Below are 112,233 nucleotides of genomic sequence, written 5' to 3'. Positions count from 1 at the left end.
TAAAACCCAGCTCAGCAACTTCAAAAACCTCGATCCTAACCTGCTCAACAAGCCGTTTGATCCTAACAATGATTACTCGATCCCCTATATCTGGGGCGCGACCGCCATTGGCATCAACACCGACGAAGTGGATGCCAAAAGCATTACCCGCTGGGCCGATTTGTGGAAGCCTGAGTATAAGCAAAGCCTGCTGCTGACCGACGATGCGCGTGAAGTGTTCCAGATGGCGCTGCGTAAGCTGGGCTATTCGGGCAACACCCGCGATCCCAAGCAGATCGAAGCCGCTTATGAAGAGTTAAAAAAGCTGATGCCGAACGTGCTGGCGTTTAACTCCGATAATCCAGGAAATCCGTTTATGGAAGGCGAAGTGAACGTTGGGATGATCTGGAACGGTTCCGCCTACGTGGCGCGCCAGGCAGGCACGCCGCTGCAGATTATCTGGCCGCGGGAAGGCGGGATTTTCTGGATGGATAACCTGGCGATTCCGGCCAATGCGAAAAACCGTGAAGGCGCGCTGAAGCTGATTAACTTCCTGCTGCGTCCGGATGTGGCGGCACAGGTGGCGGAAACCATCGGCTATCCCACGCCAAACCTGGCAGCGAAGAAGTTACTGCCACAGGAAGTGGCCAGCGATCCTTCGCTTTATCCTGCTGAGGATGTGATCAAAAACGGCGAGTGGCAAAACGATGTCGGTGACGCCAGCGTGCAGTATGAGACGTTGTTCCAGAAGCTCAAGGCGGGACGTTAACTCTCTGCGGCTTCCCCTCACCCTGCCCTCTCTCGCAAGCGGGAGAGGGTTCCGTCTAGCCCCTTCTCCCTCGGGGAGAAGGTTGGGATGAGGTAAAGCGCGCACAAATCTACTTATACAACCCACGCAAAAACGTATGCACAAACTCCGGCACCACTTCGCTTGCTAAGCCGTAATGACGCTCGGCAAACTCATTGCCGACCTGGCTCGGTTCCAGATTCAGCTCCACAGTATGCGCGCCCTGCAGTTTCGCTTCGTGGACAAAACCGGCGGCGGGATAGACATGGCCCGACGTGCCAATGGCGATAAACAGATTCGCCTGTTCAATCGCCTGATAAATCTCTTCCATCCCCAGCGGCATTTCGCCGAACCACACGATGTGCGGGCGCAGCATGGCCGGGAACTGGCAGCAGGTGCAGCGATCGTCCGCGGTTAAATCTTCGGTCCAGTCCAACACTTGTCCACTGCTGACGCAGCGCACTTTCAACAGTTCACCGTGCATATGCAGCACGCGCTGGCTGCCGGCGCGTTCGTGCAGGTTATCGATATTCTGCGTCACCAGCAGGAAGTTATCGCCCAGCACCTGCTCCAGTTCCGCCAGCGCTTTGTGCGCGGCGTTGGGCTGAATTTCTGGCTGCTGCAGCTGTTGACGCCGCGCGTTGTAAAACGCCTGCACCAGCGCCGGATTGCGTTGAAAACCTTCCGGCGTGGCGACATCTTCAACGCGATGCTCTTCCCACAAGCCATCGGCGGCGCGGAAAGTGCGAATACCGGATTCGGCGGAGATCCCCGCGCCAGTCAGCACCACCACGCGCGGTTGCGGATGCGCGGCCAGTTCAGCTTTGCGATCGCGCTCGAAGATGCGCTGCCGAAAGCGCTGATGCACCTTGCGGCGGTTTTTTTTGTCGCGGGCGAGTCGTAGGCGGCGGCGCGGTATGCGCATAAAAGCTCCTTATCTGCGGCGTTTATTGCCGCGCATCGGGGATTTTTCGGGCTACTCTGCCCGATAATAGCAGCCGCACAGCGGCTGCGTTTTATCTTTACTGACCGCTGAGTACGCGGGCCGGATCGATACGGCTGGCGCGTCGTGCCGGATACCAGCTGGCAATCAGGCTCAGGACAATCGCGGTGGCCAGCACCGAAATCACATCAATCCAGTGCAGTTCGGACGGCAGGAAATCGATAAAGTAGATATCGCCCGCCAGCAGCTGATGCCCGGTCAGGAGCTCAAACACGCGCATCACCGGCGTGAGATTGAGCGCTACCAGCACGCCGACCACCACGCCGCTGACGCTGCCGAGCAGGCCCGCCAGCAAGCCGTACCAGATAAAGATGGCGCGGATCAAACCATCTTTGGCCCCCAGCGTGCGCAGTACCGCGATGTCGCTGCTCTTATCTTTCACCGCCATCACCAGCGTCGAGACGATGTTAAAGCAGGCCACGCCAATCACCAGCACCATGGCTAAATACATAATGGCGCGAATCATCTGGATGTCACGGTACATGTAGCCGTAAGTGCCAATCCAGCTCTTGATGTAGACGTAAGAGTGCGTCACTTTACCGGCGTCATGTATCAACTTCTGCGCCTGGAACGGGTCATTCATCTTCAGCGCAATACCGCTGACGCTGTCGCCCATATCCAGATATTTCTGCGCATCGGCCAGCGGCACCAGCGCCAGGCTGTGATCGAGCATGCCGCTCAGTTGCAGCACGCCGCTGACCTGCAGACGAATACGTTTTGGCTGCAGCAGCTTATTCTCGCCATCATTATTGGGGATCATGATGGTGATCCAGTCGCCCTGTTTCACATTGAGCGATTTAGCGATGCCGCCACCCAGAATGATTTGCTGTTTACCAGCCGCGAACTGCGACCATGCATCTCCGGCCACAAAGCTCGGCAAGGCGCTAAGACGCGCTTCCTGCTGCGGATCGACGCCTTTCACCTGCAGCGCCTGCAGCTTTGCGCCGCTCTCAATCAGCCCGGTGAAGTTGATATAGGGCGCTGCGGCGGCAATGCCGGCCACCTGCTCAATCGGCGCGATCATCGGTTGCCAGTTACGGAACGGCTGATTCACCGGCTCGATTTCACCGTGCGGCACTACCGCCAGAATGCGGTTATTCAGCTCACGCTCAAAGCCGTTCATGGCGCTCAGACCGATGATCAGCACCGCCACGCCCAGCGCAATGCCGATGGTGGAGATGATGGAGATCAGCGAGACCATGCCACCACGCCGCCGACCGCGGCTAAAACGCAGCCCGAGCAGCAGGGATAATGACGAAGCCATCAGATCACTCCCAGCGTCAGTTGGTCGCTCAGCTCACCGTCGCGCATCTCCATCTGGCGGCTCAGGCGTTTCGCCAGCTGCAGATCGTGCGTCACTACCAGAAAAGCGGTGCCCTGTTTAACGTTCAGCTCGCCGAGCAGTTCAAAAATCGCGTCGGCGTTGCGCGCATCGAGGTTACCGGTAGGTTCATCGGCCATCACCAGCCGCGGACGATTCACCAGCGCGCGGGCAATCGCCACACGCTGACGTTCACCGCCCGACAGTTCAGAAGGCCGATGCGCAGCACGTTTTTCCAGCCCGACCGCCGCCAGCATTTCACGCGCGCGTGATTCCGCTTCCGCTTTGCCAATTTTGCCAATCAGCAGCGGCATCGCCACGTTCTCCAGCGCGCTAAAATCCGGCAGCAGATGGTGGAACTGATAGATAAAGCCCAGCTCACGGTTGCGCAGCTCGGCTTTCGCGGCCGACGACATCGCATTCAGCGATTTACCATCAAAAATCACATCGCCTGACGTCGGCGCATCCAGGCCGCCGAGCAGATGCAGTAAGGTACTTTTACCCGAACCGGAGCTGCCGACAATCGCCGTCAGTTCACCCGGCTGCAGGCTGAAAGCCACATTGCGCAGCACATCGGTCTGCACGCTGCCTTCCTGATAGCGTTTGCACAGGTCACGACACTGCAACAAAGGAGTATTACTCATAACGTAAAGCCTCAGCGGGTTGGACGGCGGCAGCGCGCCACGACGGATAAAGGGTAGAAAGCAGCGCGACGGCCATTGAGACCAGCGCAATGGTGATCACCTGCAACACGTTGATGTCGACCGGCAGCGCCGCGCCATCAAGGAACAGACCAATCACCGGCATCAAATTATTCAGCTGGCTGGCAAGCAGCACGCCAAGCACGGTGCCCAGCAGCGCGCCAATAATGCCCGCGCTGGCGCCCTGCACCATAAACACCGCGACAATCTGGCGGCGGGTTAAACCCAGCGTTTGCAAAATGGCCACTTCGCCCTGCTTCTCCATGATCAGCAGGCCCAGCGAGGTAATGATATTAAAAGCCGCCACCGCGATGATCAGGCTCAGCAGCAGCCCCATCATGTTTTTTTCCATGCGTACCGCCTGGAACAGATCGCCTTTGCGTTCGCGCCAGTCTTTCCACGTCAGGCCCTCCGGCAGTTTCTGCTGGCTGAGCGCATCAACGCTTAACGGCTTATCCAGCCACAAACGCCAGCCGGTGATGTTGCCGAGCGGATAGCGCATCACGCGTGACGCATCCTGCTGATTGACCAGAATTTGATAGCCATCCACTTCGCTGTTGGCGGCATAGGTGCCAGCCACAGTGAAAATACGCTGGCTCGGCAAACGTCCTACCGGCGTGAACTGGCTGACCGATGGCACCATCAGACGCAGCTGATCGCCGCGCTTCACGCCCAGCTGTGCAGCCAGCTGTTCACCGAGGATGACGTTGTACTGGCCCGACTGCAGCACGCTTTGTTGGGTGTTGACGAGGAATGGCGTCAGCGGATCCTGTTCGTCGGGATTGATGCCGAGCATCACGCCGACCGAGACGTTACGCGCGCTTTGTAGCACCACATCAGCGGTGGTCAGCGGTGCGATGCGCTTAACCCCTTGCAGTTGGAGATTATCGGCGGGCAACGCCTTGGGACTTATGCTGCCTTTTTCGCTGGTGATCAGCGCCTGCGGCATCAGGCCGAGGATATTGCCTTCCAGCTCGCGCTCAAAGCCGTTCATCACCGACAACACGGTGACCAGCGCCAGCACGCCGAGCGTAATGCCGATAGTTGAGAGCCAGGAGACGAAGCGACCAAAGCGGTCTGAGGCACGTCCACGCATGTAGCGTAAACCGATGAATAACGCGACTGGTTGATACATGAGATCCGTCTTGGCAGTTGCCTGAAAATAAGTAGTGGGATGATAAAGGAGGCGTCCTCTTTATGAAACCTCTAACCCTCTGAGTCTGCGGCAAAGTTGTGTCAAAAACCGTCCCAGCCAACGCTTATGCATAAAATTGCGACAAATTAATGATGTTATTTGTACGTTTATTCGTCATCGGCTGGCGTAGACTTAAAGGTGAATTACCGTAGGCGACGAGGAGTACACCATGTTCAAGTTCCCCAAAAGCAGCATTGTTAAGCATAAATCGGGTGAAATTAAAGGCGAGATCGTCAACGTTTTTGAACAGGGAGATGCGCCAACCGGCTATTACGTGAAGTGGGACGACGGCAACCACAGCTACCATCTGGAGAAAGAGTTGTCCTGGGCCAATGTTGATCGTCCACGTATGCACTACACACAGCAATCGAGTAAGTAGCTCAACCGGCAAAAGTTTGAGAAATCGCACTACGACAGATGATCCTCAGGGCGGATTATGGAATGATGACGCCCTGTAATCCAAGGAGAGAATGTCGAGATCCCATGTCGGAACAGAGTCGTTATACCCTGCCAGTCAAAGCCGGCGACCATCGCCAGCTCGGTAAGCTCGTCGGCGCCGCACAAGCGCTTGAGTGCGCCAGCATCACCGAACGCCACAGCGGTCCGGTGTTGATGATTACCCCGGATATGCAATCTGCCCTGCGTCTGCAGGAGGAGATTCGCCAGTTCACCGATCTGCCGGTCACCCATCTCGCTGACTGGGAAACGCTGCCCTACGACAGCTTCTCGCCGCATCAGGACATCATCTCAGCTCGCCTCTCCACGCTGTATCAACTGCCCAACTTAACGCGCGGTATGCTGATTATGCCGGTCAACACGCTGATGCAGCGCGTATGTCCGCACAGCTTCCTGCACGGCCATGCGCTGGTGATGCAGCAAGGGCAAAAGCTGTCGCGCGATGCGCTGCGCGATCAGCTGGAGCAGGCCGGTTATCGCCACGTCGATCAGGTGATGGAGCACGGTGAATACGCCACGCGCGGTGCGCTGCTCGATCTGTTCCCGATGGGCAGCGACCAACCTTATCGCATCGACTTCTTTGACGATGAGATCGACAGCCTGCGCCTGTTTGATGTCGATACGCAGCGCACGCTGGAGGCGGTCAACGCCATCAACCTGTTGCCGGCGCATGAATTCCCCACGGATAAAGCCGCCATCGAGCTGTTCCGCAGCCGCTGGCGCGAAACCTTTGACGTACGGCGCGAGCCGGAGCATGTCTATCAGCAGGTGAGCAAAGGCACGCTGCCCGCCGGTATCGAATACTGGCAGCCGCTGTTCTTTGAGCAGGCGTTGCCGACGCTGTTCAGCTATCTGCCCGCCAATACGCTGCTGCTCAACAGCGGCGATTTGCTGGCCAGCGCCGAGCGCTTCTGGCTTGACGCCAACGCGCGCTTTGAGAATCGCCGTATCGATCCGATGCGCCCGCTGCTGGAGCCGGTCACGCTGTGGCTGCGTCCCGACACGCTGATGAGCGAACTGAAAGCCTGGCCGCGCATGCAGTTAAGCAGCGAGACGCTGCCGGAAAAAGCAGCGAATACCAATCTCGGTTATCAGCCGCTGCCGGAATTGACGGTGCAGGCGCAGGCCAAAGCGCCACTCGATCTGCTGCGTCAGTTCCTTGAACAATTCAGCGGTCAGGTGATTTTCTCGGTTGAGAGTGAAGGCCGGCGTGAAAGCCTGCAAGAGCTGTTGGCGCGCATTAAACTGCGTCCACAGGCTATCGATCACTTTGATCAGGCCGCCAATCAGCCGCTTAGCCTGATGATTGGCGCCAGCGAGCGCGGCTTTATCGATACGCAACGCCAGCTGGCGTTGATTTGCGAAAGCGATCTGCTTGGCGAGCGCGTCAGTCGTCGTCGCCAGGATAATCGCCGCACCATCAATCCTGATGTGCTGATCCGCAACCTCGCCGAGCTGCATCCCGGCCAGCCGGTGGTGCATCTGGAGCACGGCGTGGGGCGTTATATCGGCCTGACCACGCTGGAAGCCGGCGGCATCGTCGCTGAATATCTGATGCTCTCCTATGCGGGCGACGCCAAGCTGTACGTGCCGGTTTCATCACTGCATCTGATTAGCCGCTATGCCGGTGGCGCGGATGAAAACGCGCCGCTGCATAAACTTGGCAGCGATGCCTGGTCACGCGCGCGGCAGAAAGCCGCTGAGAAAGTGCGCGACGTGGCGGCGGAGCTGCTGGATATTTATGCTCAGCGCGCAGCCAAAACCGGCTTTGCCTTTAAGCACGACCGCGATCAGTATCAGCTGTTCTGCGAAGGCTTCCCGTTTGAAACCACGCCGGATCAAGGCCAGGCGATCAACGCGGTGCTGAGCGACATGTGTCAGCCGCTGGCGATGGATCGTCTGGTGTGCGGCGACGTCGGCTTTGGTAAAACCGAAGTGGCGATGCGCGCTGCGTTTCTGGCGGTTGAGAACGCCAAACAGGTCGCGGTGCTGGTGCCCACCACGCTGCTGGCGCAACAGCATTACGACAACTTCCGCGATCGTTTCGCTAACTGGCCGGTGCGCATTGAGATGCTGTCGCGCTTCCGCACCGCCAAAGAGCAGAGTCAGGTGCTGGAACAGGCGCGCGAGGGCAAAGTCGATATTCTGATTGGCACCCATAAGCTGCTGTCGAACGACCTGAAGTGGCACGATCTCGGCCTGCTGATTGTCGATGAAGAGCACCGCTTTGGCGTGCGTCATAAAGAGCGGATCAAGGCGATGCGCGCCGATGTCGATATCCTGACGCTCACCGCCACGCCGATTCCGCGCACCCTGAATATGGCGATGAGCGGCATGCGCGATCTGTCGATTATTGCCACGCCACCGGCACGACGTATGGCGGTGAAAACCTTTGTGCGTGAGTACGACAGCCTGGTGGTGCGCGAGGCAATCCTGCGTGAAGTGCTGCGCGGCGGCCAGGTTTACTATCTCTACAATGACGTAGAGAACATCGAGAAAGCGGCGCAGCGATTGGCCGATCTGGTGCCGGAAGCGCGCATTGCCATTGGTCACGGTCAGATGCGCGAACGCGATCTCGAGCGGGTGATGAATGATTTCCACCATCAGCGCTTTAACGTGCTGGTGTGTACCACCATCATCGAAACCGGTATCGACGTACCCAGCGCCAACACCATTATCATCGAACGCGCCGATCACTTTGGTCTGGCGCAGCTGCATCAGCTGCGTGGCCGCGTGGGACGTTCGCACCATCAGGCCTATGCGTGGCTGCTGACGCCGCATCCAAAAGCGATGACCACTGATGCGCAAAAACGTCTGGAAGCTATCGCGTCGTTGGAAGATCTTGGCGCCGGTTTTGCGCTGGCAACCCACGATCTGGAGATTCGCGGCGCGGGTGAGCTGCTCGGCGAAGATCAGAGCGGCCAGATGGAAACCATCGGCTTCACGCTGTATATGGAACTGCTGGAGAACGCGGTCGATGCGCTGAAGGCGGGCCGCGAGCCGTCGCTGGAAGATCTCACCAGCAATCAAACCGAAATTGAACTGCGTATGCCTGCCCTGCTGCCAGATGATTTTATCCCGGATGTGAATACTCGCTTGTCGCTCTACAAGCGCGTGGCCAGCGCCGCCGATGAGCAGGATCTGGCGGAACTGAAGGTTGAGATGATTGACCGCTTCGGCAAGCTGCCGGATGCAGCGCGTAATCTGCTGGATGTTGCCGGGCTGCGTTTAGTGGCGCGCGAGTTGGGGATTCGTAAGATTGAAGCCAGCGACAAAGGCGGATTTTTCGAGTTTGCGCCGCAGAATCAGGTTGATCCGGGCTGGCTGATTGGCCTGCTGCAGAAAGATCCTCAGCAATGGAAGCTGGATGGCCCAACGCGATTGAAGTTCACCCGCGATATGGCGGACCGGAAAATCCGTATGGAGTGGGTGCAGGGATTTGTCAGCGAGCTGGCGAAAAACCGGGTTTAGTGGATATCCGCATGGAATCGTAGCGGCGCGATTCATCGCGCGCCTTTGACTCCGTGCGCCATTGATGATGCGCAACAAATTGCGCCGCCACGAATCCGTGCGCGTTGAGGATCTCACACATAAAAAAAGCGCCTTGCGGCGCTTTTTTCGTTACTGCTGCTGTGATGCATCTTTGCCCAATTAGGCCTGATTTGAATTCAGGATCAGCTGACCATTACGGTCGAGCGGAATGCGGGTACCAGGGTCGTTTTCCATGCGGATTTTGCCCTGCTGGTCGCCTATTTTATAGGTCACGTCATAACCCAGCATTTTTTCCTGTTTGTCATATACCGTTTTGCAACGCTGCTCGTTGGTGGTGTACGTGTCGCGATCCTGCAGCGCACCCTGCACCTGATTACCACCGTAACCGCCAGCTAACGCGCCCGCTACCGTAGCCACATCGCGTCCGCGTCCACCACCAAACTGATGGCCCAACACGCCGCCGGCTACCGCGCCCAGCACCGAACCGGCAATGCGATTCTCATCCTGGACCGCACGACGATGGGTCAGCGTCACATTGCGACACTCCTGTCGCGGCTGCTTGATGCTCTCTTTAATCGGCGTCGCCGACAGAACTTGTGCAAACTGCGGGCCGCGATCGAAAACATCCATGCTGGCGACTGCGGCAACACCTAACGCTGCTGCCACGCCGATACCGATACCCGCTAACATTGATTTATTCACAGGAATATCCTCCTGAAGGTTGTTACCGCGCATTCCTGCCGCTACCCAATCCTGGGTAACCGAGGCATAACCGGCGTGCGCGCCGCGCCGTGTTTGTTGGTGATAAGTTTTACAGATGGACCGTAATTGCAACATCAGATTAATGGAGGAAACGCAGCGGAAACCCATCAGGGCCAGCTTTTAGGAGAGTTCCGAGATCGGGTGAAATAGTGCCGTAACCTTAAGCTGAACGTGCAGTTTTCAGCGGGTTACGGCAGCTGGTGTGGCGTAGGGCGGCATTCACCGCCCGAAAATCATCAGTGCAGCTTGAGACGCGGACGCAGGACGCGGTTAAGACTGCCGACCAGCATCATAAGACCGGTCTTGAAGTATCCGTGGAGCGCAATCTGGTGCATACGATATAGAGAGATGTAGACAAAACGCGCAATGCGCCCTTCCACCATCATCGATCCGCGCATCAGGTTACCCATCAAACTGCCGACGGTGCTGAAGCGCGACAGCGACACCAGCGAACCGTGATCTTTATAAACATAGGCTTTCAACGGTTTGTCTTTACGCTGTGCAAGGATGTTCTCCAGCGCGCGCGACGCCATTTGATGCGCTGACTGCGCGCGCGGCGGAACAAATCCGCCACCCGGCAGCGCGCAGGAGGCGCAATCGCCAATCGCGTAGATGTCGTCATCCAGCGTGGTTTGCAGCGTCTCTTTCACCACCAGCTGATTGATGCGGTTGGTTTCCAATCCGCCAATCTCTTTCAGGAAGTCTGGCGCTTTGATACCCGCCGCCCACACCATCAGATCGGCGTCGATGAATTCGCCGCCTTTGGTATTCAAGCCGTTTTCGGTGGCGCTGGTGACCATGGTTTGCGTCAACACGCGCACGCCAAGTTTGGTCAGTTCCTGATGCGCCGCCGCCGAGATGCGCGGTGGCAGCGCAGGCAGAATGCGTTCACCGGCTTCCACCAGCGTAACGTTCAGCGAGCTGCTATCCAGGCCTTTATAGCCGTAGCTGTGCAGCTGTTTCACCGCGTTATACAGCTCCGCGGAGAGTTCCACGCCGGTGGCGCCGCCGCCGACAATGGCGATGTTGACTTTTTCCAGGCTGCCTTCGCTGGCCGAGAAACGCAGGAACAGGTTGAGCATTTCGTTATGGAAACGACGCGCCTGATGCGGGTTGTCGAGGAAGATGCAGTGATCTTTTACGCCCGGCGTGCCGAAGTCATTTGAGGTGCTGCCAAGCGCGATGACCAGGCGATCGTAGGCCAGCTCACGCTGCGGCACTAACAGTGCGCCTTCCGCATCGCGGATTTCGGCCAGCTCAAGGGTTTTGTTTTCACGATTGATTTGCGTCAGCGATCCCAGCTGGAACTGGAAACCGTGATTACGCGCGTGCGCCAGATAGCTCAGCGCATCAATCCCTTCGTCCATCGAACCGGTTGCCACTTCATGCAGCAGCGGTTTCCATAGATGACTGTGGTTACGATCGACCAGGATGATCTCGGCTTTCTTCTTGCGTCCCAGCTTGTGACCGAGCTGCGTTGCCAGCTCTAAGCCGCCAGCACCACCGCCGATGATAACGATTTTTTCCATAGATGTAGTCAACAAAGACCCCCTCAAAGTTGTAAACCAATAGTTAATTAATGGTTAATAAAAACCTTAATAAACATAGGGTTGGCGACATTAAATCGCGAGCTGAGGGCAGAATATCACGGCGTCAGAGACATCACATAAGAAAATTGATGTACATCAATCTTTCAGCTGCATTATCAGAATGTTACACATTTTATGCGCCGCATCACACGGCGCGCGGACGATCAGGCGAGGAGTTTGAAGGTTTTGATGCGCTGCAAATGCGGCGCGATGTTCTTGAATTTGTGGCTGGCTGCGTCATCCCAGATGATTTCATAGAACGGCTGCAGGTACGTCGCGCTGCGCTGGTTATCCAGCGCTTCGTCCTGACGAGAGAGAATCGCCAGACACTTTTCGCGGTTCTTTTCGCGGAAATCGTTGACGCACTTGGTGGCAATATCAAGATACTCTTCCGGGCGATCGATTTTGCCTTCCATGTTCTCAAACGGGAACAGATTTGGATTGAAGATCACCTGACGCATGCCGCACAGGAAGCCAATGCGTTCGGCCCAATAACCGCCCAGCCCAACCCCGCAAATCAGCGGATGCGCATCGTCGCCCTGTTGCAGCAGCTTGTCGCACTCTTTCAGCAGAAACTGCATGTCGTGTTTGGGATGGCGGGTGCTGTAGCTGACTAATCTGACGTCCGGGTCAATAAACTGCAGCTGCAGCACCTTTTCATGGTTGCCCGGACTGTTGGAATCAAAACCGTGCAAATAGATGATCATGATTTTCCTCAGCGTGGAATGAAATCCGGGCAGTGACGCTTATCTGCCCGAGGCTTTGTGCGCCAGCCAGCGCTCTTGCAACGCGCTTAACTGACGCTGATTTTGCCGCCAGCGCTCGCTTGCCAGCAGGCTTTGACGGGTAAAACGCCCTTGATGGTATAACTGCGTTACGCGCTCTGCCCCGATCGGCGTCAAGTTATCCAGCACGCTCACCGCGCCCGCGCGCTGATTGCACACCAGGATCATATCGCAACCGGCATTCAGCGACTGCTGTGCGCGTTCGGCGTAGCTGCCCATCACGGCGGCACCTTCCATCGACAGATCGTCGGAGAAAATTACGCCGTTGAAGCTGAGCTCCTGGCGTAAAACGGTTTGCAGCCAGTACGGCGAACCGCTGGCGGGCAACGGATCCACCTCAGTATAGATAACGTGCGCCGGCATCACCGCATCGAGAAGCTGCTCGTCAATCAACTGCTTAAAGATCGCCATGTCATGCTGACGCAGCGTGGCGGCATCGCGGTTGTCGCGCGGCGTCTCTTTGTGCGAATCGGCACTGACCGCACCGTGACCGGGGAAGTGTTTGCCGGTGGTTTTCATGCCAGCTTCATGCATGCCGTTGATAAAACGTCGCGCGACCTGCAGGGCGATGGCCGGATCTTCATGGAATGAACGATCGCCGATCGCCGCGCTGATGTGGCCAATATCGAGCACCGGCGCGAAACTGATGTCGATGTCCATGGCGATCATTTCCGACGCCATCTGCCAGCCCGCCTGCTGCGCCAGTTCACCCGCGCTATTGAGATCGTGCAGCGCGGCGAAGGATTGCATCGCCGGCAGCTGCGTGAAGCCGTCGCGGAAACGCTGCACGCGACCGCCTTCCTGATCCACCGCCACCACCAGACGATGACGCGATGCCGCGCGAATCTGGCGCACCAGCTCTGCCAACTGCTCGACATCGTGGAAGTTGCGGGCAAACAGAATCAGTCCGCCCACCAGCGGATGCTGCAGAATTTCGCGTTCTTCGGCGTCCAGCTCATAGCTTTCGACGTCGAGCATCAGCGGTCCGGGTGTGTTCATGGTCATGATTAAAATCCTGAGTTAAAGGTCGTGCCAGCTAGCCTGCGCCAGCTGCAGTAAGGTGTCATCCTGGCTCTGCTCGGCACGCAGCTGATACCAGCTGGCCATCAACAGCTGCAGCCACGGTTGCCAGCGCTGCATCTGGCACGCCAGTGCTGGCTTATCCAGTTGCGCGCGCGCGGCGTAATCGGCAATCCACGCAGAACGCGTATCGCCATCAACCGCACACACCGCCGCCAGCTCCAGCGCCACATCGCCGTCGGCGGCATATTCCCAGTCGATCAGGCGTAACCCTTCCGGCGTGGCAATCAGGTTGCCGGCGTGGACATCCATATGCAGCGGCGCCAGGCGCAGCGGCTGCGGTTCGCCCTGCTGTAATAAGCGTTGCAGACGACGCTGCCAGCGCCAGTGACGCTGCCGGCAAAGCTGCCAATAGCGCTGTAGCAGCGGCGCTAATCGTAAACGGTAGCCGGTGAGCGGCTGTTGATGCAGACGCTGCAGCAGCGCCACAATCGCCTGCCGCTGCGCGTTAAACTGCGCGGAGGTGAGCACCTCGCCCGGCATCCAGCTTTGCAGCAGCCAGGGATGGCGCCACGCCAGCGGCCGCGGCCCCAGCTGTGCATGCCGCAGCTGCTGCAGAATGCGGTATTCGCGCTGGCGATCAACAAATGGGATCGGCTGCGGTGGCGCACGTCGCGCCAGCAATTCGCCCTGCGGCATCTGCACACGCACGCTTTGCCCGCTCAGTCCCGGCAGCGCGAAAAAATGACCGGCAGCTTGCGCCGTCGGCCATTGTTGCTGAAGCAGGTTTTGCAGCTGTGGATCAGGGTTGAGCAATACCGTTTCCTGACCAGATGATTTCACCGGTTTGTACCAGCATCAGCTGCATTTGCAGCGTCGGTGATTTCACATCGCCCTGCGCATTGCTGTAGAGCACATACTGCGCGTTAACGTTGCGCGCCAGGCCAATCGCTTTACTGCGCGAGTTGAGGCTGTCATCCGGCGACAAGCCCAGCGTTTGCTTGGCCTGCGCCAGCTGTTCTGGGGTGATCAGCGTGAACTTCCCGTTGTTGGCCAGCGCATTCTGAATCGCGTCGGTGGCTTTGTCGGTTTGCAGCGCGCCATTAGTACTGTTCTTGATGCGATCCACCAGCAGCACGCTGCCCGGATTCACGCCTGAAGATTGCACCATCTTGCCGACCAACGGCTGGACGCTGGCATCCCAGTTAATGGTTTTCAGCTTTGGTGGCTGCGGCACGGTTTGCGGCGGCGGCACTGGCTGCGGCGTAGGTTCAACCGGCTGAGTGGGCGTGGTCGGCTGCGTGGGTTCTACCGGTGCCGGCGTCTGTTGTTGCACCACACAACCGGTGAGCATTAGCGCAAATAACAACGCGCCCGAACGTTTTACACTGCGAATCACAGCTTACTCCTCAAAGATAAAGATAGAGACGCACCTTACTGGCGGTCGGATTGCCCATTTGTGAGGCCACTTCTACGCTGCCGTGCGCCGGAACGATTTGGCTTTGCGCCGGCTCTTCCGGCGTGATTTCCAATCCTTTGTCGTCGTACCAATAGAAACGATAGTGCACTTTCACCGGCGTTTCACGCTGGTTGTACAACATGCTCATGGCACGCTGCTGACCATCTTGTTCGGTCAACTTCGGATCATCGGTAATAATGCCCGCGGATAACACCGCCGATTCCATCACCAGCGACTGCGAGGTATTAATCATCGGCTTATCGCTGCTGCAACCTGCAAGGGTCAGCAACAGCAAGCCACTCAGCCATTGACGCATCACGTTGTCCGCCTGAGTTAGCTGGCCAGCATCGGGCCCAGCGGCTGACCGCCAACCAAATGCATATGGATGTGATAAACCTCCTGACCGCCATGGCTGTTGCAGTTGATGATCAGACGATAGCCATCTTCGGCAATGCCTTCATCACGGGCAATTTTGGCGGCTACGGTGATCATCCGGCCCAGCGCCTGCTCGTGTGCGGGCTGCGCATCGTTGGCGGTGGGAATCAATACATTGGGGATGATCAAGATATGGGTAGGCGCTTTGGGCGCGATATCACGGAAGGCGGTGACCAGTTCGTCCTGATAAACCACGTCGGCGGGGATCTCGCGACGGATGATTTTACTGAAAATGGTTTCTTCAGCCATGGTGCATTTCCTTAAGCCTGAGTTCAGTCAGGCAGTATGCGTGAGGAATTCCATTTCTTTCAACCTCAGGACCACAATTCCTGCATTAAATGGCTGCCTTTAAGCCGATTTAACCCTTCGCCACGCATGTGCTGCAGCTCGCATTCCTGACATCTCCTTAACCAAAAAAATGAAACGCTGTTTTATAAATTAGAGATATCACGCCTTTTTCTTTGTTATTTTGCCACTCACCTGCAGGTCATTGCGAAATCACGAAGGTTTGCCGGCTTAAGCCGCTCTACTTTCAATCCAATCCGCGCAAGTTGTACGGAGTGATGAGGGATGTGTTTACCGACTAATTCAAGGAGAACCTGCCATGCGCTCTCGTAAGATTGGCCTGGGCCATTATCTGGCCTATGGGTCCGGGGATTTCCTCGGTGCAGGCACCACGGCGCTAACCGCCGCCTGGCTGCTCTACTTTTACACCACCTTTTGTGGGCTCTCGCCGATTCAGGCGACCTTCATTTTCGCCGCCGCCCGCGTACTGGATGCGGTGGTGAGCCCGCTGATGGGTTTCCTGACCGATAACTTCGGTTCGACCTGGCTCGGCAAGCGCTTTGGCCGCCGCAAATTTTTTATCCTGCTCGGCATTCCGTGCGTGTTCAGCTACAGCCTGATGTGGGTTGGCGACATGAGTTTTTGGTGGTATCTGCTGACTTATCTGCTGTTCGATATGGTCTACACCATGATTCTGGTGCCTTACGAAACGCTGGTACCGGAAATGACCGATGATTTCAAACAGAAAACCCGCTTCTCTGGCGCGCGTATTGGTCTGGCGCAGCTTTCGGCCATTCTGGCAGCGTTCCTGCCGGGCATACTGATTGGCTGGTTTGGCAAAGAGAATCCGATCTCCTTCTTCTACGCCAGCCTGGTGTTCTCGGTGATTTGTGCGCTGGTGTTAACGTTGGTGTGGCTGTTTACCTGGGAACGCGATCCCGACGATTTCTCTGCCGAATCGCGCCGCGCCGAGCAGGAAAAATCACAGCTGACCTTGCTACAAAGCCTGAAGCGCCTCTACACCGAGCTGGCCTCAACGCTGCGCATTCGTATTTTCCGTCAGCATCTGGGCATGTATCTCGGCGGCTATATCGCGCAGGACGTGTTTAACGCGGTGTTCACCTGGTATGTGGTGTTTGTGCTGATGCAAAGCGCGCAGATCGCCTCCAACCTGATGGGCACCATGGCGGTGATGCAGTTTATTGCGGTGATGGCGATGATTCCGCTGTGTATCCGCCTTGGGCCTGCGCCCGCATACCGTATGGTGGTGGTGCTGTTTGGGCTTAGCGCCCTCTCCTACGCCGGATTGTGGTACACCGGCATGAACGACAACTTCGCTCTGCTGGTACTGATTTCCGGTCTTGCCGGTCTTGGTCGCGGCGGCATCAACTATGTGCCGTGGAATACTTACACCTATATCGCTGACGTCGATGAAGTGATTACCGGCCAACGTCGCGAAGGCATTTTTGCCGGCATCATGACGCTGACGCGCAAAGCCTCGCAAGCAGGTGCGGTGATGTTCGTCGGTATCGTGTTGCAGCTGGCGGGCTTCTCTTCCGGCCAGGCCACGCAGGTGCCGGCTGTCGGCCATACCATTCTGGCGATCCTCAGCGTGGGCACGCTCTGTGTGCTGGCCTGCGGCTTCATTATTTCACTGCGCTTTAAACTCAATCTGCAAACCCACACCGTGCTGCGCGAAGAGACGTTGAAAATGCGCGAAGCCGGACGCGTGGTGCCAGAGCGTATTTCGCCACAGGCGCGTGAAGTGGTCGAAATGCTGGCGGGCATGCCGTATGAAAATCTGTGGGGCAATAACAACGTCGGGTATCTCAACCGTCATAAGCCTGCCGCACCGCCGCTGCCGACGCAGCCACGATCTTTACCTTCTCTCTCTACCCTGATTAACGATAGGAATGAACCATGACTGTATTTCCTGTAAAGCACAGCGCGTTACTGCGCCAGCCTGAATATCTATTGCCACGTACTGAGCTGGTGCAGTTGATTCAGCGGCTAACCCATAATCTGGTGAATATTACCGATCACAGCGGCGAGTTTTTGCTGCGCCTCGATGATGGCCGCGTGATCGATACCAAAGGCTGGGCCGGTTGGGAGTGGACGCACGGCATCGGCCTGTACGGCATGCTGCACTATTATCAGCAAACCGGCGATCAAGCGACGCTGAAGATTATCGATGACTGGTTCAGCACGCGTCTGGCGGAAGGTACGCCAACCAAGAACGTGAATACCGTCTGCCCGTTCCTGACGCTGGCGTATCGCTATGAAGAGACGCGAAATGCTGCGTGGCGGCCGGTACTGGAGCGTTGGGCTGAATGGGTGATGTATGAGATGCCGCGCACCGAGCAAGGCGGCTTGCAGCACATCGTCTACAACAATGAAAACACCCAGCAGCTGTGGGATGACACCTTGATGATGAGCGTGATGGCGCTGGCGAAGATTGGCCAGCTGCTGGATCGTCCTGAGTTTGTCGAAGAAGCCAGTTATCAGTTCCTGATTCATACCCAATACTTAATGGATCGCCAAACCGGTTTGTGGTTCCACGGCTGGACGTTTGAGGGACGGCACAATTTTGCCAATGCACGTTGGGCGCGCGGCAACAGCTGGCTGACTATCGTTATTCCTGATTTCCTCGAGATGATGAACTGGCCGGAACAGCACGCCACGCGGCGTTTCCTGCAGCAGGTGCTGGAGAGTCAGGTGAAGGCGCTGAGCGCCTGTCAGCACAGCAGCGGTTTGTGGCACACCTTGCTCGACGATCCCAACAGTTATCCGGAAGCCTCCGCCACCGCCGGTTTCGCCTATGGCATTCTTAAAGCGGTGCGCAAACATTATCTTTCGCCCGAGTATTTGCCGCTGGCGGAGAAAGCGTTGCGCGGCGTGATCGGCAATATCGATGAGGATGGGGAATTGAAGCAGGTGTCGTTCGGAACAGCGATGGGCAGCGATCTGGAGTATTACCGCCAAATCCCGCTCACCTCGATGCCGTATGGTCAGGCGATGGCGCTGCTGTGTTTGACGGAGTATTTGCGGGTTTATTTATAAATAAAAAATGCCCTCATTTGAGGGCATTTTTACGCACCGAACATGAAGTGCGTTGAAGCGGCGGCAGAGGAGTAAAGCGTCCCAAGCCATGGATGGCTTGGGCCGAGCCCCAGGGATGGTTTATGGCGTCTTTACGATCTGACGCCGCTTCATCGCACCGGCTCTGCCCGCCTTTTTCCGTTACATGCTGCGGATATAATCATCCATTTCGGTTTTCAGGTTATCGGACTTGGTGCCGAAAATCGCCTGAACGCCTGAACCTGCTACCACCACACCACGTGCGCCGAGGCTTTTCAGTTCAGCCTGATCAACCTTGCCGACATCCGCCACGCTGACACGCAGACGCGTGATACAGGCATCAAGGTTAGTGATGTTCTCTTTACCACCAAACGCGGTAACCAGTTTACCCGCCATTTCGCTGCCGGTTGCGCTGCTCTGCTCCATCGCGGTCTCCTCACGGCCAGGGGTTTTCAGATTCAGTTTCACAATCAGGAAACGGAATACGGTGTAGTAAATCAGGCCGTAGATGATACCCACAATCGGGAACAACCAGATTTTGCTGCTGTTACCGCTCAACACGATAAAGTCGATCAAACCGTGTGAGAAGCTGGTGCCATCACGCATCCCCAGCAGAATACAGATTGGGAAGGCCAGACCTGCCAGAATCGCGTGGATCACATACAGAATCGGCGCCACGAACATGAAGGCAAACTCGATTGGCTCGGTGATACCGGTCAGGAACGAGGTCAATGCGGCGGAGATCATAATACCGCCCACTTTGGCGCGGTTTTCTGGTTTAGCCGTATGCCAAATCGCAATCGCTGCCGCTGGCAAACCGTACATTTTGAACAGGAAGCCGCCAGACAATTTACCTGCGGTTGGGTCGCCCGCCATGTAACGTGGGATATCACCGTGGAATACCTGACCTGCGGCATTGGTGAACTCACCAATTTGCATCTGGAAAGGGACGTTCCAGATATGGTGCAGACCAAACGGCACCAGCGAACGCTCAATCAGACCGTACAGTCCAAAGGCGACGACTGGGTTTTGATAGGCTGCCCACTGTGAGAATTCCTGAATCGCCGTACCGATTGGCGGCCAAATGAATGACAGCACCACACCGGTGAAAATCGCCGCCAGACCGGAGATGATCGGCACAAAGCGCTTGCCGGCAAAAAAGCCGAGATACTCAGGCAGTTTGATGCGATAGAAGCGGTTAAACATATACGCCGCGATGGAACCGGCGATGATTCCGCCGAGCACACCGGTATCTGCAAGATGCTTAGCCTCAATTTCTCCGGCAGGCATATGCAGCACCAGCGGTGCAACCACCGCCATGGTTTTCACCATGATGCCGTAGGCAACCACGGCCGCCAGCGCGGAAACGCCGTCGTTATTGGTAAAGCCAAGCGCCACACCGATCGCAAAGATCAGCGGCATATTGGCAAATACCGAACCACCCGCTTCGGCCATGACGTGGGAAACCACTTCCGGCAGCCAGCTGAAGTTTGCAGAACCAACACCTAACAAAATACCGGCAATCGGCAGAACCGATACCGGCAACATCAGCGATTTACCTACTTTCTGCAGGTTCGCAAATGCGTTCTTGAACATAGAAACTCCTGAGTATGAGTGCAATTTTTTGCGCAGTGCGCATGGCTTAGGGGGAGGATCCTTCGCCGGGGTGACGCTGAGCGTCTTTTGATTTATTACGAAGAGTAAAATAAATCGCTAATTGTTAAATTGACGGCCATCACATTTCGCTAAGGACGCCCCTTTCCTTTCAGTCATTTCTTACTGACTTGCGCTATTAAACAGCAATAAAACACTGCCTGCGTCCCGTAAGACGCAGTGCAGGAGAGTGATTGGTGATTAATTACAGCGTTTGAAATAAAGCGTTTAGCCGCCGAGGCGACTCATCGGGATGTGGAACAGGCGGGAGAAATTTTCGGTGGTAGCAGCGGCCAGCGTTTCGATATCAACGCCTTTTAACACCGCCATGTAATCCGCCACATCACGCGTAAACGCTGGCTGATTCTCTTTACCACGGTGCGGTACCGGCGCCAGATACGGCGAATCGGTTTCCACCAGCATACGATCAAGCGGCACGTAGCGCGCCGCATCGCGGATCTGTTCGGCGTTGCGGAAAGTCAGAATGCCGGAGAAAGAGATATAAAAACCGAGATCGAGCAATTTGGCGGCGGTCTCTTTATCTTCGGTAAAACAGTGCAGCACGCCGCCGCACTTCTCTACCTGCTCTTCGCGCAGAATCGCCAGCGTGTCTTCACGCGCATCACGCGTGTGCACGATGATCGGTTTATTTAACGCAATGCCGGTACGAATGTGCTCACGAAACGAAGCTTGTTGCTGCGCTTTGGTTTCCTGCTGATAGAAATAGTCCAGCCCGGTTTCACCCAGCGCGACCACGCGATCCTCTGCGGCCAGACGGCGGAACTCTTCGACGTCGTACGGCGCTTCCTGATTAAGCGGATGGACGCCACAAGCCAGCGCGACGTTTTCACGATCGCCTACCAGCTGTTTGATTTTGTAGTAATCCGGCAAGGTGGTGGCAATCGCCAGCATAAACTTCACATCGCGCGCCGCCGCTTTGGCGATGACATCATCCAGATCGCTATGGTGCTTTTCATAATCGAGGCCATCCAGATGGCAGTGGGAATCGACAATAAACATAGAGCTCTCTTTTTGCTTAGCCGACCGTTGCCGGAGTCAGTGAACGTCCCCAGGCGAGTAAACGATCGGTCAACATTAATTCACGGTTGAGTGCGGCGACATGCAACAGCTGTTCGCGACACTGCATCCATTGCTGCGCGCTGCTGTTAAGCGCACTGCTGTTCATTCTTTGCGCCAACTGTGTGACCACATCCGGATGATCACCGTTGCTCAGCCACTGACTTGCGCCCTGCTGCACTTTCATCGCATCCACCAGCAGTGAAATCAGCCAGCTGAGACGTACGGCCACATCTTCACTGTTTAGCGCGGGTAACAGCTGCAGCACATCGCCGTTGAGCGCCTTAATCAGCGTTTCACACAACGTTTCACGCGCCTGCCAGCGCTCGGGCTGCAACAGCGTCAAGGCGGCGGCAGGTGCGCCATTACTCAAACGCAAGGCAGCGCGCAGCTTCTCTTCCGGCTGCGGTTGCTGTTTCTGCAGCCATTGCAGGCTATGCGCCTCTTCCGGCGGCGACAGATGCCACGTCATGCAGCGACTGCGCAACGTAGGCAGCAGGCGTGAAGGTTCGCGCACGCTGAGGAAAAACCAGCAATTGGCCGGTGGTTCTTCCAGCGTTTTCAATAATGCGTTGGCGGCGGCTTCCGTCAGCTGCGCAGCATCGGGCAACCAAACGATTTTTGCGCCGCCCTGCTGAGCAAAGTGATACAGCTTTTCAGTGACGTCGCGCACCGCATCAATACCGAGCGAAGATTTCCCCTTTTCGGCTTCCAGGCGATACCAATCGGGATGCGTGTGCGCCTGCATTAACTGGCAGCCGTGGCAATGGCCGCAACTTTTCAATCCTTCCGGCTGTAAACACATCAACCAACGGCTCACGCCCCAGATCAGCGCATCGTCACCCATGCCTGCAATGGCTTGTACCAACAGCGCGTGATGCGCCTGGCCGCTTTGATGGCGGGCGATGATTTGTCGATAAGGCTGATTCAACCACGGATACCAATTCATGCGGATTGGCCTGCCAGCCAGCTACGCAAGGTGCGTTGAAGTGACGATGTCACGTTTGCAATGTTTTGCCCCGCATCAATGGTGAGTATCGATGGATCCTGAGCAGCTAAGGCCAGATAGCGTTCACGCGTGCGCTCGAAGAAGCGCAATGATTCCTGCTCAATGCGATCCAGCTCACCGCGTGCGCGGGCGCGCTGCAATCCAATTTCTGGCGTGACGTCGAGATAGAGTGTGAGATCGGGACGGAAATCGCCCAGCACCGCATCACGCAGCGTGGTCATCAGTTGCGCATCCAGTCCGCGTCCGCCGCCCTGATAGGCTTGGGAAGAGAGATCGTGGCGATCGCCCACCACCCAGGCACCGCGTGCCAGCGCCGGTTTGATGACGTTCTCTACCAGCTGCACGCGTGCCGCGTACAGCATCAGCAGCTCGGCTTTATCGGTCACCTGCTCGCCATCTATGCCCTGCTTGACCAATATACGCAATTGTTCCGCCAGCGGCGTACCGCCGGGCTCGCGCGTGAAGACGACATCATTAATGCCGTGCTCATGCAGCACGGCAACCAGCGCATCGCGTGCGGTGGTTTTGCCTGCACCTTCCAGGCCTTCAATGACGATAAACTTACTTTTCATTTTTTTCCTTCATTGCCAGCCGGTAAACCTGCACCGCTTTGTTGTGGCTGGCCAGATTGGTGGTAAAGGTGTGTCCACCTTTGCCATCCGCGACAAAATAGAGGTAATTGGTTTTTTCCGGATGCGCAGCCGCTTCCAGTGAAGCACGGCCCGGCATCGCGATCGGTCCCGGCGGCATACCGCTAATGGTGTAAGTGTTGTAGTCGGTCGGCGTTTCCAGATTTTTACGCGTTAGCGTGCCGGTGTAGCTGTCGCCCATGCCGTAAATCACCGTGGGATCGGTTTGCAGTTTCATTCCGGTCCGCAGGCGGTTGATAAACACCGACGCCACACGCGCGCGCTCTTCGCTCACGCCGGTCTCTTTCTCAATGATCGATGCCATGGTGACCATGTCCTGCTCTTTCTTGTAAGGCAGATTCTCCATGCGTCCCTGCCAAATCTCATCGACCAGCTTGTTCATGCGCGCATGGGCACGCTCCAGCAGCGCCACATCGCTGGTATTGGCGGTGTAGAGATAGGTATCCGGATAGAAACTGCCTTCCAGCTGGCTGACGTCAAGTTTGAGCGCGGCGGCAACGGTGGCAAATTGATCGTCACTCAGCGTGTGTTTCAGGTATGGCGCTTTGCGCAGCTCGGCTAACCACTCGGTAAGACGCGAACCTTCAATAAAACGCACCGGGAATTGCGCTTCTTTACCGCTGGCTAACAGTTGCAGTAGCTGGCGCACCGTCATGCCGGTTTCCAGGCGATAGGTACCGGCTTTAAAACGTGCCAGTTCCGGTTCCAGTTTCAGCAGCGGCCCAAACCAGATACTTTGCGGAATGATCTTCTGACTTTCCAGTTGCGCTTCCAGTACCACGCGACCGCTGCCAGCGGGCAAGGTGTAAATGGTTTCCTGCTGCAGTGTCAAGGGCGTATCGGCTAAACGTGCAATCTGCCAATAGCTAAAGGCGGCGGCGAGTCCTGCGACAACCACAACGCCTGCGAGAATTTTTTTCATTCGAGTCATGATGCTTCCATCGTCGGGCAACTGGCGCGCAGTTGCTGATACAGCGAGCGTGCGGTAAACGAAACGTCGTCAATTTGCCGCACGGGTAAAACGGGCATCAGGGCGTTACATATCACCACTTCATCGGCGTTCAATACGTCGTCCCTGCTGCCATCAATCAGCTGACAAGTCTGGCCATTCGCGGCCATCTGCGCCATCAGATAACGACGCATAATGCCATCCACGCCAGCCTGCTCAAGCTGCGGCGTAAAGACGTTGTTGCCTTTGCGCCAGAATAAATTGGCCGCACAGCATTCCACCACCGTCCCGCCAGTGTCAAGCACCAGCGCCTCGTCACCGCCCGTCTGGTCAAGATGCTGGCGAATCAGCACTTGCTCAAGGCGATTCAGGTGTTTTACGCCGGCCAGCAACGGATTGCGCGCCAGACGTATTGGGCTGGTGTGGAGCACAGCGCCCTGCTGTTGCAACGTGGCGTAATGCTGCGGCCACGGCGAGAGCGAAAGAATGCGCGTAGGTGAGTGGCAGCCTGCGCGGCTGTAACCGCGTCCGCCTTCGCCCGGCGTCACGATCACCTTCAGCACCGCCTGTGTGTGTCCCGCAGCGGCATTATGCATTTCTGTAGCGAGCTGAACTAAATCCGGCGCATCCATCATTAGCCTTGCACAGCCCTCTTTGAGCCGCTGCAGATGCGCATCCAGCATCACAACATGGCCGTTAATCACCGCGGCGGTGGTAAAGCAGCCATCACCAAATTGCACTGCGCGATCGCGTGCTGAAAGCTCGGTTTGCGGTATGCCGTTTATCCACATGCTGGCCGCCTTGATTAGCCCGGTAGAAAATATAAAAAAGGCCCGCATTGCGGGCCTCTGTATGGCTGAGGAGCGATTAAACCTTGCGGAAGATCAGCGAGCCGTTAGTGCCGCCAAATCCAAAGGAGTTACACAAGGTGTACTCCAGTCCGCTGACCTGGCGCGCCGTATGCGGCACGAAGTCCAGATCGCAACCTTCGTCAGGATTGTCGAGGTTGATGGTCGGTGGAATCGCCTGGTCGCGCAGCGCCAGAATCGAATAAATCGCTTCTACTGCACCCGCCGCACCCAACAGGTGGCCAGTCATCGACTTGGTAGAGCTGACCATCACACTGTGAGCTGCCGCACCAAACACCGATTTCACCGCCTGCGCTTCCGCTTTGTCACCGGCTGGCGTCGAGGTGCCATGCGCGTTGACATAACCGATCTGCTCAGCGTTCAGCTGCGCGTCACGTAGCGCGTTAACCATCGCCGCGGCTGCACCTGAACCGTCTTCCGGAGGTGACGTCATGTGGTAAGCATCGCTGCTCATGCCGAAACCAATGATCTCAGCATAAATCTTCGCACCACGTTTCTTAGCGTGTTCGTACTCTTCCAGTACGACAATGCCAGCACCGTCACCCAACACGAAACCGTCACGATCTTTATCCCACGGACGGCTTGCCGCCTGAGGATTGTCATTACGCGTGGAGAGCGCACGAGCAGCACCAAAACCACCGACACCAAGTGGCGTACTGGCTTTCTCCGCACCACCGGCCAACATCACATCAGCATCGTTATACGCAATGATACGCGCTGCATGACCAATGTTGTGCACACCAGACGTACAGGCAGTTGCGATAGAGATGCTTGGACCTTTCAGGCCGTACATGATGGTGAGATGACCAGCAACCATGTTGACGATGGTTGAAGGCACGAAGAATGGGCTGATTTTGCGCGGTCCACCGTTGACCAGCGAGCTGTGGTTATCTTCGATTAAACCCAGTCCGCCAATACCAGAACCGATTGCCGCACCAATGCGACCAGCATTCTCATCGGTTACGACCAGACCGGAGTCTGCCATAGCCTGAATACCAGCAACGATGCCGTATTGGATGAAGTCATCCATCTTGCGCTGATCTTTGCGCGAGATGAAATCATCGCAATTAAAATCTCTTACTAAGCCCGCAAAACGCGTTGCGTAGGCACTAGTATCAAAATGGTCGATCAGGCTAATGCCGCTCTGACCGGCAAGGAGAGCACTCCAGGTAGACTCTACGGTATTGCCGACAGGAGACAACATGCCAAGACCAGTCACAACTACACGACGCTTAGACACGCACGTCCTCCAGGGAGGGAAAAATAACGCTATGTGGGGCAAACATAAAACTCAGGCGGTCGAGGTGACCGCCTGAAGATATTCATTAACCTTGATGGCTAGTGATGTAGTCGATCGCTGCCTGAACGGTAGTGATTTTCTCAGCTTCTTCGTCTGGAATTTCAGTATCAAACTCTTCTTCCAGAGCCATTACCAGCTCAACGGTGTCAAGAGAATCTGCACCAAGGTCTTCAACGAAAGAAGCAGTGTTAATCACTTCGTCTTCTTTAACACCCAGCTGCTCAGCTACGATTTTCTTAACGCGTTGTTCGATATCGCTCATACTATTTAATTTCCTATCAAAACTCGCTTTCGCGATGGTTTTCGTAGTGTATAAAATGTTGAAAAAGATGCAACAAAATCCCGGCTGGTCGAACCACGATTTTGCGTTATTCTGCGGTGTTTACCGTAGATAAAGCAAATGTTTTCGTGATTATCAGACCATGTACATGCCGCCATTGACATGAAGCGTTTCACCCGTGATATAGGCTGCTTCGTCAGAGGCTAAGAATGCAACAGCATTGGCAATCTCCTGCGGGTCACCTAAACGACCTGCGGGAACTTCTGCCAAAATACCCGAACGTTGATCTTCGTTCAGTGCACGCGTCATGTCCGTCTCGATAAAGCCCGGAGCCACGACGTTTACAGTAATGCCACGTGACGCAATTTCTCGCGCCAGTGATTTGCTAAAGCCAATCAAACCTGCTTTTGCAGCCGCATAGTTTGCCTGACCCGCGTTACCCATGGTCCCAACTACAGAACCGATGGTAATGATACGGCCCACGCGTTTTTTCATCATGGCACGCATAACCGCCTTAGAAAGACGGAAGACAGATGTCAGGTTGGTATCAAGGATATCCGCCCACTCATCGTCTTTCATGCGCATCAACAGATTGTCACGCGTAATGCCTGCATTATTGACTAAAATGTCCACTTCGCCAAATTCGGCGCGAACTTGTTCGAGGACGCTCTCAATTGAGGCGGCATCAGTAACGTTCAGCAGCAGGCCTTTGCCCTTGTCGCCGAGGTAAGCACTGATTGCTTCCGCACCGCTTGCACTGGTGGCGGTTCCCACCACTTTGGCACCGCGCGCAGCCAGCGTTTCCGCAATGGCGCGACCAATTCCACGGCTTGCACCGGTAACCAGCGCTACTTTACCTTCAAAGCTCATGTTTTTCCTCTTATTCCTGGGTAAGTGCAGCGCTCAGTGAAGCAGAATCGTTCACCGCAGCGGCACTCAGGCTATCCACAATACGTTTGGTCAGACCGGTCAGAACTTTACCTGGACCGACTTCCAGCAGCTGCTCAACGCCCTGCGCAGCAATAAATTCGACCGATTCGGTCCAGCGCACGGGGCTATACAGCTGACGGACCAGCGCACTTCGAATCGCAGCACCTTCAGTTTCACACTTCACGTCGACGTTATTCACCACCGGCACCGAAGGCGCACTAAAGATGATCGCTTCGAGCGCTACTGCCAGCTTATCGGCAGCAGGTTTCATCAACGCACAGTGCGATGGCACGCTGACTGGCAGCGGCAATGCACGTTTGGCACCGGCAGCTTTACAGGCTGCACCCGCACGTTCAACCGCTTCTTTGTTGCCCGCGATAACCACCTGGCCCGGCGAGTTGAAGTTAACCGGTGAAACCACCTGGCCTTGAGCGCTCTCTTCACAGGCTTTACGGATGGATGCATCATCCAGGCCGATAATCGCCTGCATAGCGCCAGTACCTTCCGGTACCGCTTTCTGCATCAGTTTGCCGCGCAGCTCAACCAATTTAATGGCGTCAGCGAAATTCAGCACACCGGCACAAACCAGCGCCGAGTATTCACCAAGGCTGTGACCGGCCATCATGCTTGGCTGCACCGCATTTTTGCTCTGCAATACGCGATAGATGGCAACAGAAGCCGCCAGCAGCGCAGGCTGTGTCTGCCAGGTTTTATTCAATTCTTCAGCTGGTCCCTGCTGGACCAGCTGCCATAAGTCATAACCCAGTGCGTCAGAAGCTTCACGGAAAGTGGCTTCAACCTGCGGGTTTTCAGCGGCCAGCTCGGCTAACATGCCGACGGTCTGCGATCCCTGTCCTGGGAAAACATAAGCAAATTGCGTCATCTTTCGTTCCTGTCAATCAAAAGCGAACCAGCGCAGAACCCCAGGTGAAACCGCCACCAAAGGCTTCCAGCAGAATCAGTTGTCCCGGCTTGATACGGCCATCGCGCACCGCTTCGTCAAGTGCACTTGGCACTGACGCGGCCGAGGTATTACCGTGACGATCCAGCGTGACCACAACTTTCTCCATGCCCATACCGAGCTTTTTGGCGGTTGCGCTAATAATGCGCAGATTCGCCTGATGCGGCACCAGCCAGTCGAGCATTTCACGATCAAGATTGTTGGCTTGCAGAGTTTCATCCACAATGTGCGCCAGTTCAGTCACGGCCACTTTGAAGACTTCATTCCCCGCCATCGTCAGATAAGCAGGCTCATCCTGATGGGCACGATCCTGATGCGGCAGCGTCAGCAGTTTGCTGTAACGGCCGTCGGCGTGCAGATGGGTAGAAAGGATGCCTGGCTCTTCGCTTTGACTCAGCACCACCGCGCCCGCGCCATCACCAAACAGAATGATGGTGCCGCGATCGTTAGGATCGAGCGTACGTGCCAGCACGTCTGCACCGATCACCAGCGCATGTTTTACCGCACCATTTTTAATGTATTGATCGGCAACGCTCAGTGCATAGGTGAAGCCCGCACAAGCAGCGGCCAAATCGAAGGCAGCGCAATCGTTAATCTCCAGCATTTGCTGGATCATGCATGCTGAACTTGGGAAGGCATGGCTGGAAGAGGTGGTCGCCACAATGATCAGGCCAATTTCGCTCGCATTCACACCCGCCATTTCCAACGCGCGCTGTGCTGCGGTGAAGCCCATAGTAGCAACGGTTTCTTCCGGAGCGGCAATACGACGCTCACGGATGCCGGTACGGGTGACAATCCACTCGTCCGTCGTCTCGACCATTTTTTCCAGATCCGCATTGGAGCGAATCTGCTCAGGCAAATAGCTGCCCGTACCGATAATTTTGGTAAACATCTACGCTTTGTCACTCCTGGCTAATACAGTGTCAAGGCGCGCCGCAATCCTTTCAGGGACTTGCTTTCGCACCGTCTGCCCTGCCTGCTCTATCGCCACGGCAAATGCACGTTGATTCGCCGCACCGTGGCTTTTGATCACTGTCCCGCGCAATCCTAACAGACAAGCGCCATTGTACTGGTCGGGGTTGAGATGGCCGAAACGCTTCGCCAGACGCTTTTGAATCCAGCGTCCCAGCAATGTTAGCCACCAGGCCCGTTTTTTTCCTTCCTCTGACGATTTAATCAGAGAGAGGAACATTCTTACCACGCCTTCCATGGTCTTCAACGTGACGTTACCAACGAAGCCATCACAAACCAGCACATCCGTCTTGCCGGTGAGGAGATCGTTCCCCTCAAGATATCCAATATAGTTGATTTGCGGTGACGCTCGCAGCACCGCAGATGCGGCGCGGATTGTTTCCAATCCTTTGGTCTCTTCCTGACCAATATTCAGCAGCGCAACACGCGGCTGGGCGATCTCCAATACTTCTTCGGCCATCACTGCGCCCATGATCGCAAACTGCACCAGCATGGCGCTGTCGGATTCAACGTTAGCGCCGAGATCCAGCACCACCGTTTTGCCATGCTGCTGATGCGGCAACACCGTCATCAACGCCGGACGCTCAATGCCATCCAGCGGTTTTAATAGCATTTTCGCCAGGCCCATCAGTGCGCCGGTATTTCCCGCACTGACACAGGCTTGTGCTTTCCCCTCTTTGACCAACTCTAACGCCACACGCATGGAACTGCCGCGGCTGTTACGAATCGCCTGAGAAGGTTTGGCATCACTTGCAATAACCGATTCGGCAGGAATAACCTGCACACGCCTCTGTAACGAGGAATCCGCTTTGGCAAGAAATGACGAGATGATGTCGGGATCGCCGACCAGAAGAAGAACCAGCTCCGAATGAGAGGCCAGTGCCTGCAAGGCTGCAGGCACTGTCACGCAAGGACCGAAGTCCCCGCCCATGGCATCAACTGCCAGGGTCAAACGTGTCAAGGTATCGCCTTGTGTAATCGCGAGGATTACTTGGTGATAACCTTGCGACCGCGGTAGTAACCATCCGCAGTGATATGGTGACGCAGATGAGTTTCGCCAGAAACTTTATCTACTGACAGAGCAGCAGTGGTCAGCGCATCGTGTGAACGACGCATACCACGCTTAGAACGGGTTGGTTTATTCTGTTGTACGGCCATGGACCTTACTCCTATTACTTACGCTTTAAACTGGCTAATACGGCAAAGGGATTTGGTTTTTCTGCCTCTGGAGGCAATTGACCAAATACCATGTCCGCGTCGGACACTTCACAGTGTTCAGAATCATGCACCGGAACCACGGGCAGCGCGAGGATGAGCTCATCTTCGATCACTGCCAGCAAGTCGATCTCACCAAAATCATTGACATCAACTGGCTCGTAGGCTTCCGGTAGTGCCTCGGCCTGTTCATCAGAAGAGACAGGACTGAAGCAATAGCTTACGTGAACATGACGTGGAAACGACTGGTTGCAGCGTTGACATGACAGAGTCACCTGCACTTCGGCTGTTCCTTGCAGAACTGCGAGGCGCTGGTTATCAACCGCAAACGACATATCGCATTCAACTTCACTGTCCACACTCACGACCGTTTCGGCCAAGCGCGCCACCAATTCAGGTGCATAAACACCATGATAATCAAGGCGTTTTTGCGCGGCGCGGACCGGATCGAGCGTCAGGGGTAATTTTACCTTTTGCATAGGGCGCGCATATTAACTTTGTAACGTCATAGAGTCAAAGAAAAAGGCCGGTTTACGGCATCTTTCACCCGTTAGTCGCATCCAGTGCGGCGCATAGTTTAAAATGACTGTCATCTTTACGCTATCTATTCTGAAAAAAAATGACGACACCTTTAGTTTTAGCTTCTACCTCCCCTTTTCGTCAGGCGCTGCTAAGCAAACTGGGCCTGCCTTTTATTACCGCCGCTCCCGATTGCGACGAATCCCCGCTGCCGCATGAATCAGCCTCCGAGCTGGTGCAGCGGCTGGCATTAGCCAAAGCGCAGGCGCTGGCCGCACGTTACCCGGACCGCTGGATTATCGGTTCCGATCAGGTTTGTGTATTGAATGGCGAGATAACCGGTAAACCGCATACCGTGGAGAAGGCCTGCCAGCAACTTGCGGCCGCCAGCGGTAACGCCATCACCTTTTATACCGGCCTGGCGCTTCTGCAACCGCAGAGCGGCACCCAATCGGTTATTTGCGAACCCTTTACCGTGCATTTCCGCGAGTTGAGTGCCGAAGAGATTCGCGGCTACGTCGAAAAGGAACAACCGCTACAATGCGCCGGCAGCTTCAAAAGCGAAGGATTGGGGATTTGTTTATTTGACAAGCTAGAGGGTCGCGATCCTAATACCTTGATTGGCTTACCGCTGATCGCGCTAAATGAGATGTTAAGAGCGGTGGGCATCAACGCATTGTGTTGATGCCCCTTCAATCAGTCTTTCTTCTGACGCAGCTGTGCAAGACAGTGTTTCAGTGCGCCATCCAGTGGCGCTTCCATGCGCAGCACTTCTCCGGTGTTGGGATGGGTAAAGGTCAACGCAGTCGCATGCAGGAACAGACGCGACAAGCCCGTCGAACCCAGCTGTGCATCAAAGTCGCGGTCGCCGTAACGATCGTCAAAAGCGATCGGATGGCCACCGTGCAGCGTATGCACACGAATCTGATGGGTACGGCCCGTTACCGGGCTGGCTTTCACCAAAGTCGCGAAACCAAAACGCTCTTCTACTTTAAAGCGCGTCTCGGAAGGTTTGCCCTCCGCACTCACGCGCACCACGCGTTCGCCGCTCTGCAAAATGTTCTTTAGCAGCGGAGCCTGCACCACTTTCAGATGCGACGGCCAGTCACCGCGCACTAGCGCCAGGTAATCCTTCTGCATGCCCTTTTCGCGCAGTTGCTCATGCAGCGAGCGCAAAGCAGAACGCTTCTTCGCCACCAGCAGAATGCCAGAAGTATCACGATCCAGACGATGGACTAACTCAAGGAAACGCGCTTCCGGACGCAGCGCACGCAGCCCTTCAATCACGCCAAAACTTAATCCGCTGCCACCGTGCACCGCAGTGCCCGACGGTTTATTCAGCACCATCAGGTAATCATCTTCATACAGAATGGCATTGGTGAGCGCCGCAACTTTATCCAGTTTCGGTGAAACCGTATTCTCTTCGCGTTCGGCAACCCGCACCGGCGGAATACGCAGCTCGTCGCCATCCTCCAGCTTATATTCCGGTTTCACGCGCTTTTTATTTACCCGTACTTCGCCTTTACGCAAAATGCGATAAATCATGCTTTTCGGCACGCCCTTGAGCTGGGTGCGCAAAAAGTTATCAATTCGTTGTCCGGCATTTTCAGCCGTGATGGCGACATACTGTACGCCGGGATTCTCTGTTTTCATGGCGGCGATTCTAATTAGTGTACCTGTATAGCGCCACCCCTTTTTCTGTGCTTAACTCTCTCTTTGTCGCGTATTGAAACGGTGAAAATGGCGACATTTTCAGCGATGCGATGATTAGCCCTGCAAATGAACAGGTTATGGATGAATAAACTTCTCAGCTTGGCAAAAGTCGCCTTGCTTAATGTGAGTTAGCAATGGAATAATGCAGGGGTTTCTGCCCTGGAAAGATTCAGGCAGGAAAAAGAGCGAAATAAGTCATTTTGCCGGATTTAACGGACACGCAGCAATGGCGTAAGACGTAATGTTAAATCAGGCACTTAGCGGGCTGCGGGTTGCGGCCTGGACGACAGACCAGGATGTGTGGATTTTTGAATACTCTGTAACATTTCCACCTTCAGGCGCTGGATTTCCTTATGAAAAACAGGCCACCGACAAGATTTGCGCCCCTTTAGCCGCCGACAACCGTGAGGTTGACGTCAGTGCATTAAGACACGGGGCCATCGGTTGATTCTCGTCCAGGGTAACGATGCCCGCAGCTAGATCACTCATGTGAGAATAACGAGTAAGTCACGATGAAAAGAATGTTAATTAACGCAACTCAGCAGGAGGAGTTGCGCGTTGCCCTGGTTGATGGACAACGTCTGTACGATCTGGATATTGAAAGTCCTGGACACGAACAGAAAAAAGCCAACATATACAAAGGTAAAATCACTCGCGTTGAACCCAGCCTTGAAGCTGCATTTGTCGATTATGGTGCAGAACGTCACGGTTTCCTCCCTCTGAAAGAAATTTCCCGCGAATACTTCCCCGCCAATTACAACGCACATGGTCGTCCGAATATCAAAGATGTGCTGCGTGAAGGTCAGGAAGTTATCGTTCAAATTGATAAAGAGGAACGCGGTAATAAAGGTGCAGCACTCACCACCTTTATTTCCCTGGCCGGTAGCTATCTGGTATTGATGCCGAACAACCCACGTGCCGGTGGTATTTCACGCCGCATTGAGGGCGACGACCGTACCGAATTAAAAGAAGCACTTTCCGCACTGGAACTTCCAGACGGCATGGGATTAATCGTCCGCACTGCGGGCGTGGGTAAATCTGCCGAATCACTGCAGTGGGATCTCAGCTTCCGTATGAAGCACTGGGAAGCCATTAAGAAAGCCGCAGACAGCCGCCCAGCGCCTTTCCTGATCCATCAGGAAAGCAACGTTATCGTGCGCGCCTTCCGCGACTATCTGCGTCAGGATATCGGTGAAATCCTTATCGATAATCCAAAAGTACTGGAACTGGCCCGTCAGCACATTGCTGCACTGGGTCGTCCGGACTTCAGCAGCAAAATCAAACTCTACACCGGTGAAATCCCGCTGTTCAGCCACTACCAAATCGAATCGCAGATTGAATCCGCCTTCCAGCGTGAAGTGCGTCTGCCATCAGGCGGATCGATTGTTATCGATAGCACCGAAGCCCTGACAGCGATTGATATCAACTCCGCACGCGCTACCCGCGGCGGTGATATCGAAGAAACCGCGTACAACACCAACCTGGAAGCGGCGGATGAGATTGCTCGCCAATTGCGTCTGCGCGATCTCGGCGGCCTGATTGTTATCGACTTCATCGACATGACGCCAGTGCGCCACCAGCGCGCGGTGGAAAATCGTCTGCGTGAAGCGGTACGCCAAGATCGTGCGCGTATTCAGATCAGCCACATTTCACGCTTCGGCTTGCTGGAGATGTCGCGTCAGCGTCTGAGCCCGTCACTGGGTGAATCCAGCCATCACGTCTGCCCACGCTGCAGCGGAACCGGCACCATCCGTGATAACGAATCGCTGTCGCTGTCTATTCTGCGTCTGATTGAAGAAGAAGCGCTGAAAGACAACACTAAAGAAGTGCATGCCATTGTTCCGGTTCAGGTCGCCTCTTACCTGCTGAACGAAAAGCGTGATGCCGTTAGCGCCATCGAAAAACGCCAGGGCGGTGTGCGTGCCATCATCGTGCCAAACGATCAGATGGAAACGCCACACTACTCGGTACTGCGTGTTCGTACTGGCGAAGAGACGCAAACGCTGAGCTATCACTTACCGAAACTGCACGAAGCGGAAATGGCGCTGCCTTCTGAAGAAGAGCACGCTGAGCGTCGTCGTCCGGAGCAGCCAGCACTGGCCGCCTTCGCGATGCCTGATGCGCCGCCTGCGCCGGTTGAAGTGGTGAAAGAGTCTCAGCCAGCAGCAGAAGTGAAAACCAAACCAGCAGTTGCTGCGCCTGCAGTAACCAACACTGGTTTCGTGGCTCGCCTGCTGAGTGGCTTGAAGAAACTGTTTGCCGGTGATGCGCCTGCTGCGGCGCCTGCTGAAACTAAGCAGGAAACCCCAGCCGTTGTTGCCGCTGAATCTGAAAACACCCAGCAGCGTGGCGAACGTCGTAACAATAACAACCGTCGCAACAATCGTCGTGAACGTACGCCGCGTAATGGCGAGAACGGTCAGGTGCGCGAAGGTCGTGAACCGCGCGAGCCGCGTGAAGCACGTGAGCCACGTGAAGCCCGCGAACCGCGTGATAATCAGGACAACCGTCGTAACAAGCGCCAGAACGAGCCGCGTGAAGCGCGTCCAGTGCTGAGCGATGAAGCGCTTGAGCAACGTGATGAGCAGCAGCAACAGCGCCGCGAACAGCGTGCCGATCGCCAGCGTCGTCGTCAGGAAGAAAAACGTGCTCAGCAGCAGGATCAGAAAGCCGCTGAACCGGTTGTTCAGGCGCCTGCGGTTGACGAAAACGTTGAGCACGAAGAAGAACGCGTTCAGGTCATGCCGCGTCGTAAGCAGCGTCAGCTGTCACAGCGCGTGCGTGTTGGCGAAACGCCTGACATCACTGTCGAAGCGCCGGTGGTTCATGATGCTGCCGTTGAAACTGCGCCGCGTGCTCAGTACAAAGAGCATCCTGAAGCCAGCAATGACGAGCAAGATGATAGCGATAACCGTGATAGCGCCAACATGCCGCGCCGTTCACGTCGTTCACCGCGTCATCTGCGCGTAAGCGGTCAGCGTCGTCGTCGCTATCGTGACGAGCGTTACCCAACGCAGTCTGCAATGCCGCTGGAATCTGCTGCTGCTTCACCAGAAATGGCGTCAGGCAAAGTGTGGATCTCTTACCCGGTTGCGCAAGCGCAGGAAGAGTACAGCACGCAAGATGCGATGCATGAAGTGTCGGATTACGGTTATCAGCAAACACCGGATGCCGAGACTCAACCCGCTGCCGCTGTTGAACCGGCCGTTGAGCAGGTTGCCGCTGAAGAAGCCGTACATCAGGTTGAACCGCAGGCGCACACCGATGTGCCCGTGGTGAATACGGATGACGTCACGCCGATTGCCGCGCCCGTTAACGAAGAGCCATCAGTGATCTCTGCTGCTGACGAACAGGTTGCTCAGGAAACCGCGGCTGAAGCGGAACCGGCTGCCGTGGCTGAAGAAGCGAAGCCTGAAGTAAGCGAAGTGGCTGCAGTTGTTGAACAGGCGCCGATCGATGTATCGCCAGCCGTTGAAGCTCAGGTTGAAGACGTGCTGGCTGCGCCAGTCGCCGCTGAAGCCGAAGTCACGCCAGTCACTGAACCTCATGCGCCGGTTGCGGCACGTGATACCGCAGTAACCACGGTTGAGACGCGCTTCAAGCATCACGCTACCGCACCGATGACCAAAGCACCGGCACCGGCGTGGGAACCTGAACCGGTTCGCAACAGCGACTGGGTCCGTCCAGCCTTTGGCTTCGAGGGCCGCGGCTCAGCCGGTGGTCACAGCGCGACGCATCAGGCAACCGCACCGGCAACCCGTCCGGAAAGCGCGTAACCTCTAGCAAGTCAGTCAACATCAAACCCCGGCCAGTCCGGGGTTTTTTATTGCCTGCAGGCGGCATTTATGGCGACCTGAATAACAGGCAAAAAAAATCCCACAGCCCCGAAAGGCGGTGGGAGAAACTAAGCGCACCCGGTTAAAGTACGCTCAAAGGTTCAGGTCAATTACGAATTAAGCTGGAACAGTGACAGCTTCGACATATCGGTGAAGGTCTTATACGAAGCTTGCAAGGCGGTTTGTTGCATGGTGTAGCTTGAAATGGCTTGGGTGTAATCAACCTGCACCAGATCCGTCATTTGCGATGCCATAATGGTGTCACGGTCATCACCCTGCGCGTCCAGCGTATCGAGTTCAGCCAGCTGTGAGCCCACGGCTGAACGCACTGCCAGCACGTTGTTCAAGGAGTTGCTCAAGCCACGGTTGGTTTTATCCATGGCATCCTGGAAAACCTGCTTGGTTGCATCATCAGCATCATCCTGCGGCGTTTTTAACGCTGCAATTGCACTATCGAGCATGTTAAACAGATTGGTCTCGCTGGGACTGCCGTCCGGCTCGGCTTTCGCGTTGCTGGTTATCGACATAAATACTGACGATCCTGTGCTACTCACCGCCATCGTGCGACCATCATCGACTTTCTGCGTAATGGCATCCGCGCCACCCACATAAGTGACACCGGCCGGCGCACCGGCATCGCTGAAAGGTGCGACATCAGTCTGATAGCCCGCAAAAATGTATCGTCCATTACCATCACGGCTATTGGCCTGGTTAAGTAATTGTGAGCGAATGCCTTCTAATTTGGTGGCAATAGAAGCACGGTCATCGTCGCTCAGCGTACCGGTAGAACCATACACAATCATGGTTTGCGCATCCTGGATGCTGCTGGTCACGCTGGAGAGTGCGTTCTCTTCCATCGACAAGCTCTGATCGGCAAAGCTGCGTGCCGTGGCATATTGGGTACTTTTCGCCTGCGATTGCGAAAGCACGACGGCACGTGAGGCGGCGATAGGATCATCTGAAGGATTGCTGACGCGCAGTCCGCTAGAGAGTTGCTCACCTACTTTTAACCAGGAAGCTTGCGAATCGGTGATCCCTCGCACCTGCTGGTTGAAAATCATATTGGTACTAAGACGCATGGTTTTTATCCTCTATGCTTAGCCGCGGATGCCCATCAGCGCATTGAAAATGGTACTCGCTGTTTGCAGCACTTGCGCGTTCGCCATATAGAACTGCTGATACTTAGTCAGATTCGAATACTCTTCATCAAGGTTGACCCCCGATACTGACTGCTGGCGATCGCTGAGCTGTGTCACCACGTTCTCCTGGGTGGTGCTCGCGGTTTTTAATGTACTGGTTTTATTACCGACGGTGCTGACAATGCTGGCGTAAGCCTGGGCGATGGTCGCATTACCATTCACCAGCTTGCTATCCTGCAGATCCAACAATTTCTGCGCGTTACGGTTATCGCTTTCACCGCTGGTTGCGCTGGATGCCGCAGCAATTTGCGACTCATCGGTGATCGCGACCGACATGCCCGCAATGACGTTCTGGACCGGTTTGACCAGGAAACTGTCTTTCGCGTTAGGCGCGGGTGAGGTGCTCACCGTCAGTTTCAGGCCATCAAAGTTGAGGGTGCCGTCGGTCGCGTCTGGCGTAACGCTAAACTTCACGTTGTCAGACATGCGGGTCACCGACCAGTTGCTGCCATCATAACTTACGGTGTAGTTAGAGGCTTTCATCGCGCTGGTGTCTGACCATGCCGCCGTAACGGTAGCCGCTGAGGTATTTTTGCTGTTACCCACCACGGTTGGCGAACCGATATTAAAGAAGTTGCCCCCCTGGTCGCCGTTGCTGTCATAACCTTCGCTGTGCACGGTATTGAAGCTGGTGGTGAACGCTGCCGCTAACTGGCCGAGCTGATTTTGCGCGGTATCCAGATCCTGGGTGCGGAACGCCAGCAAACCGCCGAGTGAACCGGTGGTTAGCGTCTTCTCAGGGATCTCAACGTTACCTGCCTGCTTATCGACATAACCGACAGTGGTACGTGTTGAATCGCTGCTGGACGGCATCGCCACTAAGCTGGTGGAGTTTTTACCATTCACCAACGTCACACTGCCCATCGAGACAATATAGCTGCCGTCCTGCTGGGATACGTTCACGCCCACCACATTGTTCAGGCTATTCACCAACTGATCGCGCTGATCCAGCAAATTGTTCGGCGCCGCGCCACCGCCGGTGGTCAGCTTGGCGATCTGGCTGTTCAGGTCGGCAATCTGGCTGGTGAAGGTGTTGATCTGATCGACGTTCGAGGCAATATCCGTGTTAACGCTATTTTGCATATTGTTGAGATATTGCGCGGTGGTCTGGAATTGGTTCACCAGGCCTTGGGCGTAGCTCAGCATTGACTGACGCGCCGACGGATCGTTGGCGTTACTCACCACGTTCTGCACGTTGGTGAAGAAGCTTTGGATTGAGGTCGACAAGCTGGTGGTCGACGTCGACAGCAGATCGTCAATGTTGGAAATTTGGTTGTATTGCGTGTTCACCGCGCTGTAGTTGGCGCTGGAGCCACGCAATTGCGCAGTAATGAACTCATCGTATTCACGCTGTACGCCGGAGAGCGTGACACCGTTGCCGTAATAGCTGTTGCCCTGCAAGGTGCTGTTCGACTGCGACAAAATCGCCGTCTGACGCGAATAGCCCGCTACCGTGTAATTACTGATGTTGTTACTGGTGGTGCTTAATGCAGCCTGTGCGGCGCTCAGCCCACTCATCGCTGAGTTAATTATGCTGGACATCTCGGTTCCTTAATTTCCCGTTAACCGGGCTGGCAGTCATCAGTGCGATTGCGCGGACGAGGACGCCCGCGGCATGTGATTGTTATCGGCGTGCTTAAGTGAAACTTGAGAGCAAAAATCAGAACAAATCGGTGATGTCGTTGCTGTACGCCTTCACCACTTTTTCGCCCATGTTTTTGAATTGCTGGATCATTCCCACCAGTTTCTGCGCATACTTTGGATCGGTGGCGTAACCGGCGGCCTGCAAGGCACGCGCGCCCTGCTCGGCACTCGGTGCGTTGGCAACGGCGGCATAACGAGGATTATTGGACAGCAGTTTGACGTAATCGCTGAGCGCTTCCATATAGGAACCATACACACGGAAACTGGCGCGCACTTTCTTCGCTGCCCCGCCTTCATATTCGGTGGTCATGATATCGGTGGTTTCGCCCTTCCAGTCGCCGCTCGCCTTGATGCCAAACACGTTGTAACTCGGCTTGCCGTCGCGCGTCAGAATCTGTCGCTGGCCCCAGCCGGATTCCAGTGCGGCCTGCGCCAGAATCAGGTGATGCGGAATACCGCTCTGCTGGCTGGCGACCTGCGCCGGCTGCGCCAGCTGCGCGATAAAGTCGTTGCTGTCGCTCGGCAAACTGCTGGGCGAGACCGGCAAACGCGGCACCGCTTTACGCACCATCTGCTCCAGCTGATTCGACGGCAGGTTGCTATAGATGAAGCTGTTATCCAGCTTCATCGGCACCGTACCGGCGGTTTCGTCCGGCTCCTGAGCGGGCTGCATCTGCTTAACGATGATATCGGCCATGCCGAGACCACGTTTGCCGATGTCCTGCGCAATCTGCTGATCGTACATCGAGGTGAAAAGCCGCGTCTGATCGTTGCTCAGCAGGCCATCCTGCGGCAGCGCTGCACGCATGCTTTTCATCATCATCTGCACGAACATCCCTTCCACCTGTTTGGCCACCTGCATCGCCTTCCCTTTCGGGTCGGCGGCGGCTTCGCGTTTCAGGTCGTTCAGCGAGCGGCTGTCGTACGCCGCATTCACCAGCGATTGCGTATCGTTCATCAGATAATTTCCAGTTTGGCGCGCAAGCAGCCTGCGCTTTCCATCGATTGCAAAATCGACATCAGCTCAATCGGTGACGCACCCAGCGCATTCAGCGCACGCACCACGTTATTGAGGTTGGCGCTGGCGTTAACCCGTTGCAGCGCGCCGCCACTCTGACGCAGATCGATCTGGGTATTGTTGGTGGTCACAGTCTGCCCACCCGCCAACGGCGTATCCGGCTGACTGACGTTCTGCTGCTGATTGACGGTAACCGACAGATTGCCCTGCGCCACCGCACAGGTGTTCAGCGTCACTTCGCGGTTCATCACCACCGAACCGGTACGTGAGTTGATAATCACCTTGGCATCTTCGAGCGGCACCGCAACATCAAGGTTCTGAATTTCGGCCAGCAGACGCACCTGAGAACTGTTATTCGGCGAGACGCGAATCTGCACAGTACGGGCATCCAGCGGCTGCGCCGAACCAATCCCACGGCTGTTGATGGCGTCGGCAATGCGCTGTGCCATGCTGAAGTCTTCATTATTTAGCTGCAGGTTAATGGTGTTCTGGCTACCAAAGTTGCTCTGCAGTTCACGCTCTACCGTGGCGCCGCCGGTAATGCGGCCACCGTTCAGCTGGTTAACCTGCACGCTGCTGCCACCGGCTGAAGCGCCGGCACCGCCGACCAGAATGTTACCCTGCGCCAGCGCATAAACCTGGTTATCGACGCCTTTCATCGGCGTCATCAGCAGCGTACCGCCGCGCAAACTCTTGGCGTTACCCAGCGAAGAAACCACCACATCAACGGTTTGCCCCTGACGCGCAAAGGTTGGCAGCTTAGCGGTCACCATCACGGCCGCCACGTTTTTCAGCTGCATATTGGTGCCAGCCGGCACAGTAATGCCGAGCTGGGAGAGCATATTGCTCACGGTTTGGGTGGTGAACGGCGTTTGCGTGGTCTGGTCACCGGTACCATCAAGGCCCACCACCAAACCGTAACCGATCAGCTGGTTGTCGCGCACGCCCTGCACGGAGGTCAGATCGCGGATGCGGTCAGCATGCGCCAGTAAGCTGAAACCGAGCAGCATGCCAAGGCTCAGGCGGAGCAGAGTCGTCATATTCATTGTTACTACCTCTTACATCGGCGAGACGTTCAGGAAGAAACGCTGGAACCAGCCCATCGTCTGCGCTTCATTGATATAACCATTTCCGACGTACTCAATACGTGCATCGGCCACCTGCGTTGACAGCACCGCGTTGCTGGCGCTGATGGTGCGTGGGTTAACCACGCCCGAGAACCGGATAAATTCGGTGCCCTGGTTAATTTCGATCTGTTTCTCACCCACCACGCGCAGGTTGCCGTTCGACAACACCTGATTGACGGTGACGGTGATGGTGCCCGTAAAGGTGTTGTTGGCTGTCGCGCCACCTTTACCAGCGAAGTCATTTTTGCCATTGGCATCCAGCGTGGCTTTTTCGCCACCGGCACCCACCAGACCGCTCAGGCCGGTTGGTACACCCGTCACACCAAAACTGTTGCTGCCATCGCGGCTGGCATTGGCCGAAGAACTTTTGCTGGCGCTGACGTTTTCCTGCAAGGTGATCGTCAATGTATCGCCAATGTTGCGTGGACGACGATCCTCAAACAGCGGCTGATAGCCGTAGTTCAGCGGTGCGACGCCCTGAAAAATGGAACCGTTCACCACCGGCGGTGCGGATGGCGTCGGCTCTGCCGTAGTCGATCCCTGCACCAGTGGTGTGCGCGGAACCAGCGCACAACCGTTAAGCGTGAGTAGCAGCGTGGCTACCAACCAATGACCAGGCTTGAGAATCACTTGCTTCGCCACTTTTTGACCTTCTTCATGTTGCTTAATCAGGCCAGCAGAGCTGGCCCAACGACACCAGCATTACAGCTGGGTTAACTTCGCCAGCATCTGATCGGAGGTGCTGATCGCTTTACTGTTGATCTCGTAGGCACGCTGCGTCTGAATCATGGTGACCAGCTCTTCCGCCACGTTGACGTTCGAGGTTTCGACATAACCCTGATACAGCAGACCCGCGCCGTTCTGGCCTGGCGTACTCTGCGTCGCCGCACCGGATGCCTGCGTCTCCTGATAGAGGTTTTCACCCTGGCTGTTCAGACCCGCATCGTTCATAAAGGTGCTCAGCGTCAGCTGACCGACCTGCGCCGGATTGGTCTGGCCCTGCTGCGTCACGCTCACCACGCCATCGCGCGAGATCGTGATGCTGGTGGCGTTGGCCGGAATAGTGATGCCTGGCTGTACCGGATAACCGGCGTTAGTCACCAGCTGACCGTTCTGGTCAACCTGGAATGAACCATCACGGGTATACGCCGAGGTGCCGTCCGGCATCTGCACTTCGAAATAACCCTGGCCGTTGATCGCCACGTCTTTTGAGTTGCTGGTCTGCGACAGGTTACCCTGCTGATGCAGACGTTCAGTGGTGACAGGACGCACACCGGTACCGATCTGCAAACCAGACGGCAGCGTGGTTTGCTCTGACGACTGCGTGCCCGGCTGACGCAGGGTTTGGTACATCAAATCTTCGAATACCGCGCGCGAACGTTTAAAGCCGTTGGTGCTTACGTTCGCGAGGTTGTTGGAGATGACGTCCATGTTGGTTTGCTGAGCGTCAAGACCGGTTTTGGCGATCCATAAAGAACGAATCATGGTGTTTTCCTTACGCCTTAGCTGCTCATGTTGAGCAAGCTGTTAGCTTTTTGTTCGTTTTCATCGACGTTGGAGATCACTTTCATCTGCATCTCAAAACGTCGGGCGTTGGCGATCATATCGACCATGGTTTCCACCGGCTTGACGTTACTGCCTTCCAGCACGCCGGGCATCACCGTCATGGTGGCATCATTTGCCAGCGCAGCGCCGCGCGTCGCCTGGGTTTGCTGATTAGGACGGAACATGCCGTCATCACCGCGCTGCATCTCTTTACCGGTGGCGCGCACCAGCTTCAGGCGACCAATCTGCACCGTGGCATTGGGTGCATCACCGGCGTTACGCGAGGTGATGGTCCCGTCTGCCGCGATGGTCAATTCAGCGCCTTGCGGGATGGCGATCGGACCCCCATCGCCCATTACGGGATTGCCCTGAATAGTCAAAATACCGGTCGCGCTGATCTGCATATTGCCGTTGCGGGTATAAGCTTCGGTACCGTCAGCGGCACGCACTGCCAACCAGCCGTCCTGCGCAACGCCCACATCCAGCGTGCGGCCGGTGTTGTCCATCGAGCCCGGTGACATATCGGCGCCCGGCGTGGAAGCGGCAACCAGCGTACGCGTCGGCAGCGACCAGCCGCTGACCGGCACCGCGCGCAACGCGTTGAGCTGAGCACGAAAGCCCGGCGTTGAGGCGTTGGCGAGGTTGCTGGCCGTTACCGACTGCTGATCCAACGTCTGACTGGCCGCGCCCATGGCGGTATATATTGCGTGATCCATAAAGCAATCCCGTTAGCGAATTAACGTAAGTTAACCAGGGTGTTAAGAATCTGGTCCTGAGTTTTGATGGTCTGGCTGTTGGCCTGATAGTTACGCTGCGCAACGATCATGTTCACCAGCTCTTTGCTCATATCGACGTTGGACGCTTCCAGCGCACCTGAAGTCAGGTTGCCGTAAGTACCGGTGCCTGCCAGACCAGTGGCGGCCTGACCTGATGAGCTGGTGGCAGACCAGACGTTGTCACCTTCAGACTTCAGACCTTCCGGGTTAGAGAAACTCGACAAGACAATTTGTCCCAGAAGTTGGGTTTTCTGGTTGGAGTAGGTGCCAGTAATGGTGCCGTCATCATTGATGGTGTAGCTGGTGAGATCGCCAGGCTGATAACCGTCTTGCGTTGGGTTACCAAAAGTGGTCGCACCGGTGTTTTGCTGCAGGCTACCCAACATGCTCAGGCTGATGTTCATGCCATTCGCCCCGTTGGTGCCGTCCACAACCAGGTTTGCCAGGGAAGCGCTGGTGTCAGCAACACCCGTTGCAGTGATTTTCCCCACCTGCGTCAGCTTACCGTTAGCATCAAATTGCATCTGATAACCCAGGTTGTCACCGCCCGCAGTATTACCAACTTCATTACCGGTGGTGGAGTCAACCATATGCACGGTCCAGGTGTTATCCGCCGTTTTGATGTAGTACATGTCTAACTGGTGATCGTTACCCTGCGTGTCGTACACCGTCATGGTGGTTTTCGCGTTGTAGCTATCAACGTTGGACTTATCAAACGGAGTGACCGTCGGGGTGGTGCTGGTGGAGTTCAGGTTGGCAACCTGGGTAGCTGTTGTTGTTGCACGTGCCCCCATCTGCGTGGTTGGAATACTCAGCGCCACTGGGTTGGCACCGGTCTGAATGGTTGGCGGTGTGCCGCTGGCCGGATAGCCGGTGACGTTCAGACCCTGGGTGTTCACCAGGTTACGGTTGGCATCCAGCGTGAACTGGCCGTTACGGGAATAGAACACGCCGCCGCTGGCGTCGGTCATGCGGAAGAAACCGTTGCCGCTCAGTGCCACATCCAGTCCACGACTGGTTGACGTTGTACTTCCATCACCAAAGTCCTGAATGACGGCGGCAACTTTGGTACCCAAACCCACGTTAGAGCCGGCAAACATATCGGCAAAAGCAATGGTGCTGGATTTAAAACCGGCTGTGGCGGAGTTGGCGATGTTGTTACCAATCACATCCAGATTGCTGGAGGCAGCATTGAGGCCGCTCACCGCTTGTGAAAAAGACATGTAATCTCTCCTGCTAAAAGGTTAATCAGAGAATCTGACGAATTTCATCGAGGGTTGCGGAGCCCATGGTGCCGAGATCCAGTTTTGTGGTGCCATCAGTGGTGCTGACGCCATTGACGTAGGCATAGTTCAGCGGCTGCGCCACCAGTTGCGTGCTGCCATTGCTGGCGGCCAGCGAAACAGAATATTTGCCATCCGCGGCGGTAGAACCGTCATCCAGCTTGCCGTCCCACGAGAAGGTGTGGACGCCAGAGCTCAGTTTGCCGAGGTCAATGGTGCGGACCGTGGCGCCGTTACTGTCTTTAATCGTGACACTGGTGGCCGTGGACGCTGTCGCCAGCTCAATGCCAAACGGCGTAGTCGTACCGCTGCCCACCAATACCTGCGAACCATTGACCATCACACCGTGACCAATCAGTGTTGAACTCTGCAGCGACTGGCTGGTAGTGATCTGGCCGGAGATGGATCCCAGCGTGGTATTCAGCTTTTCAATACCGCTCAGGGTGTTGATCTGTGCCAACTGCGTGGTGAGCTGGCTGTTATCCATAGGATTAGTGGGATCCTGGTTTTTCAGCTGCGCCACCAGCATGTTCAGGAACTGATTCTGCAGGTCGGCGGAAGAGTTACCGCTCGAAGCGCTACTGGAGGTCAGTACCGTTGGGTCCAGACTGTCTTTAATTCCTACTGCTACGCTCATATTCGTTCTCCGTTACTGACCGATAGTGAGAGTTTTCATCATCATTGACTTCACCGTGTTCAGCACTTCAACGTTGGCCTGGTAGCTGCGCGACGCGGACATGGTGTTAACGGTTTCGGACACCACATCAACGTTTGGCATCTTGACGTAGCCCTTCTGATCCGCCAGCGGATTGCCCGGGTCGTACACCAGTTTTGCCGGGGTAGGATCGTTCACCACGCCAGCGACCTTCACGCCGCCGGTGGCAGCACCTTGTGCGGCGTCGGTCTGGAAAATCACCTGCTTCGCCACGTAAGGCTGGCCATCTGGGCCGGTCACGCTGTCGGCGTTGGCCAGGTTACTGGCGCTGACGTTGAGGCGCTGTGATTGCGCTGTCATCGCAGAACCGGCGATATCAAAGATATTCAGCAATGCCATGCTTATTGCCCCTGCAGAACGCTCATCATGCCTTTGATCTGGCTACTGATGAGGGTGAGATCGGTTTGGTATTTCAGGCTGTTATCAGCAAACTGCGTACGTTCGCGATCCATATCCACGGTGTTGCCATCCGCGGCGGGTTGATCGGGAATGCGGTACAGCAGATCCAGTGACGGCTGAGAGTTGGTTTGCGCTTCAATGTGGCGTGAGGACGTCACATTCAGCGCCAGACTGCTGCCTTCGGCGCGACCGTTTTGCATCACCTTGCTCAGCTGGCTGGCAAAGTCGATATCCCGCGCCTGGTAGCCCGGGGTATCGGCGTTGGCAATGTTTGACGCCAGGATTTCCTGACGCTGAGCACGTAGGTTTAACGCTTCAGTACCAAATCGCAGCGCGGCATCGAGTTTGTCGAGCATGCTTCCTCCGCGAATGAGAATTTCGAGCTGACAGTTTAAGTGGACAAATGCAAGGGTGATCGTCTGAATAGCAGCAAAAATGACGGCTATTTTTGACATTGATTTTTTTGCGCGAGGCGTAGACTCAGTGCCATCTTCTCGTCAGGAGGCGTTATGCGCAGATATTCCACCTTGCTAGCCACACTTTTGCTGGCACTGGCGCTACCCAGCTCTGCTGCGGACCTTACCGCGCAGTTGACCCAATTTTTTAAAGCGCGCGACCCACAACATGCCGCGGGCATGACGGTGGTGGTGCGTACGCCACAGGCGCAGTGGCCAAACTGCGAAACCCCTGAACTGCAGCTACCGGGCAATAGCCGTCAGTGGGGCAACATCAGCATCGCCGCCAACTGCGACCAAAATCGTCGTTTCCTGCAGGTTCAGGTGCAGGTCACCGGGCAATATCTGGTGGCGAGCCGTCAGGTGGCGCGCGGCAGCAATCTCAGCCCGACGGACGTGCGTCTGGCAACCGGACGTCTCGATGAACTGCCAGCACGCGCATTGATGGACAGCAGCGGCGTCATCGATGCGATCGCACTACGCGATATCCCGCCAGGACAGCCGGTCACCGCCACCATGGTACGTCAGCCGTGGCGCGTGAAAGCCGGTCAAAATGTGATGGTAGTCGCCAGTGGAAACGGGTTTAATGCCAGCAGCGAAGGACGTGCGCTGAACAACGCCAGCGCGGCACAAATGGTGCGCGTGAGGATGGGAAATGGTCAGGTTGTCAGTGGTCGCGTCGACGCGGATGGGAATATTCTGATATCGCTATAAAGCGTTAAAGAACCCTGTTGTTCTGCCGATAGAGATATCAACAAAGACATTACCCTATGCTGACTCAGTTGGCTGACCCCCAACTGACCTTACAGGAGCCTTACCATGAGCATCGACAGAACGCAGCCTACGAATCCGGTTAGCACTGTTCAAACACGCGACAATAACGATAACAGCAGCAAAGTGCGTCAGAGCGCGACGCCCGCAGCCAGCACCACCAGCGAAAGCGGTGCGGAAGTGAAGTTGAGTACCGCGCAGGCGCAACTGATGCAGCCTGGCAGCAAAGATATTAATACAGCGCGCGTTGAGCAGCTGAAGACGGCCATTCGTAATGGCGAATTGAAAATGGATACCGGTAAGATCGCCGACGCGCTGATCGCCGATACCAAGGCGTATTTAGAGGGTAACTAATCCCAATGGACCATCTGCTGATCACCTTAGACAAAATGCAGGACGTGCTGACATCCCTTGCGGTGGTAATGGATGAGGAACAACAGCAACTTTCTGCCGGCCAGATCAATGGCAACCTGCTGCAGCGTATTTCTGAAGATAAAAGCGCGCTGCTGACGACGTTGAATTATCTGGACGAGATGCGCCGCACCACCGAGAAAACGCTCGGCACGCAGGCGCCCTATGGTGATCACAGCGATCGCGAAAGCCGCTGGATGCGTATTCAGCAGCACACGCGCCGCTTGCGCGATGCCAATACGCATAACGGGATTTTGTTGCAGCATCAAATCGGCTACACCAATGAAGCATTGGCGGTGTTGCGACCCCACCAAACCCAGGCGTTTTACGGCCCGGATGGTTTGGGTAAAGGTCAGGCGACGCTGAGTCGTAAAGGGTAGAAAAAAGTGGGTTTGAAGAGGCTGCTATCTTTTGGGATGGCGGCCTTTTTGTTGTGTGCGGGACCTACAGCATCTGCCGCTGCCGGGCGGTCCTCGCGCCGCTTACGCGGTACCTTCAGCTTCAACGTTGTGCCGACGGACCGTTCGGGATCGGGCTTCCTGCCCGGCCCGAACTGAGCCCCGCATCCATGCGGGTCTCTCCTGGCCCACCGTTTACGCTTCAGCGCTGCGGATTGCCCTTACGCAGCGGCAGACGCTGCATGTCCATTAAGAGAGTGCGGCCTTTAAACCAGCGTGCGGCGCGCGAAGTCGCGCGGGCGGAAGCCGAGCAGACCAAGCATCACAAAGTATGCGCCGCCGCCAATGGCGCAGACCGCCGCCAGACGAATCAGGCGCCACCACATCTGCCCCTCTTCCCATGCCGGCATCACCTGCAGAATGCCAAACAGCGCTGCGGCCATTACCACTACGGCAATCAGCAAACGGGTCAGGAAACTGAACCAGCCAGGCTGCGGCTGGAAGATATCCTGCTTACGCAGTTGCCAGTACAGCAGCGCCGCATTCAGGCAAGCGGCCAGACCGATCGACAGCGACAAACCGGCATGTTTGAGCGGGCCGATAAACGCCAGGTTCATCAGCTGCGTCACAATCAGTGTCACGATGGCAATTTTCACCGGAGTTTTAATGTCCTGACGAGAATAGAAGCCGGGTGCCAGCACTTTCACCACGATCAGCCCCATCAAACCCACTGAATAGGCAATCAGCGCGCGCTGCGTCATCAGGGCATCAAACGCGGTGAACTTGCCGTACTGGAACAGCGCGACCGTCAGCGGCCCGGACAAAATGCCCAACGCCACCGCGCTCGGCAGCGCCAGCAGGAAGCAGAGGCGCAGGCCCCAATCCATCAACCGTGAATACTCTTCCTGATTACCGCTGGCAAAACTCTTCGCCAGCGAGGGCAGCAAAATGGTGCCCAGCGCCACGCCCAGCACGCCGGAAGGAAACTCCATCAGGCGATCGGCGTAATACATCCACGAAACCGAACCGGAAACCAAAAAGGAGGCGAAAATGGTGTTGATGATCAGTGAAATCTGGCTCACCGACACGCCGAGGATCGCCGGCCCCATTTGACGCATTACGCGCCATACGCCCGCATCGCGCAGATTCAGACGTGGCAAAACCAGCATGCCAATCTTCTTCAGATGCGGCAACTGATAGAACAGCTGCAATACGCCGCCGACCACCACGGCCCACGCCAGCGCCATCACCGGCGGATTAAAATGCGGCGCAGCGAATACAGCAAAACCAATCATGCTGATGTTCAGCAGCGTCGGCGCAAACGCCGGCACGGAAAACCGGTTCCAGGTATTGAGGATCGCGCCCGCCAGCGAGGCCAGCGAGATCAGCAGAATATAGGGAAAGGTGACGCGCAGCAGCGCGCTGGTTAAGGCAAATTTATCGGCGGTATCGGCAAAGCCTGGCGCCGTCACCACAATCACCCAAGGCGCAGCGATCATCCCTAACACGGTCACCACCGCCAGCACCAGCGTCAGTAATCCGGAGACGTAAGCGACAAACACGCGCGTGGCATCTTCGCCCTGCTTGCTTTTATATTCCGCCAGAATCGGCACGAACGCCTGAGAAAACGCGCCTTCAGCGAAGATACGGCGCAGCAGGTTCGGCAGTTTGAAGGCAACAAAGAAGGCATCGGTTGCCATTCCTGCGCCGAAAACGCGCGCCACAATGGCATCGCGGGCAAAGCCCAGTACGCGGGAAAACAAGGTCATCGAACTGACCGCAGCCAGCGATTTCAACAAATTCATATTGAGTGGCGCATCCTGAAAAGTGTCGGAGAAATGAGCGACTTAGCGCGGACATCCCGTGATGTCCGGCGATAGTCTACTGCCACGGCGGGAAATGACCAGCATTGAGTGTTACAAGGAATTATTCACGTTCGGCATCGCGCCACAATTTTTCCACCAGACGCTGCGCCGCCAGCGCCTGTTCGCCACTGGTTTCAGGCATCGTCTGATTTTCAACACACTGGATGAAATGGTGCGCTGCGCCGCTGAAACCGCGCTGAGTAAGGTGGCTTTGCCACGCGGGCGGCACATCACGCACCATGCCGCCGCGGTTTTCCTGCTGCCAGTCGCGCATCTCGTTAATTTCGATGTAATCACCGTCGCAGATGGCGCTGACGACTTCGCGTTGGGTCCCGGCGCGACGATGCATGCTGGTGGTGATTTGCAGCGATCCGGCGGAGAAATGGTGTTCGGCGTACAGCATCGCGCCATCGTCATTGGTCTCGATATGCCCTAACTCGCGCGTCAGGCTGCCGCCCGCCAGCCACAGCGCGGTGTCCACCACGTGCAGATAATCGTCCAGCAGGGTAAAACGCAAATCCTGTGGACCCACGCTATCCGCGCGGTGCTTCTCAATACGCAGCGAGGCGGCGCGTGGCATGTCACTTTTCAGCTGCTGATAACGCGGCGCAAAGCGGCGGTTAAATGCCACCATCAGCTTGCGCTTCTGCTTGTCCGCCAGCGCCACCAGCGCTTCGGCCTGTTGCAGCGTTTCGGCTAACGGTTTATCGACGCACACATCTTTGCCCGCCAGCAGCAGCGCTTTAACCACTTCGTAATGGCTGGCGGTGCTGCTGTGAACAAACACCGCATCACTGGCGGCGGCCAGCGCATCCAGTTGACTAAAATAAGGTATGCGATAGCTATCGCAGATCGGTTGCGCCTTTGCCTGATTGGGCGAAAACGCACCCGCTAATTGCCAGCCGCTGGCTTGCGATAACACCGGCAGCCACGCTTTCTGCGCGATACCGCCCAATCCTACAATGCCAATACGCAGCGTCATATTAGTGCTCCTTTTGCAGCAGCAGTTGCAGTTGCGACTGCAACTCAGCAACCGTTTCTTCAAGTTGCGCGACACGCGCGGTTAAATCGCCGTTGTCATTGACGGTTTCTGCGCTGGCCGCGTCTTCCACTACTTCGCCACCGAAAAGATGCATATAGCGGCTTTCACGTTTGCCCGGTTCGCGCGCCAGTCGCACCACCATTGGGCCATCCTCGCGCGTGCTTAAACTATTAAGCGTCTGCTCGACTTCATTCATATCGCTGAATTCATGCAGACGACCGCTGCGGGTGCGCAATTCGCCCGGCGTCTGAGCGCCGCGCAGGAACAGCAGCGTCAGCACGGCGACTTCAGCGCTATTCAACTGCAGATTGCCGAAAGCGGAATTGCAGAAGCGCTGTTCATACTTGCTGACGCGTTGACCGGAGCCGTTATTGGCGGTCACCAGATGCTTTTTCACCAGCTCATCAAGCTGCGCTTGCACCTCCATCTCGCTGAGATTGAGCACCGGTTCGCGGTTGGATTTCTGATTACAGGCGGTGACAACGCCATTAAGTGAGAGCGGATATTGATCCGGCGTGGTGACCTGCTTCTCCAGCAGGCATCCAATCACGCGCAATGCCTGCGCGGATAAGGCCATTTTCATTGAGGTGATCCTTTATTATTGTCCACGACGATCCGGGGTCCACTCCCGGCAGGTCAACGCGGTGAGTACATGATCCTGCCAGCGCCCATCGATCAACAAGTAATCTTTGGCGTAACCCTCTTTTTCAAATCCGAGGCGCGCCAGCAGATCGCCACTGCGCTGATTGTGCGGCATATAATTAGCCATAATGCGGTGAATACGTTGCTGGCGTTGCATATAGCGAAGGGTGGTAGTGAGCGCTTCAAACATCAGTCCCTGACCTTGCCACTTCTCGCCCAGTGAATAGCCGAGATAGCAGGCGTGAAAGGAGCCGCGCAGCACGTTGCTGTAATTCGCCACACCACGCACTTCGGTCTCTTCCGGGTCCATCAGCACAAAATAGTAGGCTGAGCCCTGTTTATGCATGTCGGCGATCAGTCCGAGGCGCGCTTGCCAGCCCGAAGGATAACAATGGCTCTCGTCGCGCACCGGTTCCCACGGCTTGAGAAACGCACGATTTTCAGCGTAATAATCCGCTAATCGCCAGGCATCGCGTTCGTGTACTAAACGCACCAATAAGCGATCGGTAGTGAGGCGCACGCGTGGGCCAGCAGAACGATAGCCAAACATCATGACTCCTGAAATCCATAACTTAAGAAAGATGTACGCCAGCGGCGATACTCCTCACTATAACCGTCACCCCGCTTGCGGTAAAACCCTTGAACGCGTTCCTCAGGATTCATCCTGATTTAGGATTAATATTTCTGCGGATTCGATGAAAAAATATCATCCTGAGAAAGCTGTTTTTCGCCGCTGAGCAGGCGGAAAATAGACCAATTGGTCTCTTATCTCCTCTCATTTGCTCAGGAATTAGCATGTCTCGGGTTGCGCGGGCACGACGCCTCGGTAAAACATTTCTTTTAGTGGATAACATGCTGGTTGTGATGGGCTTTTTCGTGGTGTTTCCCCTCATTTCCATCCATTTTGTCGAACAGCTGGGCTGGGCCGCGTTGATGGTCGGTATTGCGCTTGGCTTGCGCCAGTTCGTCCAGCAGGGATTCGGCATCTTCGGCGGTGCGATTGCCGACCGTTTTGGTGCGCGTCCGCTGATCGTCACTGGTATGCTGATGCGCGCGGCGGGTTTTGCCTGCATGGCGCTGGCGCATGAACCCTGGCTGCTGTGGTTTGCCTGTTTGCTTTCCGGCCTTGGCGGCACGCTGTTTGATCCGCCACGCAGCGCGCTGGTGATGAAGCTGGTACGCGCACGCGATCGCGGCCGCTTCTTCTCCCTGCTGATGATGCAAGACAGCGCCGGTGCCGTGCTGGGCGCGCTGATTGGTAGCTGGCTGCTGGCGTGGGATTTCCGTCTGGTGTGCTGGGTTGGCGCGGCGGTGTTTGTCACTGCTGCGCTGTTTAACGCCGTTTGGTTACCGGCGTGGCGCATCTCAACCGAACGCATTGCGATGCGTGAAGGGATGCAACGCGTCTGGCAGGACAAGCGTTTTCGCCTGTACGTGCTGACTTTGACCGGCTACTACATTCTCGCCGTGCAGGTGATGTTGATGTTGCCGGTGATGGTGAATCAGGTAGCCGGGGCGCCTGCTGCGGTGAAGTGGATGTACGCGATTGAAGCGCTGCTGTCATTAAGCCTGCTCTATCCTCTGGCGCGCTGGAGCGAAAAACGCTTCCGCCTCGAAACGCGTTTGATGGCCGGCTTGTTCCTGATGACGTTCAGCCTGCTGCCGGTTGGCATGACCGATTCGCTGCCGTCGCTATTTATGCTGATCGCCCTCTTTTATCTGGGCTCAATCATCGCGGAACCGGCGCGAGAAACGCTCAGCGCTTCGCTGGCCAGTTCGCGTGCGCGCGGCAGCTATATGGGCTTCAGCCGACTCGGCCTCGCGATTGGCGGTTTGATCGGCTACTCCGGCGGCGGCTGGATGTTCGATATGGGCCAGCAATGGGCGCTGCCGGAACTGCCGTGGATGCTGCTGAGCAGCGTTGGCATGATCACCCTTTTGGCGCTTTGGTGGCAGTTCCAGCCGCGTTCGGTGGCACCAGCGATTTTCAGCAGCTAGTTTGCCCCTGCCACAGATCTCTTCCATACTTCCCGCACGTCCGGAAAAAAGGGTGGCTTCCGTCACCCTTAGAACCACAGGAGAAACGGGATGAAACTCTACATCTACGATCACTGCCCTTTCTGCGTCAAAGCACGCATGATTTTCGGCTTAAAAAATCTGCCGTTAGAACTCATCGTTATGCTAAATGACGACGAGCAAACGCCGAAAAAATTGATCGGCCAGAAAATGGCGCCGATTCTGCAACAGGCCGACGGCAGCGCTGTACCGGAAAGTATGGATATTGTGCGCTTGGTAGATAAATACGATCACCAACCGCTGCTCAATGGCAAAAGCAATCCTGCGATCAGCGACTGGCTGCGCCACGTGAATGGCTACGTCAATAAGCTGCTGCTGCCGCGCATCGCCGATGCCTCCTTCGCCGAATTCGCTACGCCGGAAGCGCGTAGCTACTTCAGCGAGAAGAAGCAGGCCAGCGTGGGCGATTTCAGCGAGTTGCGTAAACACGCGCCGGGCTTAATCAAAAACATCAGCGACGATCTGCGTCAGCTCGACAAGCTGATCGTCAAACCCAATGCGGTAAATGGCGAACTGTCGGAAGATGATATTCATCTTTTCCCGCTGCTGCGCTCCTTAACGCTGGTCAACGGCATTGAATGGCCAAGCCGCGTTGCCGATTATCGCGACAACATGGCGAAACAAACCCAGGTTAATCTGCTCTCCTCCATCGCCGCATAATCTTCATCCCTGAGAGGCGCTGCGGCGCTTCTCATCTCTCTCCTGGTGACACATGCCGCTGATTCAGGCAGGCTATCGCTGTTTTGCCGTTTCGATCAGGATGAGGACAATATGAAAAAGGCGTTTACCGGGCTTTTCGCCCTGCTTTTTGCCGTGCTACTCAGCAGCTGTAACCAATTGACGCAGTACACCATCAGCGAACAGGAAGTGAATCAGGCGCTGCAAAAGCGCAATAACTTCGAAAAAGATATCGGCGTTTCCGGGCTGGTGAATGCGCACATTGTGCTGAGCGATCTCAACAGCCAGATTGGCCGTGAAGAACCCGGCAAAATAACGCTCTCGGGTAAAGCCAATATCAATGTCAGCTCGCTGTTTGGTCCGCAGCAGGCCGAAATGCTGCTGAAGATGAAGGCGCAGCCGGTTTACAACGCACAGGAAGGCGCGATTTATCTGCATGACATGGAGATTGTCGATGCGCAGGTGCAGCCGGAGAAAATGGCATCGATCATGAAAACTCTCACGCCATATCTCAATGAGTCGCTGAAGCGCTACTTTAATGAGAGACCTGCTTATGTGCTGAGTGCAGACCGCAGCAAAGGCGAAGCGCTGGCGAAGAAACTTGCTAAAGGAATTGAAGTGAAACCGGGCCAATTGGTGATTCCGTTTACAGATTAATCCGCGCAACCGCACCTTCCGGTGCGGTTTTTGTTTGTCACAATAAAATCCCGTGCAAACGGTTGCCCACATCCTTATGATTACTCCCCGGCCTAAACGTGCCCCTCGTTTTCTTCTCAGCCGGAGTCTTTTTGAATGACAGCCCAACCTCAGCACATTACCATCCGCCGCCCTGACGACTGGCACATCCATCTGCGCGATGGCGCGATGCTCAACGCCGTACTGCCTTATACCAGCGCAGTAAATGGTCGTGCGATTGTCATGCCAAACCTGGTTCCACCGGTTATCAGCGTGGCCGCTGCCGTGGCGTATCGCGAGCGCATCATGGCTGCGTTACCTGCTGAGCACGCTTTTACTCCGCTGATGACCTGCTATCTCACCGATTCACTTGATCCCGATGAGATCGAGCGCGGCTTCCGTGACGGCACTTTTACCGCCGCCAAACTCTATCCTGCGCACGCCACCACCAACTCCAGCCACGGCGTGACCAACATCGCCGCCATCGCTAAGGTGCTGGATCGCATGCAGCAGTTCGGCATGCCAATGCTGGTGCACGGCGAAGTGACCGATTCTCACATCGATATTTTTGATCGCGAAGCGCGCTTTATTGAAACCGTGTTGGAACCGCTGCGTAAACAGTTCCCGGCGCTGAAAGTGGTGATGGAGCACATCACCACGAAAGAAGCGGCGGAGTATCTGGCAGCCGGTAATGATCTGCTGGGCGCCACCATTACGCCACAGCACCTGATGTTCAACCGTAACCACATGCTGGTGGGCGGCGTGCGTCCGCATCTTTACTGCCTGCCGATTCTGAAGCGCAATATCCATCAGGAAGCGCTGCGTAAGCTGGTTGCCAGCGGGAATCGTCGCGTATTCCTCGGTACCGATACCGCGCCACATCTGCGTCACCTCAAGGAAGCCAGCTGTGGCTGCGCCGGCGTGTTTAATGCGCCGACCTCATTGCCGGCGTACGCCACCGTGTTTGAGGAGCTGAATGCGCTGGAACATTTCGAAGCCTTCTGCTCGGAGAACGGCGCGAACTTCTACGGTCTGCCGCTGAATGAAGGCACGCTGACGCTGGTGCGAGAATCCTGGCAGGTTGAAGAGAGCATTGCGCTGGCGGATGACACGCTGGTGCCTTTCCTTGCCGGTGAAACGCTGAACTGGCGCATCAAAGAATAATTATCTGCTGCTTGCCTTCGGGAAATTTATACTGTACAAATAAACAGTATATTATCCCGGAGGCTTCTATGCGTGTTGAAATTACCGTAGCAAAAACTTCGCCCCTTCCTGCGGGTGCGCTGGATGCACTCAGCGTCGAACTGGTTCGTCGCATTACGCAGGATTTCCCCGACGACGATCATCACGTCAAAGTGCGTTATGCCGGCGGCAACCAACTCAGCGTGTTTGGTGGCTGTAAAGAGTCACGCGAACGCATCAGCGAACTGTTACAAGAAACCTGGGAAAGCGCTGACGACTGGTTCAATAACGATTAACTGCCACTGTGCCGTTTTTGCCGGGTATCGCTATCCGGCTTTTTTGTTTTTATTTCCCTCTCGCCAGAAAAACTTCCTGCATCTAGACTCATGTTAAACGATCCCCTATTCTTGCCTCGTCATGCTTACAGGAGGTGTTTTACATGACTACTGAAAAACCAGAAGAGGCGATGACCTTCGGAGAATTGCTGGCATTTATTGCTGAGCAACAGCGCCGCTTAACCGTATTAGAAAATGCGTTTGCCACCTTGACCTTCTGTCTCGACGATCGCGCCAATCAGTTGCTGGTCCACAACCTGACGCTGGAAGCGCAAAACCAGAACCATGACGAGCAGTTACAGCAGCATTTTACCCGGCTGGCGGAAGAGATTCAGAAACGTCACGGCCTGCTGCCGGTCGAGCCACACTCATAAAAGTGCCCCCTTTTTCGGCCTAAAGTTTTCCCTTATAAAAGCCGATAACTTCGTCAGTGTTGCCAGTAATAATTCCAATAAAATGCCTGATGCTGTGGGCATTTTATTATTCGATTAAACGTCAATGTTAACCGCGTTTATTTTTACTCTGTTTAGGTTCGTCATACCTTTTAACTATTGTACCCGCTATTTCATGTTATAATTGTTTCGCTAGTGCACGATACAGCCGCATTGAACCTCAAGAAGCACTTCGTTTAACGAGTAATACGGAGGTTATAATGGACAGAAATAAAGACGTCATCCAGACTCATCCGTTGGTAGGATGGGACATCAGCACCGTAGACAGTTATGACGCCATGATGATTCGCCTGCACTCGCTCTCCTCGCAGGGGCAGAAAGAAGAAGAAGCTGACGTGGGTCCGACCTACTGGCTGACTACCGACGTAGCCAGACAGTTCATCTCTCTACTCGAAGCTGGCATTGCAAAAATAGAGTCTACCGAGCAGTACCTACGCGACAATCAAAAGCATTAATTTCTACTATCGCGTGAAAGGGCACCCAACAGGGTGCCTTTTTCATGGGCGCTCTCTTTTGATATGCTGTTGAAAAATTTCGCTGTTTTGCTGGAGTGATGTCGTTATGGTTTATGATCTGATTGTGGTGGGAAGCGGTTCGGTCGGCGCAGCAGCCGGGTTTTACGCCACGCAGGCTGGCTTATCGGTGCTGATGATTGATAGCGCCCATCCGCCGCACAGCCAGGGCACACATCATGGGGAAACTCGCCTGATTCGCCATGCGTATGGTGAAGGTGAACGCTACGTGCCGCTGGTGCTACGCGCACAGACACTCTGGGATGAGCTGGAACGCCAGAGCGGCGAGCGCATCATGCATCGCAGCGGCATCCTCAACTTAGCGCCCATCACCTCCTCCTTTATTCAAAATGTTATCGATAGCGCGAAAGCGTGGCAGCTGGATGTGAAAATCCTGCAAGCCGATGAAGTGCGCGCGCGCTGGCCGCAGTTCACAGTGCCGGATGGCTACATCGGCGTGTACGAACCCAACTCCGGCTTCCTCAAATGTGAGCAAGCGGTGCGCAGCTGGGTGCAGCTGGCGGAACAGGCCGGTTGCGCGCAGCTGTTTAACTGTCCGGTGACAGAGATAGGTCGTGACGGCGATCTGCAGCAAGTCACCACCAGCGATGGCATTTTCCGCGCGCGTAAACTGTTGGTCAGCGCCGGTACCTGGGTGAGCCAGTTGGTCGCCCATCTGCCGGTTGCGCCCGTGCGCAAAGTTTTCGCCTGGTATCAGGCAGATGGTCGCTACAGCGAGAACAATAAATTCCCCGGCTTTACCGTGGAGATGAGCGATGGCAGCCACTTTTACGGCTTCCCGGCGGATAACAACGCGCTGAAAGTGGGACGTCACGATGGCGGACAGCTGATGCAAACGCCGGCCGATCGCAAACCTTTTGGCAGCATCGCGGTAGACGGCAACGAATCTTTTAACTTCCTGCGTAAATTCCTGCCGGGCGTGGGCGTCTGTTTGCATGGTGAAGCCTGCAGCTACGACAATACGCCGGACGAAGATTTCATTATCGATACGCTACCGGGCGAACCTAATCGTCTGATCATCACCGGCTTAAGCGGACACGGTTTCAAATTCGCCAGCGTGCTGGGTGAACTTGCCAGTGAATTTGCGCAGAACAAACCGTTCTCTTTCGATATTGCGCCTTTCTCGCTCGCGCGATTTAACTAAACCATACTTGCCGGTACTAATCCTGTGCCGGCGAAATTGACACAAACTGACAGTTAATTACCTATATCAACATTCAGCGCCGCGCTATGCCGCATTTGGTGTAGTGAATATGCAATACTTCGCAATAAGCCCCGCCTTTTAAGCTATCCCTTCAATTATTCTGACTGAGTTTTAATTAAATCCTCATTTATTCCGAAGATGATTTTCAACTTTATAGAAAAGTAAGCTTAATTGATCTTTCATTGCAAAATGTAGATGCTCATTACCACTTATTTCATTCCAGGTGATTTTAATGTGGCGTAATTCCACACAGCATTTCGGCGCTGTCTCGATTTTATTGCATTGGCTTATGGCGCTGGTTATTTACGGCATGTTCGCGCTGGGTTTGTGGATGGTCGGATTGGGCTATTACGATGGCTGGTATCACGATGCGCCCGAAATTCATAAAGGCATCGGCATTCTGCTGTTCGCTGCGCTGCTGCTGCGCCTCGGCTGGCGTTTTATTTCACCGCCGCCCAAACCGTTGGCGAGTTATTCGCCCGCCGTACGACGCAGCGCTACCGCCGCGCACTGGCTGTTATACGGCTTACTGTTGGTGCTGCTGTTCACCGGTTATCTCATCTCCACCGCCGATGGCAAACCGATCTCCGTATTTGGCTGGTTCGCGGTTCCCGCCCTGTTCAGCGGTGCCGCGCAACAAGCGGATCTGGCGGGTGACATTCATCTTTGGCTGGCGTGGGGTTTGGTGCTGATCTCTGCACTGCACGCGCTGGCAGCCCTGAAGCACCATTTTATTGACCGTGATGTGACACTGAAAAGGATGTTGGGTTACCGCATCCCGTTAACCTCTGAAAAGGAAAAGTAACATGCTAAAGAAGACATTATTGGCAGTAGCAGCGGCCGGATTATTGAGCGCCAGCCTGACGGCCAGCGCGGCTGATTATAAATTTGATAAGGAAGGCCAGCACGCGTTTGTGCAGTTTCGCATTCAGCATCTGGGCTACAGCTGGTTGTACGGCACCTTTAAAGACTTTGATGGCAGCTTCACGTTTGATGAAGCCAATCCTGCGGCAGATAAAGTCAACGTGACCATCAACACCAACAGCCTCGATACCAACCATGCTGAGCGTGATAAACACCTGCGCAGCGCGGATTTCCTCAACACCGGTAAGTTCCCGCAGGCAACCTTTGCTTCTACCGCCGTGAAGAAAGAGGGTAAAGATTACAAGATCACCGGTGACCTGACGCTGAATGGCGTGACCAAGCCCGTCACGCTGGATGCTAAATTGATCGGTGAAGGCAAAGATCCATGGGGCGGCTACCGTGCAGGATTTGAAGCCAGCGGTGAGATCGTGCTCAAAGAGTTCAACATCAGCAAAGATCTTGGCCCGGCATCGCAGAAAGCTGAACTGATTATTTCAGTGGAAGGCGTGCGTAAGTAAACGAAATACAGCCTGAAGTCCGCTGACCTCAGGCTGTTTGACGCTTATTTTTTATCTGGCGCCGGAATCGCCATCGTCATGTTCAGCAAACCACGTGATTTGTTGAACACTTTGTTGCCATTTTCACGGCCCGCACGGCGTGCGCGCTGCTCCTCTGGCGACAACGTTGACTCTTCCATGCAGATTGGGCTGCAGCAGTTGTTGTACTTTTCAGCGCAGCTTGGGCACTGAATAAACAGCAAATGACAGCCATCATTGATGCAGTTGGTGTGGCTATCGCAAGGCGTGCCGCACTGATGACAGCTGGAAAGAATATCGTCGGAAATACGCTCGCCCATGCGCTCGTCAAAGACAAAGTTTTTGCCCTTGAAACGCACCGGTAAGCCCTGTTCACGCGCCCGACGGGTGTATTCAATAATCCCGCCTTCGATGTGATAAACATCTTTGAAGCCGTTGTGTTTCATCCAGGCGCTGGCCTTTTCACAACGAATGCCACCGGTACAGTACATAACAATCTTTTTGTCTTTCTGATCCTGCAGCATATCAACGGCCATCGGCAGTTGATCGCGGAAGGTATCGGCCGGCACTTCCATGGCGTTATCGAAGCGCCCCACTTCATATTCGTAGTGGTTACGCATATCCACAAACAGCGCATCCGGATCGTCGAGCATTGCATTAACGTCCGCGGCTTTCAGGTAAGCACCCACATCGCTGGCATCAAAGCTATTGTCTTCAATCCCATCCGCTACAATGCGTTCACGCACTTTCAGGCGCAGCACCCAAAAAGATTTACCGTCATCATCCAGCGCAATGTTCATGCGCAAGTTATTTAGCGCCGCATCAAAGGCATACAAAGCGGCCTTCATCTTTTCGTAGCGGCTGGCGGGCACACTGATTTGTGCGTTGATGCCTTCGTGCGCAACATAGACGCGACCAAACACCTTGAGTTTGGTTAACTCAACGTAGAGGGCATCACGGAAGGCTTTAGGATCGGCAATCTGGAAGTATTTATAAAAAGAGACTGTGGTACGTGGTTCGGTTTCCGCCAACATACGTTCCTTCAGCTCTTTATTGGAAACAAGGTTATGTAACACTGGCATGGTGTTCGTCCTGTTAGCAATCAGAGAAATTTAGCGCGCGTATGATACCCGAATTCTGCCTGATACAAAAATGTTGGTTTGATAAGCCTGCCGGCTGAAATTACACACGCATTTGTGCGCCACAATTGCGTTTTCGTGCGCATACCTGCTGTCGGAAAGCCGTCCTCGGTCTATGCTTGATTTCAGCCAGAATGAAAAAATGGCATAATGACAAAAAATTACAGAAACCGGACTCTCTGGCATAAGACGCAGGATACTGACATTTCCATGACTCAACTTCCCCAACTCACCCGTGAACTCTTCTATCCACGCTATTGGCTGACCTGGCTCGGCATTGGCTTTCTTTATCTGCTGGTGCTGTTGCCCTATCCGGTACTGCATGCAATTGGCTGCGGATTGGGTCGCGTTGCCATGCGCTTTATGAAGCGGCGCGTTGAAGTGGCGCAGCGTAATCTTGAAGTGTGCTTCCCCACTATGCCGACCAATGAACGTGACGCGATGGTAAAGCACAACTTCGAATCGGTAGGCATGGGGCTGATTGAAACCGGGATGGCGTGGTTCTGGCCGGACTGGCGTATTCGTAAATGGGTCACCACCAGCGGGCTGGAGCACGTGACTAACGCGCTGGCAGAGAAGCGCGGCATATTATTAATTGGTATGCACTTTCTGACTCTGGAGTTGGGAGCGCGGGTATTTGGTATGCACAACCCAGGCATTGGCGTGTATCGTCCCAACGACAACAAGTTGATCGACTGGCTGCAAACCTGGGGCCGGATGCGCTCCAATAAAAGCATGCTGGACCGCAAAGATCTGAAAGGCATGATTCGCGCCATGAAGAACAACGACATTATCTGGTATGCACCGGATCATGATTATGGCCCGCGCAGCAGCGTGTTTGCGCCATTCTTCGCGGTTCAGGACGCGGCGACCACCACCGGCACCCATATGCTGATTCGTCTGGCAAACCCAAGCGTGGTGCCGTTCCTGGCGCGACGTCTGCCGAACGCGCGCGGCTATGAGCTGAAAATGATGCCAGATATCCGCGACAAATTTACGCTGGAATCTGAACTTGATACCGCTGTGGTGATGAATAAAGTGGTGGAAGAGACGGTGCTGCTGGCTCCAGAGCAATACATGTGGCTGCATCGCCGCTTTAAAACGCGTCCGCAAGGCGAACCATCAGTTTATTAATATTGGTCGGGGCACTCTGTGTGCTCCACTGTTTATATGCACTAATTTGCCTTTTGGCGCGATTACATGCGGTAATTTATTAGTCAGCCGTGCCAGCCTGAACTTAGGCTGATAGTTGGCTTAGCGCCGCATTTAATCAGACATCACTTTTCTTCAGCACGCAATGTTGACGTAAAATTAACCTTTCCTTGCGCCGCAGCAGCCAAATTCTGCGTTGATGCAGGATTCGCGGAATTGTCACCCATTAATATTTATTCACCAAAGTTTAGCGTTTCGGACCTGATTTCTACGACTTCCAGGGCTATTCCTATTTAATATTGCTAAATCCTTCGGCATCACTTATCAATGAAGTAAAATTAACTTACTAAACAAGGTATTGTCTGAATAAAAAACCCTATATTCTTTTTTATTAAAATAATCGCTTCGCTTATAACTTTATGGAATTGGTTCGTAAAATCGAATCCAGTTAATTTCGATTACAGCACTTAGCTTCACCCGTTCACTTTTAAAAAATATAAAAAGATTACACACAGCAAATATATCTCAGGACAATATAATATGAATAAAGGCATCTACTACTACGTGACGATCAGTACCGATCAGGAAGGTTATCATCTTCTGCATCGGAAAGAGTGCAAACGCTTACCCGTAAAGGAGGACATGGTATTTATTGGCACTCTATATAATTTAAATCAGGCATTATCAACCGCGCGTATTAATTTTAAAAAGGTTAAGCCCTGTATTAAATGTTGTATTCGTTACTCTGCTCCAATTATTCACGAATCAGTACGCCCGGTATTGCATTTCCCGCAGAAAATAGCCTGACCGGTTGGGCGGTTGAATTTCACGCAACCGCCCAACTGATATTTCCTCTCCGCCCTGCACTTCACGATTTTTCGTCTATCCTTCTGTGAAATCCCTTTTTTACAGACATGGAGTTGATGATGAGCCTGTTTACCACCCTTGAAGAAGCCATTGAAGCCGCTCGTGAAGAGTTCCTCGCCAGCCAACCAGAGATCGCTGAAGAAGATGCCAGTGTAAGCCAGTTCGCCCTGCAGAAGTACGTGATGCAAGATGGCGACATTATGTGGCAGGCCGAATTTTTCGCTGAAGAGGATGGTCAGGGTGAATGCCTGCCAATCTCAAGCGGAGACGCCGCACAAGCCATCTTTGATGGCGATTTTGATGAAGTCGAACTGCGTCAGGAGTGGCAGGCGGAAAATACGCTGCACGAATGGGACGACGGCGAGTTCCAGCTGGAACCACCGCGTGACCTTGAAGAGGGCGAAGCGGCGGCACAAGAGTGGGAAGACGACAACAGCCCTTCTGACAACCTGTAATAACGTTTATTCGTACGGACCGTGACTGGCATCGACGGGCAGTAACAGCGTGTCCATCACCAGCGACAGCGGCAAATCGATAATGGTTAGCACGCGCCACGGTCCGTCACGAACGTCCCACTGCACGCCGGGATAATATTGGTTGCCGTGACCTTGTCCGGGAAAGGTGCGGCTGATGATACTGCCACAACCGGTGAGCAGAAGAATGGCGGCGCTGAGCGCGGTTATTTTCAGGAAATAATTCACAACATTTACTCACAATGAACTGGCATTAGTTTAACCATCTCGCAGGGACGATGACCACTCCTTAACACGTAAAGATTGCGTCATATTTCTGGCGAAAAAAAAGCGGCATTTCTGCCGCTTTCTACTTTCTCATCCTCAGCGCTGTGGCAGCGCCTCTGGATTGAGCTTCAGCTTCTGATAGCTTTCCACCCACTGATGATATTTGTCCGCGCTTTCCCACAGGCGTGAGTGCACACGAGCCAGCACCACCGGATCGCTAATCAGCTGCAAACGCTGCTCGCGATTCAGTTTCTCTGGCGCATCGCTCAGTGCCTGATCGACACGACGGTCACGCGCATGATCCAGTAAATCGCTCTGCTTATGACGCGATGTTGCCATCGCTGTCGCCAGCGCGTTAAACGCCGGGTTAAACAGTGCATGCATAAAGCCATTTTTCAGCGCGCGTTGACGATTGATCTGCAGATAGTGATCGGTATCAACCAGCTCTTTAGGTGGCTCATACTCTTCCGGGATCAGGAACAGTTTGGCGTTCTTACTCTTCTGCCCTACCGTTGCACGGCTCGACATCACCGATACAAACGGCGACAGGATCAGCGAGACGACGATCGGCGACAGCCACCACAGGAAGTTCAGATCGAGGAAGCCCATACCGCCCGCCCACACCAGACCCAACAGCATCTGTGAACCATGACGACGGAAAGCTTCGCTCCACGGCGTCGCATCATCATCACGCTGCGGCGAGTTCCACACCACTTCCCAGCCAAGGAACGCGCTGACCACAAACACGGTGTGGAACAGCATGCGCACCGGCGCCAGCAGCACTGAGAACAGCATCTCCAGAATCAGCGAGAAGAACAAGCGGATGGCGCCACCATAAGGTTTAGCTCCCTTGAACCAAATCAGCACCACGCTCAACAGTTTCGGCAGGAACAGCAGCACCAGCGTAGTTGAGAACAAGGCTATCGCCAGATCGGGACGCCACTGCGGCCACACCGGGAACAGCTGGCGTGGTTGCAGGAAGTAGGTCGGTTCCATCAGCGTGTGCACCACCTGCAAGGCAGTAGAAAGCGCGAGGAACATGAACCACAACGGCGCAGAGAGATAGGACATTACGCCCGTCAGGAACACCGCACGGTGAACCGGATGCATCCCTTTTACCAGGAACAAACGGAAGTTCATCAGGTTACCGTGGCACCAGCGACGGTCACGCTTCAGCTCATCCAGCAGGTTCGGCGGCAGTTCTTCATAGGAGCCTGGCAGATCGTAGGCGATCCACACACCCCAACCGGCACGACGCATCAGCGCGGCTTCAACGAAGTCATGCGACAGGATCGAACCCGCGAAGGAACCTTCACCCGGCAGCGGTGCCAGCGCACAGTGCTCGATAAACGGTTGCACACGAATGATGGCGTTATGGCCCCAATAGTGTGATTCACCCAACTGCCAGAAGTGCAAACCAGCGGTGAACAGCGGACCGTACACACGGGTAGCAAACTGCTGGCAACGCGCATACAGCGTATCCATGCCTGACGCTTTCGGCGAAGACTGGATAATACCGGCGTTCGGGTTAGCATCCATCATGCGCACTAAACCGGTAAGACACTCACCGCTCATTACGCTGTCGGCGTCCAGCACCACCATGTAGCTGTAGTTGCTGCCCCAGCGACGGCAGAAGTCATCGATGTTGCCGCTTTTACGCTTCACACGACGACGACGACGACGATAGAAAATCTTGCCGGCGCCACCGACATCACGCACCAGCTCCATCCAGGCTTTTTGCTCGGCGATGGCGATATCGGCATCGTAGCTGTCGCTCAGAATGTAGACGTCAAAGTGTTCAGCATTGCCAGTACGTTTGACCGATTCCCAGGTCGCACGCAGGCCAGCAAACACCCGTTCTACATCTTCATTACAGATCGGCATGATCAGCGCAGTACGGTGTTCCGGATTCAGTGGCTCATCGCCGGTAGTCGAATACGAAATACTGTATTTATCGCGACCGATCAGCAGCTGCAGGAAGCCCATCAGCGCGGTCCAGAAACCAGCAGAAACCCAGCAGAACAAGATGGCAAACAGGAACAGAATCCCGGTCTGCAGGATGTACGGCAGTATCAGCTCAACCGACTGCAGCCAGTTCTGGTTGAACATCTCGATAGGATCGATCAGCGTCCAGCCTTGATACGGCAGAATGGTTTTCATGTACCAGGTTGCCACCACGGTCTGCAGAATCGTCAGAATCAGCAGTACGTAACGACGCATGGAGCCAACGTGGCGCCACTTGTCCTCGTTTTTCTGCTCTTCAACGGTGGCATAGCGTGGGGTGGATTTCTGGCCGCGCAGGGAATCCCAGGCACGCGCAATCGGGTTGGTGCGCCAGATCTCCGGGAACATCAGCGAACGCTTCACTTTCGGCATCGCCTTCAGTGTGGTGCGATCAAGATAATCCTTGCTGAGCTGCTGACCATCCGCCAGTGAGTCCGGCCAGGCCATTTGCACACGGGATGACACCGATTTCAGCGGCGCATCATCCGGGCGCTCGCTGGCGGCGTTGTCTTGCCCCAGCGACGTATGAATAGCGTGGAACGCCTGCGCATTCTGCAGCGAATCGCTGAGACGGGCGCGCCCTGCCGCATCAAGCGGCAGAGCCTCCACGTAAGATTGAGGTAGAAATATCGATTTATTCATTGGCAGGTAGCTGATAGCTCCAGGTTTCCGTCAATGTCTTGTCGCCGCTCACCAGCGCCGCACGCATCTCAGTCGGCTGCTTGTTATCTTTCACTCGCAGACGCAACACCAGACGCCAGCCTTTGGTCACCGGGTTGTAGCGCACACTCTGCTCAACCACGTCAGCGTTGTTACCCACGCTCACCTGCGGCGCCACTTGCGTATTTTCCGGCAGCTTGCTCATCGCTTTGCCAACGAAATCCACGGTGAAGGCGATAGAACCATCCGGCTGACGCACCAGATTCGACTGCTTCACATCACCGGCAGAGCGCAGCGTGTCTTTTACCCAGGCAATGTCGTCTGAGTGCAGCTGATTCTCGTCACGGGTGAAGTGCAGACGATACTGGAAGTTCATCTCTTTGCCCGGCTCTGGCAGTTTTTCCGGCGTCCAGAACGCAACGATGTTGTCGTTGGTTTCATCGGCAGTTGGAATCTCTACCAGTTCAACACGGCCTTTACCCCAATCACCCTGCGGCTCAACCCAGCCACTAGGGCGCAGGTCGTAGCGATCGTCGAGATCCTGAAAACGGCTGAAATCACGCGTGCGCTGCAGCAGACCAAAACCTTTCGGGTTCTCAACGGTAAAAGTGCTAACCGCCAGATGTTTCGGGTTATTTAGCGGACGCCAAATCCACTCACCGTTACCGGCATGAATCGAAAGACCATTCGAATCGTGCAGCTCTGAACGGAAGTTGGTCACCGGTGAAGGCTGGTTTGCACCAAACAGGAACATACTGGTCAGTGGCGCAACGCCCAGTTTGCCGACGTTATCACGCAGATAAACTTTGGATTGCACATCAACCGTCGATTCTTTGCCCGGTTTGATGATGAAACGATAGGCACCGGACGCGCGTGGCGAATCCAGCAGCGCATAGATCACCAGCTGTTTGTCCTGCGGTTTTGGACGCTCAATCCAGAACTCTTTAAAGCGCGGGAACTCTTCGCCCGACGGCAAGGCGGTATCAATCGCCAGTCCACGTGCCGAAAGACCGTACACCTGGCCCTCGCCAATCACACGGAAATAGCTGGCGCCGAGGAAGCTGGTGATCTCGTCGTCTTTGCCTTTTTTATTTAGAGGATACAACACCTTAAACCCAGCAAAGCCGAGGTTTTTGACTGCATCAGCATCGTGTTTTACGTTGCCGAAATTGAAGTAGTCAGGGTTATATTTAATTTCACGTACTGAAGACGCCGTCACTTCATTGATTTTCACCGGCGTATCGAAATACATGCCCTGATGATAGAACTCAAGCTTAAACGGCGTGCGCAGTTTGCCCCAATAAGCTTTGTCGTGGTTAAACTGGATCTGCTGATAGTCAGCAAACTTCATTTCACGAAACTGAGAGGGTAAATTGCTTTTTGGCGCTTCGAAACTTTTCCCTGCCAACGCCTTGGCTTGTTTTGCAACATCATCAATGTTAAACGCCCAACTATTGTTGGCATACATAGCCAGCAGAACTGCCGCGCCTACCCAGCGCATCTTTACCAGTCCCACTTTATTATTCACATTATTCAGCACATCCCCCCCTTTCGTGTGCTTAGATCAAACCCGATTATCTTAAAGGATTATTCGGTTTTCCGACAGCGTATGTAATAGATTGTTCCGCTGATTTGTAAGCTGAAAATGTGCTTTTAGGATAATTAAACCCCGCAAAATCACATACAGATTCACCTGATAGTATACCCTGTTTACAGCCGGTAGAATTTTCCTTCGGCATAATCCGGTTTCAGGGCGAAACCGGCAAGTAAACTGACTATTGGAAGATTATGAGTTCAGCTAAACCCGAACGTGAATATTTCCTCGATTCGATTCGCGCGTATTTAATGTTATTGGGCGTGCCTTTTCACGTCTCCCTGATTTACTCCACGCAGAAATGGGCCGTGAACAGCCATGACGCCTCAATGTGGTTGACGGTGCTGAACGACTTTATTCACGCCTTCCGCATGCAGGTATTCTTTGTTATTTCAGGCTATTTTTCCTACATGCTCTACTTACGCTACCAGCCGCAGCGCTGGTTGAAAGTGCGTCTGGAGCGTGTCGGCATCCCGATGTTGACTGCCGTGCCGCTGATTACTTTGCCGCAGTTTTTCATCACGAAAAATCTCACCGATAAAATCGGCGACTGGAACAGTTTCTCGCTCTACAACAAGTACAACACGCTGGCGTGGGAGCTGATATCTCATCTGTGGTTTTTACTGGTACTGGTGATTCTGACGACGTTCGGTATGGTGGCGTTTCGCTGGCTGAATAAGCAGCAGCGCAGCATCGATTATCAGCAAATTGGCTGGGGTAAATTGACGCTGGCGCTACTGACTTATGCCTTAATTTGGTGTGCGTTCCGCCGCGTGCTGTTTTATTTCGTTCCGGCCGTATTTGCCGATGGCCTGTTCAGCATTGCCGTGATGCAAACGCTGATGTTCCTGCCGTTCTTTATGCTGGGTGCGTTGAGCTGGAAGCATCAGGCGCTGAAAGCGTTGTTTGTGCGCTTTAATCCGGTGATGTGCTTTGGCGCTATCGCGGTATTCATCGCCTATAGCCTGAATCAGCGCTATAGCAGCGGTGAAGGTTGGCTGTATGAAATCGATATGATCATTTCGACGCTGATGGGGTTGTGCATGCTAAACGTCTGTTTTAGCTTCGGCCATAAGCTGCTGAACAGCCATTCGCCGCGCATCATGTATCTGGTGAATGCCTCGCTGTTTATCTATCTGGTACACCATCCGCTGACCATTTTGTACGGCATCTACATCACGCCGCACATCGGCAACAACACGCTCGGCTTCTTCGTCGGCTTACTGATGGTATTTGGCGTGGCGTTTACGCTGTATGAAATCCATCTGCGCATTCCGCTGCTGCGCTTCCTGTTCTCCGGTAAGCCGCAACGCAAATGAAAAAAAAGGGCCCGCTACGCTGGCCCTTTTTATCTAAAGCAACCACTCAACCGGCAAGCGCCACACCAGTCGCACCAGCAAGCGCTGCAGCAGCGTGCATTGCGGTTCGTGTTTGTGCACCACTTCGCCCTGCTCGTTAGCAAACTCGACCCAATTGACGCGTCCCCACTTATCCAGACGTAGCGTCCATGCGCGATCGCGCATCCCGGCAATAAAGCGCTGATGCGTTTGCTGCGCCAGGGCTTCACTCTCAATCACCAACCCCATTTCGGTGTTCAGCATGGCGGAACGCGGATCGAAATTGAACGAGCCGATAAATACTTTGCGATTGTCCACGGTGAAGGTTTTGGCATGCAAACTGGAACCTGAATTACCGGTGATACCGCGATCGTGTGGCGCGGTTTGCGGATTGTCCTGCGGCTTCAGTTCATACAGCGCGATGCCGTGGCGCAGCAGTTTTTTGCGCCAGCGCGCATAACCGGCGTGCACCACCGTGACGTCATTGGCCGCCAGCGAATTGGTAAGGATGGCAATCTTCACCCCGCGCCGCTTCAATGCCAGCAGCTGCGCCACGCCAGATCGCGTCGGGACAAAATAGGCCGAGATAATATCGAACTGCTGCTGCGGCGTGCCGATGACCTCTAGCATGCGCTGCGGCAGTAAACTGCGGCGTTTTGCTTTGCCGAGCCCTTTACGCGGATCATCACTCAGCAGGCGCGATTCCGCCCACGTCATCTCCAGCTCGCCCTGCTCCATCTGGCTAATAAACGACGAGTGCTCCAACCGTGCCAGATAGCGCTCCACCGCTTCACTCTGCTGCCACTCTTGTGGCAAGCGCACCGCCTGATGCGCATCGCCGCTCACATCAACAACCTTGCGCAGCGGCGATACCGCTTTACTGCGCCAGTAGCGTTCGAAATCCTGCGTCACTTCGTCGACCACCGGACCAATCGCCAGGACATCGAGATCGGTAAACAGTGGTTCATCGCCGGTGCCAAAATATTCGTCGCCGATATTGCGCCCGCCCACCAGCGTCGCCGCGCCATCCACTGTCAGGCTCTTATTGTGCATACGTCGATTGAGGCGGGAAAAATCGGTGAGATAACCGAGCGCGCGCAGCGTGCGGAACGAGAACGGATTAAACAGGCGCACCGCGATATTGGCGTGGCGATCGAGTTCCGCCAGCGTCTCATCCAAACCCGGTGTGTTATTGTCATCCAGCAGCAATCGCACTTTCACCCCGCGCTCGGCGGCGTCCAGCAGCGCGCTGAACAGCAAGCGGCCGGACATGTCGTTGTGCCAAATGTAGTACTGCACATCAATGGTGTGCTGCGCCATGCTCATCAACTGATAGCGCGCAGCAAAAGCGTCCAATCCATCGTTAAGCGGATGGATGCCGCTCATGCCCGGATGTCGTGCGCAACGCGCCTCAACACTCGGTTTCAGCCGGTTGCCCGAATGTTCTTCAGGCGGCAAAGAGGTTGCTGCTTCACTCATAGTGAATCCCTGAAAGCTGTGGACCTATTATTGTTGGTATCAATGCGCGAAGAAGCAATCGGAGGCTTCCTTTTCTGCCCAATGGCGCACCGTCAATTTAGTCTAGACTTAGCCAGGCGTTCTGCATTCTGCATCCGGCGCTCAATGTGAGGAGAGGATTATGACTCAGCAATCCCTGCGCCATCACCCTCAGCTGTTCCGCAGTTTCTTTCAGGGCAGTTTTCCCTGTTCAACCGCCCGTCGCGCAGGCGGACGTCGGCTCGATATGGTGATCAGCAGCGGCCACGACATGCTGCTGGAGAAAGATTATGCCGCACTGGCGCAGGAAGGTTTGCACACCGCGCGCGATGGCGCTCGCTGGCATCTGATTGAAGCCGTGCCCAATGAATATGACTGGCGCACCTTTCTGCCGATGGTGCACGCCGCGGCGCGTCACGATATGCAGATTATCTGGGAGCTGGCGCACTTTGGCTATCCCGATCACCTGGATATCTGGAAAGCCAGCTTTATCGATCACTTTGAACGCTTCGCCCGCGCCATGGCGCAACTGATGCGCGATGAAGGCATCGAAAAGCCCTTTTTCACGCCGATCAATCAGATCTCATTCTGGTCGTGGGCCGGCGCGGATGTTTCCTGGCTCGATCCCTACGCCAGCGATCGCGGTCGTGAGCTGAAGCGCCAATTAGTGCGCGCCTCGCTGGCGGCGATGCACGCCATTCGCGAGGTTTATCCCGATGCCCGCTTTGTGCTGACCGACCCGCTAGTGCAGGTGGCGACCGATCCCGATAATCCTGACAGCAAACCTTACGCTGACGCGCAGCATCAGGCGCAGTTTGAAGCCTGGGATTGGATTGGCGGACGCGATGCGCCGGAACTGGGTGGCCGCGCGGATTTCCTCGATATTCTGGGTCTTAATTACTATCCCGACAATCACTGGTTTTTCTCAGGCGAAACCATGCCAATCGACCATCCGACGCGCCAACCGCTGCACCGTTTGTTAATGCAGTGCTGGCAACGTTATCAGCGCCCGATGATTCTGGCCGAAACCGGAGCCGAAGGTGATGCGCGAGCGCCCTGGCTGCGGCAGATCAGTGAAGAAGCGCGTCTGGCGCTGGATCACGGCGTGGCGCTGGAAGGGATTTCACTCTATCCGGTGGTGGAGTATCCGGCGTGGGCCGACGATCGGCGTTCAACGGGTGCGCTGTTTGGCCTCGGCGATCCCAATGGCAATCGCACCCTGCATGAGGCGCTGGCGCTGGAGTTGCGCAGTCAACAGATTAAGTGGCAGAACTGGCAGACAAAAAGCTAGGACTGTTGCGTAGTGGCGGGTTTTTGCGGGCAGGTTTGCACATCGAGTGAAGGATCCGCGGGGTGACGCACGTCGGTGAGCCAGGTCATGGTGAAGAGAAACACCACGCCAATTAAACAGGCGGAGAGCAGGCCAATTATGGCGATCAGTTTGTCATCGCTGGATTCCATCGACATCTCCTTACAGGCTTCCTTTTCCCGGTGCTGACCTTAACTCATCCACAGCGTAATCATCAGGACGAAGATTATAAGCGTAACCGAAGTGACTGCAAGCACCACAATGGCGAAGAGCGCGTCGTCGAGCGGCTGCCGATAAGGTTCGTCGTGGTCGTCTGGTGGTGCAGGTGAACTCATGATGACTCAAAAATAAAGGCGAGTTTTCGCGCAGGATTGCCGCACAGAGTGTAATGCAATGCGCCCTAAGTTACAGGAAAATTTCTGGCGGAGAAATAATGGGGCGCAGGCGCGCCCCATTGGAGAGCAGATTAGAAATCGTAGCTGAGTGAAACCTTCACCGTGCGTGGTTCACCCTGCGACAAATAGGTGCCGCTGTCATCAACATTGGCCCAATATTTCTCATTCGTGACGTTATCCACGCCCACGCGCCACACCATATCGTTCTGGTTAACCTTCATGCGGTAACGCAGACCCAAATCCAGCGTGGTGTAGTCATCCAGCTTCATGTTGTTTGCCAGGTCGGCATATTGTGAACCGGTGTAGTTCAGCAATGCCGTGGCGGTCAAACCGTCCACCGGCTTGATGTCATACTCCGCACCCAGCGCCGCAGTGAAACGCGGTACGCCGATGGCATTTTTGCCATCCTGATCGCTGTCACCGGTTTTGGTCATATCCGGATCGATCCAGGTGGCGCTGCTGTTAAGACGCAGGCCCAGCACCGGCTCACCGAATACGTTCAACTCCACGCCACGGTTGCGCTGCTCGCCATTCAGCCGATAAAAATTGTTGTTCTTGATGCCGACTGGCTGCTTGATTTCAAACAGCGCCAGCGATCCGCCGACGCGACCAAAATCCGCCTTGACACCCACTTCGTTCTGCTTCGCATGCACGATGCCGGTCACGCTACCGTAGTTATTAGTACCAAACGGCGCAGCGGTGCCTGGCGTCAGCGATTCAGTATGGTTGGCATACAGCGAAATATTTTGCGTGGCTTTATACAGCAAACCGTATGCCGGCAACCAACGGCTGCTGTCGAAACGTGTCACGGTATCTTCAACGCCGTCATAACCGTAGTTACGCACCACCACTTTTTGATGACGCGCGCCGACGGTTGCCAGCAAGGTGTCATCAAAGAAGCCCAGCGTATCGCTCAGCAGGTAGCCTTGCGAACGTGAACGGTAAGTGGTCAGCGGATCGCTGAATTTAGCGCCACCGGCGAACACGCTATCCGGTTCAGCCACATCCTGCGGGTGATAAATATTCACGTTGGCATCGTTGCCATACGACATGCGATAGCTGTTTTTCGCATTCGTGGTCATCGCCGAATAACCGAAATTCACTTTATGCGTCACCGGACCGGTGGTGAAATCACCACGCAGGCCAACCATGCCGCTCATGTTGTCCTGCACGCGATTGGTGCGGAAGCGACCAATGGTGGCGTTGCCGGCGCTGTCGAGGATCTTCGGAATGCCGTAGTTGCCCACTTCATGTGTGTGCTGCGCGCCGAGGCCCGCATAGGCGGTCCACTGATCGGTCAGATCGTATTCGGCTTTCGCCAGACCAAACTCCGACTCGATATCGCTGAACACCCACTTCTGGCTGTAGTTTTTCGCGTTGGACGGCACATCAGGAATGAAATCGATGCCGCTGATGTTGACGCCGTTACGCGCATCGTGGAAGGTCTTTTTCTGGTAGCCAACGTCGAGCGACGTACGCAGACGATCGCCACGATAATCCAGGCCGAGTGACGCAGCGGTGGTGCGTTTTTTCTCGCCATCTACCTCGGTGCCGCCTTCGCGGTTAACCGCATTCAGACGCACGCCAAACTGATTATCGTCGCCAAAACGACGACCAATATCGGCGGTGCCGCCCACCTGGGAACCGGACGTGTAATCCCCCCCGATGCGCGTCAGCGGCGTATCATCAGCGTGCTTCGGCTCGAGGTTAATCATGCCGCCGACGCCGCTCTCCGCCGAACCGTTCAGCAAGGCGTTAGCCCCTTTGAAGATCTCCACGCGATCAATCAGCGAGGCATCCATCACCTGACGCGGCACGATACCCGCCAGGCCGCCGTAGGTCATGGCATCGCCGTCCAGCTTGAAGCCACGAATGCGATAGCTCTCGGCAAAGTTGCCGTAGCCTTTCAGATTCTGCACGCCAGCATCGTTGCGCACCACGTCACCGATGGTTTGCGCCTGCTGATCCTGAATCATTTTCGAGGTAAAACCGATGACGTTAAACGGCACGTCCATGGCGTTCTGCTCACCCAGCATGCCAAGGCGGCCGCCGTGTGCAACCTGACCATCGAGGAAAGCCGGTACCAGATCATTTCCGCCTGGTTTGAAATCGGTTTGCGGTGTCGCGGTCACGGTCAGCGTCTGCTGCTCGTTTTTCGCGTCAGTTGAGGTTGTGGTGTTGGTGGTAGCAGCCATCACTGGCAAACAACCGGCGCTGACCATTACGGCCAACAGCGTCGGTTTCAGTCCGGGATTGAAAGGCATAGCGCGCATGGGATCCCCTAATGCAAACGAAGTGATAATCATTATTATTGCGGTTTGCGATTATGCGCAGTCGTTGTGCGAAAGCAAGAAAAATCCCACTTTTTGCGTTCATATCATCGAGGAGTGGTGCAATAGGTACCCTGCCCGGTCTTGTAGGGTCGCCATTCATTCATGGCGACCAATGCTTATCACTGAAGAAAGGGTTTTGCTTTGACTAGGTAGCGGGCTCTGACACATCTGCTGCGTCACGGGCCGTCCTCGCGCCGCTAGCGCGGTGCCTTCGGCTTCCACGTCGTGCCAACGGACCGTTCGCGGATCGGCCTTCCCTGGCCGACCCCGAACTGCCTCACGCATCCATACGTGAGGCTCCTGGCCCAACGTAAAAGCCTCAGCGCTGCGAATAGCCCTTTTGCCGCAGCAGACGCGCCAGCGCCTCTGGCAACTGTGCCCTTTTCAACAACATGTACCGAAGCATCCGGCATGCGTTCGTCGCGGACTTAACTAACAAGCGCCATTCATGGCGACCTGCTATCAGCCTTCGCGCCAGCGTTTAAACACCAGCGAAGTGTTAATCCCGCCAAAGGCGAAGTTATTGGATTGGATGTAATCTGTCTCAATCTGGCGCGCTTCACCGATGATGTAATCAAGTTCACCGCATTCAGCGGCCGGTTGTGACAAATTCAACGTCGGCGCAAACCAGCCTTCACGCATCATCTCAATGCTCATCCAAGCTTCCAGCGCCCCGCACGCGCCCAGCGTATGGCCAAAGTAGCTTTTTAGCGAAGAGATTGGCGTGCTGTTGCCATAGATCGCTGCGGTGGCCTGACTCTCGGCGATATCGCCGCGATCGGTGGCGGTGCCGTGGGCATTGATATAGCCAATCTGCTCCGCTGTGACGCCGGCGGTTTTCAGCGCGCGCTCGATACAAATCTGCATGGTTTCACGCTGCGGCTGGGTGATATGCGCGGCATCGCAGTTGGTGTGGAAACCCACCAGCTCGGCATAAATGGTGGCTCCGCGCGCCTGCGCATGTTCCAGCGATTCGAGGATCAAGGTGCCTGCACCTTCGCCAATCACTAATCCGTCGCGCTGCTGGTCGAACGGCGCGGGCGACGTGTGCGGCGCGTCGTTACGCTGGCTGGTGGCGAACAGCGTGTCAAACACCGCCGCTTCGGATGGACACAGCTCTTCCGCCCCACCCGCCACCATCACGGTTTGATAACCGTGACGAATCGCTTCCCACGCATAGCCGATCGCCTGGCTGCCCGACGTACAGGCGCTGGACGTCGGGATTACCCGGCCGCGCAGGCCAAAGAACAGGCCCGCGTTAACGGCGGTGGTGTGCGGCATCATCTGCACGTAAGTGGTGCCGGTAATGTTGTTGGTGTGCTTTTCCGTGAGCATAGTGGCGAATTCACTCACCGGTCCGGTGCTGCCGGTGGAGGAGCCGTAAGCAATGCCGGTTTCACCGCTGGTCAGCACCGGATGATCGATCAAACCGGCCTGCTCCAGCGCGAGTTCGGTGGCGCGCGTCGCCATCAGTGAGACGCGCCCCATCGAACGAATGCGTTTGCGCGTGTAATGCGCTGGCGGCGTAAAGTCGTCCACCGGCGCGCCGAGCAGCGTGTGCAAGCCGTCGTACACTTGCCATTCCGGCATATGGCGCACCGCATTTTTGCCCTGTTTGATCCGCTCAGCCACCGCGCTCCAACGCTCACCAAAAGCGGTCACGCCGCCCATGCCGGTTACCACTACGCGCTGAATCACAGCATACCTCCATTGATTGAAATCACCTGACGCGTGACGTAGCCCGCGATGTCGGACATTAAGTAGCTGGCCAGTCCGGCGACTTCATCCGCCGCGCCCATGCGCTTCATCGGGATCAGCTTCATCGCCTCGTCAATCACCAGCGGCTCAAGATCGGTCATGCCGGTATCAATTAAGCCGGGCGCGATGCAGTTAACGGTAATTTTGCGTTTCGCCAGCTCAATCGCCAGCGCTTTGGTGGCACCGATAATGCCGGCTTTGGCCGCGCTGTAGTTGACCTGGCCGCGATTGCCCATGATCCCCGATACCGAGGAGAGCGTAATAATACGTCCGCCCTTGCGCAGGCCAATCATCGGCATCACGCACGGATGAATCACGTTGTAGAAGCTGTCGAGATTGGTGTGGATCACGCTGTCCCACTCGTCATCGGTCAGCGCCGGGAACGCCGCATCGCGCGTGATGCCCGCATTGCTCACCACGCCGTAGTAGGCGCCGTGTGCGGCGATATCCTGTTCCAGTGCGCTGCGTGTGGCATCGCGCTGCGCCACGTCAAACTGCAAGGTGCGCCCACATCCGCCCGCCGCCTCAATCTCAGCCAGCGTCTGCGCGGCACCGGCGCTGTCGCGATGATAATGTACCACCATTTCAAAGCCATCCTGCGCCAGACGCAGTGCGATGGCGCGGCCAATACCTTTACTTGCGCCGGTCACTAAAACGCTGCGTGTCATGGCTGAACTCCTTGTTGCAATTGAATTAACTCGTGTTCATTGGGCTGATAGGTATTCAGCCGCCCGCTGGCGATGATCGCCTCGCCGCAGCGGATCTCCCCTTCAAAGCTGCCCAATCGGTCGTCACGCATCAGCAGGCGCATCTCAACGCGCAGCGTGCTGTTGGCGGCGAAAGCGGCGCTGCTGGCACGATAACCGCGTCCGCCAAGCAGCATGCCGGGACGAATCTCATCGCCGCCGCGCTGACGCGCATGAAAGCCCGACCAGACGCCAACGGTCTGCGCCATGATCTCCACGCCGTACCACGCCGGTAAATCGCCCTGTGCGGTGAGAAAAGGGGCCAGCACGCCTGTCGCGTTGATACTGACTGCGCAGATCACGCTGTCGTCGGTAACCTGGATGACGCGATCCAGCAGCAGCATCGGCGCGCGATGCGGCAGATAAGCATCGACCGGCAGAAAATCACTCATGAGGCTTTCCTACAATCAGGCAGGTATTGTTCCCGCCAAAAGCAAACGAATTTGAGGCAATCACCGGGCGCGCCAAAGGCTGTGGTGCGGTGATCAAACCGCATGCCGGCAGCGAAGTATCGCGTGCCGCCAGCGAGAAATCCTGTGGCGGCAGCGGCAGCTGCTGCTGCAGAATCAGTGCGGCTAAAGCCGCTTCGGTGGCGCCCGCCGCGCCCAGCGTGTGGCCGGTCAGGTGTTTGGTTGAACTGCACGGCACGCGTTCACCAAACAGGCGATGAATCACCGCAGATTCCACCTGATCGTTCAGCGGCGTGGCGGTACCGTGCAGGTTGATGTAACCAACATCCTGCGGCTGTAAACCCGCCTGTTGCAGCGCCATCAGCATAGCGCGCTCGGCGCCGACGCCTTCAGGATGCGGTGCCGACATGTGCCACGCGTCCGACGATTCACCGCAGCCGAGCAGCGCCAGCGGCTGCTTTTCGCGCGTCAGCAGCAGCAGCGCGGCAGCTTCACCAATCGAAATGCCGTCGCGATCGGCGCTAAACGGCGCGCAGTGACGTTCAGAAAGCGAATCCAGGCTGGCGAAGCCATTAATCGGCATGCGACTCAGCGAATCCGCGCCGCCCACCAGCGCCACGTCCGCTAAACCAGCATCAATCAAACGTTGGCCGCTGATTATGGCGCGCGCACTGGATGAGCAGGCAGTCGAAATGGTGTAAGCCGGACCGTCCAGCGCTAAAAAATGCGCCAGGAAGCGTGATGGATCGCCAAGCTCCTGCATGCGGTAATCGTAGCCCGACAAGGCGTCATCCACCTGACGATCGCCTTCATCAACGCCGGAGGTGCTGGTGCCAAGCACAATCGCCACGCGATCGCGCCCATATTGCGCGATCGCCGCATCCACTGCCGGGCGTATCTGCCCCAGCGCGGCCAGCAGCAGCTGATTGTTGCGGGTGTTATGCGCCGCCAGCGCGGCAGGAATCGGCGGCAATGCGCCCTGCACTTCACCCAGCCAGCAGCGTTTGCCGTCTTGCAGCCAGCCGTCGCGCGGTTGCATGCCGGGCGCGAGGCCCGCTTGCAACTGCGCGGCAATGTGCGCCAGGTTATTGCCCAGCGCATTCACCATGCCAAAGGCGGAGATGTAGATCATGATGACGCATCCAGATGTTGGATTTGAATCTGATAGCCAAAAGCGCGTTGATCGATGCTGATCGGCTCACGCAACTCGCCGCGCTGCAGATAGCGAATCAGCGTTACCACCTTGCCAGAGGGATCGCGCAGCTCGCGGCGATCGTCGATGTCGGTCAGCGTCCAGCCGCGCGGCAGCTGCGGCTGCCATGCGCTGATCGGCCAGTGGCTTAGCATCACATCCGCCAGCACCTGACTGGCGGGCGGCATTTCCGGCAGCGCCATCATCTGCTGCGTGTGAATGCCGTTTTTATCATAGGTAACGCGGAACAGGCGAATGCCAAGCGATGACAAACCGGCGAGGCTCAGCTGCTGTGAATCCGCGCTCAGCAGCACCAGCAGCGACTGGGTTTTGCCTTTGGCGTGACCGGTCAGCAACTGCTGCTGCTGAAACGCGGGCGAGATGCCCGGCGCCGGCAGCGTGACGCGCACGCCCGGCTTCAACCAAGCGGTTGGCCGGTTGAGGTCGTTCTGATGCTGCGCGCAGCCGCTTACCAGCAGGCTAAACAGCAGCAAAATGCCCATTTTCATCGTTGCTTCCTTTTCCCCGGAGCCAGCGCCAACGGCGCCAACAAGAATGCACAAAAAATCCCGCTGCACAGCACGGTGCCAAAACCGCTGATGGCGGCGGTGCTGCTGAACACCAGCATGCCGAGCGTTAACAGCGTGGTCATCATCGCCAGCGTCACCGCCAGCATTGAGGTTAACGGCGTGCCGCGTGGATTGCTGAAGAACAGCGTGTAGTTAATGCCGATGCCCAGTACCAGAATCAACGCCAGCAAGGCAAACAGATTAAGGCTCGCGCCAATCCAGCCCAAGGTCGCCAGCGCCGCCGCCAGCGACAGCCACGACGGCAGCGCGCTGCGCATCCCGGCTTTCACACCCAGCCGCAGCATGTAGCTGGCGGTAATCAGCAATAACGCCAGCGCCAGCAATCCGCTCAGCAGCGTGCGCCAGAAGCGGAACAGATCATCATAGCTGGCCTTGCGGTCGACCCAACTGACGCCCGGCTGCTGGGATGCCAGCTGCTGCAACGCAGCGCTGTTTTTAACGCCGCCGATCGGCACCAGCACGCTGCTGCGTCCGTCCGGCAGCGACAGCCACAGCAGCCGCCAGCCTTCACTCAGCGGGCTCGCCAGCCAGTCGGCGGCGGTCACCGGCATGGCGCTGAGATTGGCATTCGCTACAGTAATGTCCGCCTGCTTCAATCGATCCAGAATGGTGGGTGCAGCCTGCTGTAGCAGCGCTACATCCTGCTGCTGCTGCGCCAGCGAACTGAGCGGCAGCACGCGATAACTTTTGAACCAGCCTTGCTGCTGCGCCTGCTGCAGCTTCGGTGTTAGCGCGCTCAGCCGTTGCAGCGCTTGCTGTTCATCATCGCCCCACACCACAAACCAGGTTTGATCGGCCTGCTGACCGGTGAGTTGCGCCAGCTGACGATCCTGCGCTAACAGTTGCGCCGGGGCGCTTTGCAGATGGGCAATATCATCATCGACCTTGAGTTGTAGCATGCCGCTCAGCGCATAGATCGCCACCAGCGCCGGTAAGCCGCGCTTCAGCCCGTTATTGCGCCGCCACGCGGCCAGCCAGCGCGCCAGCCATACCATCGCCGGAATCGGCCGCACCGGTAAACCGCGTACCAGCCACGGATAAAAACAGATCACCGTCAGGCAGGAAGCACTTAATCCGCTGGCGGCAAATACCGCCAGCTGGCGCAAGCCGGGGAACGGTGCCAGCAGCATCAACAGCCAGGCAATCGCCGTGGTGCCGAGCGCCAGCAGCAGCGTGCCGCGCACCTTATGCAAACTTTGCCACGGCGTGGCTTGCTCGCCGTGCACCATGCGTTCCGTCAGATAGTAGAGCGTATAATCGGCCGAAATACCGACAATGCTGAGGCTCATCACTAAGGTGGTGAGATGCAGCTCACCAAAACAGAGCAGCGTCAGCACCGTGCCCGCCATCGCGCCCATCGCCACCGACAATGCACAGAGCGCCAGCGGCCGTAATGAACGGAACACCAGCCACACCAGCAGCAGCAACCCCGCTAACGTTGCGCTGCCGAGGGTTTCGACATCATGCTGCGCGCGCTGGCTGGCATTGTCGCTAAACAGCACCGTGCCACGCGTCAGCAGTTGCGCATCCGGCCAGCGGGTTTTCAGCTGTTGCTCCAGCTGATTGAGCGCAGTCACCAGCTGGTGGCTCTCTTTGATACTGAAAGCATTGCTCGCCAGCTCGCCGTGCATGAAATACCAGCGGCGCTGCTGCGCATCCTTGACCGTCAGCCAGCCGTTATGCAGCAGCATTTTGTTGGCGTTCTGCTGCATCGCAAGTTGCGCGCCGCGCACCAGCAGCAGCGGATCGTGGCCGATCTCTTGGCTGCCGACGCCCGCGAAGGCCGAGAACAGCTGCGCCAGAATCCAGTCGGCCTGCGCGTCACCACCGTTCTGCAGGCGCGCGCGCGTGGCCGCATCGATCAAGCCGTTGCGATGCTGAAACGCATAGGCACCCCAGCGCTGCATCTGATCATCATCCAGTTCGCCGCTCACCTGTTTCAGCATCGGCAAGGCTTGCAGCTGCGCTTGCCACCAGGCCGCAACCGCATCGCCGTCGTGATCGTTGGCACTTACCAGCCACACCAGCTGACGATCGAGGCGCTGCATAAAGCCGTGCTGGATCTCCGCTGGCGCCTGGCCGAGGTTTTGCTGCGGCAATAACGCCAGCACGCTGCTATTCAGCTGGCTGCGCGGCAGCAAAACCGCCAGCGCCAGCGCTAACGTCAGGCACACCGCCAGCCACAGCAGCGCAACGGTTTTTTCACTGCGCTGGGGCAAAACGGGCTCGCTCTTCATCGGTTAACTGTTTCGGTTCGGTGCGGGTAGCGCTAAGGGTGATCTCGGTTTTATCTCCCTGCTTATCATCCAGCGTGATGCGATTAAGAAACGCCTCGCCTTGCAGATCGATACGGTTAAAGATCTTATTTAGCGGCGCGGCTTTCGGCGTCAAACCAAGTTGCCAGCGGTTGTTGCCCAGATCGTGGAAATCGAGCGCAAAATTCTCACGCAGCACCTTTTCATCCGCCTGGAACAGCGCGCGCAACAGATGGTTAAACTGGAACATCTGCGGATTGCTGTCGGCGGTGATCACCTGCGGCGGCTGGCCGCTCATGCTCTGCACCATGCGCTTATCATCAAGGATTAGCATCAGCGGGAACGGCGTGGCTTGCTGCCACCACAAACCCTGCTGCTGGGCGATCAGCAGCTGACCGCGTGACACCAGCGGCTGCGCCATCCCGGCAATGGTGCGCACCTGAACAAAATTGGCGCGGATCACCGGTTGGCTGGCAAAGCGCTGTTGCAACTGCTCGAGCGTGACCGCGCTGGCGTTGGCGCAGATCACCAGCAGCAGCAGACAAAGGGTTCTGATCACGGTTTCACTCCCAGGCGTTCAAACAGAATATCGGGCGAGACAAAACACATCTCTTGGGTCGCTGCATTGACCGCCACCTGCAGCGTGTGGGCTTTGGTGGTCACCTGCCCCGCCGCGTTGCGGATCACATAATCAATGCGTAAACGGTTTTCGTATTCGCTGATACTGGCGATGACGCGCACCACCTCTTCGCAGCGCAGCGGCTGGCGGTATTTCACATGGGTATCGACCACCGGCCAGACGTAACCGCTGGCGGCCATTTCGCCGTAGCTGTAATTGACGCTGCGCAGCAAGGCTTCGCGCGCCACTTCAAAAAAGCGGAAATAGTTGCCGTGCCACACCACGCCCATCGGATCGCAGTCGTGAAACGACACGGTAATGTCCACCTCAGCGCGGTAGTTGCTTTCACTCATCGCGGCTTTTCTCCTCGGGCAACGTCCAGAAATCGTAAAAGTTAAACCAATCCAGCGGCGCCATCAGCGCGTGCTGTTGTAACCGTTCGGCGTAGCGATCGACGGTGGCCTGTAACGCCTGCTGGCGCTGGGCGCGCGGCAGCGAGAGCGGATCGGCAAAGGCTTCGCAGTGCACCCGCAATCGCCCCTGTTCGCGCAGGGCGAACATCAGCAGCACTGGACAGCGCAACGCCGCCGCCAGCACAAACGGTCCCTGGGGAAACGGTGCAGGATGGCCCATAAATTCACTCCACACCACGCGACGCTCGCCGCCGCGCTGGCGATGCACGGCGGTACGATCGCCAACAATCGCCACCCATTCACCGGCATCGAGTTTTTGCTGCAGCAGAATGGCGGTGTCCGGACCGATATCGGTGACCGGCAGCAGATTGACGCCCGCCTGCGGTGCAATGCTCTCCAGCACCTCGCGGAAGCGTTGCGCATTGTCTGTAAACACCAGCGCATTAATCACCAATCCGCTGACCTGTTTGGCCATCGCGCGGCAGGCTTCGATATCACCGAGATGCGAGGCCAGAATCAGATGGCCTTTGCCCTCGGCGGCGCGAATGGTGGCTTCCGCACCTGGCGCGAAATCAATGTCGCGCCCCCATTGCAGATCACCGCGCCAGCTAGCGACTTTATCCAGCATGCTGTAGCCGAAACGCAGAAAGTGACGATAGCTGCTGAGCGGCGCAGGCAGCGCGATGTTCTGCCGCTGCGCCATCGCCCGCACTCGCGTCAGCCACTGCTGCGAGGCGGCGCGCGCGGTGCGCCCGGTTAGCCAGTAAACCGCCACCACCGGCCACAGCAGCAAGATAAAAGGTAAGCGTCCGGCGCGGCGATAGAGCCACAGCATAAAGCGCAAACCGCTCTGCCCGCGCCGTTCCGGCGTCGCCGACCAGTGTTGCGCAGCGCCACGCTGACGCAGCAACTGCGGAATGCGCGGCAACATGCCGAAGAACAGCCGCGTGTGCATCCATGAGATGCGCAGGTTGTCCCGCAGCGCATCAAAGTGCGATACGCCGCTGGCCGGATAGGTCACGCGCGTGGTGATAAAACGGCTCGGCGTGCCCTGCCAATAGAGGCGCACCATGATTTCGGTGTCGAAATCCATGCGCTGACCAATGGGACGGCGATCGCACAACGCCAGCGATGGCGCGAGCGGATAGACGCGGAAGCCGCACATGCTGTCTTTCAGCGAGAACGACAGCGTTTCCACCCACACCCAGAAATGGGTGATGTAGCGGCCATAGAGGCGCGATTTGGGAATCGAGGCGTCGTAAAGCGGCTGACCGGAGATCAGACAGTGCGGATAACGCTGCGCTTCGGCCAGCATACGCGGCGTGTCTTCCACCTGATGCTGGCCATCGGCATCGAGTTGCAGCGCGTGGCTGTAACCCGCCGCCGCCGCCGCGCGCATCCCGGCAATCACCGCCGCGCCTTTGCCCTGATTGTGGGGTAGCGTCAGCACCTGCAACTGTGGTGCCTCCAGCGCCCCAATCTGCTGTTTGGTGGTGGCATCGCTGCCGTCATCCACCAGAATCACCGGCAAGTTGAACGGTGCCAGCCGCGCCAGCACCAACGCCAGCATCGCGCCGTGGTTATAGCAGGGAATCAGCACACAAGGCGTGAAGTGAGAACTCAACACAGGCGGATCTTCCCGCTGCTGGCCACCGTCGCCACGTCCCCGTTGATCAGGCTGTAGCTGAAACTGAGCAGCGATTTTTCTGCCTGCCACTGCAGCTGTAACGCCAGTTCGGCATCCGGCGGCACCGGCTGCTGGAACTTGATATTGTCAATCGCGGCGAAAGATTTACCGATGGCTAAACGCGTCAGGCCGTAATGCAGCGCCCAGTCGAGCTGCGCCACGCCGGGCAGAATTGGCAGCGTCGGGAAATGGCCGCGAAACCAAAAGAGATCGGCAACAACGTGCAGGCGCAATGTCAGTGCATCGCCCTGCTGTTCGGCATGCAGTTCAACCGGCAGCATCAAATAACTCCTCAATTTGTGGCCAGGCGCGTTTACTTTGTGCGGTGACAGGAATCGACGTCACCACGCGCCAATAGCGCGGAATCGCCACCGGCTCCAGCCAGGGTTGCAGGGCGCGTTTCCACTCAATTTTTAGCTGATGCAGCGTCGCCGCATCCAGCATCTCAGGCAGCGCCAGTACCACGCCAATCGCGTGACGACCGTGACGCTGAATCGCCAGCGCGGCGGCATCTTCCACGCCGGGCAACGCCAGCAGGCGGCGTTCAATTTCACTCAGCGATACGCGTTTATCTTCGATCTTCACCACGCGATCCTGACGTCCCGCCAGCTGAAACTTGCCGGACGGTTGCTGCACGATACGATCGTCGAGCGCGCAACCGGCGTCGGTTTCCAGCAAGGCGGAAAATACCCGCCAGCGTCCGGCGTCCTGCTCACGCAGGGTAATCTGCGGAAAACAGTGCCACAGCGCGTTCTCCTCACGTGCAGAGCGCCAGCCAATCACGCCGGTTTCGGTGCTGCCATAAATTTCATCAACCGTGCAACTCAGTGCCTGTTGCGCATGCTGCGCCGCCGTCCACGGCAACGCGCCACCGGCGGACACGATCAATTCGCAGCGCGGCCCGGCCAATGCAGGATCGAGACGCCGCAGAAACGCGGGGCTGCTGATAAACGCGTAGCGACGATCGGGTGAATGATCGGCCAGCTGTTCACTGTAGAAAATTTGCTGCGCGGCAAAGGGTAAACCCAACGCCATCGGCAGCACGATGCGAAAACTCAGGCCATACAGATGTTGATGGCTGACGGAGGCAATCACATGGCAATCACGTAAGCGTGCGCCCCACAAGCTGGAGAGCCAGCGGGCTTCAAGATCCAGCGCGCGCAGCGATTTCACTACGCGACGCGGCGTGCCGGTCGAACCAGAGGTGAACAACACCAGCGTGGCGTCGGCGGCGATTGGCGGTAACGCACCGCTCGCCAGTGCGTCGTCCCAGCGCAGTTGCGGCAGCGCGACTGCCAGCGGCATATCACTGATCACGCCATCCAGGCTGTCGGCCATCTCTTCCAGCTGGGCCGCGCGACAGTGTCCGGGGATCACCGGCGTTTTACCGGCGTGCCACAGCGCCAGCAGCGCGGCGGTAAACGCATAGCTGTTATCAAAGCACAGCGCCCAATATTGGCCGGGCTGGTTTTGCAGCCGATCGGCCAGCGCCCGCACCTGCTGACGCAAGGTGTGCAGCGTATGTTGCTGTTGGCCGTGCCAGGCCACCATGCGATCCGGCGCGCTGAACCAGTCGCGGAGGCTATGTAAGTTCATGCCTGTTTCCTTATACGCTGACGCAGCAGCCATTCGCCGCCCATCAGCGTGCCCATCAGCAGATAGCTGATGCACCCATTCCAGAGTGTCCAAAGCGTGACATCATTGAGCAGGCAGGTGAGCAGCGCCACGCTGCCGTTGAAGATGAAAAAGCCGCACCACACTTGCGTCACGCGGCGGGTATAACGCACCGCGCGCGGTGGCAGATCCGGTTCGCGCAGCCGTGCCAGCCGCTCTACCAGCGGCATGGGGCTCCACAGCGACGCGCCAAACAGCAGCAGCATCGATGCATTGACCACCAGCGGATACCACAGCAGCAGATGTTGCGATCGCAGCAGCAGGCTGGCGAGGCATAACGCGCTGCCCACCAGCGCCAGCAGTAGCATCACACGCGCCATCGGCCCGGCGGCGCGGCGCAGCGTCCAGACGCGCAGCACAAACAGCAGCGCCAGCAGGCCCGTCACGCCGCGCCACTGTGGCTGGGTGAGGGTTAACCACACCAGAAACGGCCACGCCAGCAGCGCCGCTCCGTTTAGCAGCCGCAGCAGCATGCGATCAGACTTCGTCGCGCATCAGTTGATCGACGGCATCCACCACATCCTGCACGGTACGCACCGCGCGGAAGGTTTCCGGTTTGATCTTACGGCCAGTACGCTTTTGCAGATGCACCACCATATCGACCGCATCGATGCTATCCAGCTCGAGGTCTTCATACAGGCGGGCGTCCGGACGAATATCATCCGGCTCAATTTCAAACAGCGAGGTGAGCAGCGAAGCCACTTCCTGGTAAATTTCGTTTTTGTTCATCATGTTGACTGCTCTCAGGCTTGCTGTTGTTCAACAAACGCGGCCAGTGTAGCCACGGAAAAAAAGTGCGCGCGCAGCGTTTCACTCTCGGCGGAGAGCTGTACGCCGAAGCGATTTTTCACCGCCAGTCCCAGCTCCAGCGCATCGATTGAATCGAGGCCCAGCCCCTCGCCAAACAGCGGTGCGTCGGTTTCGATGTCGTCAGGGCTGATATCTTCCAGATTCAGCGTGTCGATAATCATCTGTTTGATGTCGTTAATCAGTACTTGCATAACTTAGTTGGTCTCTTCAGGCACCAGCGCCTGTTGCAGATGACGCGTCAGACGACGTGCGGCCAGCGGCTGCGAGTCCTCTTCGGCCTCACTAAAGGCGTGGCTGGCAATACGCGATTGTACGCGTACAGTAAAAATCGGTTTAACCAGCGGAATCTGATACCAGCGGCTTTGCTTATCGAGCATGCGCTCGGTGCAGCTGATGTGCACCACACGCAAATCGCAGCCCGCGCGCACCGCAATGTTGGCGGCACCGCGCTGCAGCTTCAGCGGCTCGCCATAACGTGTGCGCGTGCCTTCCGGGAAAATCAGAATGGTATCGCCGCGCGCCAGTCGCTGCTGGCTGTCTGGCAGCAGCGTATCGGCTTCGCTGTTAATCAGGTAATCGGCGGCGCGAATCACGCCACGGAAGAAAATGTTGTGCTGCAGCTCGGCTTTCACCAGGCAATCCATCTCCGGCAGCACCGAAGCGATCATCACGTAATCGATCAGTGACGGATGGTTGGCGACGATCAGGCAGCCGCGATCCTGACGCAGCTGTTCTGCGCCGATGATTTGGTAATCGTAAACCCCGATAAAGCGGCAGAAACGCAGGAAGCAGCGGAAGCTCCAGGCGATGCTGCTGCGGGCGATATGGCGACGGCGCAGGCCATCACGCTGCACCAGTAACAGCAGATTGAACCAAATCAGCGACAGTAGCAGGCCGCCCACGCTGAACAGCGTAAAGCTGACGGCGGTCATCACCAGCCGCCAGTAATAGTTGAAACCGGGACGCGCCTCGGTCAGCGAATTATCCACCATGCAGACGCTCCCAGTGCCACTGATGGCGCTCGCCGGCCACGCTAAAACGTGGCGTGTTGTGCAGCATCGCCGCCAGAAATTGCAGACTTTGCGGCAGAGGGTTGTGCAGCTCAGCGGGTTTGCCGGCCTGCGCTTCGCAACGCCATGCCTCGCCTGCGCGTAGCAGCAGCGCTACCGCGTACGGCGCATTAAAGCGATCGATTTCCGGTAGCCATGGACGGTAGTAATCCGGCACCACGCCGTCAAAATCCACCAGCAGCACCTGCGCGTAACCCGCCTGATGCAGCGCCGCCACTTCTATCAATCCTTGCTGGAAGCTATCAATACCGGCCGAAACCGAGGATGAAACCAGCGGCTGACGCGCGGCGATGGTCAAACTGCCCACCGCTGAGTTGTGAACCGACATGGCGAAATCGGTGGGCGACAGCGCTTGCTGTTCCGCCAGCGCGGTGAGAATGCGCAGATTACGCTCCAGTTCGCCGTGGCGACTGGTGAAGACGATGGCGTCCACGCTGTGCCGCGCCAATAACGCCAGCCCGCATTCAACCGCAGCACGGCTGCCGGCGCTGAGACGACGCGCGGTCATCATCGGCAAAAATTGGGGTTTCGCGATAGGTTGCGTGGCATCTAACGCCGGTGCCTGTTGCGCCCAACGTTGCCACTCTTCTGCGGTGCTGTTGCCCGGCGCGATGGCGTGCCAGTCAACAAGGGAGTAAGCGAGTTTCATACCTGTATTCTTTCTTCAGCCTCAGGGATGGTCCGGTTTTCGCTGCGCGGCATCCCTTCCTTGCTCTCTATACCCGTCATCCCATGCGGATGTCGCCGATTAACAAGGCGGGCACGTGGCCCGCCTGTTTCTATTTCGGCAGCGTTACGGCTAACTTTACAACATTATGTCAGCAATCACGCTTCGCGCTTATTTAGCGGCTTCGACCGCCAGTCGCGTCTGGATGCCCTGGCTCAGGTTCTGAATCCAGCGGTTATAGTTGCGGTGAATCTGACCGCTGCCTGCTTTCAGATTCTGGCTGCTGACATACTGGATTTGATAACTGTTCGCGGTGTAGTTCACGCGAATATCCGCGGTATGTCCGCGCTCGGCCAGGTGACCATTCATCACGCCTGGACCCGCTGGCGTCATCACCCAATGGTTAGCGGCGCCCGCCTGGACGATAGCTTGCTTCATTTGCTCATCCGAGTAGCTCTGACCCACGGTCTGGCTAACATTCTGGATCGGCGCGGTACGCGGCGCACAGCCGGTTAACAGGACCGCAGTAACTAACAACGCAAAACCGATTTTTTTATTCATCATTTCCTTTTCTTCCCCTGTCTTTGCATGCCGCTTAAGTGAGCGACCGCGCTGGTAAACTTACCAACACTGTTCCGTTCAGACTGTGTAAAGCGGGCGGATAATAACATTATTTGTAAAGACAAGTAAAAAGAAGCATGAATGACTTTAGAATCGTTTACTGCCGATTTAAAACCAGACGCAGGCCGTTTTACGGCGGAATTTCTACCGAAAAATGGCCTTGCGACATGATGTTTAACCCTGCCAGCCGCCGCCGAGCGAACGATATAGATCGATTTGCGCTAACAGCAGCGTATTTTTTACTGACACGATATTCAGCTGAGTACTGAACAGCGTGCGCTGGGCGTCCAGCTCATCCAGATAAGAGGCGTAACCATTTTGGTAACGGTTGTGGGCAATGCGATACGCTTCCGCCACGTAGCTCTCCTGTTTCTGCAACTCCGCCAGCTGCTCCTCGCTACGGCGAATGGCATCCAGCGCGTTATCCACGTCGGAGAAGGCGTTACGCACCACTTTTTCGTAACCGTACAGCGCCTGATTACGCGTCGCCATCGCCACATCCACCTGAGCAGTCAGCGCTTCGCGATTCAGTAGCGGAGCCAGAATGCTGCCGCCAATGCTCCACAGACGGAACGGATTATCCAGCAGCTGATGCAGTTCGCTGCTTTGCAAGGTGCCGCTGGCGGTGAGATTGAGCGACGGCAACAGTTTGGCCTGGGTTGACGCCAGTGACGCGTCGGCGGCCAGCAGCTGGCGCTGCGCCTGCACAATATCGGGACGACGATTCAGCAGTTGTGAAGGTAGCAACGATGGCAAGGTTTGCGGCTTGATGTGGTCGAAATGGCTGCTGCGCGCGATTTGGCGCGGATTCATGCCCACCAGCACGCTAAGCGCGTTCTCCTGCTGCTCGATCTGATGCTGCAACTGCGGGATCTGCGCTTTGGCGGTTTGATATTCCGAGGCGGCCTGCATCCATTCAAGGCGCGAGGTGTAGCCGGTTTCAAACTGGCGCTGCGCCAGGTTAAGCGAGTTTTTGCGCGTCGCCAGCGTTGCCTGGGTTACGCGCAGCTGTTCATCCAGCGCGCACAAGCTGAGGTAGCCCGATGCCACCGAACTGGCGACGGTGAGCTCAGCGGCAGAAGCGGCAGCACGCTGCGCATCCAGCGAAGCTTCTGCGGCGCGAATGCTGTTGCTGCGGCTGCCCCATAAATCCACCTCGTAGTTGGCCTGCAGCAATCCCTGAAACACCGCGTTTTCATACGGCTGACCGGTGGCCGCCGACAGCGCACGCTGATGCGTAGCCGCCACGCCCGCCGACAGCGTTGGGAAATTATCGCCCTGCGCGGCACGCAACTCGGCACGGTATTGATCCACGCGCGAACGCGCGGTGAGGACATCGCTGTTGTGCTGCAACGCCTGCGTGACGAGGCGATTAAGATTGGCATCGCCGAAGTTCTGCCACCATTGCGCCTCCGGCAGCGCATGCGGGCCCACCTGCTGACGCCAGCTCTTAGGAATCGGCAACGATGAGGGCGCTTTTTCCACTTGCGTTGCACAGCCGCTCACCATCAATGCCACACAGGTGGCTAACAATAAGCGCCTCATGGCGCATCCTTGTGCGGCTCTGCGGCGGTATCAATGCTTACTTCCACTGACATGCCCGGACGCAGTGCTTGCAGATCGTCATTCAAAATTTTGATGCGCACCGGAATGCGCTGGGCAATTTTCACAAAGTTGCCGGTGGCGTTATCCGGCGAGATAGCACTGAATTCGGAACCGGCGGCAGGCGAAATAAACTCGACGCGGCCATCGTAGTGCTTACCGTCGAGCGCATCGACGCGGATATTCACCGGTAAACCGGGACGCACGCGCGCCAATTGAGTTTCCTTGAAATTCGCGATGATCCATTTGTTTTCTGGCACCACCGAGGTCAAACGCGTGCCGGCGGTCACATAGCTGCCTTTGCGCACCGACAGCTGACCGAGCTGGCCGTTGTCTGGCGCGATGATGCGCGTATTCGCCAGGTCGATATTTGCCAACTCCAGCGCCGCCTGCGCACTGGCAACATCGCCTTGCAGTGACGCGCGATTCACCACCACGGTTTGCAGATTCTGTTGTGAAACGGCCACCTGCGCATCCGCCTGACGCAACTGCGCCTGCGCCTGGGCATTTGCCGCGCGGGCGGCGTCGCGCTCACGTACCGACAGCGAGCCATCAGCCGCCAGATTCTCAACGCGCTTGAGATCGAGGCTGCTTTTCAGCGCCTGCGCTTTGGCATTTTCCAGCGCCGCTTTATTGCTGAGAATATTGGCTTCGGCACTTTTACGTTGCTGCTGGTTGTTGTTCTGCGCGGCGATTTTCATATCCAGCTGCGCCTGCGCCTGATGCACGCGCTGACGATAGATACGATCGTCGATGGTCATCAGCAGTTGGCCTTTGGTCACTGGCTGCAAATCCACCACGTTCACTTCGGTCAGATAGCCATTCACCTGCGGGCTGATAAAGGTTACCTGGCCACGCACGTAGGCGTTTTCCGTGGACTGAACGGTGCTGGTGAACGGCCACAGCTGCCAGGCATAGAGGATCACCAGCACGCCGACGATGACAATGCCGCTGCCAGCGGCGATAGAAAGAATGCGTCGACGGTTGGTGCGCTCGCGCTCCGCCGCCTGAATGTCGTCCTGTTGGCTCATGAATTCTCCGTCGGGGTTACTGGTTGTGCCGCATTCATTTTAGTCTGACGCCAGTTGATATAGCGTAAGCGCGTCAGGCGATACAGCACCCAGATTAAGGTGATGAAAGCCAGCGCGGCGGTAAGAAGATAAGTATCGTTATAGGCCAGCACGTTGGCTTGCAGCGTCGCCACCGTTTGCAGCTGGCTGCTGCTTTGCGCGCTGAGCAGCACGCTATCCGGCAACTGGCTGCTGAACAGCGAGCTGTACTGGCTGAGGCGTTCGGTCACGTTGGGATCCAGCTGCGACAGCTGATCGCCCAGCAGGCTGGAGTGGTATTTTTCACGCCACGTCTGGAACGTGCCGAGAATGGCCGCGCCGATCAGGCCGCCTAAGTTCTGGCTCATGCCGAACAGCACCGAGAAGCTGACCAGATTTTTCGGCTGCGTCACCACGCCGCCAATCCCCAGCAGCATGGCAGGCCCGAGGAAGAAGGCGCTGCCGAAACCGAGCAGAAACTGGCTAAAGTAGAGATTGTGGGCACGCGTCAGCGGGTTGGATTGCGCATCCATCAGCGAGGCGACGATCATCACCACCAGCGACACGACAATTGGCCAGCTCAGATGCGTGGGTTTGATGGTTAATGCGCTGGCGATCATGCCGCAAATCACCCCGGCAATGATCGCTAACGCCAGACCGCGCATCTGATCGTTGAGTAAGCCAAGCTGCTGCAGGAAACCCACCGCGCCGGTGTTTTGCTCGGCCAGCAGAATACGCATCATGATCATCACAATGCCCAGCCGCACAATCGTGCCGTTGCTGAGCCAGCGGGTATTCAGCAACGGATTCTTACGGTTGTGCTCGACGATAATCGCCGCCACGATCAACACCAGCGCCAGCGCTAATGCCACACCGAGCCACGGCGTGCTGAACCACCATTCGATGCGGCCCAGCGACAGCACCGCGCACAGCAGCGCCATGCCCGGCGCCATCAACATGAAGGTGAGGAAATCCATCTTTTCAAAGGCTTTGATGCGGTCGCCGGGCGGCAGTTTCACCACCAGCACGCAGCCCAGCGAGATCATCGCCAGACCGAGTTCAAACAGGTATAAACCGCGCCACTCTTGCAGCTGCAGCAGTTCGGTGGAGAACAATCGTGCCAGCGGAATCGCCAGCTGCGATGCGGTGATGCCAATCACCAGGGCTTTAAGCCGATGCTTCGCCGGCCAGGCCTGAATCTGGTAATAGATGCCGAGCGAACTGAGCGCCGCGCCGACCATGCCATGCGCGGTGCGGACAATGATCGCCGAGCTGAGATCGTTAGCCAGCAGGTGGAAAAACGCCACGATCACATACAGCACCAGAAACGCTTCGGTGAACAGCCGCAGACCAAACTGCTGGCGGAACTTCACCAGCAGCAGGTTGATGGAGATGTTGCCCATCACATATACCGCGGGCAGCCAGGCGATCTCATTGCTGTAAGCGCCGAAGGTGCCTTGCAGATTGGTGAGGTTGGCAGAGACCAGCGCGTTACTCAGCGCGCCGGTAATCGAGATCAATAAGCCAATGATGCCAAATGCGATGCGCTTCGAAGGCGAATGCAGCGGCGTTGAGGGCGAGCCCGGCAGCATCGGCTTCTCATGCGGCAGCCATTCGCGCGGGGCATAAGGATTACGTTTTGCCACCGTTAAACGCTTCCCAGACGCGCGAGCAGCTGTTGCAGCACCTGTTCCGTTATCGCCAGCGATGCAGGATCGATATCCGCCAACAACTGTGCACGTAGCGCATCGGCCTGCGTTTTCACTTCGGCAAAGGCCACGCTGCCCTGTTCCGTCAGAATCAGCAGGCGTTTGCGACGATCTTCCGGTGGCTGCACGCGCGCCAATAGCTGCTGCTTCACCAGACGATCCACCAGCGGCACGACGCTGGCCTCTTCCAGACCAAGCAACTGCGCCAGCGCTTTTTGTGTTGGCGGCTCGGCGGCGGTGGCAACGCTGGCAATCGCCATCCAGCTGCTCATGCTCAATCCGCTCTCTTTGAGGCGACGATCAACAGCCAAACGCCATGCGTGCGCGGTGAGATGCAGCAAACGAGAAAAGGGTTGGGGATAGTCGCTCAAAACGTAGTGGCCTAATGGTTAGGTATCTAACTAAACGGGAGCGTTATTATAAGGTAAGCCGCTCGCCAATGAAAATTTTGCTTACACCTGCAAACGTAGTTGGCAGGACAAAAAATCTCCAGCTTTCCTTATCAGTTGTACAACTCACCGAAAATTTGGCGGTTTTCGCCCATTCTTGTATAGCTTTTAGAAAACATTACAAATCATAACTCGCTGTTAAATAAGGACTAGCACAAATTGCTTAAAATCAAGCTTGTACAAGTTGTGCTGGATTGTATAAGTTTACGTCCCGTGAGCCAGCTGACGGCTCCGTAACGAATGATGCACTTTGCGTCGCCTCTGAAGGTGTTGTGGATTTCCACCTTCAGAGGTGTCTTTTTGCGTGGGTTGATGAGTTGGGTGTTGCGCGCCTGTCCGCGTGCAAATTTTTTCATCATGGAGCTGAAGGCACATTGCCATCAGGCCGATCTTAAGGGCTTCACATATGCAAAACGCCGCAAACAGTAGCGCTGCCATCGCTGACTATTTCAAACTGGCCGGTAATAGCGACAGCAGTGAAATGGAAGTTTTCGGGCAGATCATCGCCGAAATCCTGCAAGCCGGTATGCCGGTTTCTAATAAAGCGATTATTGCTTCGCTGATTAACCGTCTTGAGATGGAAAGCGATGTGATTCAGCTGGATATTTATCGCCATCTGCTTGAATTAGTTGTGAATAAAACACCTGACGATCTCGCGGTCTAAAGCCGGATTCCAGGGATGGAATCACCCTCACCTGCCCCAACGCGCTAGCGTCTCACCTTATTGCCCGGTAACATCCCTTCTCGGAAAATCCTAACTGGTTACTGCCGTACCGCGACGGTATGCGCACAATAATAAAAGAGCCTGCACAATCTATGAGTCAACCAACTGAGCGCACCACTGCGGTGGAGAGCGATATCACTGTGGGGCGCGTTTTACGTTCGCCTGCCCTGCTAACCCGCGAGTGTCTGGCCGGCATTATTACCGCGCTGGCGCTGATCCCGGAAGTTATCTCCTTCTCCGTGATTGCCGGTGTCGATCCTAAAGTCAGCCTTGTTGCCTCGGTGGTGCTGTGCCTGACGCTGTCGATTCTGGGCGGTCGTCCGGCAATGGTCACTGCAGCGGCCGGTTCGGTGGCGCTGGTGATCGGCCCGATGGTGCATGCGCACGGCGTTGAATACATTCTGCCGGCGGTGGTTATAGGCGGCATTATCCAGATTATCTTTGGGCTCGCTGGGTTGTCGCGCATGATGCGCTATATCCCGCGTTCGGTGATGATCGGCTTCGTTAACGCCCTCGGCATCCTGATCTTCTTTGCGCAGGTCCCGCACGTTTGGAGACAATCCGCGTTGGTGTGGGTGCTATTCGCCGTTACGCTGGCCATCGTGCTGCTGCTACCGAAAGTGTTTAAAAGCGTCCCTTCACCGCTGGTGGCGATTGTGGTAGTGACGGCGGTCGCGTTGGTGCTTGGCTATCGCGTACCGAACGTGGGCGATGAAGGGCCAATGACCGCCGGTCTGCCAGGCTTCACGACGCTGCTGGTGCCGATCAATCTGCACACGCTGCAAATCATCTGGCCCACCGCCTTGAGCATCGCCTTTGTGGGTTTGATGGAGTCGCTGCTGACCGCCAAACTGGTGGATGACATTACCGATACGCCTTCCGCTAAACGCCGCGAATCCTGGGCGCTGGGCGTCGGCAATATTCTTGCGGGCTTCTATGGCGGCATCGCCGGTTGCGCGATGATTGGCCAAACCATCGTTAACGTCGAGCTGGGCAAAGCACGTACGCGTGTTTCTACGGTCGCGGCGGGTATCGTGCTGCTGTTATTAGTGACCGGACTGAGCCAGATTATGGCACAGATCCCGATGGTAGTACTGGCGGGCATTATGATGGTGGTAGCGGTGAAAACCGTGAACTGGCACAGCCTGCAGCCGGCTACGCTGAAACGCATGCCGTGGTCGGAAACCTTTGTGATGGTGCTGACGGTTGCTGTCACCGTGTGGACCGGCAACCTGGCGATTGGCGTGCTGGTTGGTGTGATTCTGGCGATGATGCTGTTCGCACGCCGCATCGCTCACGTCATTCACGCTGAACGCCAGCTGAGCGAGGATGGCCAACAGGTCAATTACACCGTGCGCGGCCCGCTGTTCTTTGGTAGCAGCAATGATTTGTTTGAACACTTCAATTACGGCCACGATCCAAAAACTGTCACCATCGATTTGACGCATGCGCAGATTTGGGACGCTTCCAGCGTGGCGGCCCTTGATGCTATCGAATATCGCTATCAGCGCCATGGAGCGAACGTCACCTTTATCGGGCTGGATAACCGCAGCAGCGATTTCCGCGAGCGGCTGAGTGGCAATCTGGGATAGAAATATTAGGATTGAGACGAAAAACGCCGGAAATCCGGCGTTTTTTATGGGTACTGCCGCGCTTCGCTTGCGAAATTTGCTGTCACTGACTTTGCTTAGCTCATGGTCAATCCTTTGATCTCTTTGGGATTGGTTACTCAATCGCTTAATTATAAGGAGCAGCAGATGAACGTTTTAGCAAAAGCAGCATTGGTGACGTTAACCTTGGTATCGCTGGCGGGTTGTATGCATAAGAGTGATGCGGTCGGCAACGATGGGCGCCCACATGCGCCAAGTAACCAACCGGTGCCGGGTGCCAGCGAAGGTGCAGGTCCGGTGGGACAACCGCAATCGTAATGACTTGCCCGGCTTAGCCGGGTTTTTTATTGGCGATGAGGTAAGGACAAAAACAAAAAAACCGCCCTTGGGCGGTTACGACATTACTGCTTATTGCTTTATTTTATTCGTTTTATCGACTGCAAATATGGTGCCCGGGGCGGGACTTGAACCCGCACAGCCATAAGCCGAGGGATTTTAAATCCCTTGTGTCTACCGATTTCACCACCCGGGCAGGGTGTAAATTGGAGGCGCGTCCCGGAGTCGAACCGAGGTAGACGGATTTGCAATCCGTTGCATGGCCACTCTGCCAACGCGCCTTTAATCTGATATGTAATCCGTTGAATACGAACCACTAAATTTGGAGCGGGAAACGAGACTCGAACTCGCGACCCCGACCTTGGCAAGGTCGTGCTCTACCAACTGAGCTATTCCCGCACAACCATCGTATTTGAGTTTGCCACTGCGTTGGCTGCCTTCACTCACCCAGGTCACTTACCAATGTAAGCTCCCAGGGATTCGTTCAGTTGCCGCCTTGTTGCCAACTCAACTACTCGGTTCTGGTATTTCTTCATCGAACTTGCTGATTTTGTTCAGCTTCTTGCAGGCTCGCTGCCGTTCGATGCGATGCATTCTACTTATCTGACGCAGTGAGTCAACAGAATTATCCACACACTGCGTCCGTTTGCTGCTTTTTAAATCGCATCGATCAGCTATCGAGCAAATCGCCGCGCGCTGCGCTTAAATACTGGAACATTGACCAGAACGTCAGCACGGCTGCGATGTACAGTGCGACCACACCCACGCCAACCACCGTGGCTTCTGGACGCCACAGCAGGGCAAACAGCGAGAACATCTGCGCGGTGGTTTTCACCTTGCCGATCCACGACACCGCCACGCTGCTGCGTTTGCCGATCTCCGCCATCCACTCACGCAGCGCAGAGATAATGATTTCACGCGCGATCATCGTTGCCGCAGGCAGCGTAATCCACCACGCGTGGAAATGCTCCGCCACCAGCACCAGCGCAATCGCCACCAGCACTTTATCCGCAACCGGATCGAGGAACGCGCCAAAACGCGTGGTCTGCTTCCAGCGACGCGCTAAAAAACCATCAAACCAGTCAGTAACCGCAGCAATCACAAAGATCAGTGCAGTAGCAAAGGGAGCCCATTGAAATGGCAGATAAAACGCCAGGACAAAAAAGGGAATAAGTACGACTCGAAACAGGGTAAGACACGTCGGAATGTTAAATTGCATATGCCAGTAACTGTCTGGTGTGAGTAGGGTTTCATGTATGTTGCTACATTGCCCCCCCTCTTTCAACGTTAGTGTTTCAGTGAGTAGTAGATTTTTTCCGCCAGCGCGGTGGAAATTCCCGGCACTTTAGCAATCTCGTCGACGCTGGCATTCATCAGCGGTTGCAGGCCACCCATATACTTGAGCAGCTGCTGGCGCCGTTTGGGCCCCACGCCTTCAATACTTTCCAACGCGCTGGTGTTCTTCACTTTGGCGCGTTTTTTCCGGTGGCCTGAAATCGCATGATTGTGAGAGTCATCACGAATATGCTGAATCACATGCAGCGCAGGCGAGTCCGGCGGTAAGGAAACGCCCTCACCTTCCGCTTCAAAGAACAGCGTTTCCAGCCCGGCTTTACGATCGCTACCCTTCGCCACGCCGAGTAAAATCGGACGATCTTTATCCCAGGGTACATTCAGCTCGGCAAAAACCTGTTTCGCCTGCGCTAACTGACCTTTACCGCCGTCGATGATGATCACGTCGGGGATTTTGTCCTCTTCCAGCGCTTTGCCGTAACGACGGCGCAGCACCTGATTCATCGCCGCGTAATCATCGCCCGGCGTGATGCCCTCAATGTTGTAGCGTCGGTAATCCGAACGCAGCGGACCATCACGGTTGAACACCACGCACGACGCAATGGTCTGCTCGCCCATGGTGTGGCTGATGTCGAAGCACTCCATGCGATGAATGGTGTCGAGCTCAAGGAACGTCGCCAGCGCCGCCAGACGCTGCTGAATGGTCGAATGCTGCGACAGCTTGGTAGTCAGTGCCGTTGCCGCATTGGTGCGCGCCAGTTTCAGGTAGCGTGCACGGTCACCACGCGGCTTACTTTGAATGTTCACTTTACGTCCCGCCAGCGCGCTCAGCGATTCCGCCAGCAGCTCACGTTCCGGTAGTGTAAAGTCCAGCAGAATTTCCGCCGGCAAAGTGCGCGCTTCACTGCCTTGCAGATAGAACTGCCCGACAAAGGTTTGTACCACTTCGGTCAGTTCGGTATCGGCAGGTACTTTCGGGAAGTAGCTGCGGCTGCCGAGCACTTTGCCCTGACGGATAAACAGCACGTGCAAGCAAGCCATGCCAGCATCAAAGGCCACGCCCATCACATCCAGGTCTTCACCCTGATTGGAGACAAATTGCCGCTCGGTTACGCGTCTTACCGCTTGAATCTGGTCGCGTAAAATCCCGGCCTCTTCAAAACGCAGTTCCTCACTGGCATTTTCCATGCGCTTGACCAGCTGATTAATCACCTGATCATCTTTCCCCGCGAGGAACAAACGCACGTAATCGGTTTGCTGCGCATACTCCTCTTCGCTAACCAAGCCGGAAACGCAGGGTCCAAGGCAGCGGCCAATTTGATACTGCAAACACGGGCGCGAGCGGTTGCGATACACGCTGTTTTCACACTGGCGAATCGGGAATACCTTCTGCAGCAGCGCGAGGGTTTCACGTACCGCATAGCCGTTCGGAAACGGGCCAAAGTATTCGCCTTTGGCGTGCTTCGCGCCACGGTGCATCGCCAGACGCGGATGACTATCGCCACTGAGGAAAATGTAAGGATAGGATTTGTCATCGCGCAGCAGCACGTTATAGCGCGGCTGGTAGAGCTTGATGTAGTTATGCTCCAGCAGCAGCGCTTCCGTTTCGGTGTGCGTCACGGTGACGTCGATGTTCTGAATGTTGCTGACCAGCACTTCAGTTTTGCGACTGCCCACCTGCGTACGGAAGTAGCTGGTCAGGCGCTTTTTAAGGTCTTTGGCTTTACCAACATAGATCACCGTACCGGCCGCATCGTACATACGGTAGACGCCGGGTTGGCTGGTCACGGTGCTGAGAAAGGCTTTGGAATCGAAAACGTCACTCACTACTGATTAATGGCTCCGCATTGAACAGGCCATGTCGAATGGCCAAATGCGTTAACTCGACGTCGCCACTGATATTCAACTTGCTGAACATGCGATAGCGGTAACTGTTAACGGTTTTCGGGCTGAGACTGAGTTGTTCGGAAATTTCCGTCACTTTCTGCCCGCGTGTGATCATCAGCATAATCTGCAATTCCCTTTCCGACAAACAGCTGAAGGGGGATTCGGCTTTTTGCGGTTCGATCTGGCTGAGTGCCATTTGCTGGGCAATATCTGAGGCGATATAGCGTTGCCCTGAATGCACCGAGCGAATCGCACTCACCACTTCCTGCGGCGCGGCGCCTTTACTGAGATAACCCGCTGCGCCCGCCTGCATTACCTTCGCCGGCAGTGGATTTTCGGTATGAATGGTGAGCATGATGATGCGGATATCCGGGTTAAAGCGCACAATTTTGCGTGTCGCTTCCAGGCCGCCAATACCGGGCATGTTCATGTCCATCAGCACTACGTCAACCGGATTGCTGCGGCACCATTTCACGGCGTCTTCACCGCACGCCGCTTCACCCGCAATAACGAGTCCTTTCATATCTTCCAGAATGCGGCGAATACCGGCGCGTACCAGTTCATGGTCATCAACAAGAAGCAGGCTGATCAACGGGACGTACTCCGCAGGTTAATTAAGGGAAATATATTTCAGAACGGTCATCTTACCGGTTTTCAGGTGGAAAAAACATCTACAGTCACAGATAAATCTCAAATGAACTGATGCAAATCAATAACATTTCTTTGATCCAGCTTTTACTGCACAGGGCAATAAGATGCAAAATGAGATAAGTTAAATTGTTATTAATATCATTAAGTTATAATTTATAGCTCGATTTTATTGTCGCATTCCGATCGCCTGGTAAATAACAGCTAAACGCTAATTCTGGTTGCTGACAAATAGCGCAATGCGCAATTAAAAAGCGGTCTGACTTTTACCGCTTCGCTTCATTAAAATTCATCTGAAAACCCTATGATATACTCTCTTTCTTACGCACAGGAAGAATGTGTCAACATTGAGTAATACCCCCAAGGAGTCAATTATGAGTGATGAAGATTTCGCAACTTCACGAGACACGCAGGCGCTGGCCGACGAAGTCGCCTGTCTGAAAATGATGGTGACGCTGATTCTGAAAGGAATGGGTCAAGCCGATGCCGGTAAGGTGATCATCAACATGGAGCGTTATGTGCAAGCTTCGTTAGGCGATAAGCCGCAGGCGGAAGTGTTTAATAATACAATTCGTCAGATCAAAACCGCTTACCGTCAATAAGCGATGTGCCCCGCGCGAAATGCGCGGGGTATTTAGCTGTGTGATTGCCAGTTTACTGAAACACCCAGCGACGGCAGCACCTCTTCCGGACTAAAGCGTCGTGTACCCCGATATTTCTCCGCCAGCGCCGGTTGATCAACCGGAATGCGAATGGCAAACAGATTGTCTTCAGATTGAATCAAGCCCGGTGAGAGCGGCTCGTAGACTACCTGATGCTGTTCGAACATCTTCTCAAGCATTGGCGTCGCCGAACTGATCAAATACTCCATGCCGCTCAGTTCTGCTAATTGCACCGAGTGCCACAAAATACTCAGCGGTAGCTCCGCGTCCACCTCAAGGCGCGCCGAGAAGCGCGACATTTCCCATACCTTTTCCTGATCGAAAGGCAGAACAAAACCTTCCGGCACCTCAGGTTCATGCCACGGCAACAGACGTGCGCAGCCGCAAATACCCTGACGAGCGTTCCAGGCAATCAACCAGGTGACATCCGAACGATCAAAACGATCGTACTCTTGCCCTGGCGTACTCAATCGCGGTGGAATCGACCACCCTTCGCCGCGCGCAAACACGCTATAGCGATACGTTCCCAGTTCTGCCAACAGTGAGGACGGCATATCCTTAAGCTGTGTTTGAATTACTTTCATCATGCGCCTCTGACATCCCCATGTATGCAATGATTTCTTTGAGCCAGCCTGGCAACGTTGCGCGCAGGGTAGACAACTGACACGGGAGAAGGAACTACTAAAATTAGTAGTTGCTTTTTCGCTATATCAGGCCAACCGCAGCGGCATAACAGGCAATCTGCGTTTTATTGGAAACATTAAAACGCTTTTGCATATTCTTTTGGTGAAAATTCACCGTATGTTCAGATATGGCTAAAATAAGTGAAATTTCCGCCGACGTTTTTCCTTCCGCCGTCCATTTCAGGATTTCTAATTCACGCTGACTAAAATCGTTAGATAAAACGACCATAGAATCGTCATTCAAACGCTCCAACACGCGCAAACTCAGTTCCGCCAGAAGATGCAGTTTCACCTCAAGCTCTATGCGCAAGTGTTGGGTCTTACTGTGAAGTCTCGATGCAATAGATAATATACCAATGGTACGATTTGGTGCCATTGCTGAGCAGGAAAAGCCGCTCATTAATCCCGCAGCGTTGGCTTCTGCCCACAAATTACCCGCACCGGTAAATAAATCGCGCGTCCATTCAACACCCCGTCCCGGCCGCTGACAGAGTAATAGCACCGGATCGACCTTATAATAGTTCTCGCTTTCGTAGCGTTTCACCCAGCCTTCCGGGTATGTACTGAACAAAAACAAGCGCGGCCGGGTAAAGGGCACCGGATGCTGAACCAAAAAAGCGAAGTAATCGAAACCCAGCTTTTCAATCTGCTGTTGCAACAGGGATTTCAATTGCGTCACTTGCGTTAGCGCCAGAAATTCATTTTCCATTTCGCCTAGCCAGACGAAATAATTATCGGTCGTCATTATTGCCTTAGCGCTGTTTCACGCTTTTACATTCTGAAATTAGTTCGTGTTAACGCAAAAAATAAATTAGCCAGACAAAAAATATTGATTGAAAAAGGAGCAAATTTGCCAGCAGCTAGCATAACTCTTCTACTGTCAATGCGTTAACGTAATGAAAATGTGTAAGTTCACGTTAATTGTTAACAGGTTCACAACTTTAATTCCTCAGCAGATTAGAATAGGATTTTTCTGAAGTAGTTTCAATCATCCAGTTGATTGAAAATGATCGTTAGATTGATAAATTTTTAGCATCGTCATTAACTAAAATTATTGATGCAAAAAGCAGATTATTTTGCTGTGAAAGGGGTTTGTACGGTGAATGAGTTTTGACTTAATGTTAATCCCACCTATTTCTGCGGTTAAGATAATACATTAAGTAATGATGTGATTTCTCTCACGCTGATTAACGGCTACGCTTAATGCTAGCGGAGTGAAAAGATGCATTGGAAGACAGTGCTGCAGTAAGGCTCAGGCGCATTGTCGCATGTAGGTGGGAAACTTAGCGGAACTGACTATGTTGAACCAGTTTGCATTACCTTTCCTTGTTCTGGGCGTCTGCACTGCCCTGATGATTTTAAAAGATCTTTTTCGCCATCCACATCCGGTGGCGGTGATGAATATCATTTGGCCATTAACCGGTTTGTATATGCCTTTTATTGGCTGGATCGTCTGGTGGTACTTAGGCCGTAAACCATCACAACAGCAAAAACTTGCGCTGTTGGTTTCACAAAAAATACGCAGTAACGCCAGCTGGCAAACTATATTTATTTCCACGTCATTATCCGCAGCGGCTTGTATATTTGGCGATATAATGACAATCCCGATAGTCACTTTACTAAAACAATTTGCCATTAATCCGACGATAGGCATGCAGGCGCTTATTTGCGTTATCGCTTCATTGTTTATGGGATTACTTTTTCAATTTCTGGCGATTCGCCAACGTGAAAAACATTCATTTGGCAGCGCATTATTATTGGCGTTAAAAACCGAAATTTTCCCCCTGCTGATTTTTCAATTAGGTATTTTTATCTTTATGGCGTTGGCCCTAAAGTTTGTGCTGAACGAGCAGGTCAACCCGCTGGTGGCGGCATTCTGGTTTATGCTGCAATTGGCCATAATGACTGGCTTTATTTTCTCCTGGCCGGCTAATCATTTCCTGATAAAACGTGGGCTTAATCCTGCGGTATAGCTAACGGCAGTAACCCGAACCGCGCATGCCAAGATGAAAATGGCTGGCATGCGCGGCGTTATAATCGGGCCCCAGCGCATTACCGAACGTCGCACAGCCGTTACGCCACAGCGCATGCAGTCCAGCCGCCGCATCCTCTGGCTGTTGCCAGTTTTTTCCTACCTGCAACCAACGCCCATTTGCCAGCTGAAATCCGGTAATATCCCAGGCATCGGCGCTGGCGTGCTCACTCAAACGCCCTTCCTGACGATGATAAATATTGCGACAGGCGTAGCTGCCAACATGGGCAATGCGTTTCAGCGGACTGTTAAAACCGGCCTGACGTAATGCGCTGTCGCTGTTAATCACAAACATGGTGCTGGCCACCGCCATCGGACAGCTGGCGAGAAAACTGCTGCTCAGCGTGACGTCACCGTAGCCGCTGATACGTAGCGGCTGCTCAATCGGGCAATTCCCTTGCATAGGCGGCACGGCACGAAACTGCACCAGCCGCTGTTCACTGGCTTGCCGCATCACCGCCAGGCAGGCAGCCGGATCGCCACTCAGCTTTTTTAGCTTGTAACGCGTCATCCAACCGGGCGGATCGGTAACGTTGAGCGGTGTAAAGGGGTTCCACTGAGGCGGCAGATGCGTTTTCAACCACGGCAAACTAAACCAGCCGCATACAGCCAGCAACGCGACGGCGAACAGAGCGCGCACAATGCCTCACTTTTCCTGATGAAATGAACTAACAAGTGTAGAAGTCATGTGCGCGGAAAGTGACGTAAATCGCTTAATTGTTGAAGATTTACGCAAAATGACTGCGCTTTAAACTCTGTAAATAATTACTGACAGAGCAAAGCACGTAAAAGGTCACAAAGGGGGAAAAACCATTACCGAAACGGGTTGGCTTTCCACTATCTTATGCCACTTGCCTGGACAAAGGCTCATAACGAATGCCCTAAATAATGTGAGCCGCAGGAAGGTGGCAAGTGTGTGAATCATTGGGAGCTTAATTTAGTCAGTTCCTTGGGTGAACACGCGTAGCCAACGCATCTGCGGCTTAAAGTATGACGGGCAAAACAGCCAATAGAGCTGACACAACATCTCGACAGGAAAGAAAAATTTATGGTTGATCAATCAAAAGAGGCGCTCGCTACGGCCGAACAGCCGGATAAACTCCAGCGTAACCTGCATAATCGTCACATTCAGTTGATTGCTATCGGTGGCGCCATCGGCACCGGGCTGTTTATGGGCTCGGGTAAAACCATCAGCCTCGCGGGCCCGTCGATCATTTTCGTCTACATGATCATTGGCTTTATGCTGTTCTTCGTCATGCGCGCCATGGGCGAACTGCTGTTGTCCAACCTCGAATACAAATCCTTTAGCGATTTCGCTGCCGATTTACTCGGTCCGTGGGCGGGCTATTTTACCGGCTGGACGTACTGGTTCTGTTGGGTGGTGACCGGCATTGCCGACGTGGTGGCCATCAGCGCCTATTTCCAGCTGTGGTTCCCGGACTTCTCCATCTGGATGAGCGCCCTGCTGTGCGTCTTTGTCTTCCTGGCATTGAATATCGCTACGGTGAAGCTGTTTGGTGAGATGGAGTTTTGGTTCGCGATTATCAAAATCGTCGCCATTGTGGCGCTGATCATCACCGGCATTGTGCTGGTGAGCATGCATTATCCGTCGCCGAACGGTGGCACCGCGTCCCTGAGCAACATCTGGGATCACGGCGGCATGTTCCCGAAAGGCTTGAGCGGCTTCTTTGCCGGCTTCCAGATTGCGGTTTTCGCCTTTGTCGGCATTGAGCTGGTCGGCACCGCGGCAGCAGAAACCAAAGATCCGCACAAAGTTTTGCCGCGTGCAATTAACGCCATTCCGCTGCGCATTATTATGTTTTACGTGCTGGCGCTGATGGTGATCATGGCGGTGACGCCTTGGAATCAGGTGCTGGCGAATCGCAGCCCGTTCGTTGAGATGTTTGTGCTGATCGGCTTGCCTGCCGCCGCCAGCATCGTCAACTTCGTGGTGCTGACCTCCGCCGCCTCGTCCGCCAATAGCGGTATCTTCTCCACCAGCCGCATGTTGTTCGGCCTGGCGGAACAAGGCGTGGCGCATAAAGCGTTTGGTCGCCTCTCGGCGCGTGCGGTGCCAACCACTGGCCTGTTCTTCTCCTGCCTGTGTCTGCTGGCGGGTGTGGCGCTGATCTACCTGATTCCGGATGTGATGACGGTGTTCACCATGGTCACTACGGTGTCGGCGATTCTATTTATGTTCGTCTGGACCATCATCCTGTGCAGCTATCTGGCGTATCGTAAGCAGCATCCACAGCGTCATGCTGAATCGAAGTTCAAAATGCCGCTGGGCAAGTTTATGTGCTGGGTATGCATGGCGTTCTTCGCCTTTGTGCTGGTGCTGCTGACGCTGCAGGAAGATACCCGTCAGGCGCTGATGGTCACGCCGCTGTGGTTTGTGATGCTGACCATGGGCTGGTTGTTACGTCGTCGTAAAGCCTGATTTATCACGGCTACGTTAAGGCTGCCTTTTGAAAGAAAGTGCAGCCTTTTTCTTTTTTGACAGAAAGCGCACCTCATCAGCAAACGCGCTTCACCACGAAGTCACAATCTCTCCCGCAGCTTACGCCACGCCTCACCCAATGCAGGACGCACCGAAGGTTCACGCTGCGGTGCTAGCTCCGGCGACTGCGGCGATCCCAGATCAAAGGTAAAGGTGTAACTCGGCTCTTCCCCCATCCTTAAATCGCTGATCAACGTGCGATCGCCCTGCTGCTTCATTGCGTAAAACCCATGACTAAACCACGCTACACGCTCGGCGTGCCATTGCCCTTTGAACGGCGCAAACAGCGCGGGTTGACGATCGTGCCAGCTTATCTGCAGCGAACGCCCCGGTGACAACAGCGACCAATAGGCTTCGCCGTAACGCTCTGGCGTTATGATCACCGTGCGCCATACCAGCGTATTAAACGCGGTCGGCGTCACCAGTAGTTGCTCCGGCTGCACTGATTGCTGCGCCAGCGCTTGCTCAATGTGTTGCGTCGCCATGCTCTGTGCCACCATGCTCCAGCCGAGATAAAGCGTACTTACCAATAATCCCGCCTGATTCCAGCGCAAGCCCACAGCATCGCGTCGCCACAGGGCGACGAGCAGCGCAATCAGCAACGGCAAGGTATACAACGGATCGATGATATACATGCTGCCAATGGCATAAGGGAAATCGGTGAGCGGCAGGCCCAGCTGCGTACCGTAAACGGTGGTGAGATCCAGCAGCGGATGCGTCACCAGCGACAGCCACATCGCCAGCGTCCAGCCGCGCCAGTGCGCGCGACTGCGGGTCGCACCGGCCACCAACCAGCCGAGCAGCGGTGCAATTAAGGTGAGGATTATCAGCGCATGACCTTCGGTGCGATGCAGCGTCATATTGCGGATGGCATCGCCGTGATCGATAAACACGTCGAGATCCGGCAAGGTACCCGCCACCGCGCCCACCAGCGCCGCTTGCCACAGCGGAACGCGTTTGCCCATCACCGCAACGGTGACCGCCGCGCCTAACGTCAATTGTGATAACGAATCCATGCACTCTCCTTGAAAAAGCGGGATCAGCGCACGCGGATCCCTTCAATTATCATGCGCTGCACGTTTTCCAGCGTCTGTTCAAAGAACGCCGCATCGTTCAACGTCTGGCCGGTAATCGCTTCCACCTGCGAGGCGAAATCCGCATAGTGCTGCGTGGTGGCCCACAGCAGGAAAAACAGGTGCTGCGGCTGCACGCCCGCCAACCGACCTTCGGCGATCCACTGTTCGATAATCGCCGCCTTCTCATCCACCAACGCTTTTAAATCACCGGCCAGTTCACCTTTCAGCAGCGGCGCGCCCTGCAACATCTCAAGGCAGAACAATCGCGAGGCCTGCGGATGATCGCGCGAGACTTCCAGTTTAAGGCGAATGTATTTACGTATCGCGGTCAGCGGATCGTGATCGTGCTGCAGCGCCCGCAGCGGCGCCAGCCACACATCAAGAATCTCTTTTAAAACCGCCACATACAGCACTTCTTTCGACGGATAGTAATACAGCAGATTGGTTTTGGAGACATCGGCGCGCTCCGCCACTTTATCCAGGCTGGTGCCGTGAATGCCGTATTGCGAGAAGAAGGCTAACGCCGCTTCCAGAATGGCGGCCCGCTTTGCGGCGACCGCACGCGAACGGCGTCCCGGTTTTTTTTCATCGCTTTTCACACTGTTACCTCTTCCGTCCTGCGTCAACGCATCATAACAAAGGCCTTCTTTCCTGCCTAATCGCCCGCCTGCACCTTTTTTGACCACGCGGCGCATGAAAAACGTGCAGAACGTTTTGACCAAACGGTCTGAAATGGACCAATTACTCCAGTTTAGAACAGGCGATACTTTTAACACATTGTTATTTATGTCTTTTAAAAATGTGGCACAGCCTTTGCAATTTTGTGATGGAGCGCCGCCCGCAGGATGCGTGCAGGAAGCAGCGCAGCGCGTGAAGCAGTCCCCGTCTAATGCAGAGAGGTTTCACATGAAAATTGGCGTTTTTATCCCGATTGGTAATAACGGCTGGCTGATCTCCACCCATGCGCCGCAGTACAAACCGACTTTTGAACTGAACAAAGAGATCGTGCTGAAAGCAGAGCATTATCATTTCGACTTTGCCCTTTCGATGATCAAACTGCGCGGCTTCGGCGGCAAAACCGAGTTTTGGGATCACAACCTCGAATCCTTCACGCTGATGGCGGGACTCGCGGCGGTGACCTCACGCATTGAGATCTACGCCACCGCCGCCACGCTAACCTTACCGCCCGCGATTGTGGCGCGTATGGCCTCCACCATTGATTCCATCTCCAATGGCCGCTTCGGCGTCAACCTCGTCACCGGCTGGCAGAAACCCGAGTACGAGCAGATGGGCTTGTGGCCGGGCGATGCTTACTTCTCCAGCCGCTACCAATATCTGACCGAATACGTCACCGTGCTGCGCGATTTGTGGGGCACCGGCCAGAGCGACTTTAAAGGCGAGTTCTTTACCATGAACGATTGCCGCGTCAGCCCGCAGCCGCAGAAACCGATGAAAGTGATCTGCGCCGGCCAGAGCGATGCGGGCATGGCGTTCTCGGCGCAGCACGCCGATTACAACTTCTGCTTCGGCAAAGGCGTCAACACGCCAACTGCCTTCGCGCCAACCGCCGCGCGTATGAAGCAAGCTGCCGATAAAGCGGGCCGCGACGTCGGTTCCTATGTGCTGTTTATGATCATTGCCGCCGAGAGCGACGAAGCCGCACGCGCCAAATGGGAGCACTACAAAGCCGGTGCCGATGAAGAGGCGCTCGCCTGGCTCACCACGCAAAGTCAGCAGGACACCAAATCTGGCAGCGACACCAACGTGCGCCAGATGGCCGATCCGACCTCCGCCGTCAACATCAATATGGGCACGCTGGTGGGTTCTTACGCCAATGTGGCACGAATGTTGGATGAGGTTGCATTAGTAGATGGCACGCAAGGCGTGTTGCTCACCTTCGACGACTTCCTGCAAGGCATCGAAGATTTCGGTGAACGTATTCAGCCCTTAATGCAGTGTCGCCACGATTTAATCGCATCCCAGCAGGAGGTTGCCTGATGAGTACCGTTGTTTGCGCCCATACCTCAAGTTTACCGAACGTCACCTTGCCGGCGCGCCCGGAAGCCATCGCGCTGCCGCCCGCGCAAAGTGCGCTGATTGTGGTGGATATGCAGAACGCCTACGCCACGCAAGGCGGCTATCTCGATCTGGCGGGCTTTGATGTCTCCGCTACCAAGCCGGTGATTGCCAAAATCCATCAGGCGGTCACCGCAGCGCGGGCCGCCGGGATGCAGATCATCTGGTTCCAGAACGGTTGGGACGACCAATACGTTGAAGCCGGTGATGCCGGATCGCCTAACTTCCACAAATCTAATGCGCTGAAAACCATGCGCAAGCGCCCGGAGTTACAGGGCACGCTGCTGTCGAAAGGCGGCTGGGATTATGCGCTGGTCGATGAACTGGTGCCGCAGGCCGGCGATATCGTATTGCCGAAACCGCGCTACAGCGGCTTCTTCAACACCTCGCTCGACAGCATGCTGCGCAGCCGTGGCATCCGCCATCTGGTGTTTACCGGCATCGCCACCAACGTCTGCGTGGAATCGACACTGCGTGACGGCTTCTTCCTGGAATATTTCGGCGTGGTGCTGGAAGACGCGACCTATCAGGCGGGTCCGGCGTTTGCCCAACAGGCGGCCATTTTCAATATCGAAACGTTTTTTGGCTGGGTCAGCGATACCGACACCTTCTGCGAAACGCTGAAAAGCTAACGCCTCGATTCACCTGCAAACCGATAAGAAGAGGATTTCGCCATGCCTAAAAGTGTGATTATTCCGCCCGGCACTGGTACGCCCATAGCGCCATTCGTGCCCGGCACCTTAGCTGACGGCGTCGTCTACGTCTCCGGCACCTTGCCGTTCGATGCCAACAACAACGTGGTGCACGTCGGTGATGCCGCCGCGCAAACGCGTCACGTGCTGGAGACCATTAAAAAGGTGATCGAAACCGCCGGCGGCACCATGGACGACGTGACCTTCAACTCGATTTTTCTCACCGACTGGAGCAACTACGCAGCGATCAACCAGATTTACGCCGAATACTTCCCCGGTGATAAACCGGCGCGCTTCTGCATTCAGTGCGGCTTAGTGAAACCGGATGCGCTGATCGAAATCGCCACCGTGGCGCATATCGGCAAACAGGAGGCCTGATGCATCTGGAGATCCAGGGTTTAACCGCTGAAGATGCGCCGACGCTGGTGCTCGCTTCCGGTTTAGGCGGCGTCGCCGGTTTCTGGCAACCGCAGCTGGCGGCGCTGACGCCGCATTATCGCGTGGTGACATACGATCAGCGCGGTACCGGCCGCAGTGCCGATACGCTGCCGGACGGCTACAGCATGACGATGATGGCGGCGGAACTGGCAGAAACGCTGGAACAGCACGGCATTCAACATTACGACATTATCGGCCATGCGCTGGGCGGCTTAATCGGCCTGCAACTGGCGCTGGACTTCCCGCAGCGCGTGAGCCGCGTGGTGGTGATCAACGGCTGGCTTTCGCTGGATGCGCACACGCAGCGCTGCTTCCAGGTGCGTCAGGATCTGCTGATGAACGTCGGCGTCGAAGCCTTTGTGCGTGCGCAGCCGCTGTTCCTCTATCCCGCGGAATGGCTGGCGCGCAATCAGGAGCGCATTAACGCTGAAGATGCGCACCATGTCGCCCATTTTCAGGGCATGGAAAACCTGCTGCGTCGCTTGCATGCATTGAAAAGCGCGGATTTTCGCGCACATGTGGGGCGCATCTCCCAGCCGGTGTTAGCGATCTGCAGCCAGGACGATCTGCTGGTGCCGTGGAGCTGCTCACCGCAGCTGGCGCAGGCGCTGCCCAACGGCAGCCTGATTGAGATGGCCTGGGGCGGACACGCGATGAGCGTCACCGATGCCGACAACTTTAATGCGCTGCTGCTGCGCTGGCTGGCCGATATGGCTGCGCCTGCCCAGCGAGCGGCCAGCTAATCACAGGAGCCGCCAATGAGCGTGCATGAACTGCCAATTTTACCCGGTGTAGAACGCGATGCGTTTCGTAACGCGATGGCGTGCTTAGGCGCGGCGGTGAATATCATCACCACCGACGGTCCCGCTGGACGCGCCGGATTTACCGCCTCGGCGGTGTGCAGCGTTACTGATACGCCGCCTACGCTGCTGGTTTGTCTTAATCGCTCAGCGTCGGTGTGGCCGATTTTCCGCGACAACGGTTATCTCTGCGTTAACACCCTGGCCGCCGGGCATGAAGATCTCTCGACGCTATTTGGCGGCAAAACGCCGATGGCAGAACGCTTTGCCGCCGCTGACTGGCACACGCTGGCCAGCGGTTCACCGCTGTTAGACGGCGCGCT

115 protein-coding genes and 3 tRNA genes (2 of these 118 cut by a window edge) are annotated in these 112,233 nt (G+C 55.7%); 37 read left to right on the top strand and 81 right to left on the bottom strand.

Features of this window, described 5'->3' with window-relative positions; translation table 11 throughout:
* Nucleotides 1–748: the 3' portion of a spermidine/putrescine ABC transporter substrate-binding protein PotD gene (potD, locus tag K5Y33_RS03585; protein ID WP_192413637.1), read on the top strand. The gene continues 296 nt to the left of window position 1, outside the view; 748 of the gene's 1,044 nt are visible here — the last part of the coding sequence; its start codon lies beyond the left edge, outside the window; the stop codon is at nt 746–748.
* 109 nt (nt 749–857) lie between these two features.
* Here the strand turns inward: potD and cobB are convergent, their stop codons facing one another.
* From cobB to lolC, 4 genes are all read right to left on the bottom strand, one after another.
* Nucleotides 858–1,691 carry a Sir2 family NAD+-dependent deacetylase gene (gene cobB, locus K5Y33_RS03580; protein ID WP_101760816.1) on the bottom strand — a complete coding sequence of 278 codons (834 nt, stop codon included), beginning with the start codon at nt 1,689–1,691 and terminating at the stop codon, nt 858–860.
* Between the two features lie 97 nt (nt 1,692–1,788).
* Nucleotides 1,789–3,033, bottom strand: coding sequence for a lipoprotein-releasing ABC transporter permease subunit LolE (gene lolE / locus K5Y33_RS03575; RefSeq protein WP_222233267.1), 1,245 nt, complete (start codon nt 3,031–3,033; stop codon nt 1,789–1,791).
* Nucleotides 3,033–3,734 (bottom strand): lipoprotein-releasing ABC transporter ATP-binding protein LolD, encoded by a 702-nt coding sequence (gene lolD / locus K5Y33_RS03570; protein ID WP_008103026.1) that lies wholly within the window; start codon nt 3,732–3,734, stop codon nt 3,033–3,035. Before lolD ends, lolE begins: the two co-directional genes overlap by 1 nt.
* A complete protein-coding gene (gene lolC / locus K5Y33_RS03565; RefSeq protein ID WP_222233266.1) occupies nt 3,727–4,926 on the bottom strand; it encodes a lipoprotein-releasing ABC transporter permease subunit LolC in 1,200 nt (399 codons plus the stop codon). Before lolC ends, lolD begins: the two co-directional genes overlap by 8 nt.
* Nucleotides 4,927–5,155: 229 nt before the next feature.
* Here lolC and K5Y33_RS03560 point away from each other — a divergent pair, with 229 nt between their 5' ends.
* Nucleotides 5,156–5,365: a hypothetical protein gene (locus tag K5Y33_RS03560; protein WP_008103029.1), complete on the top strand. Its 210-nt coding sequence runs from the start codon at nt 5,156–5,158 to the stop codon at nt 5,363–5,365.
* A 104-nt stretch (nt 5,366–5,469) separates the two neighbouring features.
* On the top strand, nt 5,470–8,913 hold the full coding sequence (mfd, locus tag K5Y33_RS03555) for a transcription-repair coupling factor (RefSeq protein ID WP_222233265.1): 3,444 nt from the start codon (nt 5,470–5,472) through the stop codon (nt 8,911–8,913).
* Between the two features lie 180 nt (nt 8,914–9,093).
* On the opposite strand, the gene K5Y33_RS03550 is transcribed toward mfd, so the two are convergent.
* The 8 genes from K5Y33_RS03550 to hinT form a co-directional block, all read right to left on the bottom strand.
* Nucleotides 9,094–9,636, bottom strand: coding sequence for a glycine zipper 2TM domain-containing protein (locus K5Y33_RS03550; protein ID WP_007885735.1), 543 nt, complete (start codon nt 9,634–9,636; stop codon nt 9,094–9,096).
* Nucleotides 9,637–9,932: 296 nt separating this feature from the next.
* Complete coding sequence (locus K5Y33_RS03545; RefSeq protein WP_085982480.1) at nt 9,933–11,237, bottom strand: NAD(P)/FAD-dependent oxidoreductase; 1,305 nt, start codon at nt 11,235–11,237, stop codon at nt 9,933–9,935.
* Between the two features lie 212 nt (nt 11,238–11,449).
* Nucleotides 11,450–11,992: an alpha/beta hydrolase YcfP gene (ycfP, locus tag K5Y33_RS03540; protein WP_210080512.1), complete on the bottom strand. Its 543-nt coding sequence runs from the start codon at nt 11,990–11,992 to the stop codon at nt 11,450–11,452.
* A gap of 39 nt (nt 11,993–12,031) precedes the next feature.
* The gene (gene nagZ / locus K5Y33_RS03535; RefSeq protein ID WP_222233264.1) at nt 12,032–13,075 is read right to left on the bottom strand and encodes a beta-N-acetylhexosaminidase; all 1,044 of its coding nucleotides are present in this window, start codon (nt 13,073–13,075) and stop codon (nt 12,032–12,034) included.
* A 15-nt stretch (nt 13,076–13,090) separates the two neighbouring features.
* The gene (gene thiK / locus K5Y33_RS03530) at nt 13,091–13,906 is read right to left on the bottom strand and encodes a thiamine kinase (protein ID WP_222233263.1); all 816 of its coding nucleotides are present in this window, start codon (nt 13,904–13,906) and stop codon (nt 13,091–13,093) included.
* A complete protein-coding gene (gene lpoB / locus K5Y33_RS03525) occupies nt 13,893–14,489 on the bottom strand; it encodes a penicillin-binding protein activator LpoB (protein WP_222233262.1) in 597 nt (198 codons plus the stop codon). Before lpoB ends, thiK begins: the two co-directional genes overlap by 14 nt.
* A 10-nt stretch (nt 14,490–14,499) precedes the next feature.
* A complete protein-coding gene (locus K5Y33_RS03520; RefSeq protein ID WP_110865934.1) occupies nt 14,500–14,865 on the bottom strand; it encodes a YcfL family protein in 366 nt (121 codons plus the stop codon).
* Between the two features lie 17 nt (nt 14,866–14,882).
* On the bottom strand, nt 14,883–15,233 hold the full coding sequence (hinT, locus tag K5Y33_RS03515) for a purine nucleoside phosphoramidase (protein ID WP_101760825.1): 351 nt from the start codon (nt 15,231–15,233) through the stop codon (nt 14,883–14,885).
* 355 nt (nt 15,234–15,588) lie between these two features.
* Here hinT and K5Y33_RS03510 point away from each other — a divergent pair, with 355 nt between their 5' ends.
* Together K5Y33_RS03510 and K5Y33_RS03505 are read left to right on the top strand one after the other, a co-directional pair.
* On the top strand, nt 15,589–17,193 hold the full coding sequence (locus K5Y33_RS03510; RefSeq protein ID WP_210080516.1) for an MFS transporter: 1,605 nt from the start codon (nt 15,589–15,591) through the stop codon (nt 17,191–17,193).
* The gene (locus tag K5Y33_RS03505; protein ID WP_210080517.1) at nt 17,190–18,329 is read left to right on the top strand and encodes a glycoside hydrolase family 105 protein; all 1,140 of its coding nucleotides are present in this window, start codon (nt 17,190–17,192) and stop codon (nt 18,327–18,329) included. The genes K5Y33_RS03510 and K5Y33_RS03505 overlap by 4 nt, the downstream gene beginning before the upstream one ends.
* Nucleotides 18,330–18,509: 180 nt before the next feature.
* On the opposite strand, the gene ptsG is transcribed toward K5Y33_RS03505, so the two are convergent.
* From ptsG to yceD, 14 genes are all read right to left on the bottom strand, one after another.
* Nucleotides 18,510–19,943, bottom strand: a complete 1,434-nt coding sequence (ptsG, locus tag K5Y33_RS03500) for a PTS glucose transporter subunit IIBC (protein ID WP_101760828.1) — start codon at nt 19,941–19,943, stop codon at nt 18,510–18,512.
* A gap of 285 nt (nt 19,944–20,228) precedes the next feature.
* Nucleotides 20,229–21,020: a metal-dependent hydrolase gene (locus tag K5Y33_RS03495; RefSeq protein ID WP_222233261.1), complete on the bottom strand. Its 792-nt coding sequence runs from the start codon at nt 21,018–21,020 to the stop codon at nt 20,229–20,231.
* A 16-nt stretch (nt 21,021–21,036) separates the two neighbouring features.
* Nucleotides 21,037–22,026, bottom strand: a complete 990-nt coding sequence (gene holB, locus K5Y33_RS03490; RefSeq protein WP_222233260.1) for a DNA polymerase III subunit delta' — start codon at nt 22,024–22,026, stop codon at nt 21,037–21,039.
* Nucleotides 22,023–22,658, bottom strand: coding sequence for a dTMP kinase (gene tmk, locus K5Y33_RS03485; RefSeq protein WP_110865930.1), 636 nt, complete (start codon nt 22,656–22,658; stop codon nt 22,023–22,025). The genes holB and tmk overlap by 4 nt, the downstream gene beginning before the upstream one ends.
* The gene (mltG, locus tag K5Y33_RS03480; protein WP_222233259.1) at nt 22,648–23,667 is read right to left on the bottom strand and encodes an endolytic transglycosylase MltG; all 1,020 of its coding nucleotides are present in this window, start codon (nt 23,665–23,667) and stop codon (nt 22,648–22,650) included. Before mltG ends, tmk begins: the two co-directional genes overlap by 11 nt.
* On the bottom strand, nt 23,664–24,476 hold the full coding sequence (pabC, locus tag K5Y33_RS03475; protein WP_222233258.1) for an aminodeoxychorismate lyase: 813 nt from the start codon (nt 24,474–24,476) through the stop codon (nt 23,664–23,666). Before pabC ends, mltG begins: the two co-directional genes overlap by 4 nt.
* Nucleotides 24,477–24,552: 76 nt before the next feature.
* Nucleotides 24,553–25,794, bottom strand: coding sequence for a beta-ketoacyl-ACP synthase II (gene fabF / locus K5Y33_RS03470; RefSeq protein ID WP_101760834.1), 1,242 nt, complete (start codon nt 25,792–25,794; stop codon nt 24,553–24,555).
* Between the two features lie 85 nt (nt 25,795–25,879).
* A complete protein-coding gene (acpP, locus tag K5Y33_RS03465; RefSeq protein ID WP_101760835.1) occupies nt 25,880–26,116 on the bottom strand; it encodes an acyl carrier protein in 237 nt (78 codons plus the stop codon).
* A 153-nt stretch (nt 26,117–26,269) separates the two neighbouring features.
* Entirely contained in the window at nt 26,270–27,004 is a 735-nt protein-coding gene (fabG, locus tag K5Y33_RS03460) for a 3-oxoacyl-ACP reductase FabG (RefSeq protein WP_007885776.1), read from the bottom strand.
* 10 nt (nt 27,005–27,014) lie between these two features.
* A complete protein-coding gene (gene fabD, locus K5Y33_RS03455; RefSeq protein ID WP_222233257.1) occupies nt 27,015–27,947 on the bottom strand; it encodes an ACP S-malonyltransferase in 933 nt (310 codons plus the stop codon).
* A gap of 16 nt (nt 27,948–27,963) precedes the next feature.
* Nucleotides 27,964–28,917: a beta-ketoacyl-ACP synthase III gene (locus tag K5Y33_RS03450; RefSeq protein ID WP_222233256.1), complete on the bottom strand. Its 954-nt coding sequence runs from the start codon at nt 28,915–28,917 to the stop codon at nt 27,964–27,966.
* Nucleotides 28,918–29,958, bottom strand: a complete 1,041-nt coding sequence (gene plsX, locus K5Y33_RS03445) for a phosphate acyltransferase PlsX (RefSeq protein WP_222233255.1) — start codon at nt 29,956–29,958, stop codon at nt 28,918–28,920.
* 26 nt (nt 29,959–29,984) lie between these two features.
* Nucleotides 29,985–30,155 (bottom strand): 50S ribosomal protein L32, encoded by a 171-nt coding sequence (rpmF, locus tag K5Y33_RS03440; RefSeq protein WP_007885783.1) that lies wholly within the window; start codon nt 30,153–30,155, stop codon nt 29,985–29,987.
* A gap of 14 nt (nt 30,156–30,169) precedes the next feature.
* Complete coding sequence (gene yceD, locus K5Y33_RS03435) at nt 30,170–30,691, bottom strand: 23S rRNA accumulation protein YceD (RefSeq protein ID WP_007885785.1); 522 nt, start codon at nt 30,689–30,691, stop codon at nt 30,170–30,172.
* A 140-nt stretch (nt 30,692–30,831) separates the two neighbouring features.
* On the opposite strand from yceD, the gene K5Y33_RS03430 reads away from it, so the two are divergent.
* The gene (locus K5Y33_RS03430; protein ID WP_222233254.1) at nt 30,832–31,416 is read left to right on the top strand and encodes a nucleoside triphosphate pyrophosphatase; all 585 of its coding nucleotides are present in this window, start codon (nt 30,832–30,834) and stop codon (nt 31,414–31,416) included.
* An 11-nt stretch (nt 31,417–31,427) separates the two neighbouring features.
* On the opposite strand, the gene rluC is transcribed toward K5Y33_RS03430, so the two are convergent.
* The gene (gene rluC / locus K5Y33_RS03425) at nt 31,428–32,384 is read right to left on the bottom strand and encodes a 23S rRNA pseudouridine(955/2504/2580) synthase RluC (RefSeq protein ID WP_222233253.1); all 957 of its coding nucleotides are present in this window, start codon (nt 32,382–32,384) and stop codon (nt 31,428–31,430) included.
* Between the two features lie 301 nt (nt 32,385–32,685).
* Here rluC and K5Y33_RS03420 point away from each other — a divergent pair, with 301 nt between their 5' ends.
* Complete coding sequence (locus tag K5Y33_RS03420) at nt 32,686–32,892, top strand: hypothetical protein (protein ID WP_101760841.1); 207 nt, start codon at nt 32,686–32,688, stop codon at nt 32,890–32,892.
* Nucleotides 32,893–32,956: 64 nt separating this feature from the next.
* Nucleotides 32,957–36,220 (top strand): ribonuclease E, encoded by a 3,264-nt coding sequence (gene rne, locus K5Y33_RS03415; RefSeq protein ID WP_222233252.1) that lies wholly within the window; start codon nt 32,957–32,959, stop codon nt 36,218–36,220.
* Between the two features lie 170 nt (nt 36,221–36,390).
* Here the strand turns inward: rne and flgL are convergent, their stop codons facing one another.
* The 11 genes from flgL to flgB all read right to left on the bottom strand — a co-directional run bounded on the left by flgL (nt 36,391) and on the right by flgB (nt 46,342).
* Nucleotides 36,391–37,359, bottom strand: a complete 969-nt coding sequence (flgL, locus tag K5Y33_RS03410) for a flagellar hook-associated protein FlgL (RefSeq protein WP_110865921.1) — start codon at nt 37,357–37,359, stop codon at nt 36,391–36,393.
* An 18-nt stretch (nt 37,360–37,377) separates the two neighbouring features.
* Nucleotides 37,378–39,021 (bottom strand): flagellar hook-associated protein FlgK, encoded by a 1,644-nt coding sequence (gene flgK, locus K5Y33_RS03405; RefSeq protein WP_110865920.1) that lies wholly within the window; start codon nt 39,019–39,021, stop codon nt 37,378–37,380.
* 118 nt (nt 39,022–39,139) lie between these two features.
* Nucleotides 39,140–40,081, bottom strand: a complete 942-nt coding sequence (gene flgJ / locus K5Y33_RS03400; RefSeq protein ID WP_192413667.1) for a flagellar assembly peptidoglycan hydrolase FlgJ — start codon at nt 40,079–40,081, stop codon at nt 39,140–39,142.
* Nucleotides 40,081–41,187, bottom strand: coding sequence for a flagellar basal body P-ring protein FlgI (locus K5Y33_RS03395; protein ID WP_101760846.1), 1,107 nt, complete (start codon nt 41,185–41,187; stop codon nt 40,081–40,083). The genes flgJ and K5Y33_RS03395 overlap by 1 nt, the downstream gene beginning before the upstream one ends.
* Nucleotides 41,188–41,199: 12 nt before the next feature.
* A complete protein-coding gene (locus K5Y33_RS03390; RefSeq protein ID WP_097094260.1) occupies nt 41,200–41,910 on the bottom strand; it encodes a flagellar basal body L-ring protein FlgH in 711 nt (236 codons plus the stop codon).
* Between the two features lie 60 nt (nt 41,911–41,970).
* A complete protein-coding gene (gene flgG, locus K5Y33_RS03385) occupies nt 41,971–42,753 on the bottom strand; it encodes a flagellar basal-body rod protein FlgG (protein WP_007885801.1) in 783 nt (260 codons plus the stop codon).
* A 17-nt stretch (nt 42,754–42,770) separates the two neighbouring features.
* Nucleotides 42,771–43,529 carry a flagellar basal body rod protein FlgF gene (locus K5Y33_RS03380; RefSeq protein ID WP_101760847.1) on the bottom strand — a complete coding sequence of 253 codons (759 nt, stop codon included), beginning with the start codon at nt 43,527–43,529 and terminating at the stop codon, nt 42,771–42,773.
* Between the two features lie 20 nt (nt 43,530–43,549).
* Nucleotides 43,550–44,812, bottom strand: a complete 1,263-nt coding sequence (gene flgE / locus K5Y33_RS03375) for a flagellar hook protein FlgE (protein ID WP_110865918.1) — start codon at nt 44,810–44,812, stop codon at nt 43,550–43,552.
* A gap of 25 nt (nt 44,813–44,837) precedes the next feature.
* Entirely contained in the window at nt 44,838–45,509 is a 672-nt protein-coding gene (gene flgD, locus K5Y33_RS03370; RefSeq protein ID WP_110865917.1) for a flagellar hook assembly protein FlgD, read from the bottom strand.
* A 12-nt stretch (nt 45,510–45,521) separates the two neighbouring features.
* Nucleotides 45,522–45,926: a flagellar basal body rod protein FlgC gene (gene flgC / locus K5Y33_RS03365; protein WP_064740862.1), complete on the bottom strand. Its 405-nt coding sequence runs from the start codon at nt 45,924–45,926 to the stop codon at nt 45,522–45,524.
* Nucleotides 45,927–45,928: 2 nt separating this feature from the next.
* A complete protein-coding gene (gene flgB, locus K5Y33_RS03360; protein ID WP_008103091.1) occupies nt 45,929–46,342 on the bottom strand; it encodes a flagellar basal body rod protein FlgB in 414 nt (137 codons plus the stop codon).
* 153 nt (nt 46,343–46,495) lie between these two features.
* On the opposite strand from flgB, the gene flgA reads away from it, so the two are divergent.
* The 3 genes from flgA to flgN all read left to right on the top strand — a co-directional run bounded on the left by flgA (nt 46,496) and on the right by flgN (nt 48,003).
* Nucleotides 46,496–47,155: a flagellar basal body P-ring formation chaperone FlgA gene (gene flgA, locus K5Y33_RS03355; RefSeq protein WP_101760850.1), complete on the top strand. Its 660-nt coding sequence runs from the start codon at nt 46,496–46,498 to the stop codon at nt 47,153–47,155.
* Nucleotides 47,156–47,260: 105 nt separating this feature from the next.
* Nucleotides 47,261–47,566: a flagellar biosynthesis anti-sigma factor FlgM gene (gene flgM, locus K5Y33_RS03350; protein ID WP_101760851.1), complete on the top strand. Its 306-nt coding sequence runs from the start codon at nt 47,261–47,263 to the stop codon at nt 47,564–47,566.
* A gap of 5 nt (nt 47,567–47,571) precedes the next feature.
* The gene (flgN, locus tag K5Y33_RS03345; RefSeq protein ID WP_101760852.1) at nt 47,572–48,003 is read left to right on the top strand and encodes a flagellar export chaperone FlgN; all 432 of its coding nucleotides are present in this window, start codon (nt 47,572–47,574) and stop codon (nt 48,001–48,003) included.
* A gap of 284 nt (nt 48,004–48,287) precedes the next feature.
* Here the strand turns inward: flgN and murJ are convergent, their stop codons facing one another.
* The 4 genes from murJ to rimJ form a co-directional block, all read right to left on the bottom strand.
* A complete protein-coding gene (murJ, locus tag K5Y33_RS03340; RefSeq protein ID WP_101760853.1) occupies nt 48,288–49,826 on the bottom strand; it encodes a murein biosynthesis integral membrane protein MurJ in 1,539 nt (512 codons plus the stop codon).
* A gap of 121 nt (nt 49,827–49,947) precedes the next feature.
* The gene (locus tag K5Y33_RS03335; RefSeq protein ID WP_222233251.1) at nt 49,948–50,868 is read right to left on the bottom strand and encodes a Gfo/Idh/MocA family protein; all 921 of its coding nucleotides are present in this window, start codon (nt 50,866–50,868) and stop codon (nt 49,948–49,950) included.
* A 1-nt stretch (nt 50,869) separates the two neighbouring features.
* Complete coding sequence (locus K5Y33_RS03330; protein ID WP_222233250.1) at nt 50,870–51,511, bottom strand: DUF480 domain-containing protein; 642 nt, start codon at nt 51,509–51,511, stop codon at nt 50,870–50,872.
* 15 nt (nt 51,512–51,526) lie between these two features.
* Nucleotides 51,527–52,120, bottom strand: coding sequence for a ribosomal protein S5-alanine N-acetyltransferase (gene rimJ, locus K5Y33_RS03325; protein WP_222233848.1), 594 nt, complete (start codon nt 52,118–52,120; stop codon nt 51,527–51,529).
* 245 nt (nt 52,121–52,365) lie between these two features.
* Here rimJ and mdtH point away from each other — a divergent pair, with 245 nt between their 5' ends.
* The 10 genes from mdtH to K5Y33_RS03275 all read left to right on the top strand — a co-directional run bounded on the left by mdtH (nt 52,366) and on the right by K5Y33_RS03275 (nt 60,087).
* A complete protein-coding gene (mdtH, locus tag K5Y33_RS03320) occupies nt 52,366–53,568 on the top strand; it encodes a multidrug efflux MFS transporter MdtH (RefSeq protein ID WP_101760857.1) in 1,203 nt (400 codons plus the stop codon).
* 90 nt (nt 53,569–53,658) lie between these two features.
* Entirely contained in the window at nt 53,659–54,306 is a 648-nt protein-coding gene (gene grxB / locus K5Y33_RS03315; RefSeq protein ID WP_101760858.1) for a glutaredoxin 2, read from the top strand.
* Between the two features lie 111 nt (nt 54,307–54,417).
* Complete coding sequence (locus tag K5Y33_RS03310) at nt 54,418–54,981, top strand: lipoprotein (RefSeq protein ID WP_222233249.1); 564 nt, start codon at nt 54,418–54,420, stop codon at nt 54,979–54,981.
* 135 nt (nt 54,982–55,116) lie between these two features.
* Complete coding sequence (gene pyrC / locus K5Y33_RS03305) at nt 55,117–56,163, top strand: dihydroorotase (protein WP_222233248.1); 1,047 nt, start codon at nt 55,117–55,119, stop codon at nt 56,161–56,163.
* 68 nt (nt 56,164–56,231) lie between these two features.
* The gene (gene dinI / locus K5Y33_RS03300; protein WP_101760861.1) at nt 56,232–56,477 is read left to right on the top strand and encodes a DNA damage-inducible protein I; all 246 of its coding nucleotides are present in this window, start codon (nt 56,232–56,234) and stop codon (nt 56,475–56,477) included.
* A gap of 143 nt (nt 56,478–56,620) precedes the next feature.
* Nucleotides 56,621–56,890, top strand: a complete 270-nt coding sequence (locus K5Y33_RS03295; RefSeq protein ID WP_101760862.1) for a hypothetical protein — start codon at nt 56,621–56,623, stop codon at nt 56,888–56,890.
* 278 nt (nt 56,891–57,168) lie between these two features.
* Nucleotides 57,169–57,423, top strand: a complete 255-nt coding sequence (gene bssS / locus K5Y33_RS03290; protein ID WP_008103119.1) for a biofilm formation regulator BssS — start codon at nt 57,169–57,171, stop codon at nt 57,421–57,423.
* Between the two features lie 106 nt (nt 57,424–57,529).
* Nucleotides 57,530–58,645: an N-methyl-L-tryptophan oxidase gene (gene solA / locus K5Y33_RS03285; RefSeq protein WP_222233247.1), complete on the top strand. Its 1,116-nt coding sequence runs from the start codon at nt 57,530–57,532 to the stop codon at nt 58,643–58,645.
* A 292-nt stretch (nt 58,646–58,937) separates the two neighbouring features.
* A complete protein-coding gene (locus K5Y33_RS03280) occupies nt 58,938–59,510 on the top strand; it encodes a cytochrome b (protein WP_192413680.1) in 573 nt (190 codons plus the stop codon).
* Between the two features lies 1 nt (nt 59,511).
* Complete coding sequence (locus K5Y33_RS03275) at nt 59,512–60,087, top strand: YceI family protein (protein ID WP_101760864.1); 576 nt, start codon at nt 59,512–59,514, stop codon at nt 60,085–60,087.
* 44 nt (nt 60,088–60,131) lie between these two features.
* On the opposite strand, the gene K5Y33_RS03270 is transcribed toward K5Y33_RS03275, so the two are convergent.
* A complete protein-coding gene (locus K5Y33_RS03270) occupies nt 60,132–61,187 on the bottom strand; it encodes a rhodanese-related sulfurtransferase (protein WP_101760865.1) in 1,056 nt (351 codons plus the stop codon).
* Nucleotides 61,188–61,454: 267 nt separating this feature from the next.
* Here K5Y33_RS03270 and K5Y33_RS03265 point away from each other — a divergent pair, with 267 nt between their 5' ends.
* The 3 genes from K5Y33_RS03265 (at nt 61,455) to K5Y33_RS03255 (ending at nt 63,718) form a co-directional block, all read left to right on the top strand.
* The gene (locus tag K5Y33_RS03265) at nt 61,455–62,378 is read left to right on the top strand and encodes a Kdo(2)-lipid IV(A) acyltransferase (protein ID WP_101760866.1); all 924 of its coding nucleotides are present in this window, start codon (nt 61,455–61,457) and stop codon (nt 62,376–62,378) included.
* Between the two features lie 558 nt (nt 62,379–62,936).
* Nucleotides 62,937–63,203: a hypothetical protein gene (locus tag K5Y33_RS03260; protein WP_008103132.1), complete on the top strand. Its 267-nt coding sequence runs from the start codon at nt 62,937–62,939 to the stop codon at nt 63,201–63,203.
* Between the two features lie 119 nt (nt 63,204–63,322).
* The gene (locus tag K5Y33_RS03255; protein WP_101760867.1) at nt 63,323–63,718 is read left to right on the top strand and encodes a MysB family protein; all 396 of its coding nucleotides are present in this window, start codon (nt 63,323–63,325) and stop codon (nt 63,716–63,718) included.
* Between the two features lie 6 nt (nt 63,719–63,724).
* Here the strand turns inward: K5Y33_RS03255 and K5Y33_RS03250 are convergent, their stop codons facing one another.
* The 3 genes from K5Y33_RS03250 to K5Y33_RS03240 all read right to left on the bottom strand — a co-directional run bounded on the left by K5Y33_RS03250 (nt 63,725) and on the right by K5Y33_RS03240 (nt 68,177).
* Nucleotides 63,725–63,964 carry a YceK/YidQ family lipoprotein gene (locus K5Y33_RS03250; protein WP_110865906.1) on the bottom strand — a complete coding sequence of 80 codons (240 nt, stop codon included), beginning with the start codon at nt 63,962–63,964 and terminating at the stop codon, nt 63,725–63,727.
* Nucleotides 63,965–64,099: 135 nt separating this feature from the next.
* Nucleotides 64,100–66,649: a glucans biosynthesis glucosyltransferase MdoH gene (mdoH, locus tag K5Y33_RS03245; protein ID WP_101760869.1), complete on the bottom strand. Its 2,550-nt coding sequence runs from the start codon at nt 66,647–66,649 to the stop codon at nt 64,100–64,102.
* The gene (locus K5Y33_RS03240; protein WP_222233847.1) at nt 66,642–68,177 is read right to left on the bottom strand and encodes a glucan biosynthesis protein G; all 1,536 of its coding nucleotides are present in this window, start codon (nt 68,175–68,177) and stop codon (nt 66,642–66,644) included. The genes mdoH and K5Y33_RS03240 overlap by 8 nt, the downstream gene beginning before the upstream one ends.
* 278 nt (nt 68,178–68,455) lie before the next feature.
* Between K5Y33_RS03240 and mdoC the strand changes: the two genes are divergently transcribed.
* Nucleotides 68,456–69,580 (top strand): glucans biosynthesis protein MdoC, encoded by a 1,125-nt coding sequence (gene mdoC / locus K5Y33_RS03235; RefSeq protein WP_222233246.1) that lies wholly within the window; start codon nt 68,456–68,458, stop codon nt 69,578–69,580.
* A gap of 33 nt (nt 69,581–69,613) precedes the next feature.
* On the opposite strand, the gene K5Y33_RS03230 is transcribed toward mdoC, so the two are convergent.
* Entirely contained in the window at nt 69,614–71,077 is a 1,464-nt protein-coding gene (locus tag K5Y33_RS03230) for a phosphatidylserine/phosphatidylglycerophosphate/cardiolipin synthase family protein (protein WP_101760872.1), read from the bottom strand.
* Between the two features lie 160 nt (nt 71,078–71,237).
* On the opposite strand from K5Y33_RS03230, the gene K5Y33_RS03225 reads away from it, so the two are divergent.
* The gene (locus K5Y33_RS03225) at nt 71,238–72,386 is read left to right on the top strand and encodes a beta-glucosidase (protein ID WP_222233245.1); all 1,149 of its coding nucleotides are present in this window, start codon (nt 71,238–71,240) and stop codon (nt 72,384–72,386) included.
* Here K5Y33_RS03225 and K5Y33_RS03220 read toward each other — a convergent pair.
* The 23 genes from K5Y33_RS03220 to K5Y33_RS03110 form a co-directional block, all read right to left on the bottom strand.
* On the bottom strand, nt 72,383–72,556 hold the full coding sequence (locus tag K5Y33_RS03220; protein ID WP_167391168.1) for a hypothetical protein: 174 nt from the start codon (nt 72,554–72,556) through the stop codon (nt 72,383–72,385). The genes K5Y33_RS03225 and K5Y33_RS03220 overlap by 4 nt on opposite strands.
* 314 nt (nt 72,557–72,870) lie before the next feature.
* Entirely contained in the window at nt 72,871–75,072 is a 2,202-nt protein-coding gene (locus K5Y33_RS03215; protein ID WP_222233244.1) for a TonB-dependent siderophore receptor, read from the bottom strand.
* A 522-nt stretch (nt 75,073–75,594) separates the two neighbouring features.
* The gene (locus K5Y33_RS03210) at nt 75,595–76,830 is read right to left on the bottom strand and encodes a beta-ketoacyl-ACP synthase (protein WP_192413685.1); all 1,236 of its coding nucleotides are present in this window, start codon (nt 76,828–76,830) and stop codon (nt 75,595–75,597) included.
* The gene (locus K5Y33_RS03205; RefSeq protein ID WP_176970799.1) at nt 76,827–77,558 is read right to left on the bottom strand and encodes a 3-ketoacyl-ACP reductase FabG2; all 732 of its coding nucleotides are present in this window, start codon (nt 77,556–77,558) and stop codon (nt 76,827–76,829) included. The genes K5Y33_RS03210 and K5Y33_RS03205 overlap by 4 nt, the downstream gene beginning before the upstream one ends.
* The gene (locus K5Y33_RS03200; RefSeq protein WP_222233243.1) at nt 77,555–78,028 is read right to left on the bottom strand and encodes a 3-hydroxy-fatty acyl-ACP dehydratase; all 474 of its coding nucleotides are present in this window, start codon (nt 78,026–78,028) and stop codon (nt 77,555–77,557) included. Before K5Y33_RS03200 ends, K5Y33_RS03205 begins: the two co-directional genes overlap by 4 nt.
* Entirely contained in the window at nt 78,021–79,178 is a 1,158-nt protein-coding gene (locus K5Y33_RS03195; RefSeq protein ID WP_222233242.1) for a beta-ketoacyl-[acyl-carrier-protein] synthase family protein, read from the bottom strand. Before K5Y33_RS03195 ends, K5Y33_RS03200 begins: the two co-directional genes overlap by 8 nt.
* On the bottom strand, nt 79,175–79,747 hold the full coding sequence (locus tag K5Y33_RS03190; protein ID WP_222233241.1) for a DUF3261 domain-containing protein: 573 nt from the start codon (nt 79,745–79,747) through the stop codon (nt 79,175–79,177). The genes K5Y33_RS03195 and K5Y33_RS03190 overlap by 4 nt, the downstream gene beginning before the upstream one ends.
* Nucleotides 79,744–82,065 (bottom strand): MMPL family transporter, encoded by a 2,322-nt coding sequence (locus tag K5Y33_RS03185; RefSeq protein ID WP_222233240.1) that lies wholly within the window; start codon nt 82,063–82,065, stop codon nt 79,744–79,746. Before K5Y33_RS03185 ends, K5Y33_RS03190 begins: the two co-directional genes overlap by 4 nt.
* Nucleotides 82,031–82,639, bottom strand: a complete 609-nt coding sequence (locus K5Y33_RS03180) for an outer membrane lipoprotein carrier protein LolA (protein ID WP_370445552.1) — start codon at nt 82,637–82,639, stop codon at nt 82,031–82,033. Before K5Y33_RS03180 ends, K5Y33_RS03185 begins: the two co-directional genes overlap by 35 nt.
* Entirely contained in the window at nt 82,639–83,055 is a 417-nt protein-coding gene (locus K5Y33_RS03175) for a thioesterase family protein (protein ID WP_222181781.1), read from the bottom strand. The genes K5Y33_RS03180 and K5Y33_RS03175 overlap by 1 nt, the downstream gene beginning before the upstream one ends.
* The gene (locus K5Y33_RS03170) at nt 83,048–84,742 is read right to left on the bottom strand and encodes a glycosyltransferase family 2 protein (protein ID WP_222233239.1); all 1,695 of its coding nucleotides are present in this window, start codon (nt 84,740–84,742) and stop codon (nt 83,048–83,050) included. The genes K5Y33_RS03175 and K5Y33_RS03170 overlap by 8 nt, the downstream gene beginning before the upstream one ends.
* Entirely contained in the window at nt 84,736–85,083 is a 348-nt protein-coding gene (locus K5Y33_RS03165; protein WP_110865895.1) for a beta-hydroxyacyl-ACP dehydratase, read from the bottom strand. The genes K5Y33_RS03170 and K5Y33_RS03165 overlap by 7 nt, the downstream gene beginning before the upstream one ends.
* On the bottom strand, nt 85,070–86,398 hold the full coding sequence (locus K5Y33_RS03160) for an AMP-binding protein (protein WP_222233238.1): 1,329 nt from the start codon (nt 86,396–86,398) through the stop codon (nt 85,070–85,072). Before K5Y33_RS03160 ends, K5Y33_RS03165 begins: the two co-directional genes overlap by 14 nt.
* The gene (locus tag K5Y33_RS03155) at nt 86,395–86,949 is read right to left on the bottom strand and encodes a hypothetical protein (RefSeq protein ID WP_110865893.1); all 555 of its coding nucleotides are present in this window, start codon (nt 86,947–86,949) and stop codon (nt 86,395–86,397) included. Before K5Y33_RS03155 ends, K5Y33_RS03160 begins: the two co-directional genes overlap by 4 nt.
* A 4-nt stretch (nt 86,950–86,953) precedes the next feature.
* On the bottom strand, nt 86,954–87,208 hold the full coding sequence (locus tag K5Y33_RS03150; protein ID WP_222233237.1) for an acyl carrier protein: 255 nt from the start codon (nt 87,206–87,208) through the stop codon (nt 86,954–86,956).
* Between the two features lie 11 nt (nt 87,209–87,219).
* A complete protein-coding gene (locus K5Y33_RS03145; protein WP_007887282.1) occupies nt 87,220–87,477 on the bottom strand; it encodes a phosphopantetheine-binding protein in 258 nt (85 codons plus the stop codon).
* Between the two features lie 3 nt (nt 87,478–87,480).
* Nucleotides 87,481–88,278, bottom strand: coding sequence for a 1-acyl-sn-glycerol-3-phosphate acyltransferase (locus K5Y33_RS03140; RefSeq protein ID WP_222233236.1), 798 nt, complete (start codon nt 88,276–88,278; stop codon nt 87,481–87,483).
* On the bottom strand, nt 88,268–89,005 hold the full coding sequence (locus K5Y33_RS03135) for a beta-ketoacyl synthase chain length factor (RefSeq protein ID WP_137385538.1): 738 nt from the start codon (nt 89,003–89,005) through the stop codon (nt 88,268–88,270). The genes K5Y33_RS03140 and K5Y33_RS03135 overlap by 11 nt, the downstream gene beginning before the upstream one ends.
* 189 nt (nt 89,006–89,194) lie before the next feature.
* A complete protein-coding gene (locus K5Y33_RS03130; protein ID WP_167391170.1) occupies nt 89,195–89,584 on the bottom strand; it encodes a hypothetical protein in 390 nt (129 codons plus the stop codon).
* A gap of 234 nt (nt 89,585–89,818) precedes the next feature.
* Nucleotides 89,819–91,189, bottom strand: coding sequence for an efflux transporter outer membrane subunit (locus K5Y33_RS03125; protein WP_222233235.1), 1,371 nt, complete (start codon nt 91,187–91,189; stop codon nt 89,819–89,821).
* Nucleotides 91,186–92,277: an HlyD family secretion protein gene (locus tag K5Y33_RS03120; protein WP_222233234.1), complete on the bottom strand. Its 1,092-nt coding sequence runs from the start codon at nt 92,275–92,277 to the stop codon at nt 91,186–91,188. The genes K5Y33_RS03125 and K5Y33_RS03120 overlap by 4 nt, the downstream gene beginning before the upstream one ends.
* On the bottom strand, nt 92,274–93,941 hold the full coding sequence (locus K5Y33_RS03115) for an MFS transporter (protein WP_222233233.1): 1,668 nt from the start codon (nt 93,939–93,941) through the stop codon (nt 92,274–92,276). Before K5Y33_RS03115 ends, K5Y33_RS03120 begins: the two co-directional genes overlap by 4 nt.
* Before the next feature lie 2 nt (nt 93,942–93,943).
* Nucleotides 93,944–94,375, bottom strand: a complete 432-nt coding sequence (locus tag K5Y33_RS03110; RefSeq protein WP_101760893.1) for a MarR family winged helix-turn-helix transcriptional regulator — start codon at nt 94,373–94,375, stop codon at nt 93,944–93,946.
* 484 nt (nt 94,376–94,859) lie between these two features.
* Between K5Y33_RS03110 and K5Y33_RS03105 the strand changes: the two genes are divergently transcribed.
* The 3 genes from K5Y33_RS03105 (at nt 94,860) to K5Y33_RS03095 (ending at nt 97,105) form a co-directional block, all read left to right on the top strand.
* Nucleotides 94,860–95,117 (top strand): biofilm/acid-resistance regulator YmgB/AriR, encoded by a 258-nt coding sequence (locus tag K5Y33_RS03105; protein WP_008102310.1) that lies wholly within the window; start codon nt 94,860–94,862, stop codon nt 95,115–95,117.
* A gap of 152 nt (nt 95,118–95,269) precedes the next feature.
* Nucleotides 95,270–96,769, top strand: coding sequence for a SulP family inorganic anion transporter (locus K5Y33_RS03100; protein ID WP_222233232.1), 1,500 nt, complete (start codon nt 95,270–95,272; stop codon nt 96,767–96,769).
* A 165-nt stretch (nt 96,770–96,934) separates the two neighbouring features.
* Nucleotides 96,935–97,105 carry a hypothetical protein gene (locus K5Y33_RS03095; RefSeq protein ID WP_167391169.1) on the top strand — a complete coding sequence of 57 codons (171 nt, stop codon included), beginning with the start codon at nt 96,935–96,937 and terminating at the stop codon, nt 97,103–97,105.
* Between the two features lie 128 nt (nt 97,106–97,233).
* Here the strand turns inward: K5Y33_RS03095 and K5Y33_RS03090 are convergent.
* The 6 genes from K5Y33_RS03090 to uvrY all read right to left on the bottom strand — a co-directional run bounded on the left by K5Y33_RS03090 (nt 97,234) and on the right by uvrY (nt 100,895).
* Nucleotides 97,234–97,319: transfer RNA gene (locus K5Y33_RS03090), tRNA-Leu, on the bottom strand.
* A gap of 11 nt (nt 97,320–97,330) precedes the next feature.
* A tRNA-Cys gene (locus K5Y33_RS03085) sits at nt 97,331–97,404 on the bottom strand.
* A 42-nt stretch (nt 97,405–97,446) separates the two neighbouring features.
* Nucleotides 97,447–97,522: transfer RNA gene (locus K5Y33_RS03080), tRNA-Gly, on the bottom strand.
* Nucleotides 97,523–97,793: 271 nt separating this feature from the next.
* Complete coding sequence (gene pgsA, locus K5Y33_RS03075; RefSeq protein ID WP_008102316.1) at nt 97,794–98,342, bottom strand: CDP-diacylglycerol--glycerol-3-phosphate 3-phosphatidyltransferase; 549 nt, start codon at nt 98,340–98,342, stop codon at nt 97,794–97,796.
* A 68-nt stretch (nt 98,343–98,410) separates the two neighbouring features.
* A complete protein-coding gene (gene uvrC, locus K5Y33_RS03070) occupies nt 98,411–100,243 on the bottom strand; it encodes an excinuclease ABC subunit UvrC (RefSeq protein ID WP_110865886.1) in 1,833 nt (610 codons plus the stop codon).
* Nucleotides 100,236–100,895 (bottom strand): UvrY/SirA/GacA family response regulator transcription factor, encoded by a 660-nt coding sequence (gene uvrY / locus K5Y33_RS03065; RefSeq protein WP_008102320.1) that lies wholly within the window; start codon nt 100,893–100,895, stop codon nt 100,236–100,238. Before uvrY ends, uvrC begins: the two co-directional genes overlap by 8 nt.
* Before the next feature lie 430 nt (nt 100,896–101,325).
* On the opposite strand from uvrY, the gene K5Y33_RS03060 reads away from it, so the two are divergent.
* The gene (locus tag K5Y33_RS03060; protein WP_007887303.1) at nt 101,326–101,553 is read left to right on the top strand and encodes a DUF2594 family protein; all 228 of its coding nucleotides are present in this window, start codon (nt 101,326–101,328) and stop codon (nt 101,551–101,553) included.
* A 32-nt stretch (nt 101,554–101,585) separates the two neighbouring features.
* Here K5Y33_RS03060 and K5Y33_RS03055 read toward each other — a convergent pair whose 3' ends face one another.
* Together K5Y33_RS03055 and sdiA are read right to left on the bottom strand one after the other, a co-directional pair.
* Nucleotides 101,586–102,197, bottom strand: coding sequence for an acyl-homoserine-lactone synthase (locus K5Y33_RS03055; RefSeq protein WP_008102322.1), 612 nt, complete (start codon nt 102,195–102,197; stop codon nt 101,586–101,588).
* A gap of 121 nt (nt 102,198–102,318) precedes the next feature.
* The gene (gene sdiA, locus K5Y33_RS03050) at nt 102,319–103,041 is read right to left on the bottom strand and encodes a transcriptional regulator SdiA (protein WP_222233231.1); all 723 of its coding nucleotides are present in this window, start codon (nt 103,039–103,041) and stop codon (nt 102,319–102,321) included.
* Between the two features lie 553 nt (nt 103,042–103,594).
* On the opposite strand from sdiA, the gene K5Y33_RS03045 reads away from it, so the two are divergent.
* Nucleotides 103,595–104,269 (top strand): DUF4396 domain-containing protein, encoded by a 675-nt coding sequence (locus tag K5Y33_RS03045; RefSeq protein WP_222233230.1) that lies wholly within the window; start codon nt 103,595–103,597, stop codon nt 104,267–104,269.
* Here the strand turns inward: K5Y33_RS03045 and K5Y33_RS03040 are convergent, their stop codons facing one another.
* Nucleotides 104,270–104,968, bottom strand: a complete 699-nt coding sequence (locus K5Y33_RS03040) for an extensin family protein (protein WP_101760900.1) — start codon at nt 104,966–104,968, stop codon at nt 104,270–104,272. It lies immediately after the preceding gene.
* A 408-nt stretch (nt 104,969–105,376) separates the two neighbouring features.
* Between K5Y33_RS03040 and cycA the strand changes: the two genes are divergently transcribed.
* Nucleotides 105,377–106,768, top strand: coding sequence for a D-serine/D-alanine/glycine transporter (gene cycA, locus K5Y33_RS03035; protein WP_101760901.1), 1,392 nt, complete (start codon nt 105,377–105,379; stop codon nt 106,766–106,768).
* Nucleotides 106,769–106,869: 101 nt separating this feature from the next.
* On the opposite strand, the gene K5Y33_RS03030 is transcribed toward cycA, so the two are convergent.
* Nucleotides 106,870–107,844: a metal-dependent hydrolase gene (locus K5Y33_RS03030; RefSeq protein WP_222233229.1), complete on the bottom strand. Its 975-nt coding sequence runs from the start codon at nt 107,842–107,844 to the stop codon at nt 106,870–106,872.
* Between the two features lie 23 nt (nt 107,845–107,867).
* Nucleotides 107,868–108,503, bottom strand: coding sequence for an HTH-type transcriptional regulator RutR (gene rutR, locus K5Y33_RS03025; protein ID WP_222233228.1), 636 nt, complete (start codon nt 108,501–108,503; stop codon nt 107,868–107,870).
* Between the two features lie 307 nt (nt 108,504–108,810).
* Here rutR and rutA point away from each other — a divergent pair, with 307 nt between their 5' ends.
* The 5 genes in view from rutA to rutF are tightly spaced (at most 42 nt apart) and all read left to right on the top strand, a layout consistent with a single transcriptional unit that may run on beyond the window.
* Nucleotides 108,811–109,902, top strand: a complete 1,092-nt coding sequence (gene rutA, locus K5Y33_RS03020) for a pyrimidine utilization protein A (protein ID WP_049851054.1) — start codon at nt 108,811–108,813, stop codon at nt 109,900–109,902.
* Entirely contained in the window at nt 109,902–110,612 is a 711-nt protein-coding gene (rutB, locus tag K5Y33_RS03015; protein WP_110865881.1) for a pyrimidine utilization protein B, read from the top strand. Before rutA ends, rutB begins: the two co-directional genes overlap by 1 nt.
* 42 nt (nt 110,613–110,654) lie before the next feature.
* Nucleotides 110,655–111,050 carry a pyrimidine utilization protein C gene (gene rutC / locus K5Y33_RS03010; protein ID WP_110865880.1) on the top strand — a complete coding sequence of 132 codons (396 nt, stop codon included), beginning with the start codon at nt 110,655–110,657 and terminating at the stop codon, nt 111,048–111,050.
* Nucleotides 111,050–111,853, top strand: a complete 804-nt coding sequence (gene rutD, locus K5Y33_RS03005) for a pyrimidine utilization protein D (RefSeq protein WP_222233227.1) — start codon at nt 111,050–111,052, stop codon at nt 111,851–111,853. Before rutC ends, rutD begins: the two co-directional genes overlap by 1 nt.
* A 15-nt stretch (nt 111,854–111,868) precedes the next feature.
* A protein-coding gene (gene rutF / locus K5Y33_RS03000) for an NADH-dependent FMN reductase RutF (protein WP_110865878.1) crosses the window boundary here: on the top strand, nt 111,869–112,233 show its 5' portion. Its footprint extends 157 nt past the window's final position; the window shows 365 of its 522 coding nt (coding positions 1–365); its start codon is at nt 111,869–111,871; its stop codon lies beyond the right edge, outside the window.

Origin of the sequence: Pantoea sp. DY-17 (assembly GCF_019795975.1) — a bacterium.
In the GTDB taxonomy this organism is placed as follows: Bacteria; Pseudomonadota; Gammaproteobacteria; order Enterobacterales; family Enterobacteriaceae; genus Pantoea; species Pantoea leporis.
Note: the sequence above shows the minus strand (reverse complement) of the source record. Positions and strands in the feature narration are given on the sequence as shown.

What these genes read in the sequence shown, in the direction of transcription:
- cobB (WP_101760816.1), bottom strand. Translation starts at nt 1,691, where the DNA reads ATGCGCATACCGCGCCGCCGCCTACGACTCGCCCGCGACAAAAAAAAC.
- lolE (WP_222233267.1), bottom strand. Translation starts at nt 3,033, where the DNA reads ATGGCTTCGTCATTATCCCTGCTGCTCGGGCTGCGTTTTAGCCGCGGT.
- lolD (WP_008103026.1), bottom strand. Translation starts at nt 3,734, where the DNA reads ATGAGTAATACTCCTTTGTTGCAGTGTCGTGACCTGTGCAAACGCTAT.
- lolC (WP_222233266.1), bottom strand. Translation starts at nt 4,926, where the DNA reads ATGTATCAACCAGTCGCGTTATTCATCGGTTTACGCTACATGCGTGGA.
- K5Y33_RS03560 (WP_008103029.1), top strand. Translation starts at nt 5,156, where the DNA reads ATGTTCAAGTTCCCCAAAAGCAGCATTGTTAAGCATAAATCGGGTGAA.
- mfd (WP_222233265.1), top strand. Translation starts at nt 5,470, where the DNA reads ATGTCGGAACAGAGTCGTTATACCCTGCCAGTCAAAGCCGGCGACCAT.
- ycfP (WP_210080512.1), bottom strand. Translation starts at nt 11,992, where the DNA reads ATGATCATCTATTTGCACGGTTTTGATTCCAACAGTCCGGGCAACCAT.
- nagZ (WP_222233264.1), bottom strand. Translation starts at nt 13,075, where the DNA reads ATGACCATGAACACACCCGGACCGCTGATGCTCGACGTCGAAAGCTAT.
- K5Y33_RS03520 (WP_110865934.1), bottom strand. Translation starts at nt 14,865, where the DNA reads ATGCGTCAATGGCTGAGTGGCTTGCTGTTGCTGACCCTTGCAGGTTGC.
- hinT (WP_101760825.1), bottom strand. Translation starts at nt 15,233, where the DNA reads ATGGCTGAAGAAACCATTTTCAGTAAAATCATCCGTCGCGAGATCCCC.
- K5Y33_RS03510 (WP_210080516.1), top strand. Translation starts at nt 15,589, where the DNA reads ATGCGCTCTCGTAAGATTGGCCTGGGCCATTATCTGGCCTATGGGTCC.
- K5Y33_RS03505 (WP_210080517.1), top strand. Translation starts at nt 17,190, where the DNA reads ATGACTGTATTTCCTGTAAAGCACAGCGCGTTACTGCGCCAGCCTGAA.
- ptsG (WP_101760828.1), bottom strand. Translation starts at nt 19,943, where the DNA reads ATGTTCAAGAACGCATTTGCGAACCTGCAGAAAGTAGGTAAATCGCTG.
- K5Y33_RS03495 (WP_222233261.1), bottom strand. Translation starts at nt 21,020, where the DNA reads ATGTTTATTGTCGATTCCCACTGCCATCTGGATGGCCTCGATTATGAA.
- holB (WP_222233260.1), bottom strand. Translation starts at nt 22,026, where the DNA reads ATGAATTGGTATCCGTGGTTGAATCAGCCTTATCGACAAATCATCGCC.
- tmk (WP_110865930.1), bottom strand. Translation starts at nt 22,658, where the DNA reads ATGAAAAGTAAGTTTATCGTCATTGAAGGCCTGGAAGGTGCAGGCAAA.
- mltG (WP_222233259.1), bottom strand. Translation starts at nt 23,667, where the DNA reads ATGACTCGAATGAAAAAAATTCTCGCAGGCGTTGTGGTTGTCGCAGGA.
- pabC (WP_222233258.1), bottom strand. Translation starts at nt 24,476, where the DNA reads ATGTGGATAAACGGCATACCGCAAACCGAGCTTTCAGCACGCGATCGC.
- acpP (WP_101760835.1), bottom strand. Translation starts at nt 26,116, where the DNA reads ATGAGCGATATCGAACAACGCGTTAAGAAAATCGTAGCTGAGCAGCTG.
- fabG (WP_007885776.1), bottom strand. Translation starts at nt 27,004, where the DNA reads ATGAGCTTTGAAGGTAAAGTAGCGCTGGTTACCGGTGCAAGCCGTGGA.
- fabD (WP_222233257.1), bottom strand. Translation starts at nt 27,947, where the DNA reads ATGACGCAATTTGCTTATGTTTTCCCAGGACAGGGATCGCAGACCGTC.
- K5Y33_RS03450 (WP_222233256.1), bottom strand. Translation starts at nt 28,917, where the DNA reads ATGTTTACCAAAATTATCGGTACGGGCAGCTATTTGCCTGAGCAGATT.
- rpmF (WP_007885783.1), bottom strand. Translation starts at nt 30,155, where the DNA reads ATGGCCGTACAACAGAATAAACCAACCCGTTCTAAGCGTGGTATGCGT.
- yceD (WP_007885785.1), bottom strand. Translation starts at nt 30,691, where the DNA reads ATGCAAAAGGTAAAATTACCCCTGACGCTCGATCCGGTCCGCGCCGCG.
- K5Y33_RS03430 (WP_222233254.1), top strand. Translation starts at nt 30,832, where the DNA reads ATGACGACACCTTTAGTTTTAGCTTCTACCTCCCCTTTTCGTCAGGCG.
- rluC (WP_222233253.1), bottom strand. Translation starts at nt 32,384, where the DNA reads ATGAAAACAGAGAATCCCGGCGTACAGTATGTCGCCATCACGGCTGAA.
- K5Y33_RS03420 (WP_101760841.1), top strand. Translation starts at nt 32,686, where the DNA reads ATGTTAAATCAGGCACTTAGCGGGCTGCGGGTTGCGGCCTGGACGACA.
- rne (WP_222233252.1), top strand. Translation starts at nt 32,957, where the DNA reads ATGAAAAGAATGTTAATTAACGCAACTCAGCAGGAGGAGTTGCGCGTT.
- flgL (WP_110865921.1), bottom strand. Translation starts at nt 37,359, where the DNA reads ATGCGTCTTAGTACCAATATGATTTTCAACCAGCAGGTGCGAGGGATC.
- flgK (WP_110865920.1), bottom strand. Translation starts at nt 39,021, where the DNA reads ATGTCCAGCATAATTAACTCAGCGATGAGTGGGCTGAGCGCCGCACAG.
- flgJ (WP_192413667.1), bottom strand. Translation starts at nt 40,081, where the DNA reads ATGAACGATACGCAATCGCTGGTGAATGCGGCGTACGACAGCCGCTCG.
- K5Y33_RS03395 (WP_101760846.1), bottom strand. Translation starts at nt 41,187, where the DNA reads ATGAATATGACGACTCTGCTCCGCCTGAGCCTTGGCATGCTGCTCGGT.
- flgG (WP_007885801.1), bottom strand. Translation starts at nt 42,753, where the DNA reads ATGATTCGTTCTTTATGGATCGCCAAAACCGGTCTTGACGCTCAGCAA.
- K5Y33_RS03380 (WP_101760847.1), bottom strand. Translation starts at nt 43,529, where the DNA reads ATGGATCACGCAATATATACCGCCATGGGCGCGGCCAGTCAGACGTTG.
- flgE (WP_110865918.1), bottom strand. Translation starts at nt 44,812, where the DNA reads ATGTCTTTTTCACAAGCGGTGAGCGGCCTCAATGCTGCCTCCAGCAAT.
- flgD (WP_110865917.1), bottom strand. Translation starts at nt 45,509, where the DNA reads ATGAGCGTAGCAGTAGGAATTAAAGACAGTCTGGACCCAACGGTACTG.
- flgC (WP_064740862.1), bottom strand. Translation starts at nt 45,926, where the DNA reads ATGGCATTGCTGAATATCTTTGATATCGCCGGTTCTGCGATGACAGCG.
- flgB (WP_008103091.1), bottom strand. Translation starts at nt 46,342, where the DNA reads ATGCTCGACAAACTCGATGCCGCGCTGCGATTTGGTACTGAAGCGTTA.
- flgA (WP_101760850.1), top strand. Translation starts at nt 46,496, where the DNA reads ATGCGCAGATATTCCACCTTGCTAGCCACACTTTTGCTGGCACTGGCG.
- flgM (WP_101760851.1), top strand. Translation starts at nt 47,261, where the DNA reads ATGAGCATCGACAGAACGCAGCCTACGAATCCGGTTAGCACTGTTCAA.
- flgN (WP_101760852.1), top strand. Translation starts at nt 47,572, where the DNA reads ATGGACCATCTGCTGATCACCTTAGACAAAATGCAGGACGTGCTGACA.
- murJ (WP_101760853.1), bottom strand. Translation starts at nt 49,826, where the DNA reads ATGAATTTGTTGAAATCGCTGGCTGCGGTCAGTTCGATGACCTTGTTT.
- K5Y33_RS03335 (WP_222233251.1), bottom strand. Translation starts at nt 50,868, where the DNA reads ATGACGCTGCGTATTGGCATTGTAGGATTGGGCGGTATCGCGCAGAAA.
- K5Y33_RS03330 (WP_222233250.1), bottom strand. Translation starts at nt 51,511, where the DNA reads ATGAAAATGGCCTTATCCGCGCAGGCATTGCGCGTGATTGGATGCCTG.
- rimJ (WP_222233848.1), bottom strand. Translation starts at nt 52,120, where the DNA reads ATGTTTGGCTATCGTTCTGCTGGCCCACGCGTGCGCCTCACTACCGAT.
- mdtH (WP_101760857.1), top strand. Translation starts at nt 52,366, where the DNA reads ATGTCTCGGGTTGCGCGGGCACGACGCCTCGGTAAAACATTTCTTTTA.
- grxB (WP_101760858.1), top strand. Translation starts at nt 53,659, where the DNA reads ATGAAACTCTACATCTACGATCACTGCCCTTTCTGCGTCAAAGCACGC.
- K5Y33_RS03310 (WP_222233249.1), top strand. Translation starts at nt 54,418, where the DNA reads ATGAAAAAGGCGTTTACCGGGCTTTTCGCCCTGCTTTTTGCCGTGCTA.
- pyrC (WP_222233248.1), top strand. Translation starts at nt 55,117, where the DNA reads ATGACAGCCCAACCTCAGCACATTACCATCCGCCGCCCTGACGACTGG.
- dinI (WP_101760861.1), top strand. Translation starts at nt 56,232, where the DNA reads ATGCGTGTTGAAATTACCGTAGCAAAAACTTCGCCCCTTCCTGCGGGT.
- K5Y33_RS03295 (WP_101760862.1), top strand. Translation starts at nt 56,621, where the DNA reads ATGACTACTGAAAAACCAGAAGAGGCGATGACCTTCGGAGAATTGCTG.
- bssS (WP_008103119.1), top strand. Translation starts at nt 57,169, where the DNA reads ATGGACAGAAATAAAGACGTCATCCAGACTCATCCGTTGGTAGGATGG.
- solA (WP_222233247.1), top strand. Translation starts at nt 57,530, where the DNA reads ATGGTTTATGATCTGATTGTGGTGGGAAGCGGTTCGGTCGGCGCAGCA.
- K5Y33_RS03280 (WP_192413680.1), top strand. Translation starts at nt 58,938, where the DNA reads ATGTGGCGTAATTCCACACAGCATTTCGGCGCTGTCTCGATTTTATTG.
- K5Y33_RS03275 (WP_101760864.1), top strand. Translation starts at nt 59,512, where the DNA reads ATGCTAAAGAAGACATTATTGGCAGTAGCAGCGGCCGGATTATTGAGC.
- K5Y33_RS03270 (WP_101760865.1), bottom strand. Translation starts at nt 61,187, where the DNA reads ATGCCAGTGTTACATAACCTTGTTTCCAATAAAGAGCTGAAGGAACGT.
- K5Y33_RS03265 (WP_101760866.1), top strand. Translation starts at nt 61,455, where the DNA reads ATGACTCAACTTCCCCAACTCACCCGTGAACTCTTCTATCCACGCTAT.
- K5Y33_RS03260 (WP_008103132.1), top strand. Translation starts at nt 62,937, where the DNA reads ATGAATAAAGGCATCTACTACTACGTGACGATCAGTACCGATCAGGAA.
- K5Y33_RS03255 (WP_101760867.1), top strand. Translation starts at nt 63,323, where the DNA reads ATGAGCCTGTTTACCACCCTTGAAGAAGCCATTGAAGCCGCTCGTGAA.
- mdoH (WP_101760869.1), bottom strand. Translation starts at nt 66,649, where the DNA reads ATGAATAAATCGATATTTCTACCTCAATCTTACGTGGAGGCTCTGCCG.
- mdoC (WP_222233246.1), top strand. Translation starts at nt 68,456, where the DNA reads ATGAGTTCAGCTAAACCCGAACGTGAATATTTCCTCGATTCGATTCGC.
- K5Y33_RS03230 (WP_101760872.1), bottom strand. Translation starts at nt 71,077, where the DNA reads ATGAGTGAAGCAGCAACCTCTTTGCCGCCTGAAGAACATTCGGGCAAC.
- K5Y33_RS03225 (WP_222233245.1), top strand. Translation starts at nt 71,238, where the DNA reads ATGACTCAGCAATCCCTGCGCCATCACCCTCAGCTGTTCCGCAGTTTC.
- K5Y33_RS03220 (WP_167391168.1), bottom strand. Translation starts at nt 72,556, where the DNA reads ATGGAATCCAGCGATGACAAACTGATCGCCATAATTGGCCTGCTCTCC.
- K5Y33_RS03215 (WP_222233244.1), bottom strand. Translation starts at nt 75,072, where the DNA reads ATGCGCGCTATGCCTTTCAATCCCGGACTGAAACCGACGCTGTTGGCC.
- K5Y33_RS03205 (WP_176970799.1), bottom strand. Translation starts at nt 77,558, where the DNA reads ATGACACGCAGCGTTTTAGTGACCGGCGCAAGTAAAGGTATTGGCCGC.
- K5Y33_RS03200 (WP_222233243.1), bottom strand. Translation starts at nt 78,028, where the DNA reads ATGAGTGATTTTCTGCCGGTCGATGCTTATCTGCCGCATCGCGCGCCG.
- K5Y33_RS03195 (WP_222233242.1), bottom strand. Translation starts at nt 79,178, where the DNA reads ATGATCTACATCTCCGCCTTTGGCATGGTGAATGCGCTGGGCAATAAC.
- K5Y33_RS03190 (WP_222233241.1), bottom strand. Translation starts at nt 79,747, where the DNA reads ATGAAAATGGGCATTTTGCTGCTGTTTAGCCTGCTGGTAAGCGGCTGC.
- K5Y33_RS03185 (WP_222233240.1), bottom strand. Translation starts at nt 82,065, where the DNA reads ATGAAGAGCGAGCCCGTTTTGCCCCAGCGCAGTGAAAAAACCGTTGCG.
- K5Y33_RS03175 (WP_222181781.1), bottom strand. Translation starts at nt 83,055, where the DNA reads ATGAGTGAAAGCAACTACCGCGCTGAGGTGGACATTACCGTGTCGTTT.
- K5Y33_RS03165 (WP_110865895.1), bottom strand. Translation starts at nt 85,083, where the DNA reads ATGCTGCCGGTTGAACTGCATGCCGAACAGCAGGGCGATGCACTGACA.
- K5Y33_RS03160 (WP_222233238.1), bottom strand. Translation starts at nt 86,398, where the DNA reads ATGAACTTACATAGCCTCCGCGACTGGTTCAGCGCGCCGGATCGCATG.
- K5Y33_RS03155 (WP_110865893.1), bottom strand. Translation starts at nt 86,949, where the DNA reads ATGCTGCTGCGGCTGCTAAACGGAGCGGCGCTGCTGGCGTGGCCGTTT.
- K5Y33_RS03150 (WP_222233237.1), bottom strand. Translation starts at nt 87,208, where the DNA reads ATGATGAACAAAAACGAAATTTACCAGGAAGTGGCTTCGCTGCTCACC.
- K5Y33_RS03145 (WP_007887282.1), bottom strand. Translation starts at nt 87,477, where the DNA reads ATGCAAGTACTGATTAACGACATCAAACAGATGATTATCGACACGCTG.
- K5Y33_RS03140 (WP_222233236.1), bottom strand. Translation starts at nt 88,278, where the DNA reads ATGGTGGATAATTCGCTGACCGAGGCGCGTCCCGGTTTCAACTATTAC.
- K5Y33_RS03135 (WP_137385538.1), bottom strand. Translation starts at nt 89,005, where the DNA reads ATGAAACTCGCTTACTCCCTTGTTGACTGGCACGCCATCGCGCCGGGC.
- K5Y33_RS03130 (WP_167391170.1), bottom strand. Translation starts at nt 89,584, where the DNA reads ATGAATAAAAAAATCGGTTTTGCGTTGTTAGTTACTGCGGTCCTGTTA.
- K5Y33_RS03125 (WP_222233235.1), bottom strand. Translation starts at nt 91,189, where the DNA reads ATGAGGCGCTTATTGTTAGCCACCTGTGTGGCATTGATGGTGAGCGGC.
- K5Y33_RS03120 (WP_222233234.1), bottom strand. Translation starts at nt 92,277, where the DNA reads ATGAGCCAACAGGACGACATTCAGGCGGCGGAGCGCGAGCGCACCAAC.
- K5Y33_RS03105 (WP_008102310.1), top strand. Translation starts at nt 94,860, where the DNA reads ATGCAAAACGCCGCAAACAGTAGCGCTGCCATCGCTGACTATTTCAAA.
- K5Y33_RS03100 (WP_222233232.1), top strand. Translation starts at nt 95,270, where the DNA reads ATGAGTCAACCAACTGAGCGCACCACTGCGGTGGAGAGCGATATCACT.
- K5Y33_RS03095 (WP_167391169.1), top strand. Translation starts at nt 96,935, where the DNA reads ATGAACGTTTTAGCAAAAGCAGCATTGGTGACGTTAACCTTGGTATCG.
- pgsA (WP_008102316.1), bottom strand. Translation starts at nt 98,342, where the DNA reads ATGCAATTTAACATTCCGACGTGTCTTACCCTGTTTCGAGTCGTACTT.
- K5Y33_RS03060 (WP_007887303.1), top strand. Translation starts at nt 101,326, where the DNA reads ATGAGTGATGAAGATTTCGCAACTTCACGAGACACGCAGGCGCTGGCC.
- K5Y33_RS03055 (WP_008102322.1), bottom strand. Translation starts at nt 102,197, where the DNA reads ATGAAAGTAATTCAAACACAGCTTAAGGATATGCCGTCCTCACTGTTG.
- sdiA (WP_222233231.1), bottom strand. Translation starts at nt 103,041, where the DNA reads ATGACGACCGATAATTATTTCGTCTGGCTAGGCGAAATGGAAAATGAA.
- K5Y33_RS03045 (WP_222233230.1), top strand. Translation starts at nt 103,595, where the DNA reads ATGTTGAACCAGTTTGCATTACCTTTCCTTGTTCTGGGCGTCTGCACT.
- cycA (WP_101760901.1), top strand. Translation starts at nt 105,377, where the DNA reads ATGGTTGATCAATCAAAAGAGGCGCTCGCTACGGCCGAACAGCCGGAT.
- K5Y33_RS03030 (WP_222233229.1), bottom strand. Translation starts at nt 107,844, where the DNA reads ATGGATTCGTTATCACAATTGACGTTAGGCGCGGCGGTCACCGTTGCG.
- rutA (WP_049851054.1), top strand. Translation starts at nt 108,811, where the DNA reads ATGAAAATTGGCGTTTTTATCCCGATTGGTAATAACGGCTGGCTGATC.
- rutB (WP_110865881.1), top strand. Translation starts at nt 109,902, where the DNA reads ATGAGTACCGTTGTTTGCGCCCATACCTCAAGTTTACCGAACGTCACC.
- rutC (WP_110865880.1), top strand. Translation starts at nt 110,655, where the DNA reads ATGCCTAAAAGTGTGATTATTCCGCCCGGCACTGGTACGCCCATAGCG.
- rutD (WP_222233227.1), top strand. Translation starts at nt 111,050, where the DNA reads ATGCATCTGGAGATCCAGGGTTTAACCGCTGAAGATGCGCCGACGCTG.